Source organism: Streptomyces sp. NPDC090798, assembly GCF_044768965.1.
Classification (GTDB): domain Bacteria; phylum Actinomycetota; class Actinomycetes; order Streptomycetales; family Streptomycetaceae; genus Streptomyces.
In genome coordinates this window covers 57,162-171,600 of the sequence record NZ_JBIVXA010000008.1, presented here as the reverse complement: position 1 = coordinate 171,600, position 114,439 = coordinate 57,162, and the positions used below count along the sequence as shown (strand labels likewise).

102 protein-coding genes and 2 riboswitches (2 of these 104 only partly in view) are annotated in these 114,439 nt (G+C 71.0%); of the genes, 57 read left to right on the top strand and 45 right to left on the bottom strand.

Annotated elements, in window-relative coordinates; translation table 11 throughout:
* Window positions 1-649: the 5' portion of a MarP family serine protease gene (locus tag ACIQTP_RS19450; protein WP_403401273.1), read on the bottom strand. The gene continues 536 nt to the left of window position 1, outside the view; only the first 649 of its 1,185 coding nucleotides appear in the window; its start codon is at window positions 647-649; its stop codon lies beyond the left edge, outside the window.
* 304 nt (window positions 650-953) lie between these two features.
* Here ACIQTP_RS19450 and ACIQTP_RS19445 point away from each other — a divergent pair, with 304 nt between their 5' ends.
* Window positions 954-1,670, top strand: coding sequence for a peptidoglycan recognition protein (locus tag ACIQTP_RS19445; RefSeq protein WP_403401575.1), 717 nt, complete (start codon window positions 954-956; stop codon window positions 1,668-1,670).
* A 676-nt stretch (window positions 1,671-2,346) separates the two neighbouring features.
* Here ACIQTP_RS19445 and ACIQTP_RS19440 read toward each other — a convergent pair.
* From ACIQTP_RS19440 to ACIQTP_RS19405, 8 genes are all read right to left on the bottom strand, one after another.
* Window positions 2,347-2,865, bottom strand: a complete 519-nt coding sequence (locus tag ACIQTP_RS19440; protein ID WP_402037570.1) for a DUF4240 domain-containing protein — start codon at window positions 2,863-2,865, stop codon at window positions 2,347-2,349.
* A gap of 121 nt (window positions 2,866-2,986) precedes the next feature.
* Window positions 2,987-3,973, bottom strand: coding sequence for a helix-turn-helix transcriptional regulator (locus ACIQTP_RS19435; protein WP_403401271.1), 987 nt, complete (start codon window positions 3,971-3,973; stop codon window positions 2,987-2,989).
* 132 nt (window positions 3,974-4,105) lie between these two features.
* Entirely contained in the window at window positions 4,106-6,817 is a 2,712-nt protein-coding gene (gene aceE / locus ACIQTP_RS19430) for a pyruvate dehydrogenase (acetyl-transferring), homodimeric type (protein ID WP_403401269.1), read from the bottom strand.
* Window positions 6,818-7,081: 264 nt separating this feature from the next.
* A complete protein-coding gene (locus ACIQTP_RS19425; protein ID WP_054230749.1) occupies window positions 7,082-7,705 on the bottom strand; it encodes a GntR family transcriptional regulator in 624 nt (207 codons plus the stop codon).
* Window positions 7,706-8,301: 596 nt separating this feature from the next.
* A complete protein-coding gene (sucB, locus tag ACIQTP_RS19420; RefSeq protein ID WP_403401267.1) occupies window positions 8,302-10,095 on the bottom strand; it encodes a 2-oxoglutarate dehydrogenase, E2 component, dihydrolipoamide succinyltransferase in 1,794 nt (597 codons plus the stop codon).
* A 91-nt stretch (window positions 10,096-10,186) separates the two neighbouring features.
* Complete coding sequence (gene lpdA / locus ACIQTP_RS19415; protein WP_403401266.1) at window positions 10,187-11,575, bottom strand: dihydrolipoyl dehydrogenase; 1,389 nt, start codon at window positions 11,573-11,575, stop codon at window positions 10,187-10,189.
* 447 nt (window positions 11,576-12,022) lie between these two features.
* Entirely contained in the window at window positions 12,023-13,543 is a 1,521-nt protein-coding gene (locus tag ACIQTP_RS19410; protein ID WP_403401264.1) for a leucyl aminopeptidase, read from the bottom strand.
* Window positions 13,544-13,796: 253 nt separating this feature from the next.
* The gene (locus ACIQTP_RS19405) at window positions 13,797-14,579 is read right to left on the bottom strand and encodes an adenosylcobinamide-GDP ribazoletransferase (protein WP_403401262.1); all 783 of its coding nucleotides are present in this window, start codon (window positions 14,577-14,579) and stop codon (window positions 13,797-13,799) included.
* An 85-nt stretch (window positions 14,580-14,664) separates the two neighbouring features.
* On the opposite strand from ACIQTP_RS19405, the gene ACIQTP_RS19400 reads away from it, so the two are divergent.
* On the top strand, window positions 14,665-15,426 hold the full coding sequence (locus ACIQTP_RS19400) for a hypothetical protein (RefSeq protein WP_403401260.1): 762 nt from the start codon (window positions 14,665-14,667) through the stop codon (window positions 15,424-15,426).
* On the opposite strand, the gene ACIQTP_RS19395 is transcribed toward ACIQTP_RS19400, so the two are convergent.
* The 3 genes from ACIQTP_RS19395 to cobT form a co-directional block, all read right to left on the bottom strand.
* Window positions 15,369-16,100, bottom strand: a complete 732-nt coding sequence (locus ACIQTP_RS19395) for a hypothetical protein (protein ID WP_403401258.1) — start codon at window positions 16,098-16,100, stop codon at window positions 15,369-15,371. The genes ACIQTP_RS19400 and ACIQTP_RS19395 overlap by 58 nt on opposite strands.
* A 70-nt stretch (window positions 16,101-16,170) precedes the next feature.
* Window positions 16,171-17,967: a phosphatidylglycerol lysyltransferase domain-containing protein gene (locus ACIQTP_RS19390; protein WP_403401256.1), complete on the bottom strand. Its 1,797-nt coding sequence runs from the start codon at window positions 17,965-17,967 to the stop codon at window positions 16,171-16,173.
* Window positions 17,968-18,366: 399 nt separating this feature from the next.
* A complete protein-coding gene (gene cobT, locus ACIQTP_RS19385) occupies window positions 18,367-19,455 on the bottom strand; it encodes a nicotinate-nucleotide--dimethylbenzimidazole phosphoribosyltransferase (protein WP_403401254.1) in 1,089 nt (362 codons plus the stop codon).
* A 151-nt stretch (window positions 19,456-19,606) separates the two neighbouring features.
* Between cobT and ACIQTP_RS19380 the strand changes: the two genes are divergently transcribed.
* Complete coding sequence (locus ACIQTP_RS19380) at window positions 19,607-20,671, top strand: class I SAM-dependent methyltransferase (RefSeq protein ID WP_403401252.1); 1,065 nt, start codon at window positions 19,607-19,609, stop codon at window positions 20,669-20,671.
* Between the two features lie 27 nt (window positions 20,672-20,698).
* Here ACIQTP_RS19380 and ACIQTP_RS19375 read toward each other — a convergent pair whose 3' ends face one another.
* Window positions 20,699-21,898, bottom strand: coding sequence for a bifunctional adenosylcobinamide kinase/adenosylcobinamide-phosphate guanylyltransferase (locus ACIQTP_RS19375; RefSeq protein WP_403401250.1), 1,200 nt, complete (start codon window positions 21,896-21,898; stop codon window positions 20,699-20,701).
* Window positions 21,899-22,098: 200 nt separating this feature from the next.
* Between ACIQTP_RS19375 and ACIQTP_RS19370 the strand changes: the two genes are divergently transcribed.
* Complete coding sequence (locus ACIQTP_RS19370; protein ID WP_054231569.1) at window positions 22,099-22,311, top strand: hypothetical protein; 213 nt, start codon at window positions 22,099-22,101, stop codon at window positions 22,309-22,311.
* Between the two features lie 80 nt (window positions 22,312-22,391).
* On the opposite strand, the gene ACIQTP_RS19365 is transcribed toward ACIQTP_RS19370, so the two are convergent.
* From ACIQTP_RS19365 to ACIQTP_RS19355, 3 genes are all read right to left on the bottom strand, one after another.
* Window positions 22,392-23,483, bottom strand: coding sequence for a S1C family serine protease (locus tag ACIQTP_RS19365; protein WP_403401248.1), 1,092 nt, complete (start codon window positions 23,481-23,483; stop codon window positions 22,392-22,394).
* A 99-nt stretch (window positions 23,484-23,582) separates the two neighbouring features.
* Entirely contained in the window at window positions 23,583-24,284 is a 702-nt protein-coding gene (locus ACIQTP_RS19360) for a class I SAM-dependent methyltransferase (RefSeq protein ID WP_403401246.1), read from the bottom strand.
* Window positions 24,285-24,367: 83 nt separating this feature from the next.
* Window positions 24,368-24,994: a DUF3043 domain-containing protein gene (locus ACIQTP_RS19355; protein WP_403401244.1), complete on the bottom strand. Its 627-nt coding sequence runs from the start codon at window positions 24,992-24,994 to the stop codon at window positions 24,368-24,370.
* A gap of 246 nt (window positions 24,995-25,240) precedes the next feature.
* Here ACIQTP_RS19355 and ACIQTP_RS19350 point away from each other — a divergent pair, with 246 nt between their 5' ends.
* The 4 genes from ACIQTP_RS19350 to ACIQTP_RS19335 all read left to right on the top strand — a co-directional run bounded on the left by ACIQTP_RS19350 (window position 25,241) and on the right by ACIQTP_RS19335 (window position 28,600).
* Window positions 25,241-26,029 (top strand): PspA/IM30 family protein, encoded by a 789-nt coding sequence (locus ACIQTP_RS19350; protein ID WP_402037573.1) that lies wholly within the window; start codon window positions 25,241-25,243, stop codon window positions 26,027-26,029.
* 30 nt (window positions 26,030-26,059) lie between these two features.
* The gene (locus ACIQTP_RS19345; protein WP_403401242.1) at window positions 26,060-26,338 is read left to right on the top strand and encodes a hypothetical protein; all 279 of its coding nucleotides are present in this window, start codon (window positions 26,060-26,062) and stop codon (window positions 26,336-26,338) included.
* Window positions 26,339-26,696: 358 nt separating this feature from the next.
* The gene (locus ACIQTP_RS19340; RefSeq protein ID WP_403401240.1) at window positions 26,697-27,920 is read left to right on the top strand and encodes a sensor histidine kinase; all 1,224 of its coding nucleotides are present in this window, start codon (window positions 26,697-26,699) and stop codon (window positions 27,918-27,920) included.
* Complete coding sequence (locus ACIQTP_RS19335) at window positions 27,917-28,600, top strand: response regulator (protein ID WP_403401238.1); 684 nt, start codon at window positions 27,917-27,919, stop codon at window positions 28,598-28,600. Before ACIQTP_RS19340 ends, ACIQTP_RS19335 begins: the two co-directional genes overlap by 4 nt.
* Before the next feature lie 8 nt (window positions 28,601-28,608).
* Here ACIQTP_RS19335 and nadA read toward each other — a convergent pair whose 3' ends face one another.
* Window positions 28,609-29,793: a quinolinate synthase NadA gene (gene nadA / locus ACIQTP_RS19330; RefSeq protein ID WP_067364751.1), complete on the bottom strand. Its 1,185-nt coding sequence runs from the start codon at window positions 29,791-29,793 to the stop codon at window positions 28,609-28,611.
* A gap of 318 nt (window positions 29,794-30,111) precedes the next feature.
* On the opposite strand from nadA, the gene ACIQTP_RS19325 reads away from it, so the two are divergent.
* Window positions 30,112-30,468, top strand: a complete 357-nt coding sequence (locus ACIQTP_RS19325; protein ID WP_101405588.1) for an iron-sulfur cluster assembly accessory protein — start codon at window positions 30,112-30,114, stop codon at window positions 30,466-30,468.
* Between the two features lie 120 nt (window positions 30,469-30,588).
* On the opposite strand, the gene ACIQTP_RS19320 is transcribed toward ACIQTP_RS19325, so the two are convergent.
* Both ACIQTP_RS19320 and ACIQTP_RS19315 read right to left on the bottom strand, forming a co-directional pair.
* Window positions 30,589-32,148, bottom strand: coding sequence for a hypothetical protein (locus tag ACIQTP_RS19320; protein WP_403401236.1), 1,560 nt, complete (start codon window positions 32,146-32,148; stop codon window positions 30,589-30,591).
* A gap of 99 nt (window positions 32,149-32,247) precedes the next feature.
* Window positions 32,248-32,463: a hypothetical protein gene (locus ACIQTP_RS19315; protein ID WP_190170143.1), complete on the bottom strand. Its 216-nt coding sequence runs from the start codon at window positions 32,461-32,463 to the stop codon at window positions 32,248-32,250.
* Window positions 32,464-32,597: 134 nt separating this feature from the next.
* Between ACIQTP_RS19315 and ACIQTP_RS19310 the strand changes: the two genes are divergently transcribed.
* Window positions 32,598-33,572 carry a carbohydrate kinase family protein gene (locus ACIQTP_RS19310; protein ID WP_402037240.1) on the top strand — a complete coding sequence of 325 codons (975 nt, stop codon included), beginning with the start codon at window positions 32,598-32,600 and terminating at the stop codon, window positions 33,570-33,572.
* Between the two features lie 25 nt (window positions 33,573-33,597).
* Here ACIQTP_RS19310 and ACIQTP_RS19305 read toward each other — a convergent pair whose 3' ends face one another.
* Window positions 33,598-34,989, bottom strand: coding sequence for a cysteine desulfurase/sulfurtransferase TusA family protein (locus ACIQTP_RS19305; protein ID WP_403401233.1), 1,392 nt, complete (start codon window positions 34,987-34,989; stop codon window positions 33,598-33,600).
* A gap of 335 nt (window positions 34,990-35,324) precedes the next feature.
* On the opposite strand from ACIQTP_RS19305, the gene coxB reads away from it, so the two are divergent.
* The 4 genes from coxB to ACIQTP_RS19285 all read left to right on the top strand — a co-directional run bounded on the left by coxB (window position 35,325) and on the right by ACIQTP_RS19285 (window position 39,825).
* Window positions 35,325-36,284, top strand: a complete 960-nt coding sequence (gene coxB / locus ACIQTP_RS19300) for a cytochrome c oxidase subunit II (RefSeq protein ID WP_402037245.1) — start codon at window positions 35,325-35,327, stop codon at window positions 36,282-36,284.
* Entirely contained in the window at window positions 36,281-38,017 is a 1,737-nt protein-coding gene (gene ctaD, locus ACIQTP_RS19295) for a cytochrome c oxidase subunit I (RefSeq protein WP_402037248.1), read from the top strand. Before coxB ends, ctaD begins: the two co-directional genes overlap by 4 nt.
* Window positions 38,014-38,412, top strand: coding sequence for a cytochrome c oxidase subunit 4 (locus tag ACIQTP_RS19290; RefSeq protein WP_402037251.1), 399 nt, complete (start codon window positions 38,014-38,016; stop codon window positions 38,410-38,412). Before ctaD ends, ACIQTP_RS19290 begins: the two co-directional genes overlap by 4 nt.
* A gap of 150 nt (window positions 38,413-38,562) precedes the next feature.
* A complete protein-coding gene (locus ACIQTP_RS19285; protein ID WP_403401230.1) occupies window positions 38,563-39,825 on the top strand; it encodes an Ig-like domain-containing protein in 1,263 nt (420 codons plus the stop codon).
* A 119-nt stretch (window positions 39,826-39,944) separates the two neighbouring features.
* Here the strand turns inward: ACIQTP_RS19285 and ACIQTP_RS19280 are convergent, their stop codons facing one another.
* Window positions 39,945-40,346, bottom strand: a complete 402-nt coding sequence (locus ACIQTP_RS19280; protein WP_075026437.1) for a response regulator transcription factor — start codon at window positions 40,344-40,346, stop codon at window positions 39,945-39,947.
* Window positions 40,347-40,539: 193 nt separating this feature from the next.
* Here ACIQTP_RS19280 and ACIQTP_RS19275 point away from each other — a divergent pair, with 193 nt between their 5' ends.
* From ACIQTP_RS19275 to ACIQTP_RS19250, 6 genes are all read left to right on the top strand, one after another.
* On the top strand, window positions 40,540-41,160 hold the full coding sequence (locus ACIQTP_RS19275) for a heme-copper oxidase subunit III (protein ID WP_060902037.1): 621 nt from the start codon (window positions 40,540-40,542) through the stop codon (window positions 41,158-41,160).
* Window positions 41,161-41,252: 92 nt separating this feature from the next.
* Window positions 41,253-42,062 (top strand): c-type cytochrome, encoded by an 810-nt coding sequence (locus tag ACIQTP_RS19270; protein ID WP_403401228.1) that lies wholly within the window; start codon window positions 41,253-41,255, stop codon window positions 42,060-42,062.
* Window positions 42,059-43,123 carry a Rieske 2Fe-2S domain-containing protein gene (locus tag ACIQTP_RS19265; protein WP_403401226.1) on the top strand — a complete coding sequence of 355 codons (1,065 nt, stop codon included), beginning with the start codon at window positions 42,059-42,061 and terminating at the stop codon, window positions 43,121-43,123. The genes ACIQTP_RS19270 and ACIQTP_RS19265 overlap by 4 nt, the downstream gene beginning before the upstream one ends.
* Window positions 43,120-44,760: a cytochrome bc complex cytochrome b subunit gene (locus tag ACIQTP_RS19260; RefSeq protein WP_403401224.1), complete on the top strand. Its 1,641-nt coding sequence runs from the start codon at window positions 43,120-43,122 to the stop codon at window positions 44,758-44,760. Before ACIQTP_RS19265 ends, ACIQTP_RS19260 begins: the two co-directional genes overlap by 4 nt.
* A gap of 155 nt (window positions 44,761-44,915) precedes the next feature.
* Entirely contained in the window at window positions 44,916-45,980 is a 1,065-nt protein-coding gene (trpD, locus tag ACIQTP_RS19255) for an anthranilate phosphoribosyltransferase (protein WP_403401222.1), read from the top strand.
* A 311-nt stretch (window positions 45,981-46,291) separates the two neighbouring features.
* A riboswitch (SAM riboswitch) is annotated at window positions 46,292-46,408 on the top strand.
* 192 nt (window positions 46,409-46,600) lie between these two features.
* Window positions 46,601-47,962: an aminotransferase class V-fold PLP-dependent enzyme gene (locus tag ACIQTP_RS19250; RefSeq protein WP_403401220.1), complete on the top strand. Its 1,362-nt coding sequence runs from the start codon at window positions 46,601-46,603 to the stop codon at window positions 47,960-47,962.
* Window positions 47,963-48,024: 62 nt separating this feature from the next.
* Here the strand turns inward: ACIQTP_RS19250 and ACIQTP_RS19245 are convergent, their stop codons facing one another.
* Window positions 48,025-48,306 (bottom strand): Lrp/AsnC family transcriptional regulator, encoded by a 282-nt coding sequence (locus ACIQTP_RS19245; RefSeq protein ID WP_101405598.1) that lies wholly within the window; start codon window positions 48,304-48,306, stop codon window positions 48,025-48,027.
* On the bottom strand, window positions 48,303-49,034 hold the full coding sequence (locus ACIQTP_RS19240; RefSeq protein WP_402037273.1) for a rhomboid family intramembrane serine protease: 732 nt from the start codon (window positions 49,032-49,034) through the stop codon (window positions 48,303-48,305). The genes ACIQTP_RS19245 and ACIQTP_RS19240 overlap by 4 nt, the downstream gene beginning before the upstream one ends.
* Before the next feature lie 152 nt (window positions 49,035-49,186).
* Between ACIQTP_RS19240 and ACIQTP_RS19235 the strand changes: the two genes are divergently transcribed.
* From ACIQTP_RS19235 to ACIQTP_RS19215, 5 genes are all read left to right on the top strand, one after another.
* Complete coding sequence (locus ACIQTP_RS19235; RefSeq protein ID WP_054231545.1) at window positions 49,187-49,426, top strand: hypothetical protein; 240 nt, start codon at window positions 49,187-49,189, stop codon at window positions 49,424-49,426.
* 34 nt (window positions 49,427-49,460) lie between these two features.
* Complete coding sequence (locus tag ACIQTP_RS19230; RefSeq protein WP_403401217.1) at window positions 49,461-50,810, top strand: NYN domain-containing protein; 1,350 nt, start codon at window positions 49,461-49,463, stop codon at window positions 50,808-50,810.
* A gap of 316 nt (window positions 50,811-51,126) precedes the next feature.
* Window positions 51,127-52,167 carry an NlpC/P60 family protein gene (locus tag ACIQTP_RS19225; protein ID WP_402037279.1) on the top strand — a complete coding sequence of 347 codons (1,041 nt, stop codon included), beginning with the start codon at window positions 51,127-51,129 and terminating at the stop codon, window positions 52,165-52,167.
* A gap of 234 nt (window positions 52,168-52,401) precedes the next feature.
* A complete protein-coding gene (locus tag ACIQTP_RS19220; RefSeq protein ID WP_403401215.1) occupies window positions 52,402-53,433 on the top strand; it encodes an NlpC/P60 family protein in 1,032 nt (343 codons plus the stop codon).
* Between the two features lie 32 nt (window positions 53,434-53,465).
* Complete coding sequence (locus tag ACIQTP_RS19215) at window positions 53,466-54,662, top strand: hypothetical protein (protein WP_403401213.1); 1,197 nt, start codon at window positions 53,466-53,468, stop codon at window positions 54,660-54,662.
* A 1-nt stretch (window position 54,663) separates the two neighbouring features.
* On the opposite strand, the gene ACIQTP_RS19210 is transcribed toward ACIQTP_RS19215, so the two are convergent.
* On the bottom strand, window positions 54,664-55,197 hold the full coding sequence (locus ACIQTP_RS19210; protein WP_403401211.1) for a PadR family transcriptional regulator: 534 nt from the start codon (window positions 55,195-55,197) through the stop codon (window positions 54,664-54,666).
* 103 nt (window positions 55,198-55,300) lie between these two features.
* Between ACIQTP_RS19210 and ACIQTP_RS19205 the strand changes: the two genes are divergently transcribed.
* On the top strand, window positions 55,301-56,623 hold the full coding sequence (locus tag ACIQTP_RS19205) for an MATE family efflux transporter (RefSeq protein WP_403401209.1): 1,323 nt from the start codon (window positions 55,301-55,303) through the stop codon (window positions 56,621-56,623).
* Here the strand turns inward: ACIQTP_RS19205 and ACIQTP_RS19200 are convergent.
* The gene (locus ACIQTP_RS19200) at window positions 56,584-57,816 is read right to left on the bottom strand and encodes a glycosyltransferase 87 family protein (protein ID WP_403401207.1); all 1,233 of its coding nucleotides are present in this window, start codon (window positions 57,814-57,816) and stop codon (window positions 56,584-56,586) included. The genes ACIQTP_RS19205 and ACIQTP_RS19200 overlap by 40 nt on opposite strands.
* Window positions 57,817-58,033: 217 nt before the next feature.
* Between ACIQTP_RS19200 and ACIQTP_RS19195 the strand changes: the two genes are divergently transcribed.
* Together ACIQTP_RS19195 and ACIQTP_RS19190 are read left to right on the top strand one after the other, a co-directional pair.
* Window positions 58,034-59,176 (top strand): glycosyltransferase family 4 protein, encoded by a 1,143-nt coding sequence (locus ACIQTP_RS19195; RefSeq protein ID WP_403401205.1) that lies wholly within the window; start codon window positions 58,034-58,036, stop codon window positions 59,174-59,176.
* Window positions 59,177-59,366: 190 nt separating this feature from the next.
* Window positions 59,367-60,950, top strand: a complete 1,584-nt coding sequence (locus ACIQTP_RS19190; protein WP_403401572.1) for a GMC oxidoreductase — start codon at window positions 59,367-59,369, stop codon at window positions 60,948-60,950.
* Window positions 60,951-60,969: 19 nt separating this feature from the next.
* On the opposite strand, the gene ACIQTP_RS19185 is transcribed toward ACIQTP_RS19190, so the two are convergent.
* A complete protein-coding gene (locus ACIQTP_RS19185; RefSeq protein WP_403401203.1) occupies window positions 60,970-62,766 on the bottom strand; it encodes an AMP-dependent synthetase/ligase in 1,797 nt (598 codons plus the stop codon).
* A 313-nt stretch (window positions 62,767-63,079) separates the two neighbouring features.
* Here ACIQTP_RS19185 and ACIQTP_RS19180 point away from each other — a divergent pair, with 313 nt between their 5' ends.
* The 6 genes from ACIQTP_RS19180 to ACIQTP_RS19155 all read left to right on the top strand — a co-directional run bounded on the left by ACIQTP_RS19180 (window position 63,080) and on the right by ACIQTP_RS19155 (window position 68,315).
* Window positions 63,080-63,877 carry a metallophosphoesterase gene (locus tag ACIQTP_RS19180; protein WP_403401201.1) on the top strand — a complete coding sequence of 266 codons (798 nt, stop codon included), beginning with the start codon at window positions 63,080-63,082 and terminating at the stop codon, window positions 63,875-63,877.
* 106 nt (window positions 63,878-63,983) lie between these two features.
* On the top strand, window positions 63,984-64,430 hold the full coding sequence (locus tag ACIQTP_RS19175) for an SRPBCC family protein (protein WP_266414766.1): 447 nt from the start codon (window positions 63,984-63,986) through the stop codon (window positions 64,428-64,430).
* A 255-nt stretch (window positions 64,431-64,685) separates the two neighbouring features.
* Complete coding sequence (locus ACIQTP_RS19170; RefSeq protein WP_403401199.1) at window positions 64,686-65,855, top strand: ArsA family ATPase; 1,170 nt, start codon at window positions 64,686-64,688, stop codon at window positions 65,853-65,855.
* A gap of 57 nt (window positions 65,856-65,912) precedes the next feature.
* Window positions 65,913-66,380 (top strand): DUF5304 domain-containing protein, encoded by a 468-nt coding sequence (locus ACIQTP_RS19165; RefSeq protein ID WP_403401197.1) that lies wholly within the window; start codon window positions 65,913-65,915, stop codon window positions 66,378-66,380.
* Between the two features lie 54 nt (window positions 66,381-66,434).
* Entirely contained in the window at window positions 66,435-67,388 is a 954-nt protein-coding gene (locus ACIQTP_RS19160; RefSeq protein ID WP_402037311.1) for an ROK family glucokinase, read from the top strand.
* Window positions 67,389-67,559: 171 nt separating this feature from the next.
* Entirely contained in the window at window positions 67,560-68,315 is a 756-nt protein-coding gene (locus ACIQTP_RS19155; protein ID WP_403401195.1) for an endonuclease/exonuclease/phosphatase family protein, read from the top strand.
* Between the two features lie 9 nt (window positions 68,316-68,324).
* On the opposite strand, the gene ACIQTP_RS19150 is transcribed toward ACIQTP_RS19155, so the two are convergent.
* Window positions 68,325-69,011 carry a hypothetical protein gene (locus ACIQTP_RS19150; protein ID WP_403401193.1) on the bottom strand — a complete coding sequence of 229 codons (687 nt, stop codon included), beginning with the start codon at window positions 69,009-69,011 and terminating at the stop codon, window positions 68,325-68,327.
* Complete coding sequence (locus ACIQTP_RS19145; protein WP_403401191.1) at window positions 69,004-69,813, bottom strand: alpha/beta hydrolase; 810 nt, start codon at window positions 69,811-69,813, stop codon at window positions 69,004-69,006. Before ACIQTP_RS19145 ends, ACIQTP_RS19150 begins: the two co-directional genes overlap by 8 nt.
* A gap of 155 nt (window positions 69,814-69,968) precedes the next feature.
* On the opposite strand from ACIQTP_RS19145, the gene ACIQTP_RS19140 reads away from it, so the two are divergent.
* From ACIQTP_RS19140 to ACIQTP_RS19125, 4 genes are all read left to right on the top strand, one after another.
* Window positions 69,969-70,739 carry a lysophospholipid acyltransferase family protein gene (locus tag ACIQTP_RS19140; protein WP_403401189.1) on the top strand — a complete coding sequence of 257 codons (771 nt, stop codon included), beginning with the start codon at window positions 69,969-69,971 and terminating at the stop codon, window positions 70,737-70,739.
* A 37-nt stretch (window positions 70,740-70,776) separates the two neighbouring features.
* Window positions 70,777-72,012 (top strand): MacS family sensor histidine kinase, encoded by a 1,236-nt coding sequence (macS, locus tag ACIQTP_RS19135; RefSeq protein WP_403401187.1) that lies wholly within the window; start codon window positions 70,777-70,779, stop codon window positions 72,010-72,012.
* 41 nt (window positions 72,013-72,053) lie between these two features.
* A complete protein-coding gene (locus ACIQTP_RS19130; protein WP_403401570.1) occupies window positions 72,054-72,701 on the top strand; it encodes a response regulator in 648 nt (215 codons plus the stop codon).
* Between the two features lie 167 nt (window positions 72,702-72,868).
* The gene (locus tag ACIQTP_RS19125; RefSeq protein WP_351438027.1) at window positions 72,869-73,897 is read left to right on the top strand and encodes a 6-phosphofructokinase; all 1,029 of its coding nucleotides are present in this window, start codon (window positions 72,869-72,871) and stop codon (window positions 73,895-73,897) included.
* Window positions 73,898-73,980: 83 nt separating this feature from the next.
* Here ACIQTP_RS19125 and ACIQTP_RS19120 read toward each other — a convergent pair whose 3' ends face one another.
* Both ACIQTP_RS19120 and ACIQTP_RS19115 read right to left on the bottom strand, forming a co-directional pair.
* Complete coding sequence (locus ACIQTP_RS19120; protein ID WP_403401184.1) at window positions 73,981-75,882, bottom strand: anthranilate synthase family protein; 1,902 nt, start codon at window positions 75,880-75,882, stop codon at window positions 73,981-73,983.
* A gap of 128 nt (window positions 75,883-76,010) precedes the next feature.
* On the bottom strand, window positions 76,011-76,067 hold the full coding sequence (locus tag ACIQTP_RS19115; RefSeq protein WP_071528813.1) for a trp operon leader peptide: 57 nt from the start codon (window positions 76,065-76,067) through the stop codon (window positions 76,011-76,013).
* Between the two features lie 123 nt (window positions 76,068-76,190).
* Between ACIQTP_RS19115 and ACIQTP_RS19110 the strand changes: the two genes are divergently transcribed.
* From ACIQTP_RS19110 to ACIQTP_RS19100, 3 genes are all read left to right on the top strand, one after another.
* Window positions 76,191-77,396, top strand: a complete 1,206-nt coding sequence (locus ACIQTP_RS19110) for a glycoside hydrolase domain-containing protein (protein ID WP_403401182.1) — start codon at window positions 76,191-76,193, stop codon at window positions 77,394-77,396.
* Window positions 77,397-77,535: 139 nt separating this feature from the next.
* Window positions 77,536-78,888 carry a class II 3-deoxy-7-phosphoheptulonate synthase gene (locus ACIQTP_RS19105; protein WP_054231523.1) on the top strand — a complete coding sequence of 451 codons (1,353 nt, stop codon included), beginning with the start codon at window positions 77,536-77,538 and terminating at the stop codon, window positions 78,886-78,888.
* 149 nt (window positions 78,889-79,037) lie between these two features.
* Window positions 79,038-79,289 carry a bacterioferritin-associated ferredoxin gene (locus ACIQTP_RS19100; protein ID WP_403401180.1) on the top strand — a complete coding sequence of 84 codons (252 nt, stop codon included), beginning with the start codon at window positions 79,038-79,040 and terminating at the stop codon, window positions 79,287-79,289.
* Here ACIQTP_RS19100 and bfr read toward each other — a convergent pair.
* Complete coding sequence (gene bfr, locus ACIQTP_RS19095) at window positions 79,286-79,765, bottom strand: bacterioferritin (protein ID WP_054231521.1); 480 nt, start codon at window positions 79,763-79,765, stop codon at window positions 79,286-79,288. The two genes, ACIQTP_RS19100 and bfr, sit on opposite strands and share 4 nt — an antisense overlap.
* A 155-nt stretch (window positions 79,766-79,920) precedes the next feature.
* Between bfr and ACIQTP_RS19090 the strand changes: the two genes are divergently transcribed.
* On the top strand, window positions 79,921-80,553 hold the full coding sequence (locus tag ACIQTP_RS19090) for a sulfite oxidase-like oxidoreductase (RefSeq protein WP_402037333.1): 633 nt from the start codon (window positions 79,921-79,923) through the stop codon (window positions 80,551-80,553).
* Between the two features lie 50 nt (window positions 80,554-80,603).
* On the opposite strand, the gene ACIQTP_RS19085 is transcribed toward ACIQTP_RS19090, so the two are convergent.
* From ACIQTP_RS19085 to thiO, 5 genes are all read right to left on the bottom strand, one after another.
* Window positions 80,604-81,473: a deoxyribonuclease IV gene (locus tag ACIQTP_RS19085; RefSeq protein ID WP_403401177.1), complete on the bottom strand. Its 870-nt coding sequence runs from the start codon at window positions 81,471-81,473 to the stop codon at window positions 80,604-80,606.
* 95 nt (window positions 81,474-81,568) lie between these two features.
* Complete coding sequence (gene pknB, locus ACIQTP_RS19080; protein ID WP_403401176.1) at window positions 81,569-83,530, bottom strand: Stk1 family PASTA domain-containing Ser/Thr kinase; 1,962 nt, start codon at window positions 83,528-83,530, stop codon at window positions 81,569-81,571.
* 257 nt (window positions 83,531-83,787) lie between these two features.
* Window positions 83,788-84,582: a thiazole synthase gene (locus ACIQTP_RS19075; protein WP_403401174.1), complete on the bottom strand. Its 795-nt coding sequence runs from the start codon at window positions 84,580-84,582 to the stop codon at window positions 83,788-83,790.
* A 3-nt stretch (window positions 84,583-84,585) separates the two neighbouring features.
* Window positions 84,586-84,786, bottom strand: a complete 201-nt coding sequence (thiS, locus tag ACIQTP_RS19070; protein ID WP_403401172.1) for a sulfur carrier protein ThiS — start codon at window positions 84,784-84,786, stop codon at window positions 84,586-84,588.
* Entirely contained in the window at window positions 84,783-85,988 is a 1,206-nt protein-coding gene (thiO, locus tag ACIQTP_RS19065) for a glycine oxidase ThiO (RefSeq protein ID WP_403401170.1), read from the bottom strand. Before thiO ends, thiS begins: the two co-directional genes overlap by 4 nt.
* Window positions 85,986-86,097: riboswitch (TPP riboswitch) on the bottom strand. Its footprint overlaps the gene before it by 3 nt.
* A 135-nt stretch (window positions 86,098-86,232) precedes the next feature.
* On the opposite strand from thiO, the gene ACIQTP_RS19060 reads away from it, so the two are divergent.
* The 5 genes from ACIQTP_RS19060 (at window position 86,233) to ACIQTP_RS19040 (ending at window position 90,847) form a co-directional block, all read left to right on the top strand.
* Window positions 86,233-87,471 carry an NAD(P)/FAD-dependent oxidoreductase gene (locus tag ACIQTP_RS19060; RefSeq protein WP_403401168.1) on the top strand — a complete coding sequence of 413 codons (1,239 nt, stop codon included), beginning with the start codon at window positions 86,233-86,235 and terminating at the stop codon, window positions 87,469-87,471.
* An 84-nt stretch (window positions 87,472-87,555) separates the two neighbouring features.
* Entirely contained in the window at window positions 87,556-87,927 is a 372-nt protein-coding gene (locus ACIQTP_RS19055; RefSeq protein ID WP_101405624.1) for an Rv2175c family DNA-binding protein, read from the top strand.
* 132 nt (window positions 87,928-88,059) lie between these two features.
* A complete protein-coding gene (gene thiE, locus ACIQTP_RS19050; protein ID WP_390928102.1) occupies window positions 88,060-88,710 on the top strand; it encodes a thiamine phosphate synthase in 651 nt (216 codons plus the stop codon).
* Window positions 88,711-88,868: 158 nt separating this feature from the next.
* On the top strand, window positions 88,869-89,792 hold the full coding sequence (metF, locus tag ACIQTP_RS19045) for a methylenetetrahydrofolate reductase [NAD(P)H] (protein WP_403401165.1): 924 nt from the start codon (window positions 88,869-88,871) through the stop codon (window positions 89,790-89,792).
* 56 nt (window positions 89,793-89,848) lie between these two features.
* Window positions 89,849-90,847, top strand: a complete 999-nt coding sequence (locus tag ACIQTP_RS19040) for a hypothetical protein (protein ID WP_403401163.1) — start codon at window positions 89,849-89,851, stop codon at window positions 90,845-90,847.
* A gap of 42 nt (window positions 90,848-90,889) precedes the next feature.
* Here ACIQTP_RS19040 and ACIQTP_RS19035 read toward each other — a convergent pair whose 3' ends face one another.
* The 5 genes from ACIQTP_RS19035 to ACIQTP_RS19015 all read right to left on the bottom strand — a co-directional run bounded on the left by ACIQTP_RS19035 (window position 90,890) and on the right by ACIQTP_RS19015 (window position 96,904).
* Window positions 90,890-92,383, bottom strand: a complete 1,494-nt coding sequence (locus ACIQTP_RS19035) for a phytoene desaturase family protein (RefSeq protein ID WP_403401161.1) — start codon at window positions 92,381-92,383, stop codon at window positions 90,890-90,892.
* Between the two features lie 45 nt (window positions 92,384-92,428).
* Window positions 92,429-93,043 carry a DUF4126 domain-containing protein gene (locus ACIQTP_RS19030; protein WP_403401159.1) on the bottom strand — a complete coding sequence of 205 codons (615 nt, stop codon included), beginning with the start codon at window positions 93,041-93,043 and terminating at the stop codon, window positions 92,429-92,431.
* Between the two features lie 393 nt (window positions 93,044-93,436).
* The gene (locus tag ACIQTP_RS19025) at window positions 93,437-94,063 is read right to left on the bottom strand and encodes a TetR/AcrR family transcriptional regulator (protein ID WP_402037358.1); all 627 of its coding nucleotides are present in this window, start codon (window positions 94,061-94,063) and stop codon (window positions 93,437-93,439) included.
* A gap of 11 nt (window positions 94,064-94,074) precedes the next feature.
* On the bottom strand, window positions 94,075-96,159 hold the full coding sequence (locus ACIQTP_RS19020) for a YhgE/Pip family protein (RefSeq protein ID WP_403401157.1): 2,085 nt from the start codon (window positions 96,157-96,159) through the stop codon (window positions 94,075-94,077).
* Window positions 96,131-96,904 (bottom strand): ATP-binding cassette domain-containing protein, encoded by a 774-nt coding sequence (locus tag ACIQTP_RS19015; protein WP_403401155.1) that lies wholly within the window; start codon window positions 96,902-96,904, stop codon window positions 96,131-96,133. Before ACIQTP_RS19015 ends, ACIQTP_RS19020 begins: the two co-directional genes overlap by 29 nt.
* 165 nt (window positions 96,905-97,069) lie before the next feature.
* On the opposite strand from ACIQTP_RS19015, the gene ACIQTP_RS19010 reads away from it, so the two are divergent.
* From ACIQTP_RS19010 to ACIQTP_RS19000, 3 genes are all read left to right on the top strand, one after another.
* Window positions 97,070-97,654: an SAV_6107 family HEPN domain-containing protein gene (locus ACIQTP_RS19010; RefSeq protein ID WP_403401153.1), complete on the top strand. Its 585-nt coding sequence runs from the start codon at window positions 97,070-97,072 to the stop codon at window positions 97,652-97,654.
* Window positions 97,655-97,831: 177 nt separating this feature from the next.
* Window positions 97,832-98,602, top strand: coding sequence for a methyltransferase (locus tag ACIQTP_RS19005; protein ID WP_403401151.1), 771 nt, complete (start codon window positions 97,832-97,834; stop codon window positions 98,600-98,602).
* Between the two features lie 275 nt (window positions 98,603-98,877).
* A complete protein-coding gene (locus tag ACIQTP_RS19000; RefSeq protein ID WP_101405634.1) occupies window positions 98,878-99,276 on the top strand; it encodes a DUF3040 domain-containing protein in 399 nt (132 codons plus the stop codon).
* Between the two features lie 272 nt (window positions 99,277-99,548).
* Here the strand turns inward: ACIQTP_RS19000 and ACIQTP_RS18995 are convergent, their stop codons facing one another.
* The 4 genes from ACIQTP_RS18995 to ACIQTP_RS18980 form a co-directional block, all read right to left on the bottom strand.
* Window positions 99,549-101,936 carry a DUF3488 and DUF4129 domain-containing transglutaminase family protein gene (locus tag ACIQTP_RS18995; RefSeq protein WP_403401149.1) on the bottom strand — a complete coding sequence of 796 codons (2,388 nt, stop codon included), beginning with the start codon at window positions 101,934-101,936 and terminating at the stop codon, window positions 99,549-99,551.
* Entirely contained in the window at window positions 101,933-103,294 is a 1,362-nt protein-coding gene (locus ACIQTP_RS18990; RefSeq protein WP_403401147.1) for a DUF58 domain-containing protein, read from the bottom strand. Before ACIQTP_RS18990 ends, ACIQTP_RS18995 begins: the two co-directional genes overlap by 4 nt.
* Window positions 103,294-104,331 carry an AAA family ATPase gene (locus tag ACIQTP_RS18985; RefSeq protein ID WP_403401145.1) on the bottom strand — a complete coding sequence of 346 codons (1,038 nt, stop codon included), beginning with the start codon at window positions 104,329-104,331 and terminating at the stop codon, window positions 103,294-103,296. Before ACIQTP_RS18985 ends, ACIQTP_RS18990 begins: the two co-directional genes overlap by 1 nt.
* Window positions 104,332-104,595: 264 nt before the next feature.
* Window positions 104,596-105,144 carry a beta-class carbonic anhydrase gene (locus ACIQTP_RS18980; protein WP_403401144.1) on the bottom strand — a complete coding sequence of 183 codons (549 nt, stop codon included), beginning with the start codon at window positions 105,142-105,144 and terminating at the stop codon, window positions 104,596-104,598.
* Between the two features lie 443 nt (window positions 105,145-105,587).
* Between ACIQTP_RS18980 and rsmH the strand changes: the two genes are divergently transcribed.
* From rsmH to murD, 7 genes are all read left to right on the top strand, one after another.
* Window positions 105,588-106,586 carry a 16S rRNA (cytosine(1402)-N(4))-methyltransferase RsmH gene (gene rsmH / locus ACIQTP_RS18975; protein WP_403401142.1) on the top strand — a complete coding sequence of 333 codons (999 nt, stop codon included), beginning with the start codon at window positions 105,588-105,590 and terminating at the stop codon, window positions 106,584-106,586.
* Between the two features lie 22 nt (window positions 106,587-106,608).
* Window positions 106,609-107,157, top strand: coding sequence for a septum formation initiator family protein (locus ACIQTP_RS18970; protein WP_403401140.1), 549 nt, complete (start codon window positions 106,609-106,611; stop codon window positions 107,155-107,157).
* Window positions 107,158-107,162: 5 nt separating this feature from the next.
* Window positions 107,163-109,115 carry a peptidoglycan D,D-transpeptidase FtsI family protein gene (locus ACIQTP_RS18965; RefSeq protein WP_403401138.1) on the top strand — a complete coding sequence of 651 codons (1,953 nt, stop codon included), beginning with the start codon at window positions 107,163-107,165 and terminating at the stop codon, window positions 109,113-109,115.
* 226 nt (window positions 109,116-109,341) lie between these two features.
* The gene (locus ACIQTP_RS18960) at window positions 109,342-110,862 is read left to right on the top strand and encodes a UDP-N-acetylmuramoyl-L-alanyl-D-glutamate--2,6-diaminopimelate ligase (protein WP_403401568.1); all 1,521 of its coding nucleotides are present in this window, start codon (window positions 109,342-109,344) and stop codon (window positions 110,860-110,862) included.
* Window positions 110,863-110,866: 4 nt separating this feature from the next.
* Window positions 110,867-112,282: a UDP-N-acetylmuramoyl-tripeptide--D-alanyl-D-alanine ligase gene (murF, locus tag ACIQTP_RS18955; protein WP_403401136.1), complete on the top strand. Its 1,416-nt coding sequence runs from the start codon at window positions 110,867-110,869 to the stop codon at window positions 112,280-112,282.
* Complete coding sequence (gene mraY, locus ACIQTP_RS18950; protein WP_177323990.1) at window positions 112,282-113,352, top strand: phospho-N-acetylmuramoyl-pentapeptide-transferase; 1,071 nt, start codon at window positions 112,282-112,284, stop codon at window positions 113,350-113,352. The genes murF and mraY overlap by 1 nt, the downstream gene beginning before the upstream one ends.
* A protein-coding gene (murD, locus tag ACIQTP_RS18945; protein ID WP_403401134.1) for a UDP-N-acetylmuramoyl-L-alanine--D-glutamate ligase crosses the window boundary here: on the top strand, window positions 113,334-114,439 show its 5' portion. The gene runs 319 nt beyond the window's last position; the window shows 1,106 of its 1,425 coding nt (coding positions 1-1,106); the start codon lies at window positions 113,334-113,336; its stop codon lies beyond the right edge, outside the window. Before mraY ends, murD begins: the two co-directional genes overlap by 19 nt.

Sequence of the window (114,439 nt, the reverse complement as noted above, 5' to 3'; positions counted from 1 at the left end):
CGCTGCCCTCCCGGCCCTGGTTGCCCGCGGCGCCCTCGATCTTCACCGTGCTGAGCTTGGCGGCGCTCGTCGCGGCCGCGGTGACGCTGTCGCCGGAGGGCTTGGCGACACCCGCCGTCGGCTCGTTCTCGAACGGGTTGAAGACCTGCGGGAAACCCGCCTCCGTCAGCGCCGAGGTGGCCCGCGAGAACCAGGTGGGCGTGGTGTCCGGCATCGCCGTCTGTACGGCGCCCAGCAGCGCGGAGTTGCGGATCGACTGGGTGATGAGGGTGGACGAGGAGGCTCCCAGGACGCTCGCGGCGACCCAGGCCACCAGCAGCACCGCCACCGTGTTCGCCGCCGCCCCGCCGACCCCGTCGGCCACCCGCAGCGGCCCCTGGTCCAGCTCGCGGCGCAGCTTCAGCGCCAGCCGGCCCGCCAGCTCGTGGCCCACCACGGCGGGTACCAGCACCGTCAGCACGGCGGTCACCGTCGCCGCCGACGTCCCCGCCGTCACCAGGTCCATCATCCACGGCAGCACCCATACGCCGATGACGGCACCGCCCACGAAACCGGCCAGCGAGACACAGCCGGCGACCAGCCCGCGCCGGTAGCCGGACGCCGCGTAGGCAAGGATCACCAGCAACAGCAGGATGTCGAGCAGGTCCACGGAGCCGCCTTTCTCTTGGGCCCCTTAGTACGCGTGGGGCAGGCCCAGTGATCAGGCACGCGCGCGTGGAGCCCGGAAACGGCCACGTGTGCGTGGACCTGTAAAAACGTCCCGGACCAGGACGATGGTTCCACCAGGTGGCACAGCACACATCGCGGAGTGATCGGAACCGGGTCAGGGTGGCTCCATGCGTGTCTTCCGAAAGGCGCGGGGGGCATGGACGCGGCTCACGCGGAGGGTGTGGACGCGGCGTGCCGCCGTCGTGCTCGGGTGCGTGCCCGGTCTGCTCGCCGTGCTCGCGCTGATGGTGTGTGTGGCGGGGGTCGATCGGAGGGCCGACCGGACGGCCGACCGGACGGTCGTCGAGCGCGAGCGGCCGGTGGCCGCGCCGCTGCCCGCGGGGCCGCATCGCGCGGCGCGGCCCGTCATCGTGCCGCGGTCGCGGTGGCTGGACGCCGGGAGCAGGCACGCGCAGCCGCCCGCCCGCTACGACGACCACGTCGTCGCGGTCTTCGTGCACCACACCGACTCGCCGAACGCGTACAAGTGCGCCGACGTGCCCCGCATCATCCGCTCCCTCTACGCCGGTCAGACCGGTGTCCGGCGGTGGGACGACATCGGGTACAACTTCCTCGTCGACCGCTGCGGCACGATCTACGAGGGGCGGGCGGGTGGGGTCGACCGGGCCGTCACCGGTGCGCATACGCAGGGGTTCAACCACGGCACCGCGGGGATCGCGGCCATTGGTACGTTCGGGGCGGGGACGCCGGTGCCGCGGGTGATGACCGAGGCGATCGCCGCGTTGGCGGCGTGGAAGCTGGGGTTGTCCGACGTGGATCCCCGTGCCACGGTGCGGCTCGTGTCCAGCAACGACCTCAGCCGTTACACCGCCGGTACGAGTGCGGTTCTGCCTACGCTGGCCGGCCATGACGCGGGCTTCATGACCAACTGTCCCGGCGCCGCGCTGACGTCCCAACTTCCCCGCATCCGATCCCGGGCCGCCCACCTCCAGGGCCGCTGACCGCGGCCGTCCCCACGCCCTCCGAACGGGGCTCCGCCCCGCCCCCCGTCCGTCCCAAGCCGTTCGGCTGACGGGCCGGCGGGGGCCGCTCGCGCAGTTCCCCGCGCCCCTGGGGCGGGGCTTCGCCCCGCATCCCGTGCCTGTCTGATTTGTTTGGCTGGCGGGCTGGTGGGGGTTGCTCGCGCAGTTCCCCGCGCCCTGGGGCGGGGCTTCGCCCCGCGTTTTCAGCCTGTCCGGCGTTTGAGGACGAGGGCGTTCAGGCCGAAGCGGGGGGGCTGGGGGCGGCAGCCCCCAGGGATGGGACGGGTAGGGGCGGCGGGGGCGAGAGACGTGTTCACAGACAACCCACAGTCGAGTCAACGGTGTCTCAGATCGCCGCTCTCTAGTGTCCTTCTCGTAACAGCCGACTGGAGGTGGGGAAGATGAGCAGCAGGCGTACCGAGAAGGCGGGCAAGGCGAACAAGGCGGCCGGCGCGGGGGGTTGGAACACCGCTTTGCGGACCCCGTGGACCGTGGCCTGCGCTGTGGTGACGGTCCTCGTGGGACCCGCCGCGGCCACCGCCTCGGCACTGGACCGAGCCAACGCCGCACCCCCGTACCACGCCCATGAGAATCACGGGAGTCACGAGAATCACGAGGTACATGTGCCGTACGCCATCCCGTACGCCACGTTGCCTCAGCCCCTGAAACGCTCCCACAGCTTGGGATAGCGCTCGGCCAGCACGGACTCGTTCTCGAAGTCGAGCGGCGTCCCCTCCGGCTCGGGCGACGCCGGCGGAATGCCCAGATCGGGCGCGACGACCCCGGTCAGCTGCTCGTACGCCTCGTCCGCGGCGTACCCGAGCTCCTCACCGTCCCCGTCGAGATCCTCGTCGAAGTCGTCCAGGAGGTCCGCGAGCGCGTCGGGATCATGCATCGCGCCCTCGAAGACCTCCCGGCCCTGGCCGATCAGCCAGCACCGGAAGAAGTCGAACGCGTCGTCGCTCACCCCGTCGAGCAGGACCCACGCCGCGCCCCACAGATCCCAGCGGTAGGCGCGGTTGTAGCGGGCCTCGAAGTGACGGGCGAAGTCGAGCACGGCGTCCGGGTCCCGCTGGACGAGCCGCTCGACGAGCAGGTCGGCGTGGTCCTCGGGGTCGCCCTCGACGGCCTCGCGGGTCGTGTCCACCAGCTCCCAGAACTCCGTCTCGTCCATCACGGGTCAAGCATCGGGCCTGAACGGGAGTGACGCACGCGGAGTGCCGCAGATTGTTATGCGTGCACATGCCGACGGTAAAACCGCCAGCTACAAGGCGTTTTCCCGAGGCGCTCCCCCGTCACCGGTACAGCGCCGCCAGCCGCACCGCATCCTCCGCGAACCGGTCCCGCAGCGCCGCGGGGGAGAGCACCTCCACCTCGGGACCGAGCCCCGTCAGTTGCCCATGCGCGACCTCCTCGGACTCGACGGGGAGGACGACCGTCACCCAGCCCCGCCCGTCAGGGTCACCGCACCCGCCCAGCGCCTCTCTCGCGGACGCGGGGTCGACGACGTACGGAAGTCTCCGCACGCCCTCGGGAGACAGCCGTACGACGGCCTCCGCCCGCAGGATGGACCGTGCGAACTGCTCGGCCCGCTCTGCCCAGAACCCGGGCAGGTCGAACCCGTCCTCCCGGATGAAGCACTCCGTGGCCGGCTTCACCTCCGTGAAGCGGTCGATCCGGTAGACCCGGAAGGGGCCGGATCCGGCCGACCCGGGCTCCGGCACCCGCGCGCACAGGTACCAGACGCCCGCCTTCAGCACGAGCCCGTACGGTTCGAGCACCCGCTCCACCTCGGCCGTCCCGCGCCGGTACCCCGCGGTGATCCGACGGTCGTCCCAGACCGCCTCCGCGACGGCGGGCAGCAGCTCGGGCGTCTCGGGCTCGTCGAACCACGCGGGCGCGTCCAGATGGAACCGCTGTCCCGCCGCCCGCGAGGCGTCCCGCAGGGAGGGGAGGAGGGCGGCGGACACCTTCAGGCGCGCGGCGGAGGCGGCGTCCTCCAGTCCCATGTCCCGCAGGGCCCCCGGCACCCCGCTCAGGAACAGCGCCTCCGCCTCCGTCCGGGCCAGGCCCGTCAGCCGGGTGCGGTAGCCGCCGATCAGGCGGTAGCCCCCGGCTCTGCCCCGGTCCGCGTACACCGGAACCCCCGCCTCCGACAGCGCCTGCGCGTCCCGCGTGATCGTCCGCTCGGACACCTCGAGCTCCCGCGCCAGCTCGGCGGCGGTCATCGACGGCCGCGACTGGAGCAGCAGCACCATCTTGATCAGGCGGGCAGCACGCATACGGCCATGATGCCGGGCCCCACTGACAGCGAAGGGGCGCGGCCGGAGCGCCGAGGAGCGCGCGGGAACGCCGAGGGGCGCGGCGGCCGTAGCCACCGCGCCCCTCATGAAACACCTGAAACAGGCGGACCGTCAGAGTCCGTAGCGCTCCCGCGCTTCCTTCACCGCGGACGCCTTGACCTCGCCCCGCCGTGCCAGCTGCGCCAGCGCCGCGACGACGATCGACTGCGCGTCGACGCCGAAGTGGCGACGGGCCGCCTCACGGGTGTCGGAGAGGCCGAAGCCGTCGGCACCGAGCGAGGAGTAGTCCTGCTCGACCCACTGCGCGATCTGGTCCGGGACCTGGCGCATGTAGTCGGAGACCGCGAGCACCGGGCCCTCGGCGCCGTGCAGCGACTGGCGGACGAACGGCACCCGCTCCTCGCCGCGCAACAGGGCCGCGTCGGCCTCCAGCGCGTCGCGCCGCAGCTCCGTCCAGGAGGTCGCGGACCACACGTCGGCGGCCACGCCCCACTCCTCGGCGAGCAGCTTCTGCGCCTGGAGGGTCCAGTGGATCGCCGTGCCGGAGCCCAGCAGCTGGATGCGCGGGGCGTTGGCGACCGGGGACAGGCCCGCCGACTCGGCCGTGTTGAAGCGGTACAGGCCCTTGACGATGCCCTCGTCGATACCGAGGCCGCCCGGCTTGGCGGGCTGCGGCATCGGCTCGTTGTAGACCGTCAGGTAGTAGAAGACGTTCGAGTCCTCGCCCGGGGCCGCCTCGCCGTACATCCGGCGCAGACCGTCCTTGACGATCGTCGCGATCTCGTACGCGAACGCCGGGTCGTAGGACAGGGCGGCCGGGTTGGTCGCCGCGATGACCGGGGAGTGGCCGTCGGCGTGCTGGAGGCCCTCGCCCGTCAGCGTCGTACGGCCGGCCGTGGCGCCGACGAGGAAGCCGCGGCCGAGCTGGTCGCCGAGCTGCCACATCTGGTCGGCCGTGCGCTGCCAGCCGAACATCGAGTAGAAGATGTAGAAGGGGATCATCGCCTCGCCGTGCGTGGCGTACGCGGTGGACGCGGCGATGAAGTCCGCCATGGAGCCGGCCTCGGTGATCCCCTCGTTGAGGATCTGGCCGTCCTTGGCCTCCTTGTAGTACATCAGCTGGTCGCGGTCGACCGGCTCGTACGTCTGGCCCTTGGGCGAGTAGATGCCGAGGGAGGGGAAGAGGCTCTCCATGCCGAAGGTGCGCGCCTCGTCGGGGACGATCGGCACCCAGCGCTTCCCGGTCTCCTTGTCGCGGACCAGGTCCTTGACCAGGCGGACGAAGGCCATCGTGGTCGCCACGTTCTGCGAGCCGGAGCCCTTGTCGAAGGACGCGAACGCCTTGTCGGCGGGGGCGGGCAGCGGGGCGAGCGCGTGCGTACGGCGGGCCGGGGCCGGGCCGCCGAGGGCCGCGCGGCGCTCCTGGAGGTAACGGACCTCGGGGGAGTCGGCGCCCGGGTGGCCGTAGGGAACCTGGCCGTCGACGAACTGGCTGTCGGAGATGGGCAGCTCGAGCAGGTCACGCATCTGCTTGAACTCGTCCGTCGACAGCTTCTTCATCTGGTGGTTGGCGTTCTTGGACGCGAAGCCCTCACCGAGCGTGAAGCCCTTGACCGTCTGGGCCAGGATCACCGTCGGCGCGCCCTTGTGGGCGAGGGCGGCGCGGTAGGCCGCGTACACCTTGCGGGACTCGTGGCCGCCGCGGGAAAGGTGGAAGCACTCGGTGATCTTGTCGTCGCTCAGCAGCTTCGCCATCTCGACGAGCGCCGGGTCGGCGCCGAAGAAGTCCTGGCGGATGTAGGCGGCGTCGCGGGTCTGGTACGTCTGCACCTGCGCGTCGGGTACCTCGCGCAGGCGGCGTACGAGCGCGCCCGTGGTGTCGAGCTGGAACAGCTCGTCCCAGGCCGAGCCCCACAGCGACTTCACGACGTTCCAGCCGGCGCCGCGGAACTGGGCCTCCAGCTCCTGCACGATCTTGAAGTTGGCGCGGACCGGGCCGTCGAGGCGCTGCAGGTTGCAGTTGATGACGAAGGTCAGGTTGTCCAGGCCCTCGCGGGAGGCGAGTGCGAGTGCCGCGGTCGACTCGGGCTCGTCCATCTCGCCGTCGCCGAGGAACGCCCACACGTGGGACTGCGAGACGTCCTTGATGCCGCGGCTGGTCAGATAGCGGTTGAAGCGCGCCTGGTAGATCGCCGACAGCGGGCCGAGGCCCATGGAGACGGTCGGGAACTCCCAGAGCCAGGGCAGGCGCCGCGGGTGCGGGTACGACGGGAGGCCGTTGCCGGCCGCCTCCTGGCGGAAGTTGTCGAGGTGCTGCTCGGTGAGCCGGCCGTCGAGGAAGGCGCGGGCGTAGATGCCGGGGGAGGCGTGGCCCTGGATGTACAGCTGGTCGCCGGAGCCGGGAGCCTCCTGGGACTCCTTGCCCTTGAAGAAGTGGTTGAAGCCGGTCTCGTAGAGCCAGGCCGCGGAGGCGAAGGTGGCGATGTGGCCGCCGACGCCGTGTTTCGCGCCCCGGGTCACCATCGCGGCCGCGTTCCAGCGGTTCCAGGCGGTGATCCGGGCCTCCATCGCCTCGTCGCCGTCCACGACGGGCTCGGCGGCGGTGGGGATGGTGTTGACGTAGTCGGTCTCAAGCAGCTTGGGCAGCGCGAGACCGTTGCCCTCGGCGCGCTCCAGCGTGCGGCGCATCAGGTACGCGGCACGGTGCGGCCCGGCCGCCTGGGTGACGGCGTCCAGGGAGGCCTGCCATTCGGCGGTCTCCTCGGGGTCGCGGTCCGGGAGCTGGTCGAGCTCGCTCGGCTGGATTGCGGTGGGGTCGGTCATTGCGCCGCCTTCCGGATGCGGAGGGGGGTTCCCTCATCGGCAAGGGGTTTTCGGGGGTGCCCTCATGTCTTTGGCAGGACAGGGCGGCGGGCTCTGGTGGGAGCCCAGCGCTGACTGTAACTCCCTGATCGATGATCGATCAAAGGGGCGAAGGCGAAAACCTCTTCGTATCGCGAAAGTCGGCACGGGGTGCCTTGTCGACAGGCACCGGGTGCCTTGGATTCCCAGGGGTTTCCCAGGTGAGCGTGGGTGCGCTCGGCTGTGTCACGGGCGCGGCGCGCAGCCCAGCACGTGTGCCTTCACCAGGTCGGCGATCAGCGGGTCCCGGCGGCGGAAGGCGTCCACGAGCGCCTCGTGCTCCTCCGCGTACGACTGCTGGACGGTTCCCAGCCAGCGGATGGACAGGGCGGTGAAGACCTCGATGCCCAGGCCCTCCCAGGTGTGCAGGAGGACGGAGTTGCCCGCGGCGCGCACGAGTTCGCGGTGGAAGGCGACGGTGTGGCGGACCTGGCCGGTGCCGTCCGACAGCCGGTCGGCCTCGTACAACGCCGTGACGTGCGGCTCCAGGGCCGAGCAGTCCTGGGCGAGCCGCTCGGCCGCCAGCTCCGCCGCGATGGCCTCCAGACCGGCCCGTACGGGGTAGCTCTCCTCCAGGTCGGCGGCCGTCAGGTTGCGCACGCGCACACCCTTGTTGGGCGCCGACTCGATCAGCCGCAGCGACTCCAGTTCGCGCAGTGCCTCCCGCACCGGAGTCTGGCTGACCTCCAGCTCGGTCGCGATCCGCCGCTCGACGATCCGCTCACCCGGCTTCCAGCGCCCGCTGACGATCCCCTCCACGATGTGCTCGCGGATCTGTTCGCGCAGCGAGTGGACGACGGGCGCGGTCATGAGGGGCTCCTTCGCTGGGGGCGGGCCGGGCCCAAGGGCGTTTGACCTTTAGACAATAAGGCCGCATCCCCGTCGGAGAGAGGCGTACGGGGGCGCTTTCATGCAGGTGAGACGAGACTTACACGCTGTCAGAACGGCCGCGGACGTAAAGACCCGTACCGGGTGGGGGTCCGGAGGCGTCACGTCCGTGTCACCCCGAGATCCCGCGGGCCCGGCACGGTGTGTGGGCCGGCGCAGGGGTTTCGGCGCGGGGATTCCCACGGGGGGCTCCCGCGGACGCCCGGGGGCTGGCAAGGGCGGATGGGGACGGAAGCGGGGGTTCCGCTGGGCTCTGGCGGCCGGGCGGTCGTGGCCGTGGCGGCGTGCGGGCCGGGGACACGGGGTGGCCGCGCGGCCGAGTGCGACGCGGGCCCTCGGCACCTCGGCCGCCTCCGGCGGGGCGTGTGTCTTCGTCAAGCCGGACGGTGCGCAGAAGTTCGGCGCCTGGCGCTGTGGCCGGACAGCGCTCTGAAGCCGCCGTGACCTGTCCGCGCACACGCGAAGCCCCCGCCCGGAAGGTTCCGGACGGGGGCAGCGCGCAAGCGGGGCCGGGGCGGTTACAGCCCGAGCTCGACCTCGAACTCGCCCGCCTCCAGGATCGCCTTGACCGCGGTCAGGTAACGGGCCGCGTCGGCGCCGTCGACCAGACGGTGGTCGTAGGAGAGCGTCAGGTAGGTCATGTCGCGGACGCCGATGACCGTACCCTCCTGCGTCTCGATGACGGCCGGACGCTTGACCGTGGCACCGATGCCGAGGATCGCGACCTGGTTCGGCGGCACGATGATCGTGTCGAAGAGCGCGCCGCGCGAGCCGGTGTTGGAGACGGTGAAGGTCGCGCCGGACAGCTCGTCCGGAGTGATCTTGTTCGCCCGGACCTTGCCCGCCAGGTCGGCGGTGGCCTTGGCGATGCCGGCGATGTTCAGGTCGCCCGCGTGCTTGATGACCGGGGTCATCAGGCCCTTCTCCGAGTCCACCGCGATACCGATGTTCTCGGTGTCGAAGTAGGTGATCGTGCCCTCGTCCACGTTGATCCGGGCGTTGACGGCCGGGTGGGCCTTCAGCGCCTGGGCCGCCGCCTTCACGAAGAACGGCATCGGGGAGAGCTTGACGCCCTCGCGGGCCGCGAAGGAGTCCTTCGCCTGCGCGCGGAGCTTCATCAGGCGGGTGATGTCGACCTCGACGACCGAGGACAGCTGGGCCTGCTCGTGCAGGGCCTTCACCATGTTGTCGCCGATGACCTTGCGGATGCGGGTCATCTTGACGGTCTGACCGCGCAGCGGGGAGACCTCCAGGGTCGGCGCCTTCTTGGCCGCCTGGCCACCGGCAGTCACAGCGGCAGCGGCCGGAGCCGGGGCGGCCGCGGCGGCCTTCGCGGCCTCGGCGGCGGCGATGACGTCCTGCTTGCGGATACGACCGCCGACGCCGGTGCCCTTGACGGAGGCCAGGTCGACGTTGTTCTCCGCGGCGAGCTTGCGCACCAGCGGGGTCACGTACGCGCCGTCGTCACCGGCGGGCGCGGCGGGCGCCGGAACCGCGGCGACCGGCGCGGGGGCCGGAGCCGGCGTGGCGGGCGCGGCCGGGGCGGCGGCCTGGACCGGAGCCGGGGGCGCGACCGGGGCGGCCGGGGCCGGGGCGGGCGCCGGAGCCGCGGGGGCGGCCGGGGCCGGGGCGGCAGCGGCGGGGGCCGCAGCCGCGGGAGCCGGAGCGGCGGCCGGAGCCGCGCCCGGGGCACCGATGACGGCGAGCTTCGCGCCGACCTCGGCGGTCTCGTCCTCGCCCACCACGATCTCCAGCAGCACGCCGGCGACCGGCGCGGGGATCTCGGTGTCGACCTTGTCCGTGGAGACCTCGAGCAGCGGCTCGTCCTCCGCGACCTCCTCGCCGACCTCCTTCAGCCAGCGGGTGACGGTGCCCTCGGTGACCGACTCGCCCAGTGCGGGCAGCACGACGTCGGTACCGGAGGCGCCACCGGCCGGAGCGGCGGCGGGGGCCGCAGGGGCGGCGGGGGCCGGGGCCGCGGGGGCCTCGGCGACCGGGGCGGGCGCGGCCGGAGCCGGGGCCGGGGCGGCCACGGGCTCGGCGGCCGGAGCGGGGGCGGCGGCGGGCGCGCCCGTGCCGTCGTCGATGACGGCCAGCTCGGCGCCGACCTCGACCGTCTCGTCCTCGGCGACCTTGATGGAGGCGAGCACACCGGCGGCGGGGGAGGGGATCTCGGTGTCGACCTTGTCGGTCGACACCTCGAGCAGCGGCTCGTCGGCCTCGACGCGCTCGCCCTCGGCCTTCAGCCAGCGAGTGACAGTGCCCTCGGTGACGCTCTCACCGAGCGCCGGAAGGGTTACGGAAACCGCCATGGTTTCTGTTGCTCCTTACGAATGGTGCGGAAGTCTGTGGTCGTCGTCGCGCCCAGGGGCGACGCGGTGACTGAGATCAGCCGGGGACTGGTCAGTCGTGCGAGTGCAGCGGCTTGCCCGCGAGGGCCAGGTGGGCCTCGCCGAGCGCCTCGTTCTGCGTCGGGTGGGCGTGGATGAGCTGGGCGACCTCGGCGGGCAGCGCCTCCCAGTTGTAGATCAGCTGGGCTTCGCCGACCTGCTCGCCCATGCGGTCGCCGACCATGTGGACGCCGACCACGGCACCATCCTTCACCTGGACGAGCTTGATCTCGCCCGCAGTGTTGAGGATCTTGCTCTTGCCGTTGCCCGCGAGGTTGTACTTCAGGGCGACGACCTTGTCCGCGCCGTAGAGCTCCTTGGCCTTGGCCTCGGTGATGCCCACGGAGGCGACCTCGGGGTGGCAGTACGTCACCCGGGGCACGCCGTCGTAATCGATCGGAACGGTCTTGAGGCCGGCCAGACGCTCTGCCACCAGGATGCCCTCGGCGAAGCCGACGTGCGCGAGCTGGAGCGTCGGGACCAGGTCACCGACGGCGGAGATGGTCGGGACGTTCGTCCGCATGTACTCGTCGACCAGGACATAGCCGCGGTCCATCGCGACGCCCTGCTCCTCGTAGCCGAGACCGGCCGAGACCGGGCCGCGGCCGACGGCGACGAGCAGGACCTCGGCCTCGAACTCCTTGCCGTCGGCGAGGGTGACCTTGACACCGTTCTGGGTGTACTCGGCCTTCGAGAAGAAGGTGCCCAGGTTGAACTTGATGCCGCGCTTGCGGAACGCGCGCTCAAGAAGCTTGGAGGAGTTCTCGTCCTCGACCGGGACGAGGTGCTTGAGGCCCTCGATCACCGTCACGTCGGTGCCGAAGGACTTCCACGCGGAGGCGAACTCGACGCCGATGACGCCGCCGCCGAGCACGATCGCGGACTGCGGGACGCGGTCCAGGACCAGCGCGTGGTCGGAGGAGATGATCCGGTTGCCGTCGATCACCAGGCCCGGCAGCGACTTCGGCACGGAGCCGGTCGCGAGCAGCACGTGGCGGCCCTGGATGCGCCGGCCGTTCACGTCGACCGAGGTGGGGGAGGACAGTCGGCCCTCACCCTCGATGTACGTCACCTTGCGGGACGCGATGAGACCCTGCAGGCCCTTGTAGAGGCCCGAGATGACCCCGTCCTTGTACTTGTGGACGGCCGGGACGTCGATGCCCTCGAAGGTGGCCTTGACGCCGAACTGCTCGCTCTCGCGGGCCTGGTCGGCGATCTCGCCCGCGTGCAGCAGGGCCTTGGTGGGGATGCATCCCCGGTGCAGGCAGGTGCCTCCGACCTTGTCCTTCTCGATCAGGGCGACGTCCAGGCCCAGCTGCGCCCCGCGGAGCGCCGCGGCGTAACCGCCACTGCCACCGCCGAGGATCACTAGGTCGAAAACGGTGCTGGCGTCGTTCGCCACGTCACGTCCTCCATGCATGTGCGCCACGCCGGTCTCCAGTGACCGGTCGGCGGCTGGTGTCCGGCCGCTCTTCTTCGGCCCTGTGGTGGGGGCCCTGTCCTGCCGAGAACCCATCTTCGCACTTGTCCGGAGCGTTCGAGACGCCGGGCCGGTGTGTGAGAAGTCGCACTGTCCGAATACAGGGGGTACCTTCGCGCCCCGACAAGGACGCGGAGGTACCGCACGATCGGCCGCGAATCACCCGCGGCCGCGGAACACCCCTGGGGCCTGTCGTTCGGATCAGGCCCGGGCCGCGGGGTCCGGCACGCACAGCTGCGGCGTTGTCGTCGGTCGCCATGGCTCCGCCACGACTCCCTCCTCCCGCCTTGCGGCCGCACGCGCCGGACCCCGCTCACTGGCGTTGATCAGGCGCCGCGTCGTGAGGCGGCCTGATCCACACGACAGGTCCTAGCCGAGATCGCCCGCGGCGGTCAGCTCGGCGAGCCGCACCAGCGTCCGCACCGCCGACCCCGTACCGCCCTTCGGCGTGTAGCCGAACGGGCCGGACTCGTTGAACGCGGGCCCGGCGATGTCCAGGTGCGCCCACGTGATGCCCTCGCCCACGAACTCCTTCAGGAACAGACCGGCGACCAGGCCGCCGCCCATCCGCTCGCCCATGTTGGCGATGTCGGCGGTCGGGGAGTCCATCCCCTTGCGCAGGTGCTCCGGCAGCGGCATCGGCCAGGACTCCTCGCCGACCTCCTCCGCGGCCTCGACGATCGCCGTACGGAACGCGTCGTCGTTGGCCATCACGCCGAAGGTGCGGTTGCCGAGCGCGAGCACCATCGCTCCGGTCAGCGTCGCCACGTCGATGATCGCGTCCGGCTTCTCCTCGGACGCCTTCCACAGCGCGTCGGCGAGCACGAGGCGGCCCTCGGCGTCGGTGTTGAGGACCTCGACGGTCTTGCCGCTGTACATGCGCAGCACGTCACCGGGGCGGGTGGCGGACCCGGAGGGCATGTTCTCGGCGAGTGCCAGCCAGCCGGTGACGTTGACCTCGAGGCCGAGGCGCGCCGCGGCGACCACGGCGGCGAAGACCGCCGCCGCACCGCTCATGTCGCACTTCATCGTCTCGTTGTGCCCGGCGGGCTTGAGGGAGATGCCGCCCGAGTCGTAGGTGATGCCCTTGCCGACGAACGCGAGGTGCTTGGTCGCCTTCGAGGAGGTGTACGACAGCTTCACCAGGCGGGGAGCGGCGGCCGAGCCCGCGCCGACGCCGAGGATGCCGCCGAAGCCGCCCTTCTGGAGGGCCTTCTCGTCGAGCACCTGCACCTTGATGCCGTGCTCCTTGCCGGCGGCGGTGGCGACGGCGGCGAACGCCTCGGGGTAGAGGTCGTTCGGGGGGGTGTTGATGAGGTCGCGGGCGCGGTTGAGCTCCTCGGTCACGGCGATGGCGCGCGCGAGGGCCGCCTTGTACGCCGCGTCCCGGGGCTTGCCGCCGAGCAGGGTGACCTCGGCGAGCGGGGCCTTGGCGTTCTTCGCGTCCTTGCCGTTCTCCTTGTAGGCGTCGAAGGCGTACGCGCCGAGCGCCGCGCCCTCCGCCAGGACGCCCGCGTCCGCGGCGTCGGTGATCGGCAGGGCGAAGACGGCCTTCTTGGCACCGGCGAGCGCGCGGGCCGCGGCACCGGCCGCGCGGCGCAGCGCCTCGGCACTGAACGTGTCGTCCTTCTCCGGGACGGCTCCCAGCCCGACGGCCACGACGACGGGCGCCTTGAAGCCGGTCGGTGCGGGCAGCTTCGTCACCTCACCCTCGCCGCCGGATGCGCCGAGGGTCTCCAGGATTCCGGCGAGTGCGCCGTCGTACGCCTTGTCCACGGCCTCGGCGCCCGGTGCGACGACCGGGCCCTTGGCGCCCTTCGCGACACCGACGACGATCGCGTCGGCCCGCAGGCCGGACGCCGCGGCGGTGCTGAGAGTCAGAGCAGTCACTGTGGTGAGATCTCGCTTCCATTGATTTGCTGCGGCCGAGTAGGGATGGGTCGACCGGGCCCTGACGAATGACCCTAGATCCGGCCTCAGGGAGTGTCTTTACCTGGGTGGCACATAGTCGGGACGAGCCTACGCGCGCCGCCGGGTTTCGCTCATTCCTACGGGCGTTCACCTCCCGGCGACGTCATCTCCACGTCACACCTCTCACCTTTGGTGACCCGCGTCACACGCGTCGGGCGAGCGCGGGGGAAGTTCAGCCGAGGGAGAGCGCCACGAGGGCGGTGGTCGCCGCCGTCTCGGCGAGGCCGCCGAAGACATCGCCCGTGATGCCGCCGAAGCGGCGTGTGCAGTGACGCAGGAGCAGTTCGGCGGTCGCGCAGGCGGCGAGGACGGCCAGTGGGGCGCGTACGAGGCCGTACGTGCCGAGGAGCGCGCCGGCGCCGGCCGCCGCGACGGTGACGGCGAGGGTCACCAGCAGGGCGCCGCGCACGGGCACCGTGCCCGCGACGGCGGCACCCAGGCCCTCGGGGCGGGCCGGGGGCACCCCGGTGCGCGCGGCCAGGGTGAGGGCGAGACGGGCCGCGGTCGCCGAGACGACGGCCGCGAGCACACCCCGCGCCCACGAGGCCTCGTAGGCCTGGAAGAGCGCGGCGACCTGCGCCAGCAGCACGAAGAGCAGGGTGATCACGCCGAACGGGCCGATGTCGGACTGCTTCATGATGCGCAGCGCGTCCTCGGCGGCCTTGCCGCTGCCGAGGCCGTCCGCGGTGTCGGCGAGCCCGTCGAGATGCAGGCCACGGGTGAGCGCGGCCGGTACGGCGGCGGTGGCGACGGCGGCCAGCAGCGGGCCCGCGCCCATCGCGAGCAGCGTCACGCCTGTCAGGGCCGCGCCCGCCCCGACGACCAGCCCGGCGACGGGGGCGCACAGCATTCCGCCGCGCGCCGCCTCACGGTCCCAGCGGGTGACCGTGACGGGGAGCACGGTCAGAGTGCCGAAGGCGAAGCGGAGGCCGTCGGGGAGAGGGGTCCTGGACACCGGCGCAGGGTACCCGGCGAGAGGGCGGGCCGGCCGAGGACGGGTGCGGCGGCCGGGCACGAGAGCCGCGGATAAAGTGCGCAATATGGGTCATTGGTTGCAGAGGAACATCATCGAACCCGGAAAGCTGCCACTGCTGCTGGCACTCGCCTCCTTCGTGCTGACCTTTGTGATCACTCGTGTCATCGTCCGCCTCATCCGCGCGGGCAAGGGGCCGTTCGGCAACGTCAAGGCGGGCGGTCTGCACATCCACCACGTCGTGCCCGGTGTCGTCCTGACGGTGATCGGCGGCTTCGGCGCGGTATCCAGCTCCCGGCACGGCTTCGGCGCCTCCCTGTTCGCGGTCGTCTTCGGGATGGGCGCCGGGCTGGTGCTCGACGAGTTCGCGCTGATCCTGCACCTCGACGACGTGTACTGGAGCGAGGAGGGCCGCAAGAGCGTCGAGGTCGTCCTGGTCACGGCGGCCCTTGTCGGCCTGGTGCTCGGCGGGTTCCTGCCGTTCGGGGTCAACGACATGACCCAGGAGGAACTCCAGGACCGCGGCGGGGTCATCCTGAGCGTCGCCCTGAACTTCCTCTTCGCCCTGCTCGCCCTGAGCAAGGGCAAGGCCCGCATGGCGATCTTCGGCGTGATCGTCCCGTTCGTCGCCCTCATCGGCGCCGTCCGGCTGGCGCGTCCGGTCTCCCCGTGGGCCAAGCGCTTCTACCGCCGCAGGCCGCGCGCCCGGGCCAGGTCGATCCTGCGCGCCTACCACCACGACCGCCGCTGGTTCGGCCCGCGCCGCAAGCTTCAGGACTGGATCGGCGGAAAACCGGATCCCGTCCGGTCCCTGCCCGGCCGACGGTGACGGTGACGGTGACGGCGGCGGTAGCGTTGGCGGTGACGCAGGATCGAGATCCCGTACAGCACGAAGACCGCGGCGAGCGCGGCGATGTGCTCCTTGCCCGCGAGGTTCCCCTTGAACGCCACCTCGACCACCATCGCCGCGACCACCCCCCACCCCGTCCAGTACGCGCGATAGCGCCAGGCGACGAAGACGGCGAGGCCGACCACGGCCGCCGAGGGCCCGGTGTCCACGACCTGCGCGTCCGTCACGGGCAGCGCCAGCGGGTTGCCCGGGCTCAGTGAGATCGCCACGCGCGCGTAGAGCGTGCCGGCCAGCGTGGCGGCGTACGCGATGACGAGCATCCGCCACCAGCCCAGACAGATCTCGGCGATCCCGAACACGACGAGGAGTTGCAGCAGCGCGCCCCACACCGGCAGGTCGAGGGCCGGCACGAACAGGGAGAGCGGGGTGCGCAGCAGGGCGAGCCAGAGCGGCTCCTCGGCCCGTACGGAGCCGATGTCCTGCACGAACTGGAAGCCCCAGGACTGGTTCTGCACGAACTGGAGGAGGGCCGTCAGACAGACGGCCCCGAGCGTCACCGGCATCGCCCGCCAACGCTGTCTGGCGAGTGCCTCGCGCACGGTGACGTACAGCAGTCCCCATTCGGCGCGGGCGAGGCGGGCGAGGGTGTTCATGCAGCGGTCCCCATCTGTCCTGCTGTCCCGGTCCCCATCCGTCAGGCTCTCCCCGTCTGTCCGGCGGCCCTCATCGGTGCGACTCCAGGTGTCTGCGGTGCAGCCACTTCGGCAGTCCGGGTGCTTCGAGAAACCCCTCGGCGCGCGCGGCCGCGAGGCCGATGCGCAGCAGGTCCGCGCTCTTCTCGAAGAGCAGGAACCGGGGTTCCCAGATCGGCCGGTACTTGGCGTTGGCCCGGTACAGCGACTCGATCTGCCACCAGCGCGAGAAGAAGCTGAGCAGGGAACGCCACAGCCGCAGCACCGGCCCGGCACCGAGGCGGCCACCACGTTCGAAGACGGAACGGAACATGGCGAAGTTGAGCGAGACCTGGGTGATCCCGATTTCCTGGGCGCGGCGCAGGAGTTCGATCACCATGAACTCCATCAGCCCGTTCTCGGCGTCCCGGTCACGCCGCATCAGGTCGAGCGAGAGCCCCCGCGGCCCCCACGGCACGAAGGACAGCAGCGCTCGCAACTCGCCCTGCCCGTCCGTGCACTCCAGCATCACGCACTGCCCGTCGTCCGGGTCACCGAGCCGTCCCAGCGCCATGCTGAACCCGCGCTCGGTGGCCCCGTCCCGCCAGTCGTCGGCACGCCGCAGGAGGTACGCCATCTCGTCGGCCGGGATGTCATCGTGGCGGCGGATGCGCACCTCGTACCCGGCCCGCTTGACCCGGTTGTAGGCCTGCCGGACCGTGCGCATGGCGCGTCCGTCGAGGGTGAACTCGGCGGTCTCGACGATCGCCTCGTCACCGAGTTCGAGGGCGTCGAGCCCGTGCCGTGAGTAGACGGTCCCCGCCTCCTCGCTCGCTCCCATCACCGCCGGGATCCAGCCGTGCGCGCGGGCCTCGGCGAGCCAGGGCTCGATGGCGCCGGGCCACGCCTCCGGGTCGCCGATCGGGTCGCCCGAGGCCAGTGAGACGCCGCCGACGACGCGGTACGCGACCGCGGCCTTGCCGGTCGGCGACCAGATCGCGCTCTTCTCCCGGCGCAGCGCGAAGTAGCCCAGCGAGTCGCGGTCGCCGTGCCGGTCGAGCAGGGTGCGCAACCGTCTCTCGTCGTCCTCGGTGAGCGGGTCGACGGCGCGGCGGGAGCGGAAGGCGGCGTAGAGCACGGCGAGGACCAGCAGGGTGCTGAGCACGTTGATGGCGACGTTGACCCAGTTGGCGATCTCCAGGCCCTGGAAGCGGGAGTCGTCGGCGGCGACGGAGACCAGTCGCAGGGCGCCGTAGCGCCAGCGGTCCCAGAAGGTCGAACGGTAGGCGTCCTGGGCGCTGTTGGTGACCGTCACCAGCAACGCGGCGAGCAGGGAGGCGACGAGCAGTCCGCCGACGGCGACGGCCGCGGCGAGCTTGGGGTTCGACCGGTCGCCCTTCGCGTAGAACTCCCGGCGGCCGACGACGAGCGAGATGACGAAGGCGGCGGTCAGGGCGATCGAGACCCAGTTCTGGGCGTACTGGCGGATCTCCGGGAACGTCATCGCGACGGCGAACAGCATCAGGAACAGTCCGCTGAGCACGAAGTTGAGGATCCACGCGGCCCGTTTGCGGCGGCGCATCGTGATGGCCAGGAACATGGTGAACACACCCGACGCGAATCCTGCCGTCAGCAGGTACGGGGTGAAGAAGTTCTCGGTGTTGTGGCGCCGTACGTCCTGTCCGAGCGACACCCACGCGGCGCTCAGGAAGTTGATGAACGCGACGGCCCGCAAGTACCAGACCGCGAAGGCGGCGGCTCTGCGTGACGCGCCCGTGGACAGGTGGTCCCCTTCACCCTGACGGGCCGGGACCCGCTCCTGGTCAGCGGCAATTCGGGCATCTCCCATAAAGGGCGATGATATGGGGCGGGGTGCGTCGTGCGGGGGAGGGGCGGTGCGGGTGATGCGGGCCGGGGTTCTGTTGCGGGGTGGGCTTCCTCGACGGCCAGGGGTGGTCCTGTGCGTGCGGGTGGAAGGGGGCTGATCGCGCAGTTCCCCGCGCCCCTTGGTCCGGGCTGCGCCCCGATTCCCCGGCCGCGCGGAGTGCCTTGTCCGCGGGCCGGTGGGGGCTTGTCGCGCAGTTCCCCGCGCCCCCAGGGGTGGGGCTTCGCCCCACGTTCCCGTCCGCCCGAAGTTCTTCGGCTGCCGGCCGGTGGGGGCTTGTCGCGCAGTTCCCCGTCCTGAAGGGCCTCGGGGCGGACGGCGTTTGCGGGGGAGGGTGCGGGGCGCGGCCCCTGGCCGGGGGTGCTACTTCTCGTCCTGGTCGGAGGCCTCGGCGTCGGGCTCGGGGGTCGGGGTCTCCGGGAGTTCGGCGGAGAGGGCGGCGGCGGACTGGACGAGGGGGAGGGCGAGAAGGGCTCCCGCGCCCTCGCCGACCGTGACGCCGTGGTCGAGGAGGGGTTCGAGGGCCATACGGTCCAGGGCCTTCGCCTGGGCAGGCTCGCCGCTGTTCTGGCCGGCCAGCCACCAGTCCGGCGCCCGGAAGGCGACCCGCTGCCCCACGAGGGCGCACGCGGCCGAGACGACCCCGTCGAGGATCACCGGCATCTTCCGCACCGCGCACTGCAACAAGAACCCCGTCATCGCCGCGAGATCGGCGCCGCCCACCACCGCGAGCAGCTGCAGCTGATCCCCGAGCACCGGCCGGGCCCGCCGCAAGGCGTCCCGCACGGCCGCGCACTTGCGCATCCACGCGAGGTCGTCGATGGGCCGCCCGCCCCGCCCGGTGACCACGGACGCGTCGGTCCCGCACAGCGCGGCGACCAGTACGGCCGCCGCGGTGGTCCCGCCGACGCTCACATCGCCGAGCACCACCAGATCCGTACCGGAGTCCGCCTCCTCGTCCGCGACCGCGACCCCCGCCCGGAACGCGGCCTCCGCCTCCTCCAGGGTCAGCGCGTCCTCGACGTCGATCCGCCCCGACCCGCGCCGCACCCGATGCCCTGCGACCTCCGCGGGCAGCTCCTGCGGATCGCAGTCCAGCGCCATGTCGACGACCCGTACCGGCACGCCGAGCCGGCGCGCCAGCACCGCGGCGGGGCTCGCGCCCTCCAGGACCGCCCGCACCAACCGGTCGGCGGTGCCCGCGGGCCGCGCCGACACACCGAGTTCGGCGACCCCGTGGTCGCCCGCGAACAGCACCACACGCGGGTGCTCGATGGGCCGCACCGGCACCGCGGACTGCGCCGCCGCCAGCCACTCACCCAGTTCGTCGAGGCGGCCCAGCGCCCCGGGCGGCACGATCTGGCGCTCCCGGCGCGCCTCGGCGTCCCGGCGCACGCCTCCGTCGGGGCGCTCGATCAGATCGGTGAAGTCGTCGAGATTAAGCGAGCTCATTCGCCGAACAGTACCGGCAGCGATCGAACACGTCCGCGCCACGTCGTTGCACCCCGGATCACGATCCGCTACGTACCGTTTGTGTCGGATTGTCGTACGGCTCGCTCGCGCGCCCCGCCGTCCCCCCACCCTGCCGTCCCCAGGAGCGTCCATGCCCCCCACGCCACCCCCGAGCGCCGAGCGCCGCGCCGCCTACGCGGCCGAACTCGCCCAAGGCACCGACCGGTTCCACGAGCCGCGCCGGGAGGACTGTCCCTGGTGCGGCTCGAAGCGGCTGCGCACCCGGCTGCGGACGCCGGACCAGGTGCAGCGCAAGCCCGGCACGTTCGTCGTCGACGAGTGCGCGGACTGCTCCCACGCCTTCCAGAACCCCCGGCTCAGCGCGGAGGGACTGGCCTTCTACCACCGGGACTTCCACGAGGGCCTCGACGGCCTCACCGACCGGCTCCTCGGCGCCCGCGGCAGCAGAGGGCGCCACCGGGCCGCCGCCCGCGCGCTGCTCCGGCACGCCGAGCCGGAGAGCTGGCTCGACGTCGGCACCGGGCACGGACACTTCCCGGCCGTCGCCCGGGAGGTCCACCCGTACACGTCCTTCGACGGCCTCGACCCCACCCGGCGGGTCGAGAAGGCACGGGCGGCCGGGCACATCGAGGAGGCCCACCGCGGCCGGCTCACCGACCCGCGGATCACCGGGCGGCTGAGCGCCCGCTACGACGTCGTGAGCATGTTCCACCATCTGGAGCACACCCGCGACCCGCGCGAGGAGCTGCGCGCCGCCCTGACGGTCCTGCGGCCCGGCGGTCACCTCCTCGTCGAAGTGCCGGACCCCGACTGCGCGTTCGGCGCGCTGCTGGGCAGGTGGTGGGTGTCGTACGGCCAGCCGCGCCATCTGCACCTGATGCCGCTGTCCAACCTGCTGGGCGAACTGGAGTCCCTCGGCTGCGAGATCGTCGCGACGGACCGTCGCGAACCGCACATCCCCTACGACCTCGCCGGCGCCCTCGCGCTGGCCCTCGGCCGCGTCCTGCCCGATCTCGACGCCCCCTGGCGCCCCACCCCGCCGACCCCGCTCCACCGCGCCCTGCACACGGCGCTGTCCCGGGCGAGCGTCCCGCTGCTCGCCTCGGCCTCCGCCCTGGACCACGCGATGGCTCCGGTCTTCCGCCGCACCCGCTTCTCGAACGCCTTCCGGATCATCGCCCGCAGGCAATCCTGAGCCCTGGTCGGCCCCGGTCGGCCCCGGTCAGCCCCGCAGTGTCAGCGCCTGCCCCGCCACCACCAGCAGCACGTGCTCGCACTCCGCCGCGAACCCCGCGTTCAGGCGGCCGAGTTCGTCGCGGTAGCGGCGCCCGGAGGCGGTGGCGGGGACGATGCCGGAGCCGACCTCGTTGGAGACGGCGACGAGGGTGCGGCGCGTGTTGCGGACGGCGGAGGTGAGTTCCTCGACGCGGGCGCGCAGCGCGCGTTCGCCGCCGCCGGCCCACTCCGCGTCGTCCCACGCGTTCACGGAGTCCATCGCGTCCGTGAGCCAGAGGGAGAGGCAGTCGACGAGGAGAGGAGGACCGGGGCCCTCCAGGAGCGGCACCAGGTCGCAGGTCTCCACCGTGCGCCAGGAGCCGGGCCGCCGCTCACGGTGGGCGTGCACGCGCGACGCCCACTCGTCGTCCCCGCCCCGGGCCCCGCCCGTCGCCACGTACAGCACCCCGGGGAAGGACTCCAGACGCCGTTCCGCCTCCACCGACTTGCCCGAGCGCGCCCCGCCGAGCACCAGGGTGCGGCGCGGTACGTCGGGTACGTCCTCGTAGACGCCCACGTCCAGCGTGGTCCCGTCCGGTACCGCCCGCGCGCCCGCCGCCGCGAGCCGCCGCCGCAGTTCGGGGCCCGGCGGCACGTCGTGGTCGAGGTGGACCGCGATCACGTCCGTCGTCGGTCCGACGGCCCCGACCGCGCGCAGCTTCGCCAGGGCGTCCGGCCGCCCCACCACATCGGCGACCACCATGGCGTACGAGTCGCCGTTCTCGTCCAGTCCCGCGGGCGCCGCGCCCGGCGGCAGATACAGCAGCCGCTGTCCGTCCGGCCCGGTCACCGCGTACCCCGTGCCGGGCGAGTCCATCGGCACCGCCCGCACCCGGTGCCCGGTCAGCAGCGCCAGCTCGCTGCCGTCCGGAACCCGTACGGGCTGCGGCAGTCCCGCCGGCACCTCGACCGCGGGCCCGTCGTGCGGATGCGACAGCAGTACCTGCCGTACGCCGCCCAGCGAGTGCCCGGAGCGGGCCGCGGCGAACGCGGCGCCGGGCGTGAGGTCGAGCAGCAGCGTGCCGTCCACGAGCAGCGCGGTGGCCGCCCGCGCGTCCGCGCCGAGCGCACTCGCACAGGCCGCACAGGGACAGTCGGGACGGGGCAGGCCCTCGGGGGCGCCGGTGCCGAGCAGAGTCAGTTCCACGCCCTGATTTTCCCGTGTCGTGGTGGGCGGCGCGCGTTCGGGTACAGCACCCGGAGGGGCGCGGGGCCGTTCACGACCCGCGGCGCGTGCCGCGACTCGCGATCTTCTGTTCCGCGCCCGGCCGAGCGCCTAGGCTTCGGACGGGAGCCGGATCTTGTGCGGCTTCCGCTGTGCAGTGTGCTCATACCTGGGAGGCGTACATGGCGGCATGGACGTGGCGGTTCGAGAAGTCCGACGGGACAGAGGTCCAACCCGCGGTGCAGCCCGAGGAGTTCACCACGCAGGGCGATGCGGAGTCCTGGATCGGCGAGGTCTGGAAGGACCTCCTGGAGGGCGGCGCGGACCAGGTGTTCCTTTTCGAGGACAGCACGAAGATCTACGGGCCGATGAGCCTGCACGCCGAACCGGAGTAGGCCGACCGGGGTTGCCGGGACCGCTCCCGGCAACCCCGTTCGCCGTGCGTCAACCCCTCGCCGCCGCCTTCACCCGGTGCCTACTGCTCGCCCAGCCGCACGTCGACCGTCCGCTCGGTCGCGCCCCGGACGAACGTCACCCGGGTCCGCTGGCCCGGCTTGTCGGCCGCGAGCGCCTCGGCGAGCGAGGTGATGGTGGTGATGTCGTCCGTGCCGATCCGGGTGATGATGTCGCCGGGCCGGATGCCGGCCGTGTCGGCCGCGCTGCCGGGCTTCACCTGGACTACGGCGACACCCGCGGGAGTGTAGGTCTCGTCGAGCACCGTACGGCCGGTGACGCCGAGCGCGGCCCGTCCCGAGTCGGTGACCTTGCCGGTCCTGATGATCTGGTCGGCGATCGTCCGCACCATCGAGGCGGGGATCGCGAATCCGATACCGGGTGCCGTGCCGCCCCCGAAGGTCGGGTCCGTCGCGGCCAGTGTGGGAATGCCGATGACCTGCCCGTTCAGGCCGACGAGCGCGCCGCCGCTGTTGCCCGGGTTGATCGCGGCCGACGTCTGCACCATGTTGGCGATGGTGGCCCCCGTCCCGCCGCCGGTGCTGTCCTCGCTGACGGTGCGCCCGGTCGCCGACACGATGCCCTGGGTCACGCTGGACGACAGCCCGAGGGGTGAGCCCATCGCCAGCACGATCTGGCCGACCTCGACCTTCTCCGAGTTCCCGATGGTGGCCGCCTTCAGCCCGCTCGGCACCTTGTCCAGCTTGATGACGGCGAGATCCTGGCCCGGGTAGGTGTACACGAGCTTGGCCGTCAGCACGTTCTGGCTGTTGGCCGTCGTCACCCTGAACGTCTTCTCGTTCCCGACCACGTGCGCGTTGGTGACGATGTGTCCCTGGTCGTCGTACACCACCCCCGAGCCCAGTTCGTCGCTCGCCTGGATCTGCACCACCGAGGGCAGGACGTTCTTGATCACCTTCAGGTAGGCGTTCTGCAGGTCGTCGGCCGCGAGCGGGGCGACGGCCTGCGTCGTCCCGTCCTTCGTCCCGTCCCTCGTGCCGCCCTTCCTGGCCGGCGACCCGGCGTCGGAACAGCCGGAGAGCAGGGCGGCGGCGCAGACGAGGGCGGCTATGGGGAGCAGCGGACGCGACACGGGGACACGGGTGGCAGCCATGTCCCGAGTGTCCCTTTCGCGGCTCTCCCGTGGCTTGCGGTGCAGGGCCGAACAGGGGGTGGTCGGGCAGCGATCAGCCGTGTACGCCGCGGGGATGGATCAGCCGCGTACGCCGCAGAGATGCAGCAGGGCCGCCACCTGGCGATAGGGATCCGTCCGACCGGCCCGCTCCTCCGCGGCCAGGAGAGCCTCCACGTCCTCGGGGACGGGGGTCCCGTCGGGCGCCGTGTCCGTGAAGACCCGCACGCCGTACCAGGCGTGCAGCGCCGCCCCGATCCCCGCGAGCGTCGACGTCAGGGTGGCGAGCCGGTCCGCGCGGACGGCGAGGCCGAGCCGATTGACGTAGGCGTCCGTGTCGAACGCGGCCAGGGTCGCCGTCCAGTCCCCGGACAATCCCGGCCGTATGGCCAGCGCGTCGGCGTTGCGCACCAGCAGCGAGAGCAGCCCGCCCGGGGCCAGCATCCGCGCCAGCCCCGCGAGGAGCGGGTCCGGCTCCTCGACGTACATGAGTACGCCGTGGCACAGGACCACGTCGAAGCTGCCGGGCAGGAAGTGCACGCCCGTCTCGCGTCCGTCGCCCTCGATGAGCCGCACCCGGCTCCGGATGCCCTCGGGCTCGGCGGCCAGCGCCTCCCGGGCCACGGCGAGCATCGTCGCGTCCTGTTCGAGGCCGGTCACCTGATGCCCGGCCCGGGCCAGCCGCAGCGCCTGCGTGCCCTGGCCCATTCCGACGTCGAGCACCCGCAGCCGCTGTCCGACCGGGAACCGGCCGGCTATCTGCTCGTCGAGCTGCCGGGCCACCAGCTCCTGTCGTACGACATCACGCAGCCCGCCCAGCTTGCTCAGCCAGGCATCCGCCGCGCCTCCGGAGAACGATGTCGCGCTCAGGGCCGCTCTCCGCGCTTGACCTGCGGCTTCGGCAGCCGGAGGCGACGCATCTGGAGAGTGCGCATCAGCGCGTAGGCGACCGCGCCCTTCTTGGGCACGTCGGGGAAGCGGGCGGCCAGCTGCTTCTTCAGGCGGATCGCGATGCCGATCGAGTCGACCACGATCATCACGATCACCACGAGCCACAGCAGCAGCGCGATGTTCTGCAGCGAGCCCACCCGCACCATGCTCAGCACGAGGATGACCACGGCCATCGGCAGGAAGAACTCCGCGACACAGAAGCGCGAGTCCACGAAGTCGCGTGCGAACTTCCGCACCGGCCCCTTGTCACGGGCGGGCAGGAAGCGCTCGTCGCCGTTGGCCAGGGCCTGGCGCTGCTTCTCCATCTGGACACGACGCTCGTCGCGCTGCCGCTTGGCCGCCTCCTTGCGCGTCGTCGGCGTCTGGGCGACGCTGCGACGCTGGGTCTGGGCCTCACTGCGCTTGGGCGTGGGGCGGCCCTTGGGGGCCTGCGGGTCACGGGTCTGCTTGGAGTCGGTCACCTGCGCCTTGTCGGCGAGGGCCTTCTCTTCCTTGGCACGGCTACGGAACACAAAACCCAAGGGTACGGGGTGCGGCGGCATGGACGTCGTTCGAGTGGGGAACGATCCGGCAACACCGCGCGTCTGTAGTGGGACAGAGAGGACGTTGCGTACGGGTGGACCCCGAGTCCCACCTACTCCCTACGCCGGAGCGGTGCCGTACGCAGTCGTCCTTGGGGATGAGCGCATCCGTCCCCGAACAGTGCGGTAATGGATGCAGGGCCCGTACTGTGGGTTCTGTTGCAGTACCTGGAGCTGGAGTCCGTCAGAAGGGGGCGCGCGAAGCCCATGAGCGGTGTCATGAAGCGTATGGGGATGATCTTCCGCGCGAAGGCGAACAAGGCCCTTGACCGGGCCGAGGACCCGCGCGAAACCCTCGATTACTCGTACCAGAAGCAGCTGGAGCTGTTGCAGAAGGTGCGCCGCGGCGTCGCGGATGTGGCGACCAGCCGCAAGCGCCTCGAACTTCAGCTGAACCAGCTCCAGAACCAGTCCACCAAGCTGGAGGACCAGGGCCGCAAGGCGCTCGCGCTCGGCCGGGAGGACCTGGCCCGCGAGGCGCTCTCCCGCCGCGCGGCGCTCCAGCAGCAGGTGACGGACCTGGAGACGCAGCACCAGACCCTCCAGGGCGAGGAGGAGAAGCTCACCCTCGCGGCGCAGCGACTCCAGGCCAAGGTGGACGCCTTCCGCACCAAGAAGGAGACCATCAAGGCGACCTACACGGCGGCCCAGGCGCAGACCCGTATCGGAGAGGCCTTCTCCGGCATCTCCGAGGAGATGGGCGACGTCGGCATGGCGATCCAGCGTGCCGAGGACAAGACCGCGCAGTTGCAGGCCCGTGCCGGCGCGATCGACGAGCTGCTCGCCTCCGGTGCGCTCGACGACCAGTCCGGTCTGGCCAAGGACGACATCCAGAGCGAGCTGGACCGGCTCTCCGGTGGTACGGATGTAGAGCTCGAACTGCAGCGCATGAAGGCCGAGCTCGCCGGTGGCTCCTCGCCGCAGCAGGCGATCGAGGGCGGTAGCGGACAGTCGCAGTCCCAGCCGCAGGACACCCCGCGCTTCGACAAGCAGTGACCCACACCTAGGGCGCCTGAGGAGGGCGACATGATCGTACGGATCATGGGGGAGGGGCAGGTGAGGTTGGACGACGGCCACCTCACCGAACTCAACAAGCTGGACGACGAGCTGCTCGCCGAGATGGAGAGCGGTGACGAGGCCGGCTTCCGCCGCACCCTGTCCACCCTTCTCGACTCGGTCCGCCGTCTGGGCGCTCCACTCCCCGACGAGGCCCTGGAACCCTCGGACCTCATCCTCCCGTCCCCGGACGCGACCCTCGACGAGGTCCGCGCCATGCTGACCGACGAGGGCCTGATCCCCGGCTGACGGCTCCCTCCCGGGGGGAGCAGGGGGTCTCCTCAGCTCGGGGCCCGTACAGCTTGCGCACGCGGTTCCCCGTGCCCCAGGGGTGGGGAACCGCCCCACGTCTCCCATCCGCCCCGAGCTCTTTCGCCGCGGGCCGGTGGGGGCTTGGCGCGCGGTTTCCCCGCGCCCCTGACGGGGCGCCGGCGCGCGTCTTCCAGCCCGTCCGGCGTTTGAGGACGAGGCCGTTCAGGCCGAGCGGGGGTCCGGGGGCGGAGTCCCCAGGTACGGGAGGGGACGGGTAAGGGCGGCGGGGGGCGAGAAACCCGGGGCCAGGTGGCGACCGTTCCGCCCCCTGCGAGGGCCCCGTACCGTAAAACGAGTGAGCACCCTAGAGCGCACGAAGTACAGACTCCGCGCGCATCCCATGGCCCTGGACGCCACCCTGGCGACCGGCGTACTCGTGACGATGATGGCCAGCTCCTTCATCGACCCCCACGGGGGGAACGGAGCGACCTGGGGTACGCACACCCCGAACGCCCTCAGCCTCACCCTCATGGTGCTCAGCGCCGCCGCCCTCGTACTCCGCCGCCGCGCCCCCAGAACGATCCTCGCCACGACCGGCGCCTTCTCCGCCGTGGAACTGGTCGCCAGCGACCCCAGAGCCCCGGTGGTCATGTCCGCCGTCGTCGCCCTCTACACCGTCGCGTCGGCCACGGACCGCCCCACCACCTGGCGCGTCGGCCTGCTCACGATGACGGTGCTGACGGCCTGCGCGATGCTGGTGGGCCCCCTGCCCTGGTACGCGCAGGAGAACCTCGCGATCTTCGCCTGGACGGGCATGGCCGCCGCCGCGGGCGACGCCGTACGCAGCCGCCGCGCCTTCGTGCACGCCATCCGCGAACGCGCCGACCGCGCCGAGCGCACCCGCGAGGAGGAGGCCCGCCGCCGGGTCGCCGAGGAGCGGCTGCGCATCGCCCGCGATCTGCACGACGTCGTCGCCCACCACATCGCCCTCGTCAACGTGCAGGCCGGAGTCGCGGCCCATGTGATGGACAAGCGCCCCGACCAGGCCAAGGAAGCCCTCGCGCACGTCCGCGAGGCCAGCCGCTCGGCACTCAACGAACTGCGCGCCACCGTGGGCCTGCTGCGCCAGTCCGGCGACCCCGAGGCCCCCACCGAACCCGCCCCCGGCCTCGCCCGCCTCGACGAACTCGCCGACACCTTCCGCAACGCCGGACTCCCCGTCGAAGTCGCCCGCGCCGACCACGGCACCACCCTCCCCGCCGCCGTCGACCTCGCCGCGTACCGCGTGATCCAGGAAGCCCTCACCAATGTGCAGAAACACGCGGGCCCGCAGGCGAAGGCCGAGATCAGCGTCGTACGCGTGGGACCGAACGTGGAAGTGACCGTCCTCGACAACGGACCCGGGCAGGACGACGGCCCGGCGGAGGGCGGCGGGCACGGGCTGCTCGGGATGCGCGAGCGGGTCACCGCGCTCGGCGGCACCTGCACGACCGGTCCCCGCTACGGAGGCGGCTTCCGGGTCCATGCGATCCTTCCGGTCAAGAACCGCACCGCGTCCGCCCTGGGGGACTCCGCATGACCATCCGTGTCCTGCTCGCCGACGACCAGGCGCTGCTGCGCAGCGCGTTCCGTGTCCTCGTCGACTCCGAGCCCGACATGGAGGTCGTCGGCGAGGCGTCCGACGGCGCGGAGGCGCTGCGGCTGACCCGGGAGGTCCGTGCCGACGTGGTGTTGATGGACATCCGGATGCCGGGCACCGACGGCCTCGCCGCCACCCGGCTGATCAGCGCCGACCCGGGGCTCGCGCACGTACGGGTGGTCATGCTGACGACTTTCGAGGTCGACGAGTACGTGGTGCAGTCGCTGCGGGCCGGCGCCTCCGGCTTCCTCGGCAAGGGCGCGGAGCCGGAGGAGCTGCTGAACGCCATCCGGATCGCGGCGGGCGGCGAGGCACTGCTGTCCCCTGCGGCCACCAAGGGGCTGATCGCCAAGTTCCTCGCCCAGGGGGACGGTGCGGACGAGGGCCGGGACTCCGCCAGGGCCGAGCGGCTCGGGGCGCTCACCGGGCGCGAGCGCGAGGTGCTCGTCCAGGTCGCGGGAGGCCACTCCAACGACGAGATCGCCGAGCGGCTCGAGGTCAGTCCGCTCACCGTGAAGACGCACGTCAACCGGGCCATGGCCAAGCTCGGCGCCCGCGACCGGGCCCAACTCGTCGTGATCGCCTACGAGTCGGGCCTGGTACGCCCGAGGGCGGAGTGATCTCCGGGTTACGGCAGCGCCAGCATCCGCTCCAGCGCCAGCTTCGCGAACGCCTCCGTCTCCTTGTCCACCTCGATGCGGTTGACCAGGTTGCCCTCGGCGAGGGACTCCAGGGTCCACACCAGGTGGGGGAGGTCGATGCGGTTCATGGTGGAGCAGAAGCAGACCGTCTTGTCGAGGAAGACGATCTCCTTGTCCTCGGCCGCGAAACGGTTCGCCAGGCGGCGGACCAGGTTCAGCTCCGTGCCGATCGCCCACTTGGAGCCGGCCGGGGCGGCTTCCAGGGCCTTGATGATGTACTCCGTGGAGCCGACGTAGTCCGCGGCCGACACGACCTCGTGCTTGCACTCGGGGTGGACGAGGACGTTCACGCCGGGGATGCGCTCGCGGACGTCGTTCACCGAGTCCAGCGAGAAGCGGCCGTGGACCGAGCAGTGGCCGCGCCACAGGATCATCTTGGCGTCGCGCAGCTGCTCCGCGGTGAGGCCGCCGTTCGGCTTGTGGGGGTTGTAGAGGACGCAGTCCTCCAGGCTCATCCCCATGTCGCGGACGGCGGTGTTGCGGCCGAGGTGCTGGTCGGGCAGGAAGAGGACCTTCTCGCCCTGCTCGAACGCCCACTCCAGGGCGCGCTGGGCGTTGGAGGAGGTGCAGATCGTGCCGCCGTGCTTGCCGGTGAACGCCTTGATGTCGGCGGACGAGTTCATGTACGAGACGGGCACGACCTGCTCGGCTATCCCGGCCTCGGTCAGCACGTCCCAGCACTCGGCGACCTGCTCGGCCGTCGCCATGTCGGCCATGGAGCAGCCGGCGGCGAGGTCGGGGAGGACGACCTTCTGGTCGTCGGACGTCAGGATGTCCGCGGACTCCGCCATGAAGTGCACACCGCAGAAGACGATGTACTCGGCCTCCGGGCGCGCGGCGGCGTCGCGGGCCAGCTTGAAGGAGTCGCCCGTGACGTCGGCGAACTGGATGACCTCGTCGCGCTGGTAGTGGTGGCCGAGCACGAAGACCTTGTCCCCGAGTTTCTCCTTGGCCGCGCGGGCCCGCTCCACGAGGTCCGGGTCGGACGGCGAGGGCAGGTCTCCGGGACACTCCACGCCGCGCTCGCTCCTCGGGTCGGCCTCACGGCCGAGCAGCAGCAGGGCGAGGGGCGTCGGCTGTACGTCGAGCTCCTGGGTCTGGGCGGTGGTCACGACACGCACCCTTTCTGTTCTGCGGCTCGCTTGGATCACGGGGGCGATCCAGCGGGACATCCGGACTAGCCTTTTCGTCGAAATGACGCTATCTATCATAACCGCTTCACGTCATGTTGACGATGCCCATAGTGTCGATGTGACGTGAATCCCGGAGGATGTCCACAGGCCGCTGTCCGCGTTCCGGCGCGTGTGCGAGCATGGGAGAAGAGAACGGAAAGACCACGGAAAGACAGACTCTCGGCCCGGAATGAATCCGCGGCCCCGGCGGTTGCAAACGTCGGCAAGCAGTCTCCGAACAACCCGGGAGAGAAGCAGATGTCCGTATCGGACGAGACCACCACCGTGAGCGACGGCATCATCCTGTCCGACGCCGCCGCGGGCAAGGTCAAGGCCCTGCTCGACCAGGAAGGCCGCGACGATCTGGCGCTGCGCGTCGCCGTTCAGCCCGGCGGCTGCTCCGGTCTGCGCTACCAGCTCTTCTTCGACGAGCGCTCCCTCGACGGCGATGTCGTCAAGGACTTCGGCGGCGTCAAGGTCGTCACCGACCGCATGAGCGCTCCGTACCTGGGCGGCGCGTCCATCGACTTCGTGGACACCATCGAGAAGCAGGGCTTCACGATCGACAACCCGAACGCGACGGGCTCCTGCGCCTGCGGCGACTCCTTCAGCTGAGCCTCGGCCGACTGCTGAACAACGCGTACGAAGGCGGCGTCCCCCTCCGACAGGGACGCCGCCTTCGCGTATCCGGAGCCATGCCGCAGCCGACCTGAGCCGACCCGACCACTCCCGTGCCTACCGAGCCTGAGGCGTCTTCACCGAGGCGCCGGCGACCTTGCCCTCCGCGATCGGCCTGCCGTCCGTCCCGACGACCTTGCGGTCGCCGAGCGGCTGGTCGAGGTGCACCGTCTTCTCGTACACCTTGGCGATGAGGATGCAGATCCTGCCCTGCCACGGTGTCTCGGTCACCTTGACGGTCACCTTGTCCGTGCTCTCGCTCGCCGAGGCGGAGTAGTCCGCGCACACCCCGCCCGTGAAGCTCACGGTCAGGTCCTTGCCGTCGGCCGTGTAGCCCTGCACCTTGACGTCGTGGGACGTCGGCGCCGCGGTCGGCCGCGGGCTGGGAGTGGCGGTCGGCGCCGGCGCCCGGGTCGGCTCCGGTGAGGACAGGTACTTCGGGTCGACCGCCGGATGCGTCACCGTGAAGGCGGAGTCCGTGCCCGTCGGCCGTACCTCGAAGAGCCAGGAAGGCACCAGCGTCTGGTGCCCGGACACGAAGTGCGAGGCCAGCCCGAAGACGGCCTTCTCGACGGCCACCGACTCCCGCTTCGGCACCACCGTCGACGCGCCGCACGGAGTCTCGTCACGGTCCTTCAGCGGTACGGCGCTGGCGCAGCCGCCGGGTCCCATGCGCCCGCCGCCCGGCGTCGCGAGGGAGGCCGGGCCGTTCATCAGGTCCAGGGTCTTGCGCGCACCGATCACGGGGTAGGTGTCCCCCTTGACCGGCGTCTTCAACAGGCCGTTGCCGCGCACCACCTGGCCGTCCGGGCCGACCTGGACGCCGGTCGTCCAGCCGTACGTGGGCAGGCCCCCGACCTTCGGGTCCGCGTTCACCACCCGTACGGCGCCCATGAGCTCGCTCGCGTCCAGCTTGGCGTCGTCCTGGCCCAGCGCCTTCAGCACGGGTACGGCGGCCTTCTTCGCGGCGGCCTCGGTCACCGCGTGGCTGCTCGGGGAACCGGGGTCGCTCGTGCACACGGCGCCCTTGCAGTTGTCGGTGCCGGGCGCGTACCGGCTGAACGTCCACGTCCCGGGGGCCTGCTGGTTCACCTGGAGGCTGGGTCCCGAGCCGTCCTTGTCCTGGCCGACCTTCCAGGTCTCGCCGGTGAGCTTCGGGGTGCCCGCGATGTCCAGGGCCTTCGCGAGGCGGGCCACCTCGGCCGCCGTGACCTCGCCCTTCGCCGCGTAGACGGGCGCGGAGTCCGGGCCGGCGGGCAGGGTGCCGTCCGCGTGGTAGGTCGCGCCGTAGGGGTTGGGCTCACCGGGTGCGATACCGCCGCCGGTGCCACCCGTACCGCCCTCGGTGTAGCCGTCGAGGGCCAGCGGCGGGGGAGTGCCGTCGGCGCCGGGGGTCGCGGAGTGGTCGCGGTCGCTCCCGCCGCCGGACGCGGAGGCCGCGAAGTAGGCCCCGCCGCCTCCGACCAGCAGCACCGCGGCCGCGACCGACGCGACGGCCGCCGGGGAATGGCGACGGCGCTGCTTCGCCGGCTCGCCGCCGTCCTCGGGGGGCTCGGGCGCTTCGGACTCGGGTCGCTCGGTGCTCACCGCATCGCTCCTTCTGGTCGTACACCGCATCCCCTTTACGGGGGACAGCGATGGGACGCAGCGGGGGAGCGCACGGTTCCCTGCGGGCGCCGTTCGGGGCCGCCCTTTCCGAGATCCTTCCGGGCCCTGTCAGTCGCCGTAGTCGGACATCGCGTCCAGCAGGCGGGCGGACGCGGGAGGAACGGTCACCCCGTGGATGCGCGACGGGGACACGGGAAGGTCGGGACGGGAGATGATCGGGTCCGGTGCCGCCCAGTCCCGGGCCAGGGCGCCGTCGCCGCGCAGCGACGCCAGATCGCCTTCGAGGTCGTGCGGAGCGGAGCCGTGGACCTTGAGGTTCGTCATGACGGAACCGTATGCACGCCGAGCGTTACGAAGAAAGACCTACTATCGGGTAGTTTTGACCACTTCAGAGGGCACCTGTCGACCGGGTAGCGTGAACTGTCAATCCCCTTCCGTCGCAGGAGCGTGTCCTCGCCGTGCGTATCGCAGTCACCGGCTCCATCGCCACTGACCACCTCATGACCTTTCCTGGCCGTTTCGCCGACCAGTTCGTCGCGGACCAGCTGCACACGGTCTCCCTGTCCTTCCTGGTCGACAACCTCGACGTACGACGGGGTGGCGTCGGCGCGAACATCGCCTTCGGCATGGGACAGCTGGGCACCCGGCCGATCCTGGTCGGGGCCGCGGGCTCCGACTTCGACGAGTACCGGGCGTGGCTCGACCGCCACGGCGTCGACACCGCCTCGGTCCGGATCTCCGAGGTGCTGCACACCGCGCGCTTCGTGTGCACCACGGACTCCGACCACAACCAGATCGGCTCCTTCTACACGGGCGCGATGAGCGAGGCCCGGCTGATCGAGCTCAAGTCGGTCGCGGACCGGGTCGGCGGCCTCGACCTCGTCCTGATCGGCGCCGACGACCCGGAGGCGATGCTCCGCCACACGGAGGAGTGCCGCTCCCGCGCGATCCCCTTCGCCGCCGACTTCTCGCAGCAGATCGCCCGCATGAACGGCGACGAGATCCGGATACTGCTGGACGGGGCGACCTACCTCTTCTCCAACGAGTACGAGAAGGGGCTCATCGAGTCCAAGACCGGCTGGAGCGACGAGGAGATCCTGTCGAAGGTCGGTCACCGCGTGACGACCCTCGGCGCACGGGGCGTGCGCATCGAACGGGCCGGTGAGGACCCGATCGAGGTCGGCTGCCCCGACGAGGAGCGCAAGGCGGACCCGACGGGCGTCGGCGACGCGTTCCGCGCCGGTTTCCTCTCCGGCCTCGCCTGGGGAGTCTCCCTGGAGCGTGCCGCCCAGGTCGGCTGCATGCTCGCGACGCTGGTCATCGAGACGGTCGGCACCCAGGAGTACCAGCTGCGCCGCGCCCACTTCATGGACCGCTTCACCAAGGCGTACGGCGACGACGCGGCCATCGAGGTCCGGGCCCACCTGGCCTGATCAGGACACCCCTGAGGCCGGCCCGCTAGGACACCCGGCGGACCACATAGGCGAAGCCCTGGTCCGCCGGCTCCTCCCCGACGTACTCCTGCCCCCGCATCTCGCACCACGCCGGGATGTCCAGCCGGGCGGCCTCGTCGTCCGACAGGACGCGAACCGTGCCGCCCACCGGCACCTCCCCGATGACCTTGGCCAGTTCGATGACCGGGATGGGGCAGCGCTTGCCGAGCGAGTCCACCACGAGCGCGTCGGAGTCGGAGGGGGACGGGGTGGGCGGCGCCGGCGCCGTCGGGGCGCCGAGTTTCTCGCGTACGTCCGCGACCGCGTCCGGCAGCACCGACAGGAACCGGTCGACGTCCTCGGACGGCGTACCCGGTGGCAGCGAGACGCGGACGTTGCCCTCGCTCAGGACGCCCATCGCCTTCAGGACATGGCTCGGGGTCAGCGTGCTGCTCGTACAGGAGGAGCCGGAGGAGACCGAGAAGCCCGCCCGGTCCAGTTCGTGCAGGAGCGTCTCCCCGTCGACGTACAGGCAGGAGAAGGTGACGATTCCCGGGAGACGGCGCACCGCGTCCCCGGCCACCTCCACGTCCGGGACCAGTTCGGGCACCCGTACGCGGATCCGTTCCGTCAGTTCCCGCAGGCGCGCGGCCTCCGTGGCCGCCTCCGCCCGTACCGCGCGCAGCGACGCCGCCGCGGCCACGACGGCCGGGATGTTCTCGAAGCCCGCCGCCCGCCCCGACTCCCGCTCGTCCACGGGCCCTTGGGGAGCGAACCGCACCCCCTTGCGCACGACGAGCAGTCCGACCCCCGAAGGGCCGCCCCATTTGTGAGCACTTGCCGTCAGCAGGGACCAGTCGCCCTCCACCCGGCGCCAGGGCAGTGACTGCGCGGCGTCCACCAACAACGGCACCCCCGCCGCCCGGCACGCCTCCGCGACCTCCCGCACCGGCTGCTCCGTGCCCACCTCGTGGTTGGCGGACTGGAGGCACGCGAGTGCGGTGTCGGGGCGCAGGGCGGCGGCGTAGGAAGAAAGGGAGACGGTGCCCGCGCGGTCGACGGGCACCGTCGTCACCGAGCCGCCCGCCGCCTCGTGGACCTCTGCCGAATGGAGTACCGACGAGTGTTCGACGGCTGACACGATCAGGTGGCGTCCGACGCGTCGGCGGCCCGCCAACGCACCCTCGATCCCGGAGTGCACCGCCCGGGTGCCGGACGAGGTGAAGGTCAGCTCGTCCGGGCGGCACCCCACCGCCTCGGCCGCCGCCTCGCGCGCCGCGTCGAGCAACAGCCGGGCCCGCCGCCCCTCCCGGTAGAGCCGAGCGGGATCGGCCCACCCCTCGTCGAGCGAGGCCTGCAGGGCCTGCCGGGCGACGGGATGGAGAGGAGCAGCGGAAGCAGCATCGAAGTAGGCCACACCCCAACGCTAAAGCCCCGGTCGGACCAGCGCCCCAAAGGGGCGCGAGGAACGGCGCGACCAGCCCCCGCCGGGCCGCGGCCGCCGTACTCCAGGACCCCTCCCGAGCTGCTGGGCGCCCCGAACCCCCCGTCAGAAAGTGACCCAGGGCGGGGCATCCCACCCCTTCAGAGTGACCCGCGGCGCGTTGGGCACCCTCCCCGCGCGACCCCAAATAGCGTCCAGTAGGGTTTGGTCCGCATAAACATCCAAACCCCTGCCCGACGCAGGGCGGCGACCGACCAGCGAGAAGGCCGCAGCCAACCGCGCGGGCGAGACTCTCGGGAAGGCGCTACGTGAGTCCCAACGGCTCCGACCGCTCGCCGCGGCGCCCGATGCGGCGGAAGCTGCTGCAGGCACTGACTGCGGGCCTGGTCCTGGCGACCGCCACCGGTTGCACATACAAGGACTTCCCCCGCCTTGGTATGCCCACCCCGACCACAGAAGAGGGTCCGCGGATCCTCTCCCTGTGGCAGGGGTCCTGGGCGGCCGCGCTCGCCGTCGGCGTGCTGGTGTGGGGCCTGATCCTGTGGAGTGTGTTCTTCCACCGGCGCAGTCGCACCAAGGTCGAAGTTCCTCCGCAGACCCGGTACAACATGCCCATCGAGGCGCTGTACACGGTGGTCCCGCTCATCATCGTCTCGGTGCTGTTCTACTTCACCGCCCGCGACGAGACGAAGCTCCTCAGCCTCAAGCAGAAGCCCGACGTCACGATCAACGTGGTCGGCTATCAGTGGAGCTGGGGCTTCAACTACATCGAGAACGTCCCCGGTGTCACCGGTGACGCGAAGACCGACAAGAACCTGGCCGCCATTCCGGACCGGTTCACGAAGGACTTCCCGGCGAACGCCGGCGGCGTCTACGAGGTCGGTACGCCGGGTGAGCGGAACCCGCAGACGGGCAACCCCGGTCCGACCCTCTGGCTGCCCAAGGGCAAGACGGTCCGCTTCGTCCTCACTTCGCGTGACGTCATCCACTCCTTCTGGGTGGTGCCGTTCCTGATGAAGATGGACGACATCCCGGGCCACACCAACTCCTTCCAGGTGACCCCCAACAAGGAGGGCACCTTCCTGGGCAAGTGCGCCGAGCTGTGCGGCGTCGACCACTCCCGGATGCTCTTCAACGTGAAGGTCGTCTCCCCCGAGCGCTACGAGGCCCACCTCAAGCAGCTCGCGGCGCAGGGACAGACCGGTTACGTCCCGGCCGGCATTGAGCAGACGGGCCACGAGAAGAACCGGGAGACGAACAACCTGTGAGCATCCTCAACGAACCTCAGGGTGCCGGGGCAGCCGAAGACTCGTACGAGAGCGAGCTGCCGGTGCGGCGCAAGCAGCCGGGCAACGTCGTGATCAAGTGGCTCACCACCACTGACCACAAGACGATCGGCACGCTCTACCTCGTCACGTCGTTCGCGTTCTTCTGCATCGGTGGCGTCATGGCGCTGCTGATGCGCGCCGAACTGGCGCGCCCCGGTACGCAGATCATGTCGAACGAGCAGTTCAACCAGGCGTTCACGATGCACGGCACGATCATGCTGCTGATGTTCGCGACGCCGCTGTTCGCCGGTTTCACCAACTGGATCATGCCGCTGCAGATCGGCGCGCCCGACGTGGCGTTCCCGCGGCTGAACATGTTCGCCTACTGGCTCTACCTGTTCGGCTCCCTCATCGCGGTCGGTGGCTTCCTCACCCCGCAGGGCGCGGCCGACTTCGGCTGGTTCGCCTACAGCCCGCTGTCGGACGCGGTCCGCTCGCCGGGTGTCGGCGCCGACATGTGGATCATGGGTCTGGCCTTCTCCGGCTTCGGCACGATCCTCGGTGCGGTCAACTTCATCACGACCATCATCTGCATGCGCGCCCCCGGCATGACGATGTTCCGCATGCCGATCTTCGTGTGGAACGTGCTGCTCACCGCGGTGCTGGTGCTGCTGGCCTTCCCCGTGCTGGCGGCGGCGCTGTTCGCGCTGGAGGCGGACCGAAAATTCGGTGCGCATGTGTTCGACGCCGCCAATGGCGGAGCCTTGCTATGGCAACACCTCTTCTGGTTCTTCGGCCATCCAGAGGTGTACATCATCGCGCTACCATTCTTCGGCATCATCTCCGAAGTCATCCCGGTGTTCTCCCGCAAGCCGATGTTCGGCTACATGGGCCTGATCGCCGCGACGATCTCCATCGCCGGTCTGTCCGTGACCGTGTGGGCGCACCACATGTACGTCACCGGTGGCGTACTGCTCCCGTTCTTCTCCTTCATGACGTTCCTCATCGCCGTACCGACAGGCGTGAAGTTCTTCAACTGGATCGGAACGATGTGGAAGGGGTCCCTGAGTTTCGAGACCCCGATGCTCTGGGCGGTCGGCTTCCTGATCACCTTCACCTTCGGCGGTCTGACCGGTGTCATCCTGGCCTCGCCGCCGATGGACTTCCACGTCTCGGACTCGTACTTCGTGGTGGCGCACTTCCACTACGTGATCTTCGGTACGGTCGTGTTCGCGATGTTCTCCGGATTCCACTTCTGGTGGCCGAAGTTCACCGGCAAGATGCTCGACGAGCGCCTCGGAAAGATCACCTTCTGGACGCTGTTCGTGGGCTTCCACGGCACGTTCCTGGTGCAGCACTGGCTGGGTGTCGAGGGCATGCCGCGTCGCTACGCGGACTACCTCGCCGCCGACGGCTTCACCACGCTGAACACGATCTCGACGATCAGCTCGTTCCTGCTCGGCCTGTCGATCCTGCCGTTCTTCTACAACGTGTGGAAGACCGCCAAGTACGGCAAGAAGGTCGAGGTCGACGACCCGTGGGGCTACGGCCGCTCGCTGGAGTGGGCCACGTCCTGCCCGCCGCCGCGGCACAACTTCCTCACGCTGCCGCGGATCCGTTCCGAATCCCCGGCCTTCGACCTGCACCACCCGGAGATCGCCGCTCTCGACCAGCTCGAGAACGCCGGTCACGGTGAGAAGGCCCTCGCTGGTGGCAAGGAGGCCGGCAAGTGAAGGTCCAAGGCAAGATGTTCCTCTGGCTGGCTGCCTTCATCCTGGTCATCGCGATCGTGTATGGCCTGTGGTCGAAGGAGCCCGCCGGCACCACGGCGCTCTTCCTGGCCTTCGGCCTGAGCGTGATGATCGGCTACTACCTGGCCTTCACGGCCCGGCGGGTCGACCAGCTGGCGCAGGACAACGACGAGGCCGATGTCGCGGACGAGGCCGGCGAGGTGGGTTTCTTCAGCCCGCACAGCTGGCAGCCGCTCGCGCTCGGTGTCGGCGGCGCGCTCGCCTTCACGGCCGTCGTCTTCGGCTGGTGGTTGCTGTACTTCGGGTTCCCGATCATCCTGATCGGCCTGTGGGGCTGGGTCTTCGAGTACTACCACGGTGAGGACCGCACCCAGTAGCACGCTCGCGGTCCCGGAGCGATCGCTGGACACCCCGGAAGCCCGGATTCTCCTGACGGAGAGTCCGGGCTTCCTCTTTTGCGGTACGTCTCATCGCCCACACGGCTCACTCGCCGCGCCATGGTTGACGGGTGTTCATAGCGTGAGTCCATGAATCACGCACCGCGAATCCGCACGGTCGTCAGCCGCACCACGCTGGTGGTCGCCCTCGGCGCGGCCGCCGCTGCCTGCGGCGGAAGCGGCCACCCGCTCTCCGCCAGGCCGTACGACGCGGCGGGTCAGCTCTCCTTCACCGACGTGGTCGGCGACAGCCGCAAGGTCGACCCGGACAAGCCCCTGGAAATCACCTCCAAGGGCGACGACGAGCGCATCACCGATGTGACGGCCGTCGACTCGTCGGGGCGCTATGTGGCGGGCGAACTCACCGCCGACGGCACCCGATGGCACAGCACCTCACCACTGGCCTCGGGCGCCCACTACACGGTGCACGTGAGCACGGAGGACGAGGACGGCGCCCCCGGCCGCCAGATCGTCGACTTCGAGACCACCGCGCCCACCAGCAACAAGCCCCTGGGCGTGACGCTGGGGCCCGCCTCGGGCGAGTACGGCGTCGGTCAGCCCATCACCGCCGAACTCAGCGCCCCGGTCAAGGACAAGGCCGCTCGCGCGATCGTCGAGGGCGCCCTGAAGGTCGACTCCGTGCCCGCCGCGGAGGGCGCCTGGCACTGGGTGGACGACAAGACGCTGCACTACCGCCCCAAGGAGTACTGGCCCGTCCACGCCACCATCCAGGCCCACAGCAACCTCAAGGGCATCAAGGTCGCCGACCGGCTCTGGGGCGGCGACGCGAAGCCCCTGACGCTCACCACGGGGGACCGCTTCGTCGCCGTCACGGACGCGGCCGCCCACTCCATGACGGTCTACAAGAACGACCAGGTGATCAACCAGATCCCCGTCACCACCGGCAAGCCGGGCTATGAGACCCGTAACGGCGTCAAGGTCGTACTGAGCAAGGAGCCCTACGTACGGATGCGCGGTACCACCGTCGGCATCGCCGAGGGCAGCGCGGACTCCTACGACCTGCCCGTCTACTGGGCGACCCGGGTCACCTGGAGCGGCGAGTACGTGCACGCCGCGCCCTGGTCGGTGGGGGAGCAGGGGTCCGCCAACGTCAGCCACGGCTGCACCGGGATGAGCACCAGCAACGCCGAGTGGTTCTTCAAGAACGTCCGGCCGGGCGACATCGTGAAGGTCCAGAACTCCAACGGCGACGAGATGACCCCGTTCAACAACGGCTTCGGGGACTGGAACGTCGACTGGAAGGACTGGCGCAACGGCAGCGCCCTGACAGCGGGCACCCCGGAGGGCCCGAAACTGACGGACCGGGCGAGGCTACGTCCCCAGAGCGTGTGAGGTCGACCTGTCCCGCGCCCCGAAAGGGGCGCGGGGCCGTGTTCTTCTGCGGCTCCGCCGCGGGGCGCGAGCGACCACGAATCACCCGCGGACGCCGCACGGCGTGGCGGACCGAGCTCTCAGGCGCCCAGAAGGGCCTTGCGGCGGAGCAGCGAGGCCAACGCGGAGGCGAACTCGACCGGATCAACCGGCAGGGTCACCGCCGCGTCCGCACGGCTCCACGTGGCCAGCCAGGCGTCCTGGGGCCGCCCGATGAGCACCAGCACGGGCGGGCAGTTGAAGATCTCGTCCTTGATCTGCCGGCAGACGCCCATGCCGCCCATCGGAACCGCCTCGCCGTCCAGCACACAGACGTCGATGCCGCCCTTGTCCAGCTCCGTCAGGACGGCGGCGGGCGTGGCGCACTCGATGAACTCGACCTGGGGGACGTCGGGGGCCGGTCTGCGGCCGGTCGCCAGCCGCACCTGCCCCCGGGTGTTGGAGTCGTCGCTGTAGACCAGCACCGTGGCGGTCGGCTGCATTGTTCCTCCACGCATGTAAGAAGCACGGCATTGCTCGGGAACTCCTGGTACCGATGGCGCGGATGCTACCCCCTCGAACACCTCGTCAACACCGGTTCGGACAGGGCTTCGATGGGCCATACGGGCTGGACACACCCCATCAACACCCCGAACGGCACCCCCGGGCGTGAGGGCGGGATAAGCGACCGACATAATGTCGGTCGTGGCGACAGCAACGACAGTAGAAACCGGGCACGCGCACCCGTCGGTCAATCGACCGAACCTCACCAGCGTCGGAACCATCATCTGGCTGAGTTCCGAGCTGATGTTCTTCGCGGCCCTCTTCGCGATGTACTTCACCCTGCGATCGGTGACCGGGCCGGACCACTGGAAAGAGATGGCGAGCCATCTCAACATCCCGTTCTCGGCCTCGAACACCACGATCCTGGTGCTCTCCTCCCTGACCTGCCAGCTCGGCGTCTTCGCCGCCGAGCGCGGGGACGTGAAGAAGCTCCGGATGTGGTTCAGCGTCACGTTCGTGATGGGTGCGATCTTCATCGGTGGTCAGATCTTCGAGTACACCGAGCTGGTCAAGAAGGACGGGCTCTCGCTCTCCTCCGACCCGTACGGCTCGGTGTTCTACCTGACCACCGGCTTCCACGGCCTGCACGTGACGGGTGGCCTCATCGCCTTCCTGTTCGTCCTCGGTCGCACCTACGCGGCCAAGAGGTTCACTCACGAGCAGGCGACCGCCGCCATCGTCGTGTCCTACTACTGGCACTTCGTCGATGTCGTCTGGATCGGCCTCTTCGCCACGATCTACTTGATCAAGTAACCGGGCGGCGTCCGCGGCGAACCGATCGCACGCGACGAACCGATCCATTTCCAGAAGCATCGACGCAGAAGATCCTGACACCGGGGTAATCCGTGAAAAAGCTCTCCGCACGACGACGCCATCCGCTGGCGGCGGTCGTCGTCCTACTCCTCGCGCTGGCGGCCACCGGGGGGCTGTACGCCGCGTTCGCACCCGCGAGCAAGGCGCAGGCCGATACGACCGCCCAGTCCCTTGCCATCGACGAGGGCAAGAAGCTCTACTCCGTAGGCTGCGCCAGCTGCCACGGAACCGGCGGTCAGGGGTCCTCCGACGGGCCGAGCCTGGTGGGCGTGGGCGCCGCGGCGGTCGACTTCCAGGTCGGCACCGGCCGTATGCCGGCCCAGCAGCCGGGCGCTCAGATCGTGCGCAAGAAGGTCATCTACTCGCAGGCCGAGATCGACCAGCTCGCGGCGTACATCGCCTCGCTGGGCGCTGGTCCCACGATTCCGACGAAGAGTCAGGTCAGCCCCGCGGGCGCGGACATCGCCAAGGGCGGCGAGCTCTTCCGTACGAACTGCGCGCAGTGCCACAACTTCACCGGCAAGGGCGGCGCGCTGACGCACGGCAAGTTCGCGCCGAGCCTTGAGGGTGTCGACCCCAAGCACATCTACGAGGCCATGCAGACCGGCCCGCAGAACATGCCGTCCTTCCCCGACACCACGCTGTCGGAGAAGAACAAGAAGGACATCATCGCGTACCTCAACGCGGTCAACGGTGACGACACCGAGAGCCCCGGCGGTCTGGAGCTGGGCGGCCTCGGGCCGGTCAGTGAAGGCCTCTTCGGCTGGATCTTCGGTCTTGGCGCCCTGGTCGCCGTCGCCGTCTGGGTCGCCGCTCGGACCGCAAAGGCCAAGAAGTCATGAGTAGCCAAGACATTCCAGAAGAGAACCTGCCCGCTGAGCAGGACGACGAGCACGGTCACGGTGCGGTAGCCCTCGCGGACGAGACCAACCCGTTCGCGGACCCGGGCCTGCCGCCCCACGAGCCCCGCATCCAGGACATCGACGAGCGGGCCGCCAAGCGGTCCGAGCGCGTCGTCGCCATGCTGTTCACGTTGTCGATGCTGGCCACCGTCGGCTTCATCGCCTCGTACGTGGCGATCCCGAGGGACAAGTCGATCTTCGTCTTCCCGCTCGGGCACATCAGCGCGCTGAACTTCGCGCTGGGGATGACCCTCGGTGTGGCGCTGTTCGCGATCGGCGCGGGCGCGGTCCACTGGGCCCGCACCCTGATGTCCGACGTGGAGGTCGCCGACCAGCGTCACCCGATCGAGGCGGAGCCCGAGGTCAAGGCCAAGGTCCTGGCCGACTTCAAGCAGGGCGCCAAGGAATCCGCGCTCGGCCGCCGCAAGCTGATCCGCAACACGATGTTCGGCGCGCTGGCCCTGTTCCCGCTCTCCGGCGTCATGCTGCTGCGCGACCTGGGCCCGCTGCCCGGCACCAAGCTGCGCCACACGCTCTGGTCCAAGGGCAAGCTGCTCGTCAACATGAACACGAACGAGCCGCTGCGCGCCTCCGACGTCGCCGTCGGCTCGCTCACCTTCGCCAAGCCCGAGGGCCTGGAGGAGCACGACGAGGACTTCCAGGTCCAGATCGCCAAGGCGGCCCTGATGATCGTCCGGCTCCAGCCGGAGAACATCAAGGACAAGCGTGAGCTCGCCTGGTCGCACGAGGGCATCGTGGCGTACTCGAAGATCTGCACCCACGTCGGCTGCCCGATCTCCCTGTACGAGCAGCAGACGCACCACGTGCTCTGCCCCTGCCACCAGTCCACCTTCGACCTCTCCGACGGTGCCCGAGTGATCTTCGGCCCGGCCGGTCACGCCCTGCCGCAGCTGCGCATCGGCGTGAACGAACAGGGCTACCTCGAAGCGCTCGGCGACTTCGAAGAGCCCGTCGGTCCTGCCTTCTGGGAGCGCGGATGAGCACTACCACCACTTCCGACTCGCGCCCCTCGCGCGAGAAGGCCCCGGCCGGCGAGAAAGTCGCCGACTGGGCCGACGGACGGCTCGGGATCTACTCCCTGGCCAAGTCCAACATGCGCAAGATCTTCCCCGACCACTGGTCGTTCATGCTGGGTGAGATCTGCCTCTACAGCTTCATCATCATCATCCTCACGGGTGTGTACCTGACGCTGTTCTTCCACCCGTCGATGAACGAGGTCACGTACCACGGCAGCTACGTCCCCCTGCAGGGACAGCTGATGTCCGAGGCGTTCAACTCGACCATGCACATCTCCTTCGAGGTGCGCGGTGGTCTGCTGGTCCGGCAGATCCACCACTGGGCGGCGCTGATCTTCCTCGCCGGCATGTTCGTGCACATGATGCGCGTGTTCTTCACGGGTGCGTTCCGCAAGCCGCGTGAGGTCAACTGGCTCTTCGGCTTCCTGCTGTTCGTCCTGGGCATGTTCACCGGCTTCACCGGTTACTCGCTCCCGGACGACCTGCTCTCCGGCACCGGTGTGCGCTTCATGGAGGGCGCGGTCCTGTCCGTGCCGGTCGTCGGCACGTACCTGGCGTTCTTCCTCTTCGGTGGCCAGTTCCCGGGCGGCGACTTCGTCGCGCGGTTCTACTCGGTCCACATCCTGCTGCTGCCGGGCATCATGCTCGGCCTGGTGGTCGGCCACCTGATCCTGGTCTTCTACCACAAGCACACGCAGTTCGCGGGCCCCGGAAAGACGAACAACAACGTCGTCGGCATGCCGCTGCTGCCGGTCTACATGGCCAAGGCCGGAGGCTTCTTCTTCCTGGTCTTCGGTGTCATCGCGGCCATCGCGGCGATCGCCTCGATCAACCCGATCTGGTCCATGGGCCCCTACCGTCCGGACATGGTGTCCACGGGCGCCCAGCCCGACTGGTACATGGGCTTCTCCGAGGGTCTGATCCGTGTCATGCCGGGCTGGGAGATCAACCTCTGGGGTCACACGCTCGTGCTGGGCGTGTTCATCCCGCTGGTGATCTTCCCGCTGGTCCTGGTCGCGATCGCGGTCTACCCGTTCATCGAGTCCTGGGTCACCGGCGACAAGCGTGAGCACCACATCCTGGACCGCCCGCGCAACGTCCCGACCCGGACCGCGTTCGGTGCCGCCTGGATCAGCTGGTACTTCGTCCTGCTCGTCGGTGGTGGCAACGACATCTGGGCCACGCACTTCCACCTGTCGATCAACTCGATCACCTGGTTCGTGCGCATCGGTTTCTTCGTCGTGCCGGTCATCGTGTTCGTCATCACCAAGCGGGTCTGCCTCGGCCTCCAGCGCCGCGACAGGGACAAGGTGCTGCACGGCCGCGAGTCGGGCATCATCAAGCGCCTGCCGCACGGTGAGTTCATCGAGGTGCACGAGCCGCTCAGCCAGGACGCCCTGCACACGCTCACCGCGCACGAGCAGTACCAGCCCGCCGAGATCGGCTCGACGGTCGACGAGAACGGTGTCGAGCGCAAGGTGAAGGGCTCGGAGCGGCTGCGCTCCAAGCTGAGCGAGGGCTTCTACGGGGAGGACAGCCAGATCCCCAAGCCCACGGTCGAGGAGTACAAGGAGATCACGAGCGGCCACGGCCACCACTGATCTTCCGACCGGTTGACCGGTCTTTACTGATCGCCACGGCGAGAGCCTCCGTCCATTGCCCGGACGGGGGCTCTTTGCCGTCTCCGGGCCTGGATAGGGTGTTCCCATCCACACAAGGAGTCCCTTTGCCGGGACGACGGACCCAGGAGCGGCTTATGAGCGCTGTGAACCCCGCTGGAGGCAACACCGCGGCGGGCCGTTCCTGGCCCGTGGTGCTGAACGGCCTGCTCGAGGGCCGCGACCAGAGCGCGGACGACACGGCCTGGGCGATGGACCGGATCATGAGCGGCGAGGCGACGGACGCGCAGATCGCCGGGTTCGCGGTGGCGCTGCGGGCCAAGGGCGAGACGGTCGAGGAGATCTCCGGTCTCGTCCGGACGATGTACGAGCACGCCAATGTGATCGAGGTGCCGGGGGACACGGTCGACATCGTCGGTACGGGCGGTGACGGCGCGAAGACGGTGAACATCTCCACGATGTCGTCGATCGTCGTGGCCGGGACCGGTGCCAAGGTCGTCAAGCACGGCAACCGGGCCGCGTCCTCCGCGTCCGGTGCCTCGGACGTCCTGGAGAAGCTCGGCGTCAATCTGGACCTGACGACGAAGCGGGTGGCCGAGGTCGCGGAGGAGGCCGGGATCACCTTCTGCTTCGCGGTGAAGTTCCATCCGGCGCTACGTCATGTCGCGGCGGCGCGGGGGCAGTTGGGGATCCGGACCACGTTCAACGTGCTGGGGCCGCTGACGAACCCGGCGAAGGTGAAGGCGCAGGCCGTGGGAGTCGCGGACCTGCGCATGGCGCCGATCGTGGCGGGCGTGTTCGCCGAGCGCGGCAACTCCTCGCTCGTCTTCCGCGGTGACGACGGCCTGGACGAGCTGACCACCACCGCGACGTCCCGGGTCTGGGTCGTCCGCGACGGCAAGGTCACCGAGGAGCGCTTCGACCCGCGTGACGTCGGCCTCGAACTCGTCCCCGTGGAGGCCCTGCGCGGCGCCGACGCGTCCTACAACGCGGACGTCGCCCGTCGCCTGCTCAACGGCGAGACGGGGCCCGTACGGGATGCTGTGCTCCTGAACTCCGCGGCGGCCCTCGTCGCCCTGTCCCCGACCGACGCACCACTCGCGGACCAGCTCCGCGCCGGCATGGCGAAGGCGGCGGAGGCGATCGACTCGGGGGCGGCGAAGCGGACGCTGGAACGCTGGGTGGCAGCGAGCCAGTCGTAGCCCGGGTCCTTCGACCGCAAGCCGATGGAGCGTGCTCCCCGCCCGCCCCGGCCTTAGTCGTCCGCGGTCCGGTGGAGCTTGCTCGCGCAGTTCCCCGCGCCCCTGGTGCGGGGCTGCGCCCCGAGTTCCCCGTGCTCCTTCAGGGGCGCGGGGAACTGCGCGATCTTTTGGGGGTCTGGGGGCGGAGCCCCCAGGTAGGGATGGGACGGGTAGGGGCGGCGGGGGCGAGGAACGTGGGAGCCCGGCCCGGCGTCCCGGTATGCGGACAGTGGGGTTGCGGGCGGAAGATCTTGTGGCAGGATGCCGTATCAGGTCATGAGCGACAGCCATCAGGCCCCGGCCGGCTGTCCGGCAACCCTCCGTCCGTGGCGGGGTGCCCCGGGTGAAGACCAGGCCGTAGGCAGCGAGGTCTACGGCAAGCGCGGACCCCTCGAGAATCCCAGGGGTCCTGGTCGTTCGAGGGAGCCTTCTGTGAGCAAGCGAATGCGATAGGGCGTAGAGCCCCGCCTCCGCACACCCTTTTGCCTTTCCTCCCTGCGCCGAGCCGTGCAGTCGCACACCCGTACCCCCGTGCACCCGGCCCGCGCAGCGATTCCGCCTGCCTCTCACAGGAGCTCGCCATGTCTGTCCCCACCGCTGCCGCCGACCAGACAGTTTGTGCACCCCTGCCCGTTCTGGGCCGAGACGTCACCGTCCCGCTCGTGACCGGCGGCGAGGTCACCTACGCCGCGCTCGACTACGCCGCCAGCGCCCCCGCCCTCCAGCGGGTGTGGGACGACGTCGCCGCGTACGCCCCGTACTACGGCAGCGTGCACCGCGGCGCCGGGTACCTCTCCCAGCTGTCCACCGACCTCTTCGAGAACGCCCGCAGGACCGTCGCGGAGTTCCTCGACTGCCGGGGCGAGGACCAGGTCGTCTTCACCCGCTCCACCACCGACTCCCTCAACCTGCTCGCCGCCACCCTTCCGGCCGACTGCCAGGTGTTCGTCTTCGAGACGGAACACCACGCCTCGCTGCTGCCGTGGAAGGACGCCCGGGTCACCTACCTCAACGCGCCCCGCACTCCGCAGGAGGCCGTCACGGCCCTGGAGCGGGCCCTCGCCGCCCGCGATCCCTACGGCCCGGCCCTGGTCTGCGTCACCGGCGCCTCGAACGTCACCGGCGAACTGTGGCCGGTGCGCGAGCTGGCCGCCGCCGCGCACGCGCACGGTGCCCGGATCGTCCTGGACGCCGCCCAGCTCGCCCCGCACCACCCGGTGTCGGTGCGGGACCTCGACGTCGACTGGGTCGCCTTCTCCGGGCACAAGCTGTACGCGCCGTTCGGCTCCGGCGTGCTCGCCGGCCGCGCCGACTGGCTGCGCGAGGCCGAGCCGTACCTCGCGGGCGGCGGCGCCAGCCGCAAGGTCACGCGGCGGGCGGACGGCGGCGTGGACGTGGAGTGGCACGAGAGCGCGGCCCGGCACGAGGCCGGTTCGCCGAACGTGATCGGCGCCTACTCCATCGCCGCCGCCTGCAAGGCGCTGACCGAGGCCGGTTTCGACACGCTCGTCGCCCGCGAGGAGCGGCTGATCGGGGCCGTCCGTGCCGGTCTGGCCGAGGTGCCCGAGGTCCGCGTCCTGTCGCTGTTCGGCGACGACGCCCCGCGCGTCGGCGTCATCTCGTTCGTCGTCGAGGGATGGAACAGCTCGCACTTCGCGGCCGCGCTGTCCGCCGAGTACGGGATCGGGGTGCGGGACGGTCTCTTCTGCGCCCACCCGCTGGTGCGCACGCTGCTCGGCAGCGATCCGCAGACACAGGGGGAGTGCGGGGCGCCCGAGGCGGCGCCCGGGGAGAAGTCCCTCAACGCGATCCGCGTCAGCTTCGGGGCCGGTACGCCCGACGAGCATGTCGAGCGGTTCGTGCGTGCGGTCAAGGAACTGGTGCGCGACGGTGCGAAGTGGAACTACCGCACGGAGGACGGCCGCTGCGTCCCGGCGGTCTGACGGCGCGGGCGGTAGGTGGGGGCTCCGCCCCCACACCCCCGAAGGAGATCGCGCACCTGTCCCTAGCTGTCGAGGCCGATGGCGAACGCGGCCTCCAGGTCGTGCTGTGAGTACGTGCGGAACGCGACGTGGGTGTCCGTCGCCTCGACGCCGGGGATCTTGCTGATCTTGCCGGGGATGACGTCCGCCAGGTCGTCATGGGCCTTCACCCGGACCATGGCGATCAAGTCGTACGTACCGGTGACGGAGAAGACCTCGCTGACGCTGTCCAGCGCGGCGATCGACTCGGCGATCTCGGGGATCCGGTCCACGCTGGTCTTGATGAGCACGATCGCGGTGATCACGGCTGGTTTTCTCCCTCGGGGGCTGCTGCTGGGGTTTTCACTCTAGTCGGCCGCCCGAACCGCACCCACGCGTAGACGAACCCCAGCGAGAAGCCCACCAGGTGGGCCAGATAGGCGACCCCTGGGCCCGAGGGGCTGCGGCCCGCCGCCAGCCATTGCAGGGTCACCCAGAAGGGCAGCACGACCCAGGCGGGGAAGCGCAGCGGCAGGAAGAAGAGGAACGGGAAGAGACTGGTCACCCGGGCCCTGGGGAACAGGTACAGGAACGCTCCGAGGACCGCGGAGATCGCCCCCGAGGCGCCGACCAGGGTCTGCTCGGAGCCGGAGTTGGCGATCGCGTAACCCAGCAGAGCCAGGTAGCCGCAGACCACGTAGAAGACGGCGAACTGGACGTGGCCCATGCGTTCCTCGGTCATCGCTCCGAAGACGTAGAAGAAGAGCATGTTGCCCAGGAGGTGGAGCCAGCTGCCATGGATGAACAGGGCCGTGGCCGGGGTGAGCCAGGCGCTCGGGATCCCGTCGAAGAGCTCGGCGGGGATCACGCCCCAGCGCCGGAAGTAGGCCCGCTGGGCGACCACCAGCGCGTCCCCGGTGCCGAACGACGGATTGAGTCCGGAGGCGGGGCTGATCAGGAAGATCAGGCAGCACAGGAAGATCAGTCCGTACGTCACCGGCGCGGACTGACCGCGCATCGTCCTGCCGACCGCCGTACCCCAGGTGCTGATCATGGGACAGAGCATGACGTAACCGGACCGATGCGCACAGAGTGCCTCGCCGCCGTGGACGGCCGAGCGTCGAGTACCCGCCAGGCCGTAGGGTAACGAGCCACACGCGCCGGAGACCGGTGTTGGACGGACACTAGAAGGAAAGCGACTGCCACATGACGGTTCCCCTCCCGACCGCCGAGACTCGCTGGCGCTGCACGCTCTGCGGCAACCTCACGCGATTCGACGTGACCCGCTCGTCCAAGGTCGTCGAGTATGTGCACCTCGACCTGGCCGGTGAGCCGAACGTCGAGGAGCGCAAGGTGGTCAGTGAGACCATCGAGTCGGTGCGCTGCCGGTGGTGCAACGCGGTGGACCAGGTGGAACTGGTGGACAGGCCGGGTGCCGGCTCCTGAGGGAGCGGGCCCCGCACAGACATTGGGGTGACGGATGGTGGAGACCACAGGCGGGGAGCCGGACGACGGCGCCGCTGAGGTGCTCGACCGCCCGCTGCCCGACGGGGTGCGCCGGCGGGTCGTACAGATCGTGTCGGACGGCTTCGGCGGGTTGACCGTTGCCGAATTGCCTGCCCAATTGCGGCAGTATGCGCGGTTCGCCCCCAACCGGCGGGCGAAGTTCGCCGGCAACGCCATGGCCGCCGCGCTGGAGACCGATCCGCTGTTCCGGCAGCGTATCGCCGAGAAGCTCAGAGAGACGCAGCCGGAGCTCGCCGGCGCCCTCGATTCGGGTGCGCCGCCGCCGGCCGCGGATCCGCTGGACGTGGCGGCCGCGGCCTATGTGTTGCGCCCCACGGGCTGGGTGAAGCTGGTGACCGCCGCGGGCGAGGAGGCCCTGCGGGCGGACGCCGAGCGCGCGGACGACGAGAGCCGGGCGGAGCTGGAGCGGCTGCGCGAGGAGCTCGCACAGGCGCGTGGTCAGACCAAGGCCGAAACCGAGCGCTTGCGCACGGAGTTGGAGTCCGCGAAAAGGGAAGCGGAATCGCTTCACCGCAAGTTGCGTGGCGCCCTCAGTGACGTCAAGCGGGGCGAGGCCGCGCTGCGCAAGCTGCAGGGCGAGATGGACACCGTGCGGGCGGACGGGCAGGCGCACGTGTCCGCCGCCGAGAGCGAGACCCGGCGGCTCAAGGCGCGGCTCTCGGAGGCCGAGGCGGCCCTGGAGGCCACCCGTAAGGCGGCGCGCGAGGGTCGCAGTGTCGAGGACATGCGCGTACGGCTGTTGCTCGACACCGTGCTGGAGGCGGCCCAGGGGCTGCGCCGGGAGCTCGCGCTGCCGCCCGTGTCCGTACGGCCGGCGGAGACCGTGGACGCGGTCGAACCGGGGCGCATGACGCCCAAGGACATCGCGGCCCGTGCCCTGTCCGAAAATGATCCCGCGATCCTCGACCAGCTGCTCGCGCTGCCGCAGGCGCATCTGGTCGTCGACGGCTACAACGTCACCAAGACCGGCTATCCGCAGATGCCGCTGGAGAAGCAGCGGCTCAGGCTGCTGGGGCAGCTCTCGCAGCTCGCCGCGCAGACCGGGGCCGAGGTGACGTGTGTCTTCGACGGGGCCGAGCTGGCGGCGCCCGTGCTGCTCGCGCCGCCGCGCGGGGTGCGGGTGCTGTTCTCCAAAGCGGGTGTCACGGCGGACGAGTTGATCCGCCAGCTGGTGCGCGCCGAGCCGCCCGGGCGGCCCGTCATCGTCGTCTCCACCGACCGTGAGGTGGCCGACGGGATCGCCAAGGCGGGCGCCCGCCCGGTCGCCTCCGTGGTGCTTCTCAAGCGCTTTTCGCGCGGCTGAAACGGCCGTCGGCGTTCTGCGCCGTACGCCCCAAAGGGCCCGTACGTCCCATCCGTAACATCCAGGCGTTGTGCCCGAATTGGCGAAACCTTCACGCAACGTAGCGTCAGGCTGGCATCACTGCATGTGAGTTGAGTGCAAAGAATGCGCTGGGTGACTAAGAATTTTCAGGTTTGGATTTGAACTGATCACAGGAAGGTCACTAGGGTCTGGGCTCGAACCTCCGCTCGGGTGATCGCTCATTGGGAGCGACGGCGGAGGGGCACCGCCCGTCGGCGTCTCGGCAGGCGGCTGGAGGAAGAAGGAGCTCGCCTTCGTGGCGTCCCACCGTCGACCCAAGCAGCCGAGCCGCACCCGTGTGACCGTGCTCACCACCGCCGCCGCTGCCGCCGTGGCCCTCAGCGCCAACGCCGCCAACGCCGCGCCCAGCGAGAAGCCGAGCAAGGACGAGGTCAAGAGCAAGGTCGACAAGCTCTACCAGGAGACCGAGCAGGCCACCGAGAAGCTCGACGGGGCCAAGGAGAAGCAGGACAAGCTGGAGAAGGAAATCAGCACCCTGCAGGACAACGTCGCCCGCGGCCAGGACGAGCTCAACGCCCTGCGCGACGGGCTCGGTTCGATGGCCAGCGCCCAGTACCGCACCGGCGGCATCGACCCCTCCGTGGCGCTGTTCCTCTCCTCGAACCCGGACGACTACCTCGACAAGGCGTCCGCGATGGACCAGCTGAGCAGTCAGCAGGTCGAGGCGCTGAAGAAGGTCCAGGAGAAGCAGCGTTCGCTCGCCCAGCAGCGGCAGGAAGCCGCCGCGAAGCTCAAGGACCTCTCCGACACCCGTGCGGAACTGGCCAAGCAGAAGAAGACGGTCCAGACCAAGCTCGCCGCGGCGCAGAAGCTCCTCAACTCCCTGACGGCCAAGGAGAAGGCGGCTCTCGACGCGGAGCAGTCCCGCGCCACCCGCGCCAGCGAGCGCACCGTTCTCAGCGACCCCGGTACGCCCGCGTCCGGTCGCGCCGGTGCCGCCTTCTCCGCCGGACAGACCAAGATCGGCACGCCGTACGTCTACGGCGCCACCGGCCCCAGCTCCTTCGACTGCTCGGGCTTCACCTCGTGGGCGTACGCCCAGGCCGGTGTCTCCATCCCGCGTACCTCGGAGTCACAGGCGACCATCGGCACCCGCATCTACTCGCAGAGCGATCTGCAGGTCGGCGACCTGGTCTTCTTCTTCGGCGACCTGCACCACGTCGGCCTCTACGCGGGCAACGGCCAGGTGCTGCACGCCCCGCGCACCGGAACGGTCGTGCGCTACGAGTCGATGAGCACCATCGGTGGAGCGTTCCAGTTCGGCGTCCGGGTCTGATCCGGCTCCCCGAACCCTCCGAGATCCTTTCGAGGCTCCCTCGACCTGCCGCCCGAACGGGCGAATCGCGGTAACTCCCGCTGACCCCACGCCCCGTCGGTGACCTGCGTCTCCGGCGGGGCGCCGCGTTGTGCGCCCCTGGAGGTCTTTGGCCGGTGCGTAGTCGCACGGCTACTGTCTGGCGCGATTCCCCCAACTCCGGGGGACCGTCAGCGGAAGGGAGAGCGGCTACTCGTGGGGTCCCATCGCCGCCGTCCACCGTCCGGGTTCGACCGGGGCGTCAGCGCCGCGGGCGTCGCCGGCGTCGCCGTGACCGTGATGTCCGTCGCGGCCGCCGCCCTCGGGGCCGTACCGGCCGCCGCAGCACCGAAGGACGACACCCGGGCCGAGGTGGACCGCCTGTACACCCAGGCGGAGAAGGCCACCGAGGCGTTCAACAAGGCCGACGAGCGCGCGGGAACCCTGCGCAAAGAGGTGAGCACGGCACAGGATCGCATCGCCCGGCAGCAGGAGCGCATCAACACCATGCGGGACGCGCTCGGTTCGCTCGCCGGGGCCCAGTACCGCGCGGGCGGCCTCGACCCCTCCCTGGCGCTGCTCTTCTCCGACAACCCCGCCGAGTACCTCGACAAGGCCGCCGCGCTCGACCGGATCAACGCCCACCAGGCGGGCGAACTCAAGGACCTCCAGATCGCCATGCGCGACCTCGCCCAGGAACGCGAGGAGGCGACCGCCGAGCTCGCCGAACTGGAGAAGAGCACCAAGGCCGTCGCCCGGCACAAGCGGACCGTCGAACAGAAACTCGCCAAGGCGCGCCTCCTGCTCAACTCGCTGCCGTCCGCCGAGCGCGCCGCCTACGACCGGGCCTCCCGCTCCGGACGCTCCGACCTGCCCGAACTGGGCAGTGTCACGCCCGCCTCGGGGCGCGCCGCCGCCGCCCTCGCCGCGGCCCGCTCCGCACTCGGCCGCCCCTATGTGTGGGGCGCCAACGGGCCCGGCGGATTCGACTGTTCGGGCCTCATGCAGTGGTCGTACCGGCAGGCGGGCGTCGGTCTGCCGCGCACCTCCCAGGAACAGCGGTACGCCGGACGGCAGGTGCCGCTCTCCCAGGCGCAGCCCGGCGACCTCGTCACCTACCGCTCCGACGCGAGTCATGTCGCGATGTACGCGGGCAACGGCCAGGTGATCCACGCGCCCTACCCGGGCGCGCCGGTGCGCTACGACCCGGTGGGCATGATGCCCATCTCGTCCGTGACGCGGGTCTGACCTCCGCGCCAGGGCCCCGTACGATCGGGAAGGTGGCTGGTCGAAGGCGTGTGTCGCGGGCGGGGTGCTCCCTGGTGCTGCTGCTCGCCGTGCTGGTGGGCTGCGGCGGCAGGCCGTCCCAGGACACCGCGTCCGCCGATGTGCAGCGCGTCCTGGACCGGCGGGCGGCCGCGGTCCTGGACCGGAACGAGTCGGCGTACCGGGCCACCGGGGAACCGTCCGGCTCGACCGCGGAGTTCACCCGGCTGCGGGCCGTTCCGCTGGCCGCCTGGTCGTACCGCCTGACGGACCTGCACCGCTCCGGCGACCGCGCCACCGCGGGCGCCGAGCTGCGTTACCGCATCGAGGGCTACGACAGGGCACCCGTCACGGCGGCCCGCACCCTGCGCCTGGTCCGCGACGGCGGGACCTGGCGGGTCGCCTCCGACGTGCCCGCCGAGCGGGCCAGTCAGCAGCTGTGGGAGCAGGGGGCGGTGACGGTCGTACAGGGCGCGCACAGCCTCGTCCTGGGGGTCGGGCAGTCCGGTGAGCGGCTGCGGGCGTACGCCGGCCTCGCGGACCGCGCCGTGCCCGCCGTGACGGACGCCTGGGGCGCGGACTGGTCGGGGCACGTCGTCGTCCTCGTACCCAAGTCGCTGGAGGGCATGGCGGGGCTGCTCGGGGCGCCCGCGTCCGGGTACCGGGGGATCGCGGCGGTCACCACCGGAGAGGCGGGAGGGACGGCCAGGGCGCCCGCGGACCGGATCATCGTCAACCCCGATGCGTACGGCCTCCTCGGCGACTTCGGCAAGCAGGTCGTGCTCACCCACGAGACGACGCACGTGGCCACCCGCGCCCACACCACCGCCGCCACACCCCTGTGGCTCTCCGAGGGCTTCGCGGACTGGGTCGGCTACCGCGGCAGCGGTCGTACGGCGACGCAGGCGGCGCCGGAGCTGGAGCGGGCGGTGCTGGACGGGCACGTACCGGCCGCGCTGCCGGACGACAAGGACTTCGGGTTCGCCGGGGACGCGGCGCGGCTGGCGCGGGCGTACGAGGGCGGCTGGATGGCCTGCCGGCTGATCGCCGACCACTGGGGCGAGGTCAGGCTGAACGAGTTCTACCGGGCCGTCGGCGACCACGAGAAGCGGGCGGGGGCCGTCGAGGGCGCGCTGCGGGACGTCCTGCACACGACGCCGGACGATTTCACGCAGCAATGGCGGGCGTACCTGAAGGCGCAGCTCGGCTGAGTCAGCCCGTCGGCGTGTCCAGTCGGGCGATGGCCTCGGCGAGCCACTCCCGCTCCGCCTCGCCCGTCGCCCGCGCCACCCGCAGCATCCCCTGCCGGAACAGGTCGCCGGCCTCCTCCGCCCGTACGGGCTCGCCGTCCCGGTAGAAGAAGCTCGCGGGCGTCAGCAGGAACTCCTGGCGGCGGCGCAGGACCGCGGCCTGCTCCCGCGGGTCCGGGAGGTGGCGCAGGAACGCCAGCAGGGTGTTGAAGCGGACGTGGTCGGTGATCTCGGCCTGCTTGGGATGGCGCAGCCGCTCCAGGAGGTCCGCACGGCCCTGCTCGGTGAGCGACAGGATGCGGCGCGGGGCGGCGCCGCTGCCGGGCTCCGTGTGCCGGTCCAGCTGTCCTGCGGCCACCAGGCGGGTGATCGCCGGGTAGAGCGCGCCGTCGCTGACCGGGCGGACATGGCCGCTGAGCGCCTTGATGCGTTCCTTCAACTCATAGCCGTGCAAGGGCCCTTCGAACAGAAATCCGAGGATCGACAGCTCCAGCATGCGGGCGAGCTCCTTGCTTGCGGGTGTCGGACGCTCATGGTACCTCTTATCGAGCTACCTCTAAACGAGGTAGCTCGAATCGAGGGAATCGAGGGAGTCATCGGTGAACGCCCACCGGAAGCAGCTCATATCGCTCGCCCACCCCGTGTATCTCTCCCTGCTCGCCTCCGTCGCCGCCGGGATCATCAACACCGTCTGGGTCTCCCGGCTCGGCGGTCCCGCCGTGGCCGCCGTCGCCGTCGCGACCAACACCGAGAACGTGCTCCTCGGCGTCGCCCTGGTCTTCGCCTCCGGCACGACCGTCCTCGTCGCCCATGCCAGAGGGGCCCGGGATCCGGGCGCGCTCCGGGCGGCCGTACGCGGCGGACGGGCCCTGTGCGCCGTCGTGACGCCCGTGGTCGCCGTGGGCGGGTACCTGCTGCGCGAACCGCTGGCCCGGCTGGTCCTGGGCGGCGACGGGCGCGCCCTCGCCCTGGCGGTCGCCTACTTCGGGATCTCCCTGCCTGGCATCGCCGTCTTCTTCGCGCAGAACCTCGTCGACGGCATCCTGAAGGGCGTCGGCGACACCCGCACCCCGATGCGCCTCGCCCTGCTGGCCAACGGGCTGATCCTCGGCCTCGACCCGCTGTTCATCCACGCGTACGGCGTCCGGGGCGCCGCCGCCTCCACGGTCCTGTGCCGCGGTGTGGCCCTCGCCGCCGGCCTGCGCGCCCTGCGCCGCGACGCGCCGCTGCGTGAGGCCGCGGCCGTCCGCCCCGCCGAGCCCACCGGACCCGCGCTGCGCCGCACCCTGCGGACCGGACTGCCCATGTCCGCCGACTTCACCGTGCGCCAGGGCGGGGCGCTGGTCCTGGTCGCGATCGTGGCCCGGCTCGGGGTGACGGCCGTGGCCGCGTACTCCATCGCGTACAAGGTCATGTACGTCGCGACCATGGCCTTCTACGCGGTGCGGCAGGCCGCCTCGATCCACACCGCGCACACGCGGGGCACCGGCCGGGACGAGCGGGGCGCGATCGGGCGGCAGGCGGTGGTCGTCTCCGGGGCGGTGGGCCTGGTGGCAGCCGTCCTGCTCGGCGCGTTCGCCCCCTGGATCACGCGGGCCTTCGGCGCCGGGGGCGCGGTCGCCCACGACGGCGTGCTGTTCCTGCGCTGCGTCGGCCCGTACCTGCTGCTGATGGCCTGCTTCATCGCGCTGGGCGGGGTCTTCGAGGGGAGCGGGGGAGCGCCGTTGCTGCTGCGGGTGACACTGCTCGGCACCGCGGTCCAGCTGCCTCTGGCGTACACCCTGTCGGGTCTCGGGCTGCCCGGGATCTGCCTGGCGCTGGCGCTGTCCATGGCGGTGCAGTGCGCGGCCGTCGGACTGCTGCTCGCCCGCGCCCGCCGCCGTCAGGAGGAGCTCAGGCGCTCCTTGGTGCGGGTGGCCTGAGCGGGCAGGGTCGGGGCCGGATCGGACACCGTGCCCCGCCACAGTTCGAGGGCGGCGAGCAGGGCCGCGACCACCAGCAGGCCGTTGCGCAGGAAGAGCAGGGTGATGCCCAGCCGGTCGCTGCCCACGACGTGCGAGAACCAGATCGGGAACTCCAGGACGGTCACGAAGCACCCGGCCAGCACCAGCCAGACCGGCAGGGTCATCCGGCTGCCCCGGAAGCACAGGCAGACCGCGCCGATCCCGACCAGCCACACCATGTACTGCGGGCTGATGACCCGGCTGGTGGCCGTGAACATCAGCACCGCCACGAACGCGGCGTCGGCGAGCGTGTGCGGCCGGAAGCGCTGGGCGCGCAGCCGCCACAGCAGCAGCCACGCGAAGGCGATCGCGGTGAGCGCCAGGGCCAGTCTGCTCACCACGTCGACGTACGGGCCCAGGAACTCCACCGAGCCGTAGTTGAGCAGCACCTGGCCGTCCCAGCCGAAGTGCCGGCCCACATGGAAGACGAGGGAGCCCAGCGACTCCACCTCGGTGCCCCGGTCACGCTGGAAGGTCAGGAAGGAGAAGGCGCCGGGCATCGACAGCCCGAACAGCACCGCGATCCCGCCGGCGCCCACCGCGGCCGCGGCCCACGCGCGCCGCTTCACGGCCCCCAGGAGCAGAAGCGCCGGCCACACCTTCACCAGCGCCCCGAAGCCCACGAGAGCGCCCATCACCCGCGGATGGCGGGCTCCCGCGAGGAGCGCCGCGACCGCCACGGCCGTCACCATCACGTCGTAGCGGGCGTAGACGGTCGGTCCGAGCAGCGGTACGCCGATCACCCACACCCAGGCGCCGCGCAGCGTCTTGCCGGGGCGCCGGCCGGCGTAGTGGAGCAGCGCGTAGACCACCACGTCGGCGACGAAGGCGAGCAGGAAGAAGGCGTGCGCGTAGTCGAGGAAGGGCAGCAGGCCGGGGGAGAGGATCGCGAGCGCGGCGGCCGGCGGGTACTGCCAGGTCACGTCGTCGAGCGGGAAGGTGCCGGTGCGCAGGATCTCGTACCAGCCCTGGTAGATCACCGAGACGTCACTGGTGACGTCCGGCCCGGGGAAGACGAACACCTTGAAGACGAAGAGTAGAAGCAGAAGCCTGGTCAGGCCCCAGGTTCCCAGCAACGCGTAGGGAAATCCTTCCCCCCGTGTGCCCTTCATGCTCACCTGGCCCTCGTTCGTCGGCTGTCTGTGCGGTGGTGCGGTGGTGACATGGTGCGGTTGTGCGGTGGTGCGGAAACATGATGACGTGCCGGGCTGTGCGAGGCCCATGAAGCGCGGCCGTACGGAGCTGTGGCTGTGACCACCGGCGGAATACAGCTTCGCCGCTGTGGACCGCTCGCGTGGGGATTCGAAGGTTTCGGTAGTGTCGAACGCGATGCACAAGACCCTGATCGTGACCAACGACTTCCCGCCCCGCCCCGGCGGCATCCAGGCGTTCCTGCACAACATGGCGCTACGACTCGATCCCGAGCGGTTCGTAGTCTACGCATCCACGTGGAAGCGCAGCCGGGAGGGCGTCGAGGCGACGGCCGCCTTCGACGCCGAGCAGCCCTTCACCGTCGTCCGGGACCGTACGACGATGCTGCTGCCCACACCGGGCGCCACCCGGCGCGCGGTCGGGCTGCTGCGCGAGCACGGCTGTACGTCGGTGTGGTTCGGGGCGGCGGCCCCGCTCGGCCTGATGGCGCCCGCGCTGCGCCGGGCGGGCGCCGAGCGCCTGGTGGCCACCACGCACGGTCACGAGGCGGGCTGGGCCCAGCTGCCCGCCGCACGGCAGCTGCTGCGCCGTATCGGCGAGTCCACGGACACGATCACCTACCTCGGCGAGTACACGCGCTCGCGCATCGCGTCCGCGCTGACGCCCGAGGCCGCCTCCCGCATGGTCCAGCTCCCTCCGGGGGTCGACGAGAAGACCTTCCATCCCGGCTCGGGAGGCGACGAGGTCCGCGCCCGCCTCGGCCTCACCGACCGCCCGGTGGTGGTCTGTGTCTCCCGCCTGGTCCCGCGCAAGGGCCAGGACACGCTGATCCTCGCCATGCCCCGCATCCTCGCCAAGGAGCCGGAGGCGGTGCTGCTGATCGTCGGCGGCGGGCCGTACGAGCAGGACCTGCGCAAGCTCGCGTACGACACCGGGGTCGCCGACGCGGTCCGCTTCACCGGCGCGGTCCCCTGGTCGGAGCTGCCGGCCCACTACGGCGCGGGCGACGTCTTCGCGATGCCCTGCCGCACCCGCCGCGGCGGCCTCGACGTCGAGGGCCTCGGCATCGTCTATCTGGAGGCCTCCGCGACGGGCCTGCCGGTCGTCGCGGGTGACTCGGGCGGCGCCCCCGACGCGGTCCTCGACGGCGAAACGGGCTGGGTCGTCCGAGGCGACTGTCCGGACGACTCCGCCGACCGCATCATCACCCTCCTCGCCGACCCCGAACTCCGCCGCCGCATGGGCGAACGGGGAAGGCAGTGGGTGGAGGAGAAATGGCGCTGGGACCTGCTGGCGGAGAGCCTGAAAGAGTTGCTCTAGGTGCGCGACCGGTCACAAACACCCCGCACTCTCCCCACTCGCCGCGACGCCCCCTGAAAACCCGGCAAAAACCCTAGGCGGAAGCAAATAATCCGCCGATGCTGCGCTCATGACAGAGAAACTGACTCATCATCAGATGAGTAACTGTCAGGTGACAAACCGTCACCTGACCAGACGCCAGATCCTGGGCATGGTCGCCCTCCAGACGGCCGCCGCGGCCGGCCTCACCCGCGTGGGTCTCCAGTCCGCCCACGCCGCGGAGCCCGCCGCGGTCGACTCCGCGCCCGCCATCGTCATCGGATCGGGCTACGGCGCCGCCGTGGCAGCCCTCCGCCTCGGCCAGGCCGGCATCCGCACCCTCGTCATAGAGATGGGCAGGCTCTGGAACACCGCCGGCTCCGACGGCAAGGTCTTCTGTTCCACCAGCGCCCCCGACGAGCGCTCGATGTGGTTCCGCACCCGCACCGAGGCCCCGCTCGCCACCTTCCTGTGGCTGGACGTCGTCAACAAGGACATCGGCCGCTACCCGGGAGTCCTGGACCGGGTCCACTACGACAACATGTCGGTCTACGTCGGCCGAGGCGTCGGCGGCGGCTCGCTGGTCAACGGCGGAATGGCCGTCACGCCCCTCCAGTCGTACTTCTCCGAGCAGTTCCCCACGGTCGACGCCACCGAGATGTACAACACCTACTTCCCGCGCGCCCGCACCATGCTCGGCGTCAACACGGTCGACCCCACCTGGTTCGAGTCCACGGAGTGGTACCGGTTCACCCGCACCTCCCGTAAGGCCGCCGCCAACGCAGGCCTGAAGACGACCTTCGTCCCGAACGTCTACGACTTCACCTACATGCAGCGCGAGGCGGCCGGCACCGCCACCAAGTCCGCACTCGCGGCCGAGGTCATCTACGGCAACAACTACGGCAAGAAGAGTCTCGACAAGACCTACCTCGCGGCGGCGCTCGGCACCGGCAACGTCACCATCCACACCCTGGAGAAGGTCCGGGCGATCAGCCGGGCCACGGACGGCACGTACACCCTGACCGCCGACCGGATCGACACCACCGGCGCGGTCGTGGAGACCAAGCAGTACAGCTGTACGTACCTCTTCCTGGGTGGCGGCAGCCTCGGCACCACCGAACTCCTCGTCCGGGCCCGGGAGACGGGCGCGCTGCCCGCCCTGGACGCGAGCGTCGGCACCGGCTGGGGCACCAACGGCAACGTGATGACGGGCCGCGCCAACCACATCTGGGACACGGTCGGGGCGAATCAGTCGACGATGCCGGTCATGGGCATCGACGACTGGGCCAACACCGCCAACCCCGTCTTCGCCGAAATCGCCCCGCTGCCCATGGGGCTGGAACACTGGATCAGCCTCTACCTGGCGATCACCAAGAACCCGGAGCGCGCGTCCTTCACCTACGACGCCACCACGGACTCCGCGAAGCTCGGCTGGACCGCGGCCCAGAGCGCGGTCTCGGTGAGCATGGCCAAGAAGCTCTTCGACCGGATCAACGCGGCCAACGCGACGATCTACCGCTACGACCTCTTCGGCGACAACAAGACCTTCGCCGACGACTTCTGCTACCACCCGCTCGGTGGCTGCGTGCTGGGCAGGGCGACGGACGACTACGGCCGGGTGAAGGGCTATCCGCACCTGTACATCACCGACGGCTCACTGGTGCCGGGCTCGATCGGGGTCAACCCGTTCGTGACGATCACCGCGCTCGCGGAACGCGGCATGGCGCGGATCCTCGCCGAGGACACCGCGCCATGAGAACCGCTCGGTCGGACCGTCAGCCCCGGTAGATGGCCTCGATCTCGTCCGCGTAGTCCTTCGCCACCACGTTGCGCTTGAGCTTCAGGGACGGCGTGAGGTGGCCCGACTCCTCCGTGAACTGGGAGGGCAGAATGCGGAACTTCCGCACCGATTCCGCCTTCGACACCGCGGCGTTGCCGTCGTCGACCGCGTCCTGGATCGCACGCTGCAGATCCGGGTCCTCGCGCAGCGACGCCGCGGTGGAACCCGCCGGCTTGCCGTGCTCCTCGGCCCAGCGGCCCAGGAACTCCTCGTCGACCGTGACCAGCGCGCCGACGAACGGGCGTCCGTCGCCGACCACCATGCACTCCGCGACCAGCGCGTGCGCGCGGATGCGGTCCTCGATTACGGCCGGGGCGACGTTCTTGCCGCCCGCGGTGACGATGATCTCCTTCTTGCGGCCGGTGATACGGAGGTAGCCGTCCTCGTCGAGGGTGCCGATGTCACCCGTGTGGAACCAGCCGTCCGCGAGCGCCTCGGCGGTCGCGGCCTCGTTGTTCCAGTACTCCTTGAACAGGTGCTCGCCGTGCAGCAGCACCTCGCCGTCGTCGGCGATCCGGATCACGGAACCGGGCAGCGGCTGGCCGACCGTGCCGATCTTCGTACGGTCCCACGGGTTGAAGGCGGTGGCCGCGCAGGACTCGGTCAGGCCGTAGCCCTCCAGGACCGTGAAGCCGATGCCGCGGAAGAAGTGACCCAGACGCTCGCCGAGCGGGGCGCCGCCGGAGATCGCGTACTCACCGCGACCGCCCAGCACCGCACGCAGCTTGCTGTAGACGAGCTTGTCGAACGTCTTGTACTTGATCTTCAGACCGAGCGACGGGCCCGAGGGGGTGTCCAGGGCGCGGCTGTACGCGATCGCCGTGTCCGCCGCCTTGTCGAAGATCTTGCCCTTGCCGTCCGCCTGCGCCTTGGCGCGCGCCGAGTTGTAGACCTTCTCGAAGACGCGCGGCACACCGAGGATCAGCGTCGGCCGGAACGCGGCCAGCTCGTCGGTGAGGTTCTTGATGTCCGGGACGCAGCCCAGTTTGATCGGCGCCATCATCGGCGCGACCTGCACCAGCCGTCCGAAGACGTGCGCGAGCGGCAGGAAGAGAAGGACCGAACACTCGCCCGTACGGAACAGCGGGCGCAGCCGCTCCACGATGTTGCCGCACTCCGCGAAGAAGGCGCGGTGGGTGAGGACACAGCCCTTGGGGCGGCCGGTCGTACCGCTCGTGTAGACGATGGTCGCCGGGTCGTCCGCCTTGGCGAGCGAGCTGCGCTCCTCGACGGTGGCGTCGCTGACGTCCTTGCCCGCGCGCCCCAGTTCCTCCACCCCGCCGGCCTCGATCTGCCAGACGTGCTTGAGGGCGGGCAGCCGGTCGCGCACCGACTCCACGGAGGCCGCGTGCGTGTCCAGCTCGACGATGCAGGCACTCGCGCTCGAGTCGCCGAGTATCCACTGCACCTGCTCGGCCGAGCTGGTCTCGTACACCGGCACGGTGACCGCGCCCGCGCTCCAGATCGCGAAGTCGAGCAGCGTCCACTCGTAGCGGGTACGGGACATCAGAGCGACCCGGTCGCCGGGCTGTACGCCCGAGGCGATCAGACCCTTGGCCGCGGACCGCACCTCGGCGAGGAAGGTGGTGGCGGTGACGTCCGTCCACGTGCCGCCCACCTTGCGGGCGATGACGGCGACGTCGGGATGCTGCGCGGCGTTTCTGCGGACGATGTCGGTCAGATTTCCGTCCGCAGGGACCTCGTACAAAGCCGGAAGGCTGAACTCGCGCAAGACTGCTGCTCCTCATAGGGCGCCGACGCCACGACGGTGTGTGATGCGACGGAGCGGTCCAAGGCTCGGGCAGGTACCCAGGAACATCATTGTTGAAATCCTGAGTACGACTGGACTGCCCGGACGTTACCCACCGGTACGGCTGTTTCGATAGGGGGTCCCGGCGAGATGTTCCCTGCGTCACACAGGTTGGCGCGTCACACCGAATGGCTTTCCTTCACGCACAGTAGTCCACGCTCTTCTTGCCGTGCCAGTAACCGCAGGTCCGGCCGCCTCTATTCACGTTTGCCCCACACGCCTACGCTTGATCGTCATGGCACCCACACCAGGCGGTAACCGCAGGACGCGCATTCATGTGGTCAGTGACGTGCACGGCAACGCGCGTGACCTGGCCCGGGCCGGCGACGGCGCGGACGCCCTGCTCTGCCTCGGTGACCTGGTGCTCTTCCTCGACTACGCGGACCACGCGCGCGGCATCTTCCCCGACCTCTTCGGCACCGAGAACGCCGACCGGATCGTCGAGCTGCGCACCGCCCGCCGTTTCGCCGAGGCGCGGGAGTTCGGGCGGCGGCTGTGGGACGAGCTCGGGATGGACCATTCCGTGGCCATCGAGAAGGCGGTGCGCAAACAGTACGCCGAGCTGTTCGCCGCGTTCCCGACACCGACGTACGCGACCTACGGCAATGTCGACATGCCCCCGTTGTGGGCGGAGTACGCCGGACCCGGCACGACTGTCCTCGACGGTGAGCGGGTGGAGATCGGCGGCCGGGTCTTCGGCTTCGTCGGCGGGGGCCTGCGCAGCCCCATGCGGACGCCCTACGAGATCGACGACGAGGAGTACGCGGCGAAGATCGAGGCGGTCGGCGAGGTCGACGTACTGTGCACGCACATCCCGCCGGACGTACCGGAGCTGGTCTACGACACGGTGGCGCGCCGCTTCGAGCGCGGCTCCCGTGCCCTCCTGGACGCGATCCGCCGTATCCGTCCCCGTTACTCCCTCTTCGGCCACGTCCATCAGCCGCTCGCGCGCCGGATGCGGATCGGGACGACCGAGTGCGTGAACGTCGGCCACTTCGCGGCGTCCGGCCGCCCGTGGGTCCTGGAGTGGTGAACAGCAGGTGGGGTGGCGATGGTTCGGCGGGCGCGCGGTAGCCTTCACGCTGCACACACGTGCGTACCACCTCCCTCACCGGACCGCATCTGGAGGAGCCACCGCGATGGCGGAACACACCAGCTCGAGCATCACGATCGAGGCGGCGCCGGCTGACGTCATGGCGGTCATCGCCGACTTCGCCCGCTACCCGGACTGGACGGGAGAGGTGAAGGAGGCGGAGGTACTCGCCACGGACGGGCAGGGCCGCGCCGAGCAGGTACGGCTCGTCATGGACGCCGGTGCGATCAAGGACGACCAGACGCTGGGGTACACCTGGACCGGCGACCACGAGGTCTCCTGGACCCTGGTCAAGTCCCAGATGCTCCGCTCCCTGGACGGCTCGTACATCCTCAAGCCCGCGGGCGCCGGCGCCACCGAGGTCACCTACCGCCTCACGGTCGACGTCAAGATCCCCATGCTGGGCATGATCAAGCGCAAGGCCGAGAAGGTCATCATCGACCGGGCGCTGGCAGGTCTGAAGAAGCGAGTGGAGTCGGGCGAGGCGAGCTGACCCCGCTCCGCGGGGCGCCCCTGAAGTCGGGGCTTCGCCCCGGATCCCGTCGGGCGGAGGTGTCTTGTCTGCGGGTCGGCGGGGGCTGGTCGCGCAGTTCCCCGCGCCCCCTGACGGGGCGCGCCCGCGTTTTCAGCCCGTCCGGCGTTTGAGACGAGGCCGTTCAGACCGATGCGGGGGTCCGAGGGCGGCAGCCCCCGGGGGATGGGACGGGTAGGGGCGGCGGGGGCGCTCGACGCAGGTAGCGTTCATGCAATGCGCACCATCCTGATCACCGGCCAGGGCGGCACGGGCCGTACGACGGTCGCGGCGGCCACCGCGCTGAAGGCCGCCCGCGAGGGCACCCGCACCCTCCTGCTCACCGCCGACCGCACCGACACCCTCGGCGCCGTCCTCGGCGTACCCACCGGCACGCAACCCACCGACACCGCGCCCCACCTCACGACCTGGCGCCCCGACGCGAACGCCCGCTTCCGCGAGGACCTCACCGCCTTCCAGGACCGCGCGACCACCGCCCTGGACCTGCTCGGCGCCGCCCGCCTGGACGCCGAGGAACTCACCCCCCTGCCCGGCGCCGAGGAACTCGCCCTGCTGCGCGCCCTGCGCGACGCGGCGACCTCGGAGACCTACGACCTGCTGGTCGTGGACCTCCCGCCGACCCCGCAGGCGCTCGCGCTCCTCGCCCTCCCGGAGGAGCTGCGCCGCTACCTGCGCCGGCTGCTCCCGCCGGAGCGCCAGGCGGCCCGCGCCCTGCGCCCGGTCCTCGGCCGCCTCGCGGGCGTCCCGATGCCCGCCGAGTGGCTGTACGAGACGGCGGCACGCTGGGACATCGAGCTGGCCGCCGTCGCGGCGGTCGTCGAGGACCGCGCCACGACCGTACGGCTGGTCGCCGAGCCGGGCCCGGCCGGCACCGACGCCGTACACGCCGCCACCACCGCCCTCGCCCTGCACGGTCTGCGCGTGGACGCGCTGATCGCGAGCCGGGTACTGCCCGCCGCCAGCGCGGACGCCTGGCTGGGCGCCCTCGCCGCCCAGCAGCGCAAGGCGCTGGACGAGTGGCAGGAGACGTACACCGTCCACGAGGTCCCGCACCTCGGCCGCGACCCGCGCGGCAGCGACGACCTCGGCGCACTCCCCGTGCCCGGCGTCAACCGGGCGCCGACCCCGGTCGAGTGGCCCGTCCTCGACCACCTCGCCGACGACGGCGTCCTCGTATGGCACATCCCGCTGCCCGGCGCGATACGCGAGGAACTGGACCTGATCCGCCGGGGCGACGAACTCGTCGTCACCGTGGGCCAGTTCCGCAGGATCGTGCCGCTGCCGTCCGCGCTGCGCCGCTGCACCGTGGCCGGCGCCGCCCTGCGCGAGGGGGAACTCAGGGTGCGTTTCGCGCCGGACCCGGATCTGTGGCCCCGGACACGGTGAACGGCGTACCCCCGTTCGGGTACCGTCGAAAGGAAGAACCATAGGCAGGAGTCCGCCATGAGCGAAGAGCGCCCCACGTCCGACGCCGCTCAGGAGGCGAACGACGAAGCGCGCGCGAGCGACGCCGACGCCTGGGCGAAGGCGTGCGCCGAGGACCTCGCGGCGGAGAAGGCCCGCCGCCGCGCCCAGTACGGCGCGCCGCCCGGCTCGGCCGCAGAGGAACTGCGCAAGCTGGTCGACACGGTCGCCGACAAGCTGTCCGGACTGAACTCGCCGCTGTTCGGTGTGGTCGCCTCCGGTACCGCCCAGCAGATGGTCAACCAGGTCGTACAGCAGGCCAAGGCCGCCGTTGAACCCGTCATAGAGCGCAACCCCGATGTTTTCGATCACCTCGCGGCCGCGGGCAACGAGCTGCTCGCCGCCTACCGCTCGGCCGTCGAGGCCCAGGAGCGGCGCTGGACCACCCGGGAGCGTGGCCCCCGCGACGAGGGCACCGGTCCGGGGGAGCGGATTGACTTGGACTAAAGGCTGCTCGGGTACGGTTGGCCGTAGCGGGGCTCGACCGAAACTGAGGGATTCATGGGACTCACCATCGGCGTCGATATCGGCGGCACGAAGATCGCGGCCGGTGTGGTCGACGAGGAAGGCAACATCCTCTCGACGCACAAGGTGCCGACCCCCACCACGCCGCAGGCCATCGTGGACGCCATCGCCGCCGCGGTGGAGGGCGCGCGCGCAGGTCACGACATCGTCGGCGTGGGCATCGGTGCCGCCGGATACGTGAACCGCCAGCGCTCGACCGTGTACTTCGCGCCCAACATCGACTGGCGGCAGGAGCCGCTCAAGGCCGAGGTCGAGGCGCGCGTGGGGCTGCCCGTCGTCGTCGAGAACGACGCGAACGCGGCGGCGTGGGGCGAGTACAAGTTCGGCGCGGGCAAGGGCCACCGGAACGTCATCTGCATCACCCTGGGCACGGGCCTCGGCGGCGGCATCATCATCGGCAACAAGCTGCGCCGCGGGCACTTCGGCGTGGCCGCCGAGTTCGGCCACATCCGCATGGTGCCGGACGGACTGATGTGCGGCTGCGGCTCGCAGGGCTGCTGGGAGCAGTACGCCTCCGGGCGCGCCCTCGTCCGCTACGCCAAGCAGCGGGCCAACGCCACCCCGGAGAACGCGGAGATCCTGCTCGCGCTGGGCAACGGCACCCCCGACGGCATCGAGGGCAAGCACATCTCGGTGGCCGCGCGCCAGGGTGACCCGGTGGCGGTGGACTCCTACCGCGAGCTCGCCCGCTGGGCCGGTGCCGGTCTCGCGGACCTGGCCTCGCTCTTCGACCCCTCCGCCTTCATCGTCGGCGGCGGCCTCTCGGACGAGGGCGAGCTGGTCCTCGACCCCATCCGCAAGTCGTACAAGCGCTGGCTCGTCGGCGGCAACTGGCGCCCCGTGGCCGAGGTGATCGCCGCCCAGCTCGGCAACGAAGCCGGCCTCGTGGGCGCGGCGGACCTGGCCAGGGAGCCCGACCCGATCATGTGACGCCGCGTGCGCAGTCGTAGGACCCCGCCCGCCGCGCCCTTCAGGGGCGCGGCGGGCGGGGCCCTTCAGGGGCGCGGGGAACTGCGCGACCAGCCCCCACCGGCCCGCAGCCGACAGACACCCGCAGCGTTCCGGCCCCCCCCAGCAGCGCATCCACGTATGTTGATCCACATGGCGACGACGACCCCGCTGCCCCGCTCCCGCACCGAACCCGACGGCTCCGCCGTCATCCGCGTCCTGAGCTACAACATCCGATCGATGCGCGACGACACCACCGCCCTCGCCCGTGTCATCCACGCCTGCGCCCCCGACCTGGTCCTCGTCCAGGAAGCCCCCCGCTTCTTCCGCTGGCGCAAGAAGCTGGCCCGGCTCGCGGCCGCGTCCGGCCAGACGATCCTGTCCGGCGGCGCGACCGCCGCGGGCCCCGCGCTCCTCTGCTCGATGCGGGCCACCGTCGAACGCACCGAGGACGTCCTGCTGCCCCTCACCCCCGGCCTGCACCGCCGCGGCCTCGCCACCGCCGTCGTCCGCTTCGGCGCCGCCCGGCTCGGCGTGATGAGCTGCCACCTCTCGCTCCAGAAGGACGAGCGGTACACGCAGAGCGGCCTGCTCCTCGACCGCCTCGCCGCCTTCGCCGCCCCGCACGCCCTCGTCGGCGGCGACCTGAACGAACGCCCCGGCGGCCCCACCTTCACCCGCCTCGCCGCCGGCCTCCAGGACTGCTGGGCCACCGCACCCTGGGGCACGGAGTACACCTCGACGCCCACCGACCCCCACCAGCGCATCGACGCGATCTTCGCCACCCGCGGTATCGAGGTCCTCGGCTGCGGGGTCCCCTACGGCCACCCCGGGGTCACGGAGACAGACCTGAGGGCGGCCACGGACCATCTGCCCGTGCTGGCCGCCCTCAGAGTGCCCGCCGCGTAACCGGCCGCGTCAGACCACCGCGCCGCGCCCGGGATCGTCCTCGTCCTCGTCGTCGGGCTTCATACGCGCCACGAGGGTGGCGAAGCCGCCCAGGAAGCCACCGATGCCGACCGTGGCGAGCCACCACGTCATGTCCCAGCCGAGCAGGATGGCCAGCAGCAGCACGATCGGGCCGCCGATGACGGCGAGCCAGGCGAACTTGGCCGTGGTGTCGGCGGTGGGCAGCGGGGGCGGCTCCGGGGGGACGAAGTGGCCCTCGTCGTCCCCGTCGAAGTCGTCCTCGGAGGGCTCGGGCGCCTGGTAGTCGCGCGGACCGCCGACGCCGGGCGCGAAGGAGACGGAGCCGCCGAGGGGCTTCGCCGCGGCGGGCGGCTCCCCGGCCTCGTCGCCTGCCCCGTCCTTCTCGCTCGTCCCGACGGTGGCGCCGGTCTCGTTCTTCTTGCCCTTCTCGGACCTCTCGGGTGCGTCCCCGCCGCCCGGGGCGTCGTTCGTCACCGGGTCGAGGAGCGCCAGGTCCTCGATCGACTTGAACGGTTTCGCGCCAGGCGGGTCCGGCGGCTCCTCGCCGTACCCCGCGACGATCGCCTGCCACGCGGCGTCCTCGTCCAACGGCACACCCTGCTCGTCACCGAGAGGCTCGCCGACGGGTACGCCCTTCTCGTCGGGCTCGCCGCGCTCCGCGTCGTGCTCAGCCACCAGTGGCCGTCCCTTCCTGCTGACCCACCTGACCCGTGTCGGACCGCTTGCCGACACTGGGCGCGAGCCGGGCGATGAACGCGTAGCTCTCCTCGAAGATCCGGTCCGCGTCATGGTCCAACGTCGCCACGTGGTAGCTCTGTTCCAGCAGGATCTCCGTCACGTCGGTGGACGACACCCGGCTCAGGATGCGGGCCGAGTCGACGGGCGGCACCACATGGTCCTGGGGGCTGTGCAGCAGCAGCATCGGCTGGGTGACCTGGGGCAGTTCACCGTCGACCATCCGGTAGAAGTTCCGCATGGAGTGGGCCGCGTTCAGTGGCACCCGGTCGTAGCCCACCTCCGTGACGCCCTCCTTGGCGATGTCGCTGGTGATGCCGCTCACCGTCCGGACGAGGTGGCGGAGCACCGGGAGGGCGTGGGCCGCCGCCCCGTGCACCTTGTTCGCCGGATTGACGACGACGATGCCGCTCACCTCGTCCCCGTGCTTCGCGGCGAGCCGCAGGGTCAGCGCGGCGCCCATGGACAGGCCGAAGACGAAAACCCGGGCGCAGCGCTCCCACAGGGCACGCAGCTCGCGGTCCACCTCCGCGTACCAGTCCTGCCAGCCCGTGAGCTGCATGTCCTCCCAGCGCGTGCCGTGCCCGGGCAGCAGGGGCAGCGCGACGGTCAGACCGTGCTCGGCGAGATACTCCGCCCAGGGGCGCAGCGACTGCGGGGAACCGGTGAAGCCGTGGCAGAGAAGGACACCGACCTCTCCGCCCTCGTGGCGGAACGGCTCGGCTCCAGGAAGGACCGGCACTTTCGGTCTCCTGTTCATCGGACGGGCGGAATGCGAGGCGTACTTCACCGTACGCGACCACACTGACACCGACCAGGGTCGTCGAGGCCTTTGACCGTGCGCCGGGATAAGGTCTGACCGACGACACAGGAGGCATTCGGTTGATCTACGGCGCCATGAAGTTTTCCATCGGAGGGCCGCTGAAGCTTGCCTTCAGGCCCTGGGTGGAAGGCCTCGAGAACATTCCCGCCGAGGGCCCCGCCATCCTGGCAAGCAATCATCTGTCGTTCTCGGACTCGTTCTTCCTGCCCGCGGTCCTCGACCGCAAGGTGACCTTCATCGCGAAGGCCGAGTACTTCACGACGCCCGGCGTCAAGGGCCGGATGACCGCCGCCTTCTTCAAGGGCGTCGGCCAGCTCCCGGTGGACCGCTCCGGCGCGCGCGGCGCGGGCGAGGCGGCCGTCAAGAGCGGCATCGATGTCATCGAGCGCGGTGAGCTGTTCGGTATCTACCCGGAGGGCACGCGCTCGCCCGACGGGCGGTTGTACCGCGGCAAGCCGGGCGGCCTCGCGCGCGTGGCACTCGCCACCGGCGCCCCGGTCATCCCGGTCGCCATGATCGACACCGAGAAGATCCAGCCCCCGGGCAAGGTGATGCCCAAGCTGATGCGTCCGGGCATCCGCATCGGCAAGCCGCTCGACTTCAGCCGGTACAACGGCATGGAGCACGACCGCTTCGTGCTGCGAGCGGTGACCGACGAGGTCATGTACGAGATCATGAAGCTCTCCGGCCAGGAGTACGTCGACATCTACGCGACGGCCGCCAAGCGGCAGATCGCGGAGGTGGCGAAGGCCGAGAAGCAGGCGCTCAAGGAAGCCGAACAGGCGCAGAAGGAGGCCGTGAAGGCGGCCGAAGCCGAAACCGAAGAAGGACGGGCCGGCTCCTAGACGCTTGCGTCGGGGGGGGCTTGGTGGGGTGGGGGACATGGCCAAGCGCGAGAGAGTCATGAGGATGTCGGTCGAGCAGCCGCTGTGGCGTGCGCTCACCGCCTACCGCGTGCTGACGATGCTGTACGCGATCGGGCTCTTCGCCACCGCGTTCCGCAAGTTCGCCCACCCCTGGGTGGCCATCGGGTACTTCGCCGTCCTGTCCGTCTGGACGCTCGCCACCCTGCCCAGGGTCGCGAACGCGGCGAGCTGCACCAAGCGTTTCCTCGCCGTCGACCTGGCCATCGCGCTCACCGGCATCATGCTCACGCCTGTCGCGGACGCCCACTACCGCGTGGTGACCGGCGGTCCCACACTCCCCTCGATATGGACCGCGGGCTCCGTCCTGGCCTTCGCCATCAAGGGCGGCTGGCGCTGGGCGGCCTTCGCCTCGACGCTCGTCGCGGTCGCCAACATCGTCGAGCGCGGCGCCCCCACCCGCGACACGGTCCACAACGTGATCCTCGTCTGGGTCGCCTCCATCGCCATCGGATACGTCGTCGAGGTCGCCCGCGCCTCCGAGCTCACCCTCGCCCGCGCTCTGGAGATCGAGGCCGCGACCCGCGAGCGCGAGCGCCTCGCCCGTGACATCCACGACGGCGTGCTGCAGGTCCTCGCCATGGTGCAGCGACGGGCCTCCGCGCTCGGCGGCGAGGCCGCGGAGCTGGGCCGGATGGCCGGCGAGCAGGAGGTCGCGCTGCGCACCCTGGTCTCGGGCGGCCTGGTGCCCGTCTCGCGGGTGTCCGAGGACGCCGCGCTCGGCGCGGTCGTACGGGCCGTGGAGGAACCGGACGACGACCCGGACTCCCGGGGCCCTGTCGACCTGCGCGCACTGCTCGCCCCGTACGCGACCTCGCGCGTGACCTTTTCCGAGCCGGGCGCCCCGGTCCCTCTCCCCCCGGCCGCCGCCCGGGAGTTGGCGGCCGCTGTCGGTGCCGCCCTGGACAATGTCCGTCAGCACGTCGGCGAGGACGCCCGCGCCTGGATCCTCGTCGAGGACGAGCCGGACGAGGTGATCGTGACCGTACGCGACGACGGCCCGGGCATCCCGGAGGGGCGGCTCGCCCAGGCCGAGGGGGAGGGGCGGCTCGGTGTGGCCCTGTCGATCCGGGGCCGGCTGCGCGACCTCGGCGGCGCGGCCGAACTGATCTCGGTGCCGGGCCAGGGCACGGAGGTCGAGCTGAAGGTACCGAAGGTTTCCAGGATTTCACGGGGGAAGGCGGAGCAGCGATGACCGAGGTCACCGACGTGGTGGGGCAGGATCCGATCAAGGTCATGGTGGTGGACGACCACCCCATGTGGCGCGACGCGGTCGCCCGCGACCTGGACGCGTCCGGTTTCGCCGTGGTCGCCACCGCGGGCGACGGCGAGCAGGCGGTACGCCGCGCCCGGGCCGCCGCGCCCGATGTCCTGGTGCTCGACCTGAACCTGCCCGCCAAGCCCGGCGTCCAGGTCTGCAAGGAACTGGTCGGCACCAACCCGGCGCTGCGCGTCCTCGTCCTGTCGGCCAGCGGCGAGCACGCGGACGTCCTGGAGGCGGTGAAGTCGGGCGCCACCGGCTATCTGCTGAAGTCGGCCTCTACGGAGGAGCTGATCGACGCGGTGCGCCGCACGGCCGTCGGGGACCCCGTGTTCACGCCGGGCCTCGCGGGCCTGGTCCTCGGTGAGTACCGCCGGCTGGCCTCCGAGCCCGCCCTCGCCGCGGGCGCCGACGAGCCCAAGGCCCCGCAGCTCACCGACCGCGAGACCGAGGTGCTGCGCCTGGTCGCCAAGGGCCTGAGCTACAAGCAGATCGCCGAGCGCCTCGTCATCTCCCACCGCACGGTGCAAAACCATGTGCAGAACACCCTGGGCAAGCTCCAACTCCACAACCGGGTGGAGCTGGTGCGCTATGCCATAGAGCGCGGTCTCGACGAGGCGTAGACCCCGACGAGTGGCCGGCGTAAACCTTGGTTGACCCACCATCGAGTGAAGGCGTGTGATCAACACCCGCACAATTCACCGGAATTGACCTTCCGCCCCATGCCGAAGTGACCTGGATCACTATTAGCGTGAGTCCCATCAGGCAACCGCGGCGAAGGGACTTTTCCATGCGGGTCGGAGTACTGACCGGAGGCGGCGACTGCCCCGGACTCAACGCCGTCATCCGGGGCATCGTCCGCAAGGGCGTACAGGAGTACGGATACGACTTCGTCGGCTTCCGGGACGGCTGGCGCGGACCTCTCGAGAACGACACCGTACGGCTGGACATCCCCGCCGTGCGCGGCATCCTGCCGCGCGGCGGCACCATCCTCGGCTCCTCGCGGACGAACCCGCTCAAGCAGGAGAACGGCATCCGCCGCATCAAGGAGAACCTCGCCAAGCAGGAGGTCGAGGCGCTCATCGCGATCGGCGGCGAGGACACGCTCGGCGTCGCCGCGCGCCTCACCGACGAGTACGGCGTGCCCGTCGTCGGCGTACCGAAGACCATCGACAACGACCTGTCCGCCACCGACTACACCTTCGGCTTCGACACCGCCGTCGGCATCGCCACCGAGGCGATCGACCGCCTGCACACCACCGCCGAGTCGCACATGCGCGTCCTCGTCTGCGAGGTGATGGGCCGTCACGCGGGCTGGATCGCCATCCACTCGGGCCTGGCCGGCGGCGCCAACGTCATCCTCATCCCCGAGCAGCGCTTCGACGTCGACCAGGTGTGCGCCTATGTGACCTCGCGGTTCAAGGCCTCGTACGCGCCGATCGTGGTCGTCGCCGAGGGCGCGATGCCCAAGGACGGCCAGATGGTCCTGAAGGACGAGTCCCTCGACTCCTTCGGCCATGTACGCCTCTCCGGGGTCGGCGAGTGGCTGGCCAAGGAGATCGAGAAGCGCACCGGCAAGGAGGCCCGCACCACGGTCCTCGGGCACATCCAGCGCGGCGGCACCCCCAGTGCCTTCGACCGCTGGCTCGCCACCCGCTTCGGTCTGCACGCCATCGAGGCCGTCCGTGACGGCGACTTCGGCAAGATGGTCGCCCTGCGCGGCACGGACATCGTCCGGGTCCCGATCGCGGAGGCCACGGCCAAGCTGAAGACGGTCGACCCCAAGCTGTACGAGGAGGTCGGGGTCTTCTTCGGCTGACGTCCCACCTCCCCGCGATCCCGCCGGCCGCACGGGCCTCCCGACACCCGTGCGGCCGGCGTCCTCCACCACGGCTGCCACGACTACACGGAGGGCCGCCGCTCCGACAGCGTGCCGGTGTCCCGCAGCCGACCGACCAGTTCCCGCACGACGGCCGTCCCGTTCAGCGTCAGCACCGACTCCGGGTGGAACTGCACACCCGCGAACCCGGGCCCGCGCAGCGCGTGCACCTCACCGCCCTGGGTGCGGCTGACCTCGATGCCATGGGCCGACAGCTCGGCCGCCGTCTCCTCGTCGCAGTGCGCCACGAAGCTGTTGTAGAAACCGACGGTCTCGGCCCGCCCGAAGAGATCGATCCCCGTCTGCGCGCCCTGGTACGGGACCTCCTTGCGCACGATCGCCAGGCCCAGCTCCGCCGCGATCAGCTCGTGCCCGAGACAGACGCCGAGCACGCCGTGCCCGTGCCCCCCGATCACCTCGGCGGTGAGCTCCCGCAGGAACCGCATCTTGGGATCGTCCATGTCCAAGGGATCGCCCGGGCCGGGGCCCAGGACCAGCGGCCCCTCGTGCGTCCGCACCGCCTCCCGCAGCCCCGGCTCGTCGTAGCGCCGCACGGTCACCTCGAGTCCCGAGGACCGCAGCACATGCGCGAGCATCGCCGTGAAGGTGTCCTCGGCGTCCACGACCAGCGCATGCCCCTCCAACTCACGCGCCTGCTCCTGCATCCGCAGCCAGAACGGCGCGAGCGAGGCCCGCCGCCCGTCCAGCGCCGCCCGCACCCGCGGATCGTCGGCCAGCCTCGGCCGTACGCCCTCCGCGCGAGCCCCGGCCTCCACGACCCCCAGCGCCGCCAGCACCCCCGCCGCCTTCGCGTGCGTCTCGGCGACCTCGCCCGCCGGATCCGATCCCCGGACGAGGGTGGCGCCGACCGGCACCCGCAGCCGCCCGTCCGCGTCGATGTCGGCGGTCCGGATGAGGATGGGCGAGTCGAGGGTCTGGGCACCGACGGACCCCTCCCGCCCGCCACCCGCGTTCCGGCCGATGAGGGCCAGCGCACCCGCGTAGTAGCCCCGCCCGCCGACCTCGTGCCGCTCGATCACCCGGCACGCGTTCTGCACCGGCGACCCCGTGACGGTCGCCGCGAACATGGTCTCCCTCAGGACCTCGCGCACATCCAGCGAGGACCGGCCCCGCAGCTCGTACTCGGTGTGCGCGAGGTGGGCCATCTCCTTGAGCCGCGGACCGATCACCACGCCGCCCATGTCACCGACCGTGCACATCATCTTGAGCTCCTCGTCGACGACCATCGAGAGCTCCTCGATCTCCTTGCCGTCCGCGAGGAAGCCGAGCAGGTCCTCCGCGGAGGGGCCCTCGGCGGGGTAGCGGTAGGTGCCGCTGATCGGGTTCATCACGACGGTCCCGCCCGACATCCGCACGTGCACCTCCGGGCTCGCACCCACCAGCGTGCGCTCCCCGGTGTGCACGACGAACGTCCAGTACGCGCCCCGCTCACCGACCAGCAGCCGCCGGAACAGGGCCAGCGCGTCGGCCCTCCCGAACCCCGGGATCGTGCCCTCGTACGTTCGCCGGATCACGAAGTTCGCGCCCTCGCCGCGCCCGATCTCCTCCTCCAGCACGCGCCCGACGATCCCCGCGTACTCCTCGTCGGCGACGTCGAAGCCCCCGCCGGTGACACGCACCTCGTGCGCCGGCAGCTCCGCCAGCGCCCGCTCCAGCGGCAGGACGTGCGTCTCCTCGGGGGTCAGCACCGAGAGCGGCGTGCCGTCGTCGCGGACGTCGAAGCCACGCTCCCCGATCTGACGGAAGGGGATGAGCGCGAGGCCCTCGTCGGGGAGATCGGCGAGGCGGTCGCACGTGCTGACCGGGCCGAGCAGCAGCTCGACGCTGTCGTGATCGTGACCGGGGGTGCGGCGGCGCAGCAGGGCGAACGGACGGGGATCGTCCAGCAGGTCGAGCAGGTTCATCGGTCCTGTTCCTTCTCTCGGATTCCCGGATTCTCGGATTCCCGAAAACCCGGAGAGGAACGGCCCGTGTCCGCAAACACCGAAGGCCGCCCCTCGGGCGGCCTTCGCGAAGTCTTGCGTACGCGCAGTCAGTGGGCCGCCGGATGAGCGGTCCACCACCAGTTCTGGGTCGAGTGCGCGAACATGCGCCGCACCCTACCCGACGTCAGGGGGCGGGCAACAGCGTGAACCGTCCGCGCCAGGCGTTCCTACCGCTCGGTCACCGGCCATGGATGGCATGGCCCAGGAAGCCCGACCGAGGAGAGACCATGTACGCAGCCCGTTCACCCCGGCCTCGCCCAGGCGGCGTCCGAACGCTCACCGTGTGCGCCGCCGCCGCGGTCCTCGCCGCGGGCCCGCTCGGCACCGCACGCGCCGCCGAGAGCGACGACACCGTCAAGGTCACCTACCGCGGCCACGAGTTCACCGTCCCCGCCTCCTGGCCGATCGTGGACCTGGAGAAACATCCGGACGTCTGTGTCCGTTTCGACCGGCACGCCGTGTACCTCGGCACGCCAGGAGACCAGCAGCGGTGTCCGGCGGCGGCGAGGGGACGTACCGAAGCGTTCCTGGTCCAGCCGTCCGCCGTCCGGGGCCGCACCGCCGGCGAGAACCGCACGGCCCGCACGTTCCAGGTCACCGCCGACCGGATCGCCGTGACCGCCGCGTACGCGGAGGAGCGTACGAGGATCCAGGACATCCTGCGCGACGCCGGTCTGCCGGCCGCAGCCGTGGGAACCGATGCGGCCGCGGGCGCGCCCGCCGCGGCGCCGCTGCCCGCCGACGCGACGTCCTTCCGCGGCGAGGGCTTCGACGCCTGCACCGCGCCGGGCCAGACGGCGATGGACGCCTGGCGGGACGACTCCGACTACGGGGCCGTCGGTGTCTACATCGGCGGGATCAACCGCGCCTGCGCCCAGAGCAGACTCACCGCCGGCTGGCTGCGGACGCAGTACGCCAACGGCTGGCGGTTCATCCCGCTGTACGTCGGCCGCCAGCCCTCCTCCGGCGGAAGCAGCTGCGGTGGCGGCTGCGAGGCGATCACCGACCCCGTGCCGCAGGGCACCGAGGCCGCCGACGACGCGGTCAAGCAGGCGACCACGCTGGGCTTCCCCAAAGGCACGGTGATCTACAGCGACCTGGAGCACTACACCCGCGGCTCCGCCGTCACCAGCCGGGTGCTGTCCTACCTCGACGCCTACACCAAACGCCTGCACACACTGGGCTACCGCTCCGGCGTCTACGGCAACACCTCGTCCCTGGTCACCGACCTGGTGGCCAACAAGAGCCGCGTCACCCTGCCCGAAGTGCTCCACTTCGCCCGCTGGAACGGCAAGTCGACGACCACCGACTCGGCGATCCCCGCGAACCTGTGGGCCGACCACCAGCGCGTCCACCAGTACAAGGGCGACACGGCCGAGACGCACGGCGGCGTGAAGATCTCCATCGACCGCGACCGGCTCGACGTGGACTAGGTCCTGCTGCCCATCTGCTCCGGGCGGCCGCGGGGGAGCTGCCGTACGGGCGCCCGGAGCGCGTCCCGATCGAGCGCGGTCCGTCTCAATTGATGGGCATTGGGATGGACGCCCGACACGACCCCGTAATGTTGTCAGGGTGACCGTGAACGCTAAGCCCAGCGCAAGCGCTGGCAACACCTGGCGAGACCTGCCCGCGGCGCAGCAGCCCGAGTACCCCGATGCCGAGGCTCTGCGCGATGTGATCGCGGACCTCGAGTCGTATCCGCCGCTCGTCTTCGCGGGCGAGTGCGACCAGCTGCGCGCCCGGATGGCGTCCGTCGCCAAGGGAGAGGCGTTCCTTCTCCAGGGCGGCGACTGCGCCGAGGCCTTCGACGCGGTGTCGGCCGACCACATCCGCAACAAGCTCAAGACCCTGCTCCAGATGGGCGCCGTGCTCACGTACGCCGCCTCGGTGCCGGTCGTGAAGGTCGGCCGCATCGCCGGCCAGTACTCCAAGCCGCGCTCCAAGGGGACCGAGACCCGCGACGGCGTGACCCTGCCGACGTACCGCGGTGACTCGGTCAACGGCTTCGACTTCGACGAGAAGGCCCGCATCCCGGACCCCGAGCGCCTGAAGCGGATGTACAACGCCTCCGCCTCCACGCTCAACCTGGTGCGCGCCTTCACCACCGGCGGCTACGCCGACCTGCGCCAGGTGCACGCCTGGAACCAGGACTTCGTGAAGTCCTCCCCGTCCGGGCAGCGCTACGAGCAGCTGGCGCGGGAGATCGACAACGCGATGAACTTCATGCGGGCCTGCGGGACCGACCCGGAGGAGTTCAAGACCGTCGAGTTCTACGCCTCCCACGAGGCGCTGCTCCTCGACTACGAGGCGGCGCTGACCAGGGTCGACTCGCGTACGGGCCAGCTGTACGACGTCTCGGGCCACATGGTGTGGATCGGTGAGCGCACCCGGCAGCTGGACGGCGCGCACATCGAGTTCGCCTCGCGGATCCGCAACCCGATCGGCATCAAGCTCGGCCCGACGACGACGGCCGAGGAGGCGCTCCAGTACATCGACCGCCTCGACCCGGACCGCGAGCCCGGCCGGCTGACCTTCATCGTGCGGATGGGCGCCGACAAGGTCCGCGACAAGCTCCCCGAGCTGGTCGAGAAGGTCACGGCGTCGGGCGCGGTGGTGGCCTGGGTGACCGACCCGATGCACGGCAACACCTTCGAGGCGGCCTCCGGTCACAAGACCCGCCGCTTCGACGACGTGCTCGACGAGGTCAAGGGCTTCTTCGAGGTCCACAAGGGTCTGGGCACGCACCCGGGCGGCATCCACGTCGAGCTCACCGGTGACGACGTCACCGAGTGCGTGGGCGGCGGCGACGAGATCTTCGTCGACGACCTCCACCAGCGCTACGAGACGGCCTGCGACCCGCGTCTGAACCGCAGCCAGTCCCTCGACCTGGCCTTCCTGGTCGCCGAGATGTACAGGGACCAGTGACGGGTCCGCCTGTTACACCTGAGTGAAGTGGGGCGCGGATCACATACGATCCGCGCTCCCTCCTACTTTTGCGGCTCTTGAGTGACGGGTAAGGTTAGGTTAGCCTCACCGATTAACGGGACGGCATCAGACATCAATCCCGCCGGGAGGTGAACCGCGTGTACGTATGCAGCTGCTTCGGAGTCACCGAACAGCAGGTCAAGCAGCACGCGGAGAACGGCGCCTGCACGCCCCGCCAGATAGCCTCCGCCAGCAAGGCGGGCACGGACTGCGGCTCCTGCGTCCGCAGCATCCAGGCGATCCTCGGCCGCGGCACCTGCCCCCGCCGCGAGCTGGCCGAACAGGGCAAGCCGATGCTGGCCGCGCTGTCCCCGGCGCGAGGCCTGGAAGAGGCGGCCTAGCTCTCCGGCTGCTCGATCACCTGGGCGATGTAGAGCGCCTCGCCGAGCTTCTCCACCAGCTCCAGCTGGGTGTCCAGGTAGTCGATGTGGTGCTCCTCGTCCTCGAGGATCGACTCGAAGATGTTCGCGGACGTGATGTCGCCCTTGTTGCGCATCACCTCGATCCCGCGCTTGAGGCGGTCGATCGCCTCGACCTCCACCTGCCGGTCGGCCTGGAACATCTCGGTGACGGTCTGCCCCACCCGGACGTGGAAGAGCCGCTGGTAGTTCGGCAGGCCCTCCAGGAAGAGGATCCGGTCGGTGAGTACCTCCGCGTGCTTCATCTCGTCGAAGGACTCGTGGCGCGTGTACTTCGCGAGCTTCGTCCAGCCGAAGTTCTCCTGCATCTTCGCGTGCAGGAAGTACTGGTTGATCGCGGTCAGCTCGCCGGTCAGCTGCTCGTTGAGGAATTCGATGACCTCGGGGTCGCCCTGCATCGCAGAGGCTCCTTCCAAGCGGGGGACTGGGCAGGTTGCGCCGCATCCTCGCATCGGCACCCCGGGCCGTCCAGTAAGTACACGCTTAGTAGGAGTTGCCCGATTCCGTACTGGGCTGGTCATGTGCACTGTCCCGGGTCTGTCAGGATGGAGTCATGGGTCAGCCGGTGGGACGTGGAACGGGAGAAGCGGCACAGTCGGAGCTTCCGCCGGGGCAGCGACTGCAGCGCGGCTGGCCGGTCACGCACTACGGTCCCGTACCCAAGTTCCGTCCCGAACGCTGGGAGTTCAGGGTCTTCGGCGCCACCGCCGACGGTGAGAAGCACTGCTGGACCCACGAGGAGTTCACGGCCCTGCCGTACACCTCGGTCATGGCCGATCTGCACTGCGTCACGAAGTTCAGCATGATCGGCGCCGAATGGGGCGGTATCCCGGCGCGCACGATCCTGGAGATCGCCCCGCCCGCGCCCACCGTCACCCATGTCATGGTCTGGGCGGAGTACGGCTTCAGCTCGAATCTGCGCCTCGACGACTTCGCCTCCGACCGCGCGATCTTCGCCACCCACAAGGACGGCGAACTCCTCACCGCCGAACACGGCTTCCCGCTCCGCCTCGTCGTCCCGCACCTCTACGCCTGGAAGGGCCCCAAGTGGGTCCGCGGCGTCGAGTACATGACGGCCGACCGCCGCGGCTTCTGGGAGGAGCGCGGCTACCACAACATCGGCGACCCCTGGCGCGAACAGCGCTACTCCTACCAGGAGGAGCCCGGGGACGGTCCCGAGCTCTGACCCGGCCCGCCTTTTCGGGCGGCGTCAGCCGTGCCTCTTTTCGGGCGGCGTCAGCCGTCCCTGAGTTTCTTCAGGCGCTCCACGTCCGCCGCGTGCCCCTCCTTCCCGCCCGGCGTCTCGATGATCAGGGGTACGCCCTCGGTGGCGGGGTGGGTCATCAGCGCGCGGAACGGGTCCTCGCCGATGTGACCGGAGCCGATGTTCTCGTGACGGTCCTTGTGGGCGCCGACCACGTCCTTGGAGTCGTTGGCGTGGATCAGCTTGAGCCGGCCCTCGCCGACCGTGTCCACCAGCAGGTCGAGCGTCTGGTGCATGCCGCTCGGCCCGGTCAGGTCGTGCCCCGCCGCGTAGATGTGGCAGGTGTCGAGGCACACGCCCAGCTTCGGATGGGCGTCCAGCGCCTCGAAGTACGGCCCGAAGTCCCAGGTGCGCGAGCAGAGCGAGGCGCCCTGGCCGGCGGTCGACTCCAGGAGCAGATACGGGTCGTCGTCATGCGTCAGCTCGTCCAGCAGGGGCAGCAGATGCTCACGTACCTGCTTCAGGGCGACGGACCGCTCCCGGCCCCCGGTGGCGCTCCCCGTGTGCACGACCACGCCGAGCGCGCCGATCTCGCGGCCCCGCCGCAGCGAGTGCCGCAGGGACTCCACCGACTTCTCGACCGTCGCCTCGGTGTGCGAGCCGAAGTTGATCAGATACGGGGCATGGACGTACGCGGGGATCGTCTCGGCGGCACAGGCGGCCCGGAACTCCTCGTCCTGGCGGGGACTGCCGACGGGTGTCGCCCAGCCGCGCGGGTTGGCGACGAAGACCTGGACGGTCTCGGCGCCCATCTCGCGTGCGTAGGTCAGGCCGACGGAGCTGAGGCCGCCGGCCACGGGGACATGGCCGCCGACGGGGTTGCGGAGCTGCTTGCTGGTCACACCCTTCAGGGTGTCACGCGCTCCCGGCCGGCCCGTCGGCGGACCGCACTGCCGTGGCCTCGACGTTGGCGCGAGGCCTCAGCACTGCCGTGGCCTCAGCGGATCACGATGGTGATCGTCGACCCCTTGGGCGCGGTCTTGCCACCGTCCACCGACTGGCTCTTGACGTGGTCCCCGAAGAGCCCGAGCAGCCCGCGGTCCTCGTTGACCTGGAACCCGGCGTCCTCCAGCGTCTTCGTCGCGTCGTCCACGCTGTTGCCCACCACGTCCGGCACCGAGATCATCTCGGGGCCCTTGGAGACCGTCAGCGTGACGGTGTCGCCCCCGGCGACCTGGCTGCCCGCCTTCGGCGACTGCTGGGCGATCTGGCCCTGGTCGAACTCCGAGTTGACCCGCTGGGTGGCGATCTTCACCTTCAGGCCCGCCTGCTCCAGCTCCGAGGTCGCGTCCGCGACGGACGCGCCCGTGACGTCCGCGACCTCCACCGGGCTGCCCTTGCTGACGGTGAGGGCGATGGCCGAACCGGCGTGCCGCTCCGTGCCCGCGCCCGGATCCGAACTGATCACGAACCCCTTGGGAACGTCCTGGCTGAACTCCCGTGTGACCATGCCCGCGGCGAGCCCGTCCCCCTTCAGGACCTCCCGCGCCTTGAACAGCGCGAGTCCCGTCAGGTCGGGCACCTTCACCGTCTCCGGGCCGTTGGAGATGGTCAGTGTCACGGAGTCGTTGTCCCGGATGCGCGCGCCGGGTGCCGGGTCGCTGCTGATGACGGTGCCGCGCTTCACGGTGTCGCTGTAGGCGTGCTTGACCTGCCCGACATCGAGACCGGCCTGCTCGATCCGCGACTTGGCCTGCGCCTCGGTCTTCGCCAGCAGCAGCGGGACCTTGGTGAACTGGCCGGAATTGATGTACCAGACGCCCGCGCCGAGCCCGAGCACCAGCACGACCGCGGCGATGATCGCGAACATTCCGCGCCGGGGCCGTGAGCCGCGCCGGGGGGGAGCGGGCGGTCCGGACTCGAACAGGCCGGTCTGCTCGAACCGACTGGTCCGGTTCAGCGGGTCGCCGCCGCCGTCGCCGCCGTCCTCGTAGCCCTCGTTCACCGGCAGCAGGCGGGGCACGGAGAGGGAGCGCGGGATCACGCTCGTACGGTCGCTGGCGTTGTCGTGTCCCACGGCGAGCGCCTGCGGGGGTATGGCGTCGAGCTGCTCGGCGGTGAGGCCGGCCCGCGCCTGGAGGACCTGGCCCAGCAGCGCCACCGCGTCGTGCGGGCGCACCTCGGGGTTGCGGGCGGTCGCCGTGGCGACCAGCTCGTCGAGGGCGTAGGGCATTCCGGGCACGGCGGCCGAGGGCGGCGGCACATCCGCGTGCAGGTGCTGGTAGAGCACCTGCGCGGGGGAGTCCCCGGAGTGCGGCTTGCCGCCGGTGAGCATCTCGTAGAGGACGACCCCGCAGGCGTAGACGTCGACGCGGGTGTCCGCGGTGCCGTGCTCGATCTGTTCGGGGGCGAGGTACGACACGGTGCCAAGCACGGCCCCTGTCGTGTTCGTGACGGTGTCCACGGCCCGGACGAGGCCGAAGTCGGCCACCTTGACCCGGCCGTCGTCCCCTATCAGGACGTTCTCCGGCTTCATGTCGCGGTGCACGAACCCGGCGCGGTGCGCGGCGCCGAGCGCGGCGAGCACCGGCTCCAGGACGTCCAGGGCGGCCCGCGGTTGCAGCGCCCCGCGCTCGCGCAGCACGTCGCGCAGGGTGCAGCCGGCGACGTACTCCATGGCCAGATAGACGTACGACCCGTCCGCGCCCTGGTCGAAGACCTGCACCACGTTGGGGTGCGCGAGCCGGGCCACCGACTTGGCCTCCCGGATGAACCGCTCGACGAACGAGCCGTCGGCGGCCAGCGTCGGGTGCATCACCTTGAGCGCGAGCACGCGGTCGAGGCGGGTGTCCAGGGCCCGGTAGACCGTGGCCATCCCGCCGACCGCGATCCGTGCGTCGACGCGGTAGCGGCTGTCGAGCACTTGCCCGACAAGCGGGTCCTGAAGGGTCGTATCCACGCAGGCGAGTCTACGAGCCGCCACTGTCACCCCCACCCTTCCGGCCAATTCCGGAGCGGGACTGCAGCCGACCTGTGACGGATCTCGCACGCCTGATCGATCCGGTCCGTATGTCGTACACAGGGAATGTAAGGCAGCCTGCCCCGCCACCCCCCAGCCGCCAACGGCGCCCCACTCCCACAGGCGACGCACACTTTCCAGCCGACTGGAAACGGGCGGTGCGCGGGCGGGAGAAGAAACACACCGGCGCCGGGTGCCTAGAAGGCAGGACGCTCAGGATCCAACCGAGCCAGCCCCTCCGCAGGAGACGACGCGGAGGCGAAGTGCCGCCGAGGAATCCGCCCCGCACGCCAGGCGAGCCGCCCGGCTTCCACCGCGTGCTTCATGCCCTCGGCCATCAGCACCGGCTCCTGTGCCCGGGTCACGGCCGACGCCAGCATGACGCCCGCGCACCCCAGCTCCATCGCGAACGCTGCGTCCGACGCCGTACCGGCCCCCGCGTCCAAAATCACCGGCACCCGCGCGTGCTCCACGATCAGCTGGAAGTTGTGCGGGTTGCGGATGCCGAGACCGGACCCGATGGGCGACCCGAGCGGCATGACCGCCGCGCAGCCCACGTCCTCCAGCTTCCGCGCGAGCACAGGATCGTCGTTGGTGTACGGCAGCACCGTGAACCCGTCGTCGACCAGCGTCTCCGCGGCGTCCAGCAACTCGATCGGATCCGGCAGCAGCGTCCGCTCGTCGGCGATGACCTCCAGCTTGACCAGCTCCGTACCGAGCGCCTCCCGCGCGAGCCGCGCGGTCAGCACGGCCTCGCCCGCGGTGAAGCACCCCGCCGTGTTCGGCAGCACCCGGATGCCCAGCTTCTCGAGCACGGACAGCACCGAGCCGTGCGCCGCGGGATTCACCCGCCGCATCGCGACCGTCGTCAGCTCCGTGCCGGACGCCACGAGCGACCGCTCCAGGACGTCGAGGCTGGGCGCACCCCCCGTACCCATGATCAGCCGGGACGAGAAGGACGTACCTCCGAGGACAAACGGATCGTCGGCCATGGTTCAGCCTCCTTGGACTGCGGTGAGGACTTCGACGCGGTCTCCCTCGGAGAGGGCCGTGGACGACCACCGCGTGCGCGGGACGACGGTTTCGTTGAGCGCGGCGGCGACGCCGGAGGGCGCGACGGTGAGGGTGGCGACGAGCGCGTCGAGGGCCGTGCCGGCGGCGACGAGCCGTCGCTCTCCGTTGACGAAGATGTTCATACCGTCTGCTCCGTGAGTGTTGTGCTGAAGCGCCCGGGGGTGAAGGGGCGGGCCTCTTCCGGAAGCTCGCCGGTGGTCAGGACGTGCGCCATGACGTCCCCGGTGACGGGCGTGAGCAGGACGCCGTTGCGGTAGTGCCCGGTGGCCAGCAGCAGCCCGTCGAGCGCGGTCGGGCCGAGCAGTGGCGCGTTGTCGGGCGACCCGGGCCGCAGGCCCGCGCGCGTCTCGGTGAGCGGCAGCTCGGTGATCCCGGGCACCAGCTCATGGGCGTCGCGCAGCAGCTCGTAGACCCCGCCCGCGGTCACCGTCGTGTCCCAGCCCAGCTCCTCGCTGGTGGCGCCCACGACGAGCTCGCCGTTCTCCCGCGGCACCAGATAGACGTGGCTGCCGCGCACCACGGCCCGCACGGTCCGGCTCAGGAACGGCGCGTACCGCTTCGGCACGGTCAGCCGCAGCACCTGACCCTTCACGGGCCGTACGGGCGGCAGTACGGCGGCGGGCACGCCCGGGAGCTTCCCGCTGAGGCTCCCGGCGGCGAGCACCACCTGCCCCGCCGCCAGCTGTTCACCGCCCGTCGTGACGACCCCGGCGGCCCGGTCCCGTACGACGGTCAAACGCTCCGCCCACGTCCGGTGGAACTCCACTCCGGCCCGCTCGCACGCCGTGACCAGGGCCTTCGCGAGCCGGCGCGGGTCGATCTGGTGGTCGCCGTCGACCCGCAGCCCGCCGCGCACGCCCGGCGCGAGCATCGGCTCCAGACGGCGGCACTCCCGGCCGCTGAGCCACTCCGATTCAAGCCCCGAGCGGTGTTGCAGGGCATGCAGTTCACGCAGGTGGGCGCGGTCGTCGGCGTCCAGCGCGACGGCCAGCGTGCCGCACCGGCGGTAGCCGAGGTCCTGGCCGCTCGCCTCGGTGAGTTCGGCGGCGAAGTCGGGATAGCGGCGCGCGGAGGCGAGGTTCAGGCCCAGCAGGGTCTGCTCGCCGTAGTGCAGCTCGGTGACGGCGGCGAGCATTCCGGCGGCCACCCGTGCCGCCCCGCCGCCCGGCTCGGGGTCCGCGACCGCGACGGTGAACCCGCGCTGCGCGGCCCGCCAGGCGGTCACGAGACCGATGATCCCGCCCCCGATGACGAGGACGTCCGACGCACGTGCGTCCGATGACGGCGCATCCGAGGAACGTGCAGGTGTACGCGTAGGCGACATGGGCTTCCAGCCCCTCCCTTCGCCGGCATGACCCGGATCAGGTTCGTACGGTCGGAGGCCGCCAGCCTCCCTCTCAGCCCGGTGCGTCCGGGCTCCCGCGAGTGCTTTACGTGAGCCACCCTAGCCCGCTGCCGTATGTCTCAGTAAGGGAGCCTCCGTCGGACGCGGGCGCGACGAACGTTGTGGAACAGGTCACTGCGCACGTCCCCTGACTGACAGATTGTCAGTTGTCTATGGTGATCAGGTGAGCGAGCAGACGCGGGCACAGGTGCGGGCGCAGGGGCGTACGGCACGGCGGGTCGTCATCGTGGGCGCGGGCATGGCCGGCGTGCAGACGGCGGTCGCCCTGCGGGAACAGGGTTTCACCGGGGACGTGACGCTGATCGGCGCCGAGCCGCACCAGCCGTACGACCGGCCACCCCTGTCCAAGGCGGTGCTGCTCGGCAAGGCCGAGGGCTCCGCCTTCGACATCGACTTCGAGGCGCTCGGCATCGAACTGCGGCTCGGCTGCGAGGCGCTGGGCCTGCGCCCCGCAGACCACGAGCTGGACACCGAGACAGGACCGGTGCCCTACGACGTCCTGGTCCTCGCGACCGGCGCGGAACCGATCCAGCTGCCCGGCGCGCAGGGCGTCCCCGGCGTCCATCTGCTGCGGACCCTGGACGACGCCGAGCGACTGCGCCCCGTGCTCGCCCAGCAGCACGACATCGTGGTCGTCGGGGCGGGCTGGATCGGTGCGGAGTTCGCGACGGCGGCGCGTGAGGCCGGGTGCGCGGTCACGGTCGTCGAGGCGGCCGACCGGCCGCTGGCCGGCGCGTTGCCCGCGGAGGTCGCGGCGCCGATGGCCGCCTGGTACGCGGACAGCGGCGCCTCGCTGCGCACCCACGCGCGCGTGGAGCGCGTCGAGCCCGGCGCGGTGGTGCTGGACGACGGCACGCGGGTGCCGGCGGGCGCCGTGGTCGTCGGCATCGGCGCGCGCCCCGCCACCGCCTGGCTGGCCGGCTCCGGCATCGAGCTCGGCGCCCACCGGGAGGTGGTCGCCGACAACCACCTGCGCACCTCCGTCCCGGACGTCTACGCGGTCGGCGACTGCGCCTCCTTCCCGTCGGGCCGCTACGAGGAGCGCCTCCTCGTCCACCACTGGGACAACGCCCTCCAGGCGCCGCGCACGGTCGCGGCGAACATCATCGGCGAGGCCCCGGCGGCGTACGACCCGGTCCCGTACTTCTGGTCCGAGCAGTTCGGCCGCTTCGTCCAGTACGTCGGCCATCACGCCCCCGCCGATACGACCATCTGGCGGGGCGACCCGTCGGGCGCGGCCTGGACGGTCTGCTGGCTCCGCGAGAGCCGCCTCGTCGCCCTCCTGGCCGTGGGGCGTCCCCGTGACCTGGCCCAGGGCCGCCGTCTGATCGAGGCGGGCATGCCCATGAACCCGGACATCCTGGCCGACCCGTCCCGCCCTCTGAAGGACGCCACGGCATGACCGCCCGGTTTTCGTCGTCGCCCGGACGGCGGTCCGGGGGGCGCTCGGGTACCGAGTGTCAGTCCGGGATGGCAGGCTTGTCCCGTGACCGAGATTGACGCAAAGATCGATGCTCTCGTCCCCGCCTGGCTCACCCTCCCCGACATCGCCGAACAGCTCGGCGTCGAGGTGACCCGCGTCCGGCAGTTGGTCAAGGAGGGCCAGCTGATCGCCGTACGCCGTGGTGAGAACCGCGCGCTGCACGTCCCCGCCGCCTTCATCGACGGGAACGAGCAGAAGGTCGTCAAGGGCCTGGCCGGCACCTTGACGCTCCTGCGGGACGACGGCTTCTCCGACGAAGAGATGCTCGAGTGGCTCTTCACCCCCGACCCGAGCCTGCCCGGCACCCCCGCGCAGGCTCTGAGCGAGAATCGCGGCACGGAGGTGAAGCGCCGCGCCCAGGCGCTCGCCGTCTGACTCGACCGACCGTCCGGCGTACGGACCACGGCCGGCCCCGGACCACCCGGGCCGCCGCGGTCCGTACGCACCGCACCACGTCCGTAGGGTGCGTACGACAGCCGTACGCTCCGCACCACGGGGGACACACGCATGCCCGAGAACGCCGCCCGCACCCGCCTCGCGGACGCCCGCGTCTACCTCTGCACGGACGCCCGCAAGCGCCAGGGCGACCTCGCCGAGTTCCTGGACGCGGTCCTGGCCGGCGGCGTCGACATCGTGCAGCTGCGCGACAAGGGCATGGAGGCCGCCGAGGAGCTGGAGCACCTCCAGGTCTTCGCGGACGCCTGCGCCCGCCACGGCAAGCTCCTCGCGGTCAACGACCGCGCGGACGTCGCCCACGCCATCGGCGCCGACGTGCTCCACCTGGGCCAGGGCGACCTCCCGGTCCCCGCCGCCCGCGCGATCCTCGGCGACGAGGTCCTGATGGGCCGCTCCACGCACGCCGAGTCCGAGGCCGCGGCCGCCGCCGTCCAGGACGGCGTGGACTACTTCTGCACCGGCCCCTGCTGGCCCACCCCCACCAAGCCCGGCCGCCACGCCCCGGGCCTCGGCCTGGTCCGTTACACGGCCTCCCTCGCCACCGACCGCCCCTGGTTCGCCATCGGCGGCATCGACCTCGGCAACCTCGACGAGGTGCTGGAAGCGGGCGCCCGCCGTGTCGTCGTCGTACGGGCGATCACCGAGGCGGCGGATCCCGGCGCGGCGGCGGGAGAATTCGCGAAGCGGCTGCGTCAGGCCTGAGCGGCGACCGCGTCAGGCACAGCGGGCGCGTCGACGGTCCGATCAACGCTCGGACCGGTTGTCCCACAAGTGTCCGAGGGGTGGACAAGAAGTCGACAAATCAGACAATTGGCGTCGGTTCGGTTGGGAGACCGCCGCCCCCTGACTAACCTGCGAGTATGGCCCTCGGATCTGCTTCCACCAGGACTGATCGCGCACGCACCGTGCGCGACATGCTCGCCACCGGCAAGGCGACGTACTCGTTCGAGTTCTCCGCGCCGAAAACTCCCCAAGGCGAGCGGAACCTGTGGAACGCGCTTCGTCGCGTCGAGGCCGTCGCCCCCGACTTCGTCTCCGTCACCTACGGTGCCGGTGGCTCCACCCGCGCGGGCACGGTCAAGGAGACCGAGCAGATCGTCGCCGACACGACGCTCACCCCGGTCGCCCACCTCACCGCGGTCAACCACTCCATCGCCGAACTGCGCAACATCATCGGCCAGTACGCCGACGCCGGCATCCGGAACATGCTCGCGGTCCGCGGCGACCCGCCCGGCGACCCGATGGGCGAGTGGGTCCCGCACCCCCGGGGCCTGACCTACGCCGCCGAACTGGTCCGTCTCATCAAGGAGTCCGGCGACTTCTGCGTCGGCGTCGCCGCCTTCCCCGAGATGCACCCCCGCTCCGCGGACTGGGACGTGGACGTCGCGCACTTCGTCGACAAGTGCCGGGCCGGCGCGGACTACGCGATCACCCAGATGTTCTTCCAGCCCGAGTCGTATCTGCGCCTGCGTGACCGGGTGGTGGCGGCCGGCTGTACGACACCGGTCATCCCGGAGGTCATGCCGGTGACGAGTGTGAAGATGCTGGAACGACTTCCGAAGCTCAGTAACGCTTCGTTCCCGGACGTCCTGAAAGAGCGGATCCTCACAGCCAAAGACGATCCGGCGGCTGTACGCTCCATTGGCATCGAGTTCGCGACGGAGTTCTGCGCGAGGCTGCTGGACGAGGGAGTCCCCGGACTTCACTTCATCACGCTCAACAACTCGACGGCGACGCTGGAAATCTACGAGAATCTGGGCCTGCACCACCCGCAGCAGGCCTAGACCGGTCGCACCCACGTACGACACACTGCGTAGCGGCCACTGGGAGAGGGGCGTACATGGGCTGGACGGTCCTCTATATCGCGTTCGGCATCGTCGCGCTGTGGCTGCTCGGCGAGGTCCTGCTGCAGTACAAGGCGCGGCTGCGCTGGCGCCTGCTCGCGTTCGTGGGCTTCCTCGGTGTCGTCTTCGGCGTGCTGATCCCCTCCGTGATCGTCATCGGGCTCGGCGCCTCGGCCTTCGCGGTCGGCCAGACGTACGTCACCCTGTCGTTCCGCCGCGGTTTCGCCGAGGGCTGGGCCGTGGGCAACCGGCAGGGCGCCGACAGCGGCGCCGACAAGGGCCTCGGCAAGAGCAAGCGCCGCCGCGGTGAGGAGCACCAGGACCCGGCGCCGGAGGCCTCCGACCTCGAGACGGCCGAGGGAGCCGAGTCCAGGGCCGAAGGACTGGCCCGAGGCGCGGCGTATCCCCAGGGCGACGACTTCGCCCGCGAGGACGACGTGTTCTCGCCCGCGCACTCCGACCGGTTCATGCCGCCCGGCTCCGGTGACCTGACGGCCGCCGAGGCCACCGCCGTGTACGAGCCCCAGCCCCTGCCCGACGACACCGGCTCCTACGGCGTCTACAGCGACACCGCCTACGCGACCGCCACCGACCAGTCCTACGCCGCCGCGGCCCAGTCCCAGGACCAGCAGGCCTACGCGTACGACGGCTACTCGACCGGGTACGACCAGCAGCAGTACGGCTACGACAACAATCAGCAGCAGTACGCCGCCTACTCCGACCCGTACATCGGCACGCAGACCTACAGCGGCGCCTCGTACGACACGACCTACGGCGGCGGCGACCAGCAGTACACGCAGCAGCAGGGCTACGGCCAGGACCAGTACGCCACCGGCGGCTACGGCGGCGAGACCCCCTCCGGCGGCGTCTGGGTCCCGCAGCAGCGCAGCACCGACGACCCCTACGGCGGCGAACTCCCGCCGGAACAGCCCTACCCGTACCAGGGCAACGGCAACGCCAACGGCGCCGGGTACGACGAGCAGTACCGGTACTGAAGGCCGCCCCCTCCCCGGGCGGCCTTCGGCGCGCCGGTGCGCTCACTGAGAGCCCCGGAACTGCGGTCCCTCCACGATCAGTCCGGACACCAGGGCGCCCGACATGCCCGCGTGCGGGAGGCCACCGCCCGGGTGGGCCCAGCCGCCGACCACGAACAGCCCCGGCATACGGGTGGTGTTCGACGCGTGCAGCAGCCGACCGCCCGCCGCGGCGAGCGCCGGGGCGGGGACGGCGCCGCCGTCCGCGCCGGTCTCCTCGGCGAAGTCGGCCGGAGTGCGGACCTCCTGCCACAGCAGACGGTCGCGCAGGCCAGGTATCGCGCGCTCGGCGACACCGAGCACCCCCTCCACGTCCGCCTCGGACACCGGCAGGCCTGACGGGACCGTGACGCTCAGCGTGACCGCCTCGTGCCCCGTGTCCGGCGCGAGGGTCGGGTCGTCCGGGCGCGACACCGTCACGGTGGGGGAGGAAGGGAACCCCGGACGCTCACCGAAGAGCCGGTCCAACTCCTCCGCCCGGTCCGCCGCGTGCACCACCGTCCGGTGTGCCACCCCCTCGGGGCGCCCTCCGCGCAGCGCCAGCAGCACGGTCAGCCGACTCGGCGCCCCGTGCCGCGGTGCGACCTCGTCACCGCCCCGTAGCGCCGTCCCGGGGACCAGGGCGTCGAGCGCTCCGGGCGCGACACCGGCGACCACGAAGTCCGCGTCCGCGGCCTCGCCGTCGGCCAGCTCCACACCCACCACTCGGCCGTCCTTCTCGACGATCCGCGCGACCGGGGTCCCGAAGCGGAACTCCACCCTGCGGGCCACGCACCGCTCGTACACCGCCCGCGCCAACTCCCGTATGCCGCCGCGCACATACCAGGTGCCGAAGGCGTGCTCCATGTACGGCAGCACGGCGGCGCTCGCCGGGGTGACGCGCGGATCGAGCCCGTGGGCGAGGGCGTGGCTCTCCAGCAGGGCCGTGAGGCGCGGGTCGCGCAACTCCCAGGCGCCGACCTCGGCGAGGGTCGTGGCGCGGCGGGTGCGCAGCAGCTTCTTGTGCGGCACCGAGGGGTAGGGCTCGCGCTCGGCGAGCACCGACCAGTTCGGCCACAGCGGCTCCTCCAGGAGCGGCCTGCGGGTGCGGTCCCAGGCCTCGCGCGCCCGCACCAGGAAGTCGCCCCACCGAGCGCCCGCGCCCGCCCCCAGAGCCGCGTCGAGGGCGGTGACGGCGCCGGCGCGTGAGGCGTTCGGCAGGCCGACTTCCGTGCCGTCGGCGAAGACATGGTGCGAGGACGGGTCCACCTGGACCAGCTCGACGCACGCCTCCAGCGGCTCCTTGCCCGTCTTGACGAACAGATCGCGGTAGACCGCGGGCAGCGGGAGCAGCCCCGGGCCCGTGTCGAACATGAAGCCGTCGCGCTGGAAGCGGCGCACCGCCCCGCCGTACGTCGCCGCGCGCTCGTACACCACCACCCGGTGGCCCGCGACGGCCAGCCGGGCGGCGGCCGCCATCGCGCCCATCCCGGCGCCGATCACCGCAATCCGTCCCATGCCGGCGACTTTATCGGCCGCCACTGACAACCCGGCCCGCGGTGCTCAGTCGGGTGGCTGTCCCACCCGCTCGGCCAGGCGTCTCTCCTCCCGGCGCTGGGCCCTTCGGCGCAGGAACCGGCGGATCCGTGAGATCAGGAAGAAGAGCGCCAGCAGCCCCGCGAGCAGCAGCACGCCCGCGATGATCGCCGCGGCCTCGGGGTGGAACATCGCGAAGGTCAGGATCCCGGCGACCCCGAGATCCTCGGCGGTGCTCATGATGTGGTTGCTGAACGGCTCGGGCGAGGTGTTGATCGCCATCCGTGTCCCGGCCTTGACCGTGTGGCTCGCCAATGCCGTCGAACCGCCGATCGCGCCCGCCGCCAGATCGGAGAGCGAACCGCTCTGCCCGGCGAGCAGGGCCCCGACCCAGGCCCCCGCCGCCGGGCGGATCACGGTGTGCACCGAGTCCCACACCGAGTCCACGTACGGGATCTTGTCGGCGACCGCCTCGCACAGGAAGAGAACGCCCGCTGTGATCAGGATCTCAGGACGCTGAAGGGACTGCGGGACGTCGTCGCTCAGACCGGTCGCTCCGAAGACGCCGAGGAGCAGCACCACCGCGTACGCGTTGATGCCACTGGCCCAGCCGCTGGTGAAGACCAGGGGGAGTACGGACACGGACGCGATCGTAACCAGTCGACGACGGCGCGTCCTGGGCATGAGTGCGTACGACTGAGTATCCGTACTCAGTGGGTGAGATGAGTACGCGCGCGGATGGGGCCCCACCTGCGCGAAAGAGAGAGTGGAGGCACGGAAGGGGGCGCGGCTCCGGTACCGCCGACACGGGGCGGCGGAACGGTCCTCGCGCCCTTGGCCGCTCCTTCCGCCGACTCCGTCGGCGGGAGTGAGGCACGGGGGAACCCGGGGGACGACCGAACGGGGGCCCAACGGGGAGTACGGGGAAGCACGGGGGAGTACGGCGAAGCGCCGGTTCGAGGCGGCCCGCGGGGGACGCGGCCACCTCGGACCGGCGCTTTGCCGTGCCCCGTTTCCGTACCGAGCCCTGCCGGCTCACCGATTGCCGCTCACGCGGCCCTGGAGCAGCCGCGACAGCGCCGCGTGGACGTCGTCCAGGGAACGCTCCGGCTGGAAGGCCTGCCAGTCCAGGGCGGCCACCAGGACCATCCCGACCAGCGCGGCGGCCGTCAGCGGAATGTCGATCTCGTCGCTGAGCTCGCCGTTCGCCACCCCTTCGCGCAGCACGCCCTCGACGACCGCGACGGCCTCCTGCCGGACCACCATGAGCGTGGACTGCCAGGCCCGGTTGGTGCGCCACAGCTCGGCCACGTAGAGCTGGGTGAAGGCCGGGTAGCGGTTGATGAAGGCGAGCCCGGCCCTGATCATCGCGTCCAGTGCGTCGACCTTGGTGCCGCCGTCCCGCTCGGTGCGCTCCGCGGCCTCCCGCAGGGAGGCGGTGAGGAGTCCCACGCCATGCCGCAGCAACTCCTCGAAGAGGACGGACTTGCTCGCGAAGTTGTAGTAGACGGTGCCTTTCGCGACCCCGGCCCGCTCGGCGATCTCGTCCACGGTGGTGGCGGAGAACCCCTGTTCCGCGATGAGGGTGACCGCCGCCTCGTAGAGCTTCTGCCGGGTCGCCTCGCGACGGCCGCCGCCTGCCGTGGTGCTCCTGCTTTCCATGGCCCTGATTGTCACAGGCTCAGCTCGGGGTGCAGACGGTCGAGGGTCCACACCTGCTTGCGGTGTGCCGACAGGGCGGTCAGCGCGAGCGCGCCCGCGGTGAACGCCGTGAGGACGGCGCACGCCTGCCAGACCGGTCCGAGACCGCCGCCCGTGATGAGCCTGCGGAGGGCCTCGACGACGTAACTCATCGGCAAGAAGGGGTGGATCGCGTTGAAGAAGCCCGGACTGGTCTGGACGGGGTACGTGCCGCCCGCCGAGGTCAGCTGGAGCATCAGGAGGGCGAGTACGAGGATCCGGCCCGCCGCTCCGAAGCGTGCGTTCAGCCACTGCACGAGCGCCGCGAAGCACGCCGTCACCAGGCACAGGAAGCCGACGGTCCCGGCCGCCCGTACCATCTCCAGGCCGATCGCCCAGTGCAGCACGGACATCAGGGCCACCGTCTGGAGCACGCCCAGGGCGGCCACCGGCAGCCAGCCCGCCAGCGCGATGCGCCAGGCCGAGGCACCCACCGCGAGCGCGCGCCGGTTCAGCGGCTGGATCAGCATGTACGCCACCATCGCGCCCACCCACAGGGACAGCGGGATGAAGTACGGGGCGAAGCCCGTGCCGTAGTTGGGCGCCTTGTGCAGGTCCTTGGAGGCGAGCTTCACCGGGTCGGCCATGACCTGGGTGCGCAGGTCGCGGTCCTGCCGGTCGTAGTCGGGGATCTGCCCGGCGCCGTCGTGCAGTCCGCCGGCGAGCTGCCCCGAGCCGCCGACGAGCTTGTACATGCCCTCGTCGAGGGTGCTCGCGCCCGTCTTCAGCTTGCCGACACCCGTGTCGAGGTCCGCCGCGCCTGTCTTGGCCGTGCCGAGCCCCGTGCGCAGCTTCTTGGCCCCCGCGGCGACCTTCTCGGCGCCCTCGTTCAGCTTGTTGACCTTGGAGACGGCGTCGGTGAGGTCTTCGGAGAGGTGCGGCGAGCGGTCGGCGAGGGCCTGAGCCTGCTGCTGGAGGGTGCCCAGGTTCTTGTCGAGCCGGTCGAGATCGCCGTTCTGGTCGCCGATGAGCGTGTTCACGTCGTCGGCGACCTCGGCCACGTTCGCCGCCGCCTGCTGGGCCTTCTTCAGGTCGGGGCAGGCGGCGTCGGGCAACGGCGGGGTCTCGCAGCGTGCCCTGTAGACGGCGCTCAGCGCGTCGGAGGCCGTATGGGCGCCCTTGGCGGCGGCCGGGGCCGTCTTCACCAGCGTGTCGAGGTTGTGGCGGATCCCCGCGGCGGAGTCGGCGACGAGCCGCGCCGTGTCGCCGATCGACTTCTCGTTGTCCTTCAGGAAGGGGCCCACCTTGTCCGCGACCCCGTTGACCCTGTCGGCGAGCGCTCCCGTGCCGTCGGCGACCTGCCGCGAGCCGTCCGCCAGGTCGCCGGCGCCCTTGTCGAGCTTGCGCAGGCCCCCGGAGAGCTTGCCACTGCCCTCCTTGGCGTCCTTCAGGCCGTCGGCGAGGTCCTCGGAGCCCTTCCGGGCCCTGCCGATCCCGCCGCTGAGTTTGTCGGCCCCCTTGGCGGCCTTCTCGGTCGCCCCGTGGATGTCCGAGAACGAGATGAAGATCTTGTCGAGGAACGACCGGGAGGCCTTCGTGGACGCCGCCGTGCGCACCTCGCCGAACACCGTCCGTGAGATCTGCCCGACGATGTAGTTGTTCGCGTCGTTCGTACGTACCTGGAGGGCGCCCGTCTCCGGCGCCTGCCCGGAGCTGGAGGCGATCCTCCGGCTGAAGTCGGACGGCATGGTCAGCGACAGGTAGTACGTGCCGTCCTCGACGCCCCGATGGGCCTCGGCCGCGCTCACCTCGTGCCACTCGAAGGTGTCGCTGTCGCGCAGCCCCTTGGTGAGGTCCGCGCCCGCCGTGAGCTTCTTGCCCGCGACGCTCGCCCCCCTGTCGTCGTTCACGAGCGCCACGGGGATGCGGTCCAGCCGGCCGTACGGGTCCCAGAACGACCACAGGTAGAGGGCGCCGTACAGGAGCGGCAGCAACAGGAGCGCGGCCAGCGCGGCGCGCGGGAGCTTGCCCCGGCCGAAGCGCCTGAGCTCAAGAACGGCCAGTCTCGGCGAGCGCATCGGCCGTCTCCTTGTCGTCGGTCTCGCTGGTGTGGTCGGTCGGGCGGGTGGACACGCGGACGGCACCCTCGGGAGCCTCGCTGCACACCGCCACGACCGTGGTGCCCGACTGGGCGATCGACTTCAGCAGGGCCCAGGCCTCGGCCCGTTCGGCATCCGACAACTTGAGGTCGGTGTCGTCGACGCCGAGCAGCCCCGGGCGGCCGACGAGGGCCAACGCGACGGACAGCCGCAGGGCTTCGAGCCGCTCCAGGTCACGTACGGCGGTCCGGGAGCCCTTGGGCAGGGCCTCCCGGTCCAGCCCGGCGGCGGTCAGTGCGGAGTCGATCCGCAGCTTCCCCTCGGCCGCCCGCTCCCTGCGCGGACGCACCAGCCCGCGCAGGGAGTTCTTCAGGGAACCCCCGAACCGCCGCTGCAGCAGTGCCCGTTCGAGCAGGTGCTCCCCGACGGTCAGGGCGGGGTCCAGGTCGGTGACACCCGGGACATGGGCCAGCGCGCTCGCGCGACGCACCGCGGCCATCTGCCGCGGCAGCGTCGCCCCGCCCACGGTGGCCGTCCCCTCGGTGGACCGCATCCGGCCCGTGAGCGCGAGCAGCAGGCACGTACGGCCCGAGCCGGACGGTCCCTCGACCGCGATCAGCGAGCCGGGCGGCGCATCGACACCGACCCCCCGGAACGCCCAGCCGCGAGGGCCCTCGAGTCCGAAGTCCCTGGCCTTGAGCCCGAGTCCGTGCGGACCGTCCACAACGTCCCCATCCCCTGAACATTTTTGAACTGACTGGTCAGTGCAAAAACTAACCCGAACTCTCGATCGAGGCAAAGGCCCAGGTCAGAACGGATTGTCAGTGCCATACCTCACGATGGGCACATACGGCCACAGTGCCGTCACACAGACGACAGGAGGTTCGTCATGGCCACCTCTTCCGCAGCAGCCGCCCACCGGCGCCGCGCCACCGGCCCTGCCCCCTCACTGACCGGCCCGGCGAGCGACGTACACCCCGTGCTCCGCCGGACCACGGCCCCGCCCGCCGCCCTCGACCTGCTCGCCCAGGCCCGCGCCGGCCTCGACGAGGCGACCGCCCTGGAAACACCCAATGAGCGCTACGCGACGGCGCACTTGGCGGCCCTGCGCACCGCCGCCGCCGTCCTCGCCGCACGGGGCCGCCCGGAGCCCACACCCCGACGCCGCGCCCGCATCCGGAGCGCCTGGGAAGTGCTCCCCGAGATCGCACCCGAACTCACCGAGTGGAGCGCCCTGTTCGCCTCCGGAGCCGACCGGCGCGCCCGCGCCGAGGCGGGTATCCGGGGCGCGGCCGGCACCCGCGACGCCGACGACCTGATACGGGACGTGGCGATGTTCCTGCGCCTCGTCGAGCGGATGCTGGTGCTGCAACCCGTACTGCCCCAGCCCCGTCGGAACGGAGGGGAGGAGGGGGACGGAGACGGGGAGGGCAGGGAGCACGGAAAGGGCAGGGAGGTCCCGGACGCGAGCTGACCCCGTGATCCACCGCGCGACCCGATGCCTGCTCCGACGCGTGATCCGCCGGGTGAGACGGAGGATCGGGTAAGACGGCGGAGGCAATAGGGTGGAGGCGCCTGAAGCCTCCTGCCGGGAGGCCCCCCGATCGCTCCGCCGCGCAAGAGGCGGTGCCGCTCCGAGGAGTCAACTGCCGTGCCGGACCCGACGCGCCCCCGCGCCTCTCTCCGTACCGCCGTGGTCTGGGAGGTCCTCAAGGACGCTCTCGACCGCCGGGTCAAGGCCACGGGGCGGGAGTCCCTGGACGTCCTCGACACCGGAGGCGGCAGCGGCAACTTCGCGGTGCCCGTGGCCCGCCTCGGCCACCGTGTCACCGTCGTCGACCCCAGCCCGAACGCGCTGTTCGCGCTGGAGCGCCGGGCCGCCGAGGCCGGGGTCGCCGACCGTGTCAAGGGCGTCCAGGGCGACGCCCACGGCCTCTTCGACGTCGTCGAGCGCGGCGGCTACGACGTCGTGCTGTGCCACGGGGTCCTGGAGTACGTGGACGACCCCGCCGACGGCGTGCGCAACGTGGTCGACGCACTGCGCCCCGAGGGTGTTCTCAGCCTCCTCGCGGCGGGCCTGGGCGGCGCCGTGCTCGCCCGTGCCCTCGCCGGGCACTTCAAGGAGGCCAAGCAGGCGCTCGACGACCCGGACGGACGCTGGGGCGAGGGTGATCCCGTACCCCACCGCTTCACCGCCGACCAGCTCACCGCGCTCGTCGAGGGAGCGGGTCTGCGCGTCGGCGCCGTGCACGGCGTACGGGTCTTCGCGGACCTGGTCCCCGGCGTCCTCGTGGACACCGAGCCGGGTGCCGTGGAAGCCCTCCTGAAGCTCGAGGCGGCGGCCGCCGAACTCCCCGCGTTCCACTCCGTGGCCACTCAGCTTCATGTGCTCGGTGAGACGCAGGGGGCCGACGAGGGTTGAGCCGCCTCTCCTGTTGCGCCCCTGATCAGGGGCGGGGCGGCAGATGGAGTACGCCACAGGCCACCCGATCGGGCGCTCGGCGCCGTATGATCGAGGGAGACCGTCCGGCATGACGGGCCGGTTGCTGGGGAATGCACGCCTCAGTGAATCGGGGTGCCATGGCGGGTTCCGGTTGGCGAATTGGCGCAGAGGGGCGGGTTTCACGGGGGCGATTCCCTGCCTATCCTGAAGGGGACCCCCGGTCGCCCCGGCGACTGCACGATGAGGAGGACGCCGTGCCGCTCTCGGAGCACGAGCAGCGAATGCTCGAGCAGATGGAGCGAGCGCTGTACGCCGAAGATCCCAAGTTCGCGACAGCGCTTGAGGGAAGCGGGCTGCGTACGTACACCCGGCGACGGGTCTACCAGGCGGTCGCGGGCTTTCTGGTGGGTATCGCGCTCCTCATGGCCGGAATGGTCTCGAAGCAGATCTGGGTCAGCGTGGTGGGTTTTCTCGTCATGCTGGGCTGTGCGGTGCTCGCCGTCACCGGTTGGCGCAAGGCTCCCAAGCCGGGTGAGCAGCCGGCCGCGCCCGGCGCACCCGCCGCGCGCCGCCACCAGGGCCGACAGCGCCGCTCCATGATGGACCGCATCGAACAACGCTGGCAGCGACGCCGAGACGAGCAGGGGCAGTAGCCCGGCGGGGTCAGTAGCCCTGCGGGCGCCCGCAGTCGAAGACAACGCGTGAGGGGGTGTCCCACCCGGGCCGGGTGGGACACCCCCTCAGTCGTACCCCGACAGGGCGTCCGGCCCGCGCCGACGTGAAGCGCCGGCGTGACGCCGGCGTGAACCGAACCTTCGCGCGTGGGACGCCGGCCGGCACCGGCGAACTCCGTCCCGGTCGCGCACCAACCACATGTGGCCCGTGTCCCCGGCCGGGGACACGGGCCACATGGTTCAACGCGACGTCAGCTGTTCTGCCCTGAAGGGCGTCGCAGCAGGGACTCCCTGCGCGCCGCCAGCCGGGCCGACAGAGCCGCCCAGTAGTCCGACGCCGCCCAGGCCACCCGGACGGCTGAGCGGGGCGCGAGCAGGGCGCGCAGGCGGGCGGTGCGGCTCGCCCGGGCGCCGAGGGCGTCCGTGACACGACGGGCGTCTTCCGCGAGCCCCGCCGTCAGCCGTGGGTGCGGGGCGTACAGCACCTGCTCCACCGCCGCGGCCATCCGGTGCACCGCCTCCGACGCCTCGGCTTCGAGGAGCCCGAGTCGCACGATCCGCGCCGCGGCCTTCCGTGGTGTCCGGGACTCGTCCGGCACGATTCCGTAGTCCCACGCCGTGTCGGTCACCTCCAGCCACGTCGCCAGCGTGTACGCGGGCGCGTCCGCCTCACCGCGGCCGTGCGCACCCAGCCGCACGGACCGGAGCCGCATCCGCCACAGCATCGGCAGCAGCGGCACGACCAGCAGCAGGAGCCCGGCCAGTGTGTACCCCAGGATCTGGAACCACGGAGTGCCGTCGTCCTTGGAGCCCACCGCGGCCGGCGCGGACTGGCTCGGGCACGCCTCCAGCTTCTTCTGCTCGGCCAGGCAGTTGCCGCCGGCCGAGAGAGCGGTGGACGGCGCCGCGGAGGTCGACGTGGACGGCTTCGGCACCGTCGACGAGTCGGACCCGGGCGTGTCCGTCTGGGTGTACTCCGGCACCGAGCCCCGGTTCGGGGTCGGCTCGAAGCGGGTCCAGCCCACCCCTTCGAAGTACAGCTCGGGCCAGGCGTGCGCGTCCCGCAGCCCCACCGACATCGAACCGTCGGCCTGCGGGGAGCCGGGCGTGAAGCCCACCGCGACCCGGGCCGGAATCCCCAGCGTGCGGGCCATCGAGGCCATCGCGAAGGAGAAGTGGACGCAGAAGCCCTGCTTGTCCTTCAGGAAGCGCGCGATCGCGGCCGAGCCGCTGCCCACCTGCACCTGGGTGTTGTAGGTGAATCCGCCGTTCACCGCGAAGTAGTCCTGGAGTTTGACCGCCTGCTCGTAGTGGTTCGTCGAGCCCGCGGTGACCTTGCGCGCGGTGTCGGCCACCACCGCGGGCAGCGACGACGGCACCTTGGTGAACTCGCGCTTCAGGGCCTTCGACGGCTCGGGCGCGTTCGCCAGTTGCTCCGCGGTCGGCCGCACGATCAGGCTCGTCACCTCGTACCGCACGCCGCGGGTGTTCTGACCGTGGTCACCGACGAGCGTGCGCCCGACCGGCTCATAGCGCCAACTGCCGCTGATGTTCACCTTGCTGACCGGGTATGGCATGGGCAGCCAGTCCTGCGCGTACCAGTCGGCCGCCGAGATGCGGGTCTGGATCTCGCTGCGCTGGACATCGGCGCCGAGGCCGATCGGCGTCGGGAACGTGTCCGGCACGTCCTGGATGTGTCGCTGGGCCGGCTTCCACGCCGTGCCGTCGAAGTCGTCCAGGGACACGATCCGCAGATACATGTCCTGGGTGTCCTCGGAGTTGGTGCGGTAGGACATGACCTGGCGGTCCTCGTCCACGTTCAGGCTGTCGCGGAGCGAGACCAGCGGGTTCACCGCGGAGATCGTGCCGCCCCCGGAACCCGAGCCGACGCCCGCCCCCGCGCCGCCCAGCAGACCGCCGTCGAGGGCGGGCAGGCCGAGCGGCACCACCAGGGCGATGCCCAGCGCGACCACGCCGATGCGCCGTCCCGTGCGGACCGGTGCGACCGTGCCCGAGGAGGCGTCCAGCCCCTGTGATCGGGGCGCGCCGCCGAAGACCCGGCCCCACTGGGAGAGCCGGTCGCGGCCCTCCGCCAGGAGCAGCATCAGATAGCCCGCCGCCGCGAGCAGGAACCACAGCCAGGCCCAGCCGCCGCCCGACAGTCCCGCGGCGACCGAGTACAGCGCGAGCAGGGGGAGTCCGGCGGGGGCCGCGCTGCGGAACGTCACCGCGAGCGTGTCCACCGCGAGCCCGATCACCAGGACACCGCCGATCAGCATCAGGCGGATGCCGTCGGACAGCGGTGCCGGAATCGCGTACCGCCCGACGTCGTCGGTGCCCGCCTGGAGCAGATCGCCGAGGTGCCGGAACGCCTCCGGTCCCGGGACGAAGCCGAGGAGAGCCTGCTGCTGGGCGAAGACCAGCGTCAGCAGCATCAGCGTCACCAGCGCCTGCGCCGCCACCGTCAGCGGCCGGGCCAGCGGAACCCGCCGGGTCAGCGCGCCCACAGCGGACTGCAGTGCCAGCAGGAACGCCGCCTGGAGGAACCACGTCGCCGGCTTGACCAGCGGCAGCAGCGCGCACGCGGCCATCAGTGTGGCCGCCGCCGCATACAACGTCAGCCGGGCCCGCCCGCTCATGAGCCTCCACCCCCTGCCGTGCTCCCCGTCGAGGCGGCACCCATGCGCTGCCCATCCGCCTGCCGCCACAGGTCGGCGAGCTCCGCCCCCCGTGGCACCGTCACGGCGGTCCAGCCCGCATCGCGCAGCATGCGCAGTCGATCCTCGCTCCTGTTCAACGGGCCGGGGACGTCGGTCGGTTCCCGCACCCAGGTCTCGCTGTCCAGCAGGAAGGCGACGGCCCCGCCGCTGCGCTGGCGCATCTTGGCGAGCACCGTCGCCTGCTCCTCGTCGAGGTCGCCGAGAAAGGCGATCAGCAGCCCTTCGTTGCCCCCGCGCAGGACGTCGTAGGCCCGGGAGAGCCCGGCGCCGTCCGAGTGGTCGATGACCGCGAGCGTGTCCATCATCAGTCCGGCCGCGTCCGCCGACTCCTGGCTCGCGCCCGCGAAGCCGTCGGCGCCCTCGCCGGGCACCGAGTTGCCGTCGTCCGTCAGCAGCCGCACCGAGAAGCCCCGCTCGAGCATGTGCACCAGCGCCGACGCCGTGCCCGACACCGCCCACTCGAAGGCGGAGTCCGGGCCGGCGCCTTCGTAGGCGATGCCCCGGGTGTCGAGCAGCACCGTGCAGCGGGAGCGCTGCGGTTGTTCCTCGCGACGGACCATCAGTTCGCCGTAGCGTGCGGTCAGGCGCCAGTGCACCCGGCGCAGGTCGTCGCCGTAGCGGTAGCCGCGCGGGATGATGTCGTCCTCGCCGGCCAGCGCCAGCGAGCGCTGCCGCCCGTCGCCGTATCCCTTCGCCTCACCGCTCAGCCGCACCGGCGGCAGCGGCTCCACGCGCGGGATGACCGTCAGGGTGTCGTACGTCGAGAAGGAGCGGGTCAGCTCGCACATCCCGAACGGGTCCGTCAGACGCAGCTGCAGCGGACCCAGCGGATAGCGGCCGCGCAGGTCGGAGCGGACCCGGTAGGACACCTCGCGCCGGCCGCCCGCCTCCACCCGGTCCAGGACGAACCGGGGCCGCGGGCCGAGCACGTACGGCACCCGGTCCTGGAGCATCAGCAGACCGGTGGGCAGCCGCGAGACGTTGTCCATCCGCAGATGGACGCGGGCCTCGGAACCGGCCGGCACCCGCCCGGGGGAGAGCCTGCGGCTGCCCGCGACCCGGTAGCGCGTGCGGTACAGCACGGTCGCGCAGACCAGCGGCAGGACCGCGAGAAGCAGGCCGACCCGGAGCAGATCGCTCTGCCCCAGGACGTACGCGCAGATCGCGGCCGCGATGCCGGCGGCCAGGAAGGAGCGTCCGCGGGTGGTGAGACCGGTGAGCGCGGTGCGCAACCCGCCCTTGTCCTCCTCGGCGTCGCCGGTCCCCCCGGTCGTCATCACAGCCTCCGGGGCGGCTGCTGGCCGTACGCGGGCGCGCCGCGGCCCATCGTGAAGCCCGGCTGCTGCTGGGGCGCCGCGGGAACGGCGGTGTGCTGAAGGATCTCCTGGACGACCTGCTCGGCCGTACGACGGTTCAACTGCGCCTGGGCCGTGGGGAGCAGACGGTGAGCCAGGACCGCCACGGCGAGCGCCTGGATGTCGTCCGGCAGCGCGTACTCCCGGCCGCTGAGCGCCGCTGAGGCCTTCGCCGCGCGCAGCAGATGCAGCGTGGCACGCGGCGAGGCGCCGAGTCTCAGGTCGGGGTGGGTACGCGTGGCGGCGACCAGATCCACCGCGTACCGCCGGACCGTCTCCGCGACGTGGACCGTGCGGACCGCGTCGATCAGCTTCACGATCTCGTGCGCGTGCGCCACCGGCTGGAGGTCGTCCAGCGGGGAGATCCCGCCGTGGACGTCCAGCATCTGAAGCTCGGCGTCCGCACTGGGGTAGCCGATGGAGACGCGGGCCATGAAGCGGTCGCGCTGGGCCTCCGGCAGCGGGTAGGTGCCCTCCATCTCGACCGGGTTCTGCGTGGCCACCACCATGAAGGGGCTGGGCAGTTCGTAGGTCTGCCCGTCGATGGTGACCTGGCGCTCCTCCATTGACTCCAGGAGCGCTGACTGCGTCTTGGGGGAGGCGCGGTTGATCTCGTCGCCGATCACGATCTGCGCGAAGATCGCGCCCGGCTTGAACTCGAAGTCCCGGCGCTGCTGGTCCCAGATGGACACACCCGTGATGTCCGAGGGCAGCAGGTCGGGCGTGAACTGGATACGCCGCACCGAGCAGTCGATGGACCGTGCCAGTGCCTTGGCGAGCATGGTCTTGCCGACGCCGGGGACATCCTCGATCAGAAGATGCCCCTCGGCGAGCAGCACGGTCAGCGAAAGCCGTACGACCTCAGGCTTGCCTTCGATCACTCCTTCCACCGAACTGCGGACACGCTCCACAGTGGCGGTCAGATCTGTAAGGCTCGCTCGATCGTCATAGGTCGTCACCCGGCCCTCCTCGGCCCGTTCTCGGGCCGACGCCCTGTGCGGACCGGCCCACCCCGAAACACGGACACCACGCGGGAGAAGTTCCGCGTGACGCCACAACCGCATTCTTGTTGCCGTTACCGGTTCGTGTCACTCGCCTGTGGACAACTGGCTGCGATATGTCAGGTCTTGCGACCCTTTGGGCGCCGGTGGGTCGGGGTCTTTCGTGAAGTGAGGGTCCCATGAGGGTCCCAGGAAGTCTTACGAGGGGCCCGGTGGGAGTGTTCAGGCGGGGTCGATCTCGCGCAGCAGGCCCGTGGTCACGTCGAAGACGAAGCCGCGCACGTCGTCCGTGTGCAGGAGGAACGGTGAGGTGCGCACGCGCTGCATCGACTGCCGTACGTCCTGTTCGACGTCCCGGAAGGCTTCGACCGCCCAGGCGGGGCGCTGGCCGACCTCCATCTCCAGGTCGTGCCGGAAGTCCTCGGTGAGGGACTCCAGGCCGCAGCCGGTGTGGTGGATGAGAACGACACTGCGGGTGCCGAGCGCCCGCTGGCTGATGGTGAGGGAGCGGATCACGTCGTCGGTGACGACGCCGCCCGCGTTGCGGATGGTGTGACAGTCACCCAGCTCCAGGCCGAGTGCGGCGTGCAGGTCGAGCCGGGCGTCCATGCACGCGACCACCGCGACGTGCAGCACGGGGCGGGCGTCCATCCCGGGATCGGTGAACGCGCCGGCGTACCGCTGGTTCGCCTCGACGAGGCGGTCGGTCACGGTGCCGCCCGTGGCTATGGCGTCTTCGGGCTCTGTGGGTACGGATGCAGAAGTCGTCATAGCTATGACGGTACTGGTCACGTACGAAGTAGTCCTGCTGTGAGAAGGGACAAAGAACGTCATCGTGTCTTGTTGTGAGGTAACCCACATGGGTGTTTGGAGATCGCCCGGATAGGTGAATTTTGCTGATTCATCGCTTCGATCGGGGGTTCATGGAGGAGTGGTCCGCGACGCGCATGCCGGTTGATTGACCGCGAGACACCGTGGACTAAAGTGACGCGAAGCGGGAGGCGTGGCTCTCCCTGCTGGACTGCTTTCCCCTGGAGACCCGGCGATTTTCCGGCGTCTCCCCCCGCGTGCGCGGCGCGTACGTACGGCTCGGCCTCCTCCCGCTCCCGGTCGGCTGACGCCACTCACCCGGCGCCAGCAGGCCTCCCCTTCTCGAGCGGGTGGGGACCCGGCGGTGCGTACGGCCGCGCCGGACCTGAGAGGGCCCAGATTCAATGGGGCGCGAAGCGCATTCGGATAAGGGTGGTGGGCGACGGGAGGGACAGAGTCGACACGTCCCGGTGATGCTCCAGCGGTGCCTGGACCTGTTGGCCCCGGCCCTCACCGAGCCGGGCGCCGTGGTCGTCGACTGCACGCTGGGACTCGGCGGCCACAGCGAGGCGCTGCTGGCCCGGTTCCCTAAGGCCCGTCTCGTCGCCCTCGACCGCGACAAGGAGGCGCTGCGCCTCTCCGGAGAGCGGCTCGCCCCGTTCGGTGACCGCGCCACCCTCGTGCACGCGGTCTACGACGAACTGCCCGAGGTGCTCGACCGCCTCGGCATCCCGCGTGTCCAGGGCGTCCTGTTCGACCTGGGCGTCTCCTCCATGCAACTCGACGAGGCCGACCGCGGCTTCGCCTACGCCCAGGACGCCCCGCTCGACATGCGGATGGACCAGACGACCGGCATCAGCGCGGCCGAGGTGCTCAACACCTACCCGGCGGGCGAACTGGTGCGGATCCTGCGCGCGTACGGCGAGGAGAAGCAGGCCAAACGGATCGTCTCCGCCGTCGTGCGCGAACGCGAGAAGGAACCCTTCAGCAACAGCGCGCGGCTCGTCGAGCTGATCCGCGACTCCCTGCCGCAGGCCGCCAAGCGCACCGGCGGCAACCCCGCCAAGCGCACCTTCCAGGCCCTGCGCATCGAGGTCAACGGGGAGCTCAGCGTCCTGGAGCGGGCGATTCCCGCGGCCGTGAAGGCGCTCGCCGTCGGCGGCCGGATCGCCGTCCTGTCGTACCACTCGCTGGAGGACCGGCTGGTCAAGCAGGTGTTCGCGGCCGGTGCCGCCACCACCGCGCCGCCCGGTCTGCCGGTGGTGCCCGAGCGCTACCAGCCCCGGCTCAAGCTGCTCACCCGCGGTGCCGAACTTCCCACCGAGGAGGAGGTCGCCGAGAACCGGCGAGCGGCCCCCGCCCGGCTGCGCGGGGCCCAGCGCATCCGCGAGGACGCCGAGTGAGGCACCAGGAGGGGCAGGTCGAGTGAGTAGGAAACCCGAACTCAGGGGGCGGGCCGCCCGGCTCGCCCGGCTTCTCCCCGCCGGCGGGGGCCATGCCGCCCGCACGCCCTTCGTCCTGCTCGTCGTGCTCCTGCTCGGCGGCGGCCTGATCGGCCTCCTCGTGCTGAACTCCGCGCTGAGCGAGGGCTCGTTCCGCCTGGACGACCTGCAGAGGGACACCAAGAGCCTCACCGACGAGGAGCAGGCGCTGCAGCGGGACGTGGACACCTACTCCGCGCCCGACGCCCTCCAGCGCCGAGCCCACGAGCTGGGCATGGTGCCCGGCGGCGACCCGGCCTTCCTCAACCCGGACGGCAGCGTCAGGGGCGTCCCCGGGACCGCCGCCCAGCAGTCCTCCGCACGCAACCCGGTGGTCCGCCCGCCCGAGGTTCTCGCCCTCACGCAGACCAAGGCCCCGGCCACCAGCGCCCCGGCGGCCGCCGTCCCCTCCGCCGCCGCCCCGCGGACCCCGACCCCGCGGACCCCCGCCCCCACCCCGTCCGCACAGCCCTCCTCGACCCCCGGCAGGTGACGGAAGTGTCCGACAGGGAACCGCCGCGCCGCCGTGTGCCCGGCCCCGCCAGGCCCGTACGCCCCGGCGGTCAGCGGCGTCCGGGCCCAGGCGCCCGCCCCGCACGCCGCCCGGGCGCGCCCCGGCCCGGCGGCCCGCAGGTCCTGCGGCTGGGCAGCCCCCGGCCCCGGCTGCGCATGGTCAGCCTCGCCCTGACGCTGGTGATGATCGCCTTCGTGGTGCGCCTGCTCCAGGTGCAGGCCGTGGATGCCAACGCGTACGCCGCGAAGGCCGAGCAGAACCGGTACGTCGGCCGCACCCTGGCCGCCACCCGCGGCGGAATCACGGACCGCAACGGCGTGGAGCTCGCGACGAGCGTGGACGCGTACGACATCACGGCCGACCCCACGATGTTCACGCAGGAAGCGACGAAGGTGACGGACGCGCCCGAGCAGGCCGCGGCGCTGCTCGGGCCGATCCTCGGCCAGGACATGGACACCGTCGCCAAGAAGCTCCGTACGAAGAACTCCCGCTACACACTGCTCGCGCACCGCCAGACCCCCCAGGTCTGGAAGCAGATCAAGGACCTGAGGAACACGCTCGCGGTCAAGGCGGAGACCGACAAGAGCACCGTCAACTTCCTCGCGGGCGTGGTGGCGGTTCCGGCCAGCAAGCGCGTGTATCCGAACGGCGATCTCGCCGCCGGGATACTGGGCTGGGTCAACGCCGACGGCAAGGGCGGCGGCGGAGTCGAGCAGAAACTGAACAAGGAACTCGCCGGCAAGGACGGCAAGATCCGCTACGCCCAGTCCGGCGGCCGTCAGGTGCCGACCGCGGGGTCGACGGAGACACCCGCCGTGGCGGGGTCCGACGTCGAACTGACCATCAACCGCGACATCCAGTGGGCCGCGCAGAACGCCATCACCGAGCAGGTGAAGGCGTCCAAGGCGGACCGCGGGTACGTGGTCGTGCAGGACGCCCGCAGCGGTGAGATCCTCGCCATGGCGAACTCGCCCGGTTTCGACCCCAACGACCTCACCCAGGCCAACGCGGCGGCCCTGGGCAACGCGGCCCTCCAGGACGCGTACGAGCCCGGCTCCACCGCCAAGGTCATGTCGATGGCCGCCGTACTGGAGGAGAACGCCGCGACGCCCGAGACGCACGTCGTCGTGCCCAACCGGCTGCACCGCGGCGACCGCCTCTTCCAGGACGACGTCGATCACGCGACCTGGAACCTGACGCTCAACGGCGTGCTCGCCAAGTCCAGCAACATCGGCACCATCCTGGCGACCGGCCAGCTCGGCAAGACGCAGAAGGAGGCGAACCAGGTCCTCTACTCGTATCTGCGCAAGTTCGGCATCGGCAGCTACACCGGGCTCGGTTTCCCCGGCGAGACGAAGGGCATCCTCGCGCCCGCCGACAAGTGGTCGACCTCCCAGCAGTACACGATTCCTTTCGGCCAGGGCATGTCGATCAACGCGATGCAGGCGGCCTCCGTCTACTCGACGATCGCCAACGGCGGTGTACGCGTCGAGCCGACGCTGGTGCGCGGCACCAAGGGGCCCGACGGCCGGTTCACCCCGGCCGCCCAGCCGAGGAAGACGAGGGTCGTGAGCGAGAAGACGGCGAAGACCCTCGCCCAGATGCTGGAGTCCGTCGTGGACGACGAGCAGGGCACCGGCGCCAAGGCGCGTATCCCCGGCTACCGGGTCGCGGGCAAGACGGGTACGGCCAACCGCGTGGATCCGGCCACCGGCAAGTACCACGGCTACACCTCGTCGTTCGCCGGATTCGCCCCCGCCGACAAGCCCCGGATCACCGTCTACTGCGCGATCCAGAACGCCACCAAGGGCAGCTACTTCGGCGGCCAGATCTGCGGACCCATCTACAAGCAGGTCATGGAGTTCGCGCTGAAGACCCTCCAGGTCCCGCCCACCGGAGCGGGGGCCGCCAATCTGCCCGTGACCTTCACGCCGTGATCGATTCCGGCCAGATGCCCTGATCAGGACTTGATCAGGTCCGGCCAGGACCCGGACAAGACCGCACGCACAACGGACCAGGAACCAGCTCGTGACAACGATCACCCCGGATTCCGGGAACCACGGCTCGCCACGCCCCTCGCTTCGCTCCGGCGGGGGTGCGCCCGGTACGCTCACCGCCGTGCCACACGCTGATCAGTCCCAAACCACCCAGAAGGGCGTTCCTGTGACATATCCGGGGCCGCCGCGACCGGTCCAGAACTCCGCCACACCCCTCGCGGAGCTCGCCGATCAGCTGGGTGTCACCGCCCCGGCGTCGAGTGCGGAGGTCACGGGCATCACCCATGACTCCCGCGCGGTGCGCCCCGGAGACCTCTATGCCGCGCTGCCGGGCGCCCGCATGCACGGCGCCGACTTCGTGACGCAGGCGGCCGGTCTCGGCGCGGTCGCCGTGCTGACCGACCCGACCGGCGCCGAGCGCGCCGCCGCCACCGGGCTGCCGGTCCTCGTCGCCGACGACCCGCGCGGCCTGATGGGAGAGCTCGCGGCCACCATCTACGGCCACCCCGGGCGCGATCTGCTCCAGATCGGCATCACCGGCACCTCCGGCAAGACCACCACGGCCTATCTCGTCGAGGGCGGCCTGAAGACGCTCCGCTCCACCGGCCTGATCGGCACCGTGGAGATGCGCATCGGCGAGGAGCGCATCAAGTCGGAGCGCACCACCCCCGAAGCAACCGACCTCCAGGCGCTGTTCGCGGTCATGCGCGAGCGCGGCGTCGACGCGGTCGCGATGGAGGTCTCCAGCCATGCGCTGGTCCTCGGGCGGGTCGACGGCTGTGTCTTCGACATCGCGGTCTTCAACAACCTCAGCCCGGAACACATGGAGTTCCACTCCGACATGGAGGACTACTTCCGGGCCAAGGCGCAGCTGTTCACACCGCGACGCAGCAAACTCGGCGTCGTCAACCTCGACGACGAGTACGGGCGCAGGCTGGCCGAGGAGGCCACCGTCCCCGTCGTCACCTTCTCCGCCGAAGGACACCCGGACGCCGACTGGCGCGCCGAGGAGGTCGAGGTCGGCCCGATGGACTCCGCGTTCGTCGCGGTCGGCCCCAAGGGCGAGCGGATCACCGCCAAGTCGCCGCTCGCGGGCCCCTTCAACGTGGCGAACACCCTCGCCGCGATCGTCGCCCTCGCCGTCGCCGGGATCGACCCGCAGACCGCCGCCGACGGCATCGCCGCCGTCCCGGGCGTGCCGGGCCGCCTGGAGCGCGTGGACGCGGGCCAGCCCTACCTCGCGGTCGTCGACTACGCCCACAAGACGGACGCCGTCGAATCGGTCCTGCGTGCGCTGCGCAAGGTCACCGAGGGCAGGCTGCACATCGTGCTCGGCTGCGGCGGCGACCGTGACAAGACCAAGCGGATGCCGATGGGCGCCGCCGCGGCGCGGCTCGCCGACACCGCCGTACTGACATCGGACAACCCCCGCTCGGAGGACCCCCTCGCGATCCTCGCGACGATGCTCGCGGGCGCCGCCGAGGTGCCGGCGCACGAGCGTGGCGAGGTCCAGGTCTTCGAGGACCGGGCCGCCGCCATCGCCGCCGCCGTCGCCCGGGCGCGGCCCGGCGACACGGTGCTGGTCGCGGGCAAGGGCCACGAGCAGGGCCAGGACATCGCCGGGGTGGTGCGTCCCTTCGACGACCGCCAGGTGCTCCGCGAAGCTATCCAGAAGACCCAGGGATGAACTTGTGATCGCCCTCTCTCTCGCCGAGATCGCAGCAGTCGTCGGCGGGCAGACGTACGACATACCGGATCCGGCGGTACAGGTCACCGGACCGGTCGTCAGAGACTCCCGTGAAGTGGAGCCAGGCAGCCTCTTCGTCGCCTTCGCCGGCGAGCGCGTGGACGGCCACGACTTCGCCGAGGCCGTCGTCGCGGCGGGCGCGGTCGCCGTACTGGCCTCCCGGCCCGTCGGCGTGCCCGCGATCGTCGTCGCGGACGTGCAGGCGGCCCTGGGCGCCCTCGCGCGTCACGTCGTCGAACGGCTCGGCGCGACCCTCGTGGCCCTCACCGGCTCCGCGGGCAAGACCAGCACCAAGGACCTGATCGCCCAGGTCCTCGGGAGCAAGGCGCCGACCGTCTTCACGCCCGGTTCGCTCAACAACGAGATCGGACTGCCGCTGACCGCGCTGAGCGCCACCGAGGAGACCAGGTTCCTCGTCCTGGAGATGGGCGCCCGCGGCATCGGCCACATCAGCTACCTCACGGACCTCACGCCACCGAGGATCGGCCTCGTCCTGAACGTCGGGACCGCCCACATCGGTGAGTTCGGCGGCCGCGAACAGATCGCACAGGCGAAGGGCGAGCTCGTCGAGAGCCTCCCGCCGTCGGAAGAGGGCGGCGTCGCCGTCCTCAACGCCGACGACCCCCTCGTACGCGCCATGGCGTCCCGGACGAAGGCGCGCGTGATTCTCTTCGGAGAGTCCGGCGAAGCGGACGTACGTGCCGAGAACGTCCGTCTCACGGACGCCGGACAGCCCGCATTCAGGCTTCACACACCCTCCGGGTGCAGCGATGTGACCATGCGCCTGTACGGTGAGCACCACGTGTCGAACGCGCTCGCCGCGGCCGCCGTCGCCCATGAGCTGGGCATGTCCGCAGACGAGATCGCCCTCGCGCTCTCCGAGGCGGGCTCCCTCTCCCGCTGGCGGATGGAGGTCACCGAGCGCCCGGACGGCGTGACGGTCGTCAACGACGCCTACAACGCGAACCCCGAGTCCATGCGAGCCGCCCTGCGCGCGCTCGCGGCCATGGGTCAGGGACGTCGTACGTGGGCGGTGCTCGGTCAGATGGCCGAGCTCGGGGACGAGGCGCTCGCCGAGCACGACGCGGTCGGGCGGCTCGCCGTCCGACTCAACGTCAGCAAGCTCGTCGCGGTGGGGGGCAGGGAAGCTTCCTGGCTCCAACTGGGCGCATATAACGAGGGTTCGTGGGGTGAGGAGTCGGTGCACGTGTCCGACGCACAGGCGGCTGTCGACCTGTTGCGCAGCGAGTTGCGCCCGGGGGACGTCGTGCTCGTGAAGGCGTCCCGGTCGGTCGGGCTCGAACGGGTGGCGCAGGCGCTGCTCGACGGCGGTGCCGAGGGTGAGGTCGCGGCCCGATGATGAACCAGATCCTGTTCGCAGGAGTCATTGGTCTGTTCCTGACCCTGATCGGGACCCCGCTGCTGATCAAGCTGCTGGCCCGCAAGGGCTACGGGCAGTACATCCGCGACGACGGCCCGAAGGAGCACCACAGCAAGCGTGGTACTCCGACCATGGGTGGTATCGCCTTCATCCTGGCGACGATCATCGCGTACTTCCTGTCCAAGGTGATCACGGGCAAGCCGCCGACCTTCTCGGGTCTGCTGGTGCTCGGCCTGATGGCCGGCATGGGCCTGGTCGGCTTCCTGGACGACTACATCAAGATCGTCAAGCGGCGTTCGCTCGGTCTGCGGGCCAAGGCGAAGATGGCCGGCCAGCTGATCGTCGGCATCTCCTTCGCGGTCCTCGCGCTGCAGTTCGCCGACAACCACGGCAACACCCCGGCCTCCACCAGGCTCTCCTTCGTGGAGGACTTCGGCTGGACCATCGGCCCGGTGCTCTTCGTGGTCTGGGCCCTGTTCATGATTCTCGCCATGTCGAACGGCGTGAACCTGACCGACGGTCTGGACGGCCTCGCCACCGGCGCCGCGACCATGGTCTTCGGCGCGTACACCTTCATCGGCGTCTGGCAGTTCCAGGAGTCCTGCGCCAACGCGCAGACCCTGACCAACCCGGCCGCATGCTACGAGGTACGAGATCCACTCGACCTCGCGGTCGTCGCCTCCGCCCTGATGGGAGCCTGCTTCGGCTTCCTGTGGTGGAACACCTCGCCCGCCAAGATCTTCATGGGTGACACCGGCTCGCTGGCCCTCGGCGGCGCGCTCGCCGGCCTCGCGATCTGCTCCCGCACGGAGCTGCTGGTCGCGCTCCTCGGCGGCCTTTTCGTCCTGATCACCATGTCGGTCGTCATCCAGGTCGGCTCCTTCCGGCTCACCGGCAGGCGCGTCTTCCGCATGGCACCACTCCAGCACCACTTCGAACTAAAGGGGTGGTCCGAAGTCCTTGTCGTGGTCCGCTTCTGGATCATCCAGGGCATGTGCGTCATCGTGGGTCTGGGCCTCTTCTACGCAGGATGGGCAGCCAAGAAGTGACCGACTGGCAGGGCAAGCACGTCACCGTCGCCGGGCTCGGCGTCTCCGGCATCCCGGCGGCCAAGGTGCTGCACGGTCTCGGCGCCGTCGTCACGGTCGTCAACGACGGCGACGACGAGCGCTCCCGGGCGCAGGCCGCGGAGCTGGAGGCGCTCGGCATCACCGTGCGCCTCGGTGACGGCGCCACCCTGCCCGAGGGCACCGAACTCATCGTCACCGCGCCCGGCTGGAAGCCGGACAAGCCGCTGTTCGCCGCGGCCGCCGCGGCCGGCGTCCCGGTCTGGGGCGACGTCGAACTGGCCTGGCGGCTGAGAGGCCCCGACGCGGCCCCCTGGCTGGCCGTCACCGGCACCAACGGCAAGACCACGACCGTGCAGATGCTCGCCTCGATCCTGACGGCGGCAGGGCTGCGCACGGCCGCCGTCGGCAACATCGGGGTCTCGCTGCTTGACGCGGTCCTCGGCGAGGAGCGCTACGACGTCCTGGCGGTGGAGCTGTCGAGCTATCAGCTGCACTGGGCGCCGTCGCTGCGCGCGCACTCGGCCGCCGTACTGAACCTGGCACCGGACCACCTCGACTGGCACGGCTCCATGGAGGCGTACGCGGCCGACAAGGGCCGTATCTACGAAGGCAATCGGGTCGCCTGCGTCTACAACCTCGCCGACAAGGCCACCGAGGACCTGGTGCGCGAGGCGGACGTCGAGGAGGGCTGCCGGGCGGTCGGCTTCACCCTCGGCACCCCCGGACCCTCCCAACTCGGCGTCGTGGAAGGCATCCTGGTCGACCGGGCCTTCGTCGAGAACCGGCAGAAGAACGCCCAGGAACTCGCCGAGGTCTCCGACGTCAACCCGCCCGCCCCGCACAACATCGCCAACGCCCTTGCGGCGGCGGCCCTGGCACGCGCCTTCGGGGTGCCCGCCGCGGCCGTACGGGACGGGCTGCGGGCCTTCACGCCGGACGCCCACCGCATCGCGCACGTCGCCGACGTGGACGGCGTCGCGTACGTCGACGACTCCAAGGCGACCAACACGCATGCCGCGGAAGCCTCTTTGGCGGCCTACGAGTCGATCGTGTGGATCGCGGGCGG

Coding starts and splice junctions, on each gene's coding strand:
- ACIQTP_RS18990 (WP_403401147.1), bottom strand. CDS start 103,294: ATGACGACCGGGGGGACCGGCGACGCCGAGGAGGACAAGGGCGGGTTG.
- ACIQTP_RS19365 (WP_403401248.1), bottom strand. CDS start 23,483: ATGGCTGCCACCCGTGTCCCCGTGTCGCGTCCGCTGCTCCCCATAGCC.
- ACIQTP_RS19315 (WP_190170143.1), bottom strand. CDS start 32,463: ATGACGAACCTCAAGGTCCACGGCTCCGCTCCGCACGACCTCGAAGGC.
- ACIQTP_RS19425 (WP_054230749.1), bottom strand. CDS start 7,705: ATGACCGCGCCCGTCGTCCACTCGCTGCGCGAACAGATCCGCGAGCAC.
- ACIQTP_RS19440 (WP_402037570.1), bottom strand. CDS start 2,865: ATGGACGAGACGGAGTTCTGGGAGCTGGTGGACACGACCCGCGAGGCC.
- metF (WP_403401165.1), top strand. CDS start 88,869: ATGGCCCTCGGATCTGCTTCCACCAGGACTGATCGCGCACGCACCGTG.
- ACIQTP_RS19280 (WP_075026437.1), bottom strand. CDS start 40,346: ATGCAGCCGACCGCCACGGTGCTGGTCTACAGCGACGACTCCAACACC.
- ACIQTP_RS19125 (WP_351438027.1), top strand. CDS start 72,869: ATGCGGGTCGGAGTACTGACCGGAGGCGGCGACTGCCCCGGACTCAAC.
- trpD (WP_403401222.1), top strand. CDS start 44,916: ATGAGCGCTGTGAACCCCGCTGGAGGCAACACCGCGGCGGGCCGTTCC.
- ACIQTP_RS19020 (WP_403401157.1), bottom strand. CDS start 96,159: ATGCGCTCGCCGAGACTGGCCGTTCTTGAGCTCAGGCGCTTCGGCCGG.
- rsmH (WP_403401142.1), top strand. CDS start 105,588: ATGGGGCGCGAAGCGCATTCGGATAAGGGTGGTGGGCGACGGGAGGGA.
- ACIQTP_RS19370 (WP_054231569.1), top strand. CDS start 22,099: ATGGCGGCATGGACGTGGCGGTTCGAGAAGTCCGACGGGACAGAGGTC.
- ACIQTP_RS19230 (WP_403401217.1), top strand. CDS start 49,461: ATGGTGGAGACCACAGGCGGGGAGCCGGACGACGGCGCCGCTGAGGTG.
- ACIQTP_RS19165 (WP_403401197.1), top strand. CDS start 65,913: ATGAGCGAAGAGCGCCCCACGTCCGACGCCGCTCAGGAGGCGAACGAC.
- ACIQTP_RS19335 (WP_403401238.1), top strand. CDS start 27,917: ATGACCATCCGTGTCCTGCTCGCCGACGACCAGGCGCTGCTGCGCAGC.
- ACIQTP_RS19175 (WP_266414766.1), top strand. CDS start 63,984: ATGGCGGAACACACCAGCTCGAGCATCACGATCGAGGCGGCGCCGGCT.
- ACIQTP_RS19035 (WP_403401161.1), bottom strand. CDS start 92,383: ATGGGACGGATTGCGGTGATCGGCGCCGGGATGGGCGCGATGGCGGCC.
- thiE (WP_390928102.1), top strand. CDS start 88,060: ATGCCCGAGAACGCCGCCCGCACCCGCCTCGCGGACGCCCGCGTCTAC.
- cobT (WP_403401254.1), bottom strand. CDS start 19,455: ATGAGCTCGCTTAATCTCGACGACTTCACCGATCTGATCGAGCGCCCC.
- ACIQTP_RS19400 (WP_403401260.1), top strand. CDS start 14,665: ATGGGTCATTGGTTGCAGAGGAACATCATCGAACCCGGAAAGCTGCCA.
- ACIQTP_RS19140 (WP_403401189.1), top strand. CDS start 69,969: ATGAAGTTTTCCATCGGAGGGCCGCTGAAGCTTGCCTTCAGGCCCTGG.
- ACIQTP_RS19435 (WP_403401271.1), bottom strand. CDS start 3,973: ATGCGTGCTGCCCGCCTGATCAAGATGGTGCTGCTGCTCCAGTCGCGG.
- ACIQTP_RS19350 (WP_402037573.1), top strand. CDS start 25,241: ATGAGCGGTGTCATGAAGCGTATGGGGATGATCTTCCGCGCGAAGGCG.
- ACIQTP_RS19250 (WP_403401220.1), top strand. CDS start 46,601: ATGTCTGTCCCCACCGCTGCCGCCGACCAGACAGTTTGTGCACCCCTG.
- sucB (WP_403401267.1), bottom strand. CDS start 10,095: ATGGCGGTTTCCGTAACCCTTCCGGCGCTCGGTGAGAGCGTCACCGAG.
- ACIQTP_RS19345 (WP_403401242.1), top strand. CDS start 26,060: ATGATCGTACGGATCATGGGGGAGGGGCAGGTGAGGTTGGACGACGGC.
- ACIQTP_RS19320 (WP_403401236.1), bottom strand. CDS start 32,148: ATGCGGTGTACGACCAGAAGGAGCGATGCGGTGAGCACCGAGCGACCC.
- ACIQTP_RS19200 (WP_403401207.1), bottom strand. CDS start 57,816: ATGAAGGGCACACGGGGGGAAGGATTTCCCTACGCGTTGCTGGGAACC.
- macS (WP_403401187.1), top strand. CDS start 70,777: ATGGCCAAGCGCGAGAGAGTCATGAGGATGTCGGTCGAGCAGCCGCTG.
- ACIQTP_RS19160 (WP_402037311.1), top strand. CDS start 66,435: ATGGGACTCACCATCGGCGTCGATATCGGCGGCACGAAGATCGCGGCC.
- ACIQTP_RS19265 (WP_403401226.1), top strand. CDS start 42,059: ATGAGTAGCCAAGACATTCCAGAAGAGAACCTGCCCGCTGAGCAGGAC.
- ACIQTP_RS19170 (WP_403401199.1), top strand. CDS start 64,686: ATGCGCACCATCCTGATCACCGGCCAGGGCGGCACGGGCCGTACGACG.
- ACIQTP_RS19395 (WP_403401258.1), bottom strand. CDS start 16,100: ATGAACACCCTCGCCCGCCTCGCCCGCGCCGAATGGGGACTGCTGTAC.
- ACIQTP_RS19155 (WP_403401195.1), top strand. CDS start 67,560: ATGGCGACGACGACCCCGCTGCCCCGCTCCCGCACCGAACCCGACGGC.
- ACIQTP_RS19075 (WP_403401174.1), bottom strand. CDS start 84,582: ATGGCCGACGATCCGTTTGTCCTCGGAGGTACGTCCTTCTCGTCCCGG.
- ACIQTP_RS18980 (WP_403401144.1), bottom strand. CDS start 105,144: ATGACGACTTCTGCATCCGTACCCACAGAGCCCGAAGACGCCATAGCC.
- ACIQTP_RS19210 (WP_403401211.1), bottom strand. CDS start 55,197: ATGCTGGAGCTGTCGATCCTCGGATTTCTGTTCGAAGGGCCCTTGCAC.
- ACIQTP_RS19120 (WP_403401184.1), bottom strand. CDS start 75,882: ATGAACCTGCTCGACCTGCTGGACGATCCCCGTCCGTTCGCCCTGCTG.
- ACIQTP_RS19040 (WP_403401163.1), top strand. CDS start 89,849: ATGGGCTGGACGGTCCTCTATATCGCGTTCGGCATCGTCGCGCTGTGG.
- thiO (WP_403401170.1), bottom strand. CDS start 85,988: ATGTCGCCTACGCGTACACCTGCACGTTCCTCGGATGCGCCGTCATCG.
- ACIQTP_RS19390 (WP_403401256.1), bottom strand. CDS start 17,967: ATGGGAGATGCCCGAATTGCCGCTGACCAGGAGCGGGTCCCGGCCCGT.
- thiS (WP_403401172.1), bottom strand. CDS start 84,786: ATGAACATCTTCGTCAACGGAGAGCGACGGCTCGTCGCCGCCGGCACG.
- ACIQTP_RS19275 (WP_060902037.1), top strand. CDS start 40,540: ATGTCGGTCGTGGCGACAGCAACGACAGTAGAAACCGGGCACGCGCAC.
- ACIQTP_RS19260 (WP_403401224.1), top strand. CDS start 43,120: ATGAGCACTACCACCACTTCCGACTCGCGCCCCTCGCGCGAGAAGGCC.
- ACIQTP_RS19010 (WP_403401153.1), top strand. CDS start 97,070: ATGGCCACCTCTTCCGCAGCAGCCGCCCACCGGCGCCGCGCCACCGGC.
- ACIQTP_RS19090 (WP_402037333.1), top strand. CDS start 79,921: ATGGGTCAGCCGGTGGGACGTGGAACGGGAGAAGCGGCACAGTCGGAG.
- mraY (WP_177323990.1), top strand. CDS start 112,282: ATGAACCAGATCCTGTTCGCAGGAGTCATTGGTCTGTTCCTGACCCTG.
- bfr (WP_054231521.1), bottom strand. CDS start 79,765: ATGCAGGGCGACCCCGAGGTCATCGAATTCCTCAACGAGCAGCTGACC.
- ACIQTP_RS19180 (WP_403401201.1), top strand. CDS start 63,080: ATGGCACCCACACCAGGCGGTAACCGCAGGACGCGCATTCATGTGGTC.
- ACIQTP_RS19380 (WP_403401252.1), top strand. CDS start 19,607: ATGCCCCCCACGCCACCCCCGAGCGCCGAGCGCCGCGCCGCCTACGCG.
- aceE (WP_403401269.1), bottom strand. CDS start 6,817: ATGACCGACCCCACCGCAATCCAGCCGAGCGAGCTCGACCAGCTCCCG.
- ACIQTP_RS18995 (WP_403401149.1), bottom strand. CDS start 101,936: ATGAGCGGGCGGGCCCGGCTGACGTTGTATGCGGCGGCGGCCACACTG.
- ACIQTP_RS19240 (WP_402037273.1), bottom strand. CDS start 49,034: ATGATCAGCACCTGGGGTACGGCGGTCGGCAGGACGATGCGCGGTCAG.
- ACIQTP_RS19325 (WP_101405588.1), top strand. CDS start 30,112: ATGTCCGTATCGGACGAGACCACCACCGTGAGCGACGGCATCATCCTG.
- ACIQTP_RS19235 (WP_054231545.1), top strand. CDS start 49,187: ATGACGGTTCCCCTCCCGACCGCCGAGACTCGCTGGCGCTGCACGCTC.
- ACIQTP_RS19190 (WP_403401572.1), top strand. CDS start 59,367: ATGGTCGCCCTCCAGACGGCCGCCGCGGCCGGCCTCACCCGCGTGGGT.
- ACIQTP_RS19025 (WP_402037358.1), bottom strand. CDS start 94,063: ATGGAAAGCAGGAGCACCACGGCAGGCGGCGGCCGTCGCGAGGCGACC.
- ACIQTP_RS19130 (WP_403401570.1), top strand. CDS start 72,054: ATGGTGGTGGACGACCACCCCATGTGGCGCGACGCGGTCGCCCGCGAC.
- ACIQTP_RS19355 (WP_403401244.1), bottom strand. CDS start 24,994: ATGCCGCCGCACCCCGTACCCTTGGGTTTTGTGTTCCGTAGCCGTGCC.
- ACIQTP_RS19445 (WP_403401575.1), top strand. CDS start 954: ATGGTGTGTGTGGCGGGGGTCGATCGGAGGGCCGACCGGACGGCCGAC.
- ACIQTP_RS19195 (WP_403401205.1), top strand. CDS start 58,034: ATGCACAAGACCCTGATCGTGACCAACGACTTCCCGCCCCGCCCCGGC.
- ACIQTP_RS19285 (WP_403401230.1), top strand. CDS start 38,563: ATGAATCACGCACCGCGAATCCGCACGGTCGTCAGCCGCACCACGCTG.
- ACIQTP_RS19110 (WP_403401182.1), top strand. CDS start 76,191: ATGTACGCAGCCCGTTCACCCCGGCCTCGCCCAGGCGGCGTCCGAACG.